We start from the raw sequence: 113737 nt of genomic DNA, 5'->3' as shown, positions 1-113737 counted from the left end.
CAGCGCCAGCCCCTCATCGATCATCTTGCGGCTCCACAGGCTGCGGTCCTGATCCTCGAGCAGAACGATCTCTCCGTCCGCATCGAAGCGGGCCGGTGCGCGCGCATGCTGGAGAAGCAGCAGCGCCGTCAGCCCCATGATCTCCGGCTCGGTCTGGAACAGCCTGAGCAGCAGCCGGGCCAGCCGGATCGCCTCCTCGCACAGCGGCGCGCGGGCTGGCGCCTCGCCGCTGTTGATCGAATAGCCCTCGTTGAAGATCAGGTAGACCATGGCTGCGACTGCGGCGAGCCGCTCCGAGCGCTCCACCGCGCCCGGCGTCTCGAACGGCACGCCGGCGTCGGCGATACGTGCCTTGGCGCGGGTGATGCGCTGCTCCATGGCGCTTTCGCCGACCAGGAAGGCGCGCGCGATCTGCTTGACCGTAAGGCCGGAGACAATGCGCAGCGCCACCGCGATCTGCTGCGTTGCCGGCAGGTCGGGATGGCAGCAGATGAACAGCAGTCGCAATATGTCGTCGCGGTAGTGCGCGCCATCGAGCCGCTCGGCGATGTCGCTCTCTGCGTCCTCGAGATCAGATATCTGGTCCTCTTCCGGCATCGGCGCCTGCTTGGCGCGCTTGCGCACCGCGTCGATGCCGCTGTTGCGTCCGACGAAGATCAGCCAGGCCGCCGGATCGCGCGGCGGACCGTTCTGCGGCCAGTTCTTCAGCGCCCTGAGGCAAGCGTCCTGGAAAGCTTCCTCCGCCGTATCGAGGTCGCGGAAATAGCGCAGCAGCGCACCCATCGCCTGCGGGCGGGCGGCGCTGATCGCTGAGCTGATCCAGGCAAGTTCGGTCATACGGCGACCCTAGTGGGATTGAAGATGGATACCGGCCGGATTTCGTAGGAGCCGCCGCTCGGATTGACCTCGGAAAGTTCGCGCGCGAACTCCACCGCCTCGTCGAGATCGGCGCATTCGAGCGTGTAGAAGCCGAGGAACTGTTCCTTGGTCTCGGCGAACGGCCCGTCGATGACGATCGATTCGCCCTTGACCTTCCTCAGCGTCGTCGCCGCCGTCGTCGGCAAAAGCCGCGCCACCGGGCCAAGCCGGCCGGCGTCCGCGTATTTCTGCTGGACATCGAGAATGTTGGCCATGACCTTGTCGTCCTGTTCTTTGCTCCAGGAGCAGACGACGTCTTCGGAAGCATAGCACAAGATCGCGTAGAGCATGGTTTGTCCTCTTCTGTGTCAAAGGACGAAACACTAGGACCGATCCCGACACGGCGTCGATAAAAAAATCGAGGCGCCGTGGATTCAGCGGCCGGTGGTTGCCGCGGGTCCGCTTTCGTGCGTCTTCAGCCATCGCAGCACGAGCGCTTCCTCGTCATCGAGACCGTCTATCGACCGTTTGCGCTTGTTGGCTTCCGCCATTTCGGCAAGCAGCCGTCCCTGCAGCCATGCTTCGAAGACTTGCGGATGGATATAGCATTGGCGGCAGACGGCGCGCGTGTTGCCCAGCCGCTCGGCGACCCTGTCGATGACGCTGTTCATCGCCCGTTTCTGCTGTGCCTGGCTGTCGGGCAGCACCGTTTGCGCGAACAGCGACGCGGCGTGAATGGTGCCGCCCCATGTACGGAAATGTTTCGAGCTGAATGCATCGCCGATGGCCTCGCGGATGTAGCGGTTGACGTCCTCGGAGCGCACCGGGTGTCTGTTGCCGTCCTCATCGAGATACTGGAACAGCTTTTGGCCCGGCAGGTCCTGCGCGCCCCGCACGATTCGCGCGATGCGGCGATCGACCAGCTTCAATTTCCATTCCTTGCCCGATTTGCCCTTGAAGGCGAACCGCAGGCTCGATCCCTTGATGTCGACATGGCGGTCCCGCAGCGTCGTCAGGCCGAAGCTCTTGTTGTCGCGGGCGTAAGCGGCGTTGCCGACTCGGATCATGGTGTTGTCGAGCAGCCAGACGATCGCGGCGACGACGCGTTCGAGCGGCAGGCCATGGCGGCGCAGGTCGCTGTCGATCCTGCGCCGAAGCTCCGGCAGGCTTTCGGCGAAAGCGACAAGGCTCGAATATTTGGCGCTGTCGCGTTCCTCGGCCCAACGCGGATGGTAGCGATATTGCTTGCGCCCGCGCTGATCCCTGCCGGTTGCCTGGATATGGCCGTCCGCCTCGGGCGAGATCCACACATCCGTCCAGGCCGGCGGGATAACGATCGCCTCGATGCGCGCTCGGGTGGCATCCGAGACCGGCCTTCCGTCAGGTCCCCTGTAGGAAAATCCCTTGCCCGCTTTCAGTCGGCGGATACCGGGCTCGGTATCGCTGACATAGATCAGTGCGGCATCCTCGGCAGAGATCTGAGCGCCGTTCTTTGGTGCGGCCTCGCCGTCGATAGTCAATCCGGATTTCTGCAGCATGCTGGCCCCACGGAAACACCCGTAGATAAGCCTCTGGGCCGAGCACTGGTTCCATTCCTGTCCGAAAAGTCGGCGGCCACCCACGTCGGGCGGAACCCTGCAAGGCGCTTTGCGCAAGCAGGCCTGACGTCAGGTCTTCTCCAGCACCACCGGAATAACGTCGACGGCTTGCTCTCCGACCTGTCCGCCGGTGGTCTTGAGAACGCCGACGATCGGCGCGACATCCGAATAGTCACGGCCATAGCCGACGGTGATGTGATCGTTGGAGGCCCGCATGCCGTTGGTCGGGTCGAACTCCTGCCAGCCGGCATCGCGCCCGCACCACACCTTGACCCATGCATGCATGGCGTCGGCGCCCTCCAGCCTGGCCTTGCCCTTGGGCGGAATGGTGCGCAGGAAGCCGCTGACATAGCCGGCCGGTATGCCAAGCCCGCGCAGGCCGGCGATCATGATATGCGAGAAATCCTGGCACACCCCGCGCTTCAGCCGGAATGCGTCGCCAGCCAGGGTCCGCACGGTTGTCGCCTCGCCATCATAGGTGAAATCGCGGTGGATGCGATTGCAGAGGTTCATCGCCGTACCGGCGGCCGAGCCGCCGACGCTATCGCGCGCATAGGCGGTGATCGCCGCATCGATGCCGGCGTGACCGCTGGCGGCCAGGAAATGGTGCGGTGTATCCGGCGCCAGGGAGCGCATGGCGGCGAGCTCCTGACGCAGCCGGCTAAGATCGGGCGACACGTCGAGCCCGAGTTCCGGTCGCGACACCGCCACGCGCGCGCTCATCCTGATGTCGAGCGCGTCATGCGCGTCGCGGAAGGCGATCGAGGTGACGTTGTTGCCGAAGAAATCGGAAAAATCCGAGCGTTCGTTTGGCGCCGGCGCGAAGGATAGCGACGCTGCGACGACGCGCTGCACGCCGTCGATGGTCGGCGGCAACACGCGGACCTGGTGACGGCCGCCGCCGGCGACGGCGGCGTAGTCGTAGTGAAGGTGAAGCCTGATGTCGTAGAGCATGCCGGAGCGCCGCCTTAACCGAAATAGGCCTTGGCGAGGCTGCTGTAGAGCCCGCCTATCTCGCCGGCGAGATCGTTCAGCGCCTTCACAGTCATGTCCGCTGGCTCCTTGATGGCGATGGCTGTGTTGAGCTGCAGGATTTCCTTGGCCGCAGGCGACATGTGCCCCTCGCCGCCGATCGCCGGCAGCAGCCCGATCTCGGCCTTCAGCCGTTCGAGCTGGAACAGGATGGAACGCGGATTGAGCGGATCGAGCGCCAGAAGGTCGATCACCGTGCGGCGGCCGGCTTGCACAGGGTACTGCCGCCGGTGCGTCATGACGCTGTCGCCGATCTCCAGCATCATGTCGAGCGCGCCGTCCGGCGCCTTGTCGCTGGTCAGCCGGGCGAGCGTGCTGGCGATCTGTATGCCGCGTTCCAGCCGCCGGCCGATCTCCAGGAACCGCCAGCCCGCGAAGCGGTACATGTTCTCGTGCAGCAGGCCGGAAAAACCGGCGAGCTTGCGCAGGATGACGGTCATCGCCCGCGTCGCGTCATCCCCCGGCGCCACCGTCGTCGCGAACTGATGGATGGTCTTCGACAAGTCCTTGAGCGCCAGCCAGCCGTCCGGCGAGAAACGGTCGCGGATCTGGCCGGCGCTGTAGACCGCGCTGTCCAGCGTACCGATCAGCCCCGATGGGATCGCTGTTTCGACATCGATGCCGAACGGTTCGAGATGATCCCTGATGTCGGCCAGCAGCGGCATATCCGGATCGGAAGTTTCGGCGAGCCGCACATGATAGGCGCGCAGGATGCGCACCGTGTCTTCCGAGCGTTCGATGTAGCGGCCGAGCCAGGTCAGGTTTTCCGCTGCGCGGCTGGGCAGGCTGCCCGGCCTGGTGCGGCTGAAGCTGTCGCCCTCTTGTGGCAGCAGCGTCTCGCGCTCCACCGGCCGGTCGCTGACCACCCAGACATCGGCCGCCTGGCCGCCGCGCTGCATGGCGATCGCGGTCGGATCGAGCGACAGGCCGACGCGGGCGAACCCGCCCGGCATCACCGTCCAGCCCTCGGGCGTGCGCGCCAGGTAGACACGCAGGCTTGCCGGCCGCGGCTCCAGCCAGCCGCCGACATAGACGGGCGTCGTCGAAAGCGTCACCGCTTCCTGGCCGACGAAAGCGTCGCCGTCGCGTTCGATGCGCGCCACCAGGTCCGCCCGCTCCCCGGCCGACAGCGCGGAGCCAAGCCTAGTCTGGTCGTCGTCCTCGAAGGCCAGCCTCGTCGACAGCGCCGGCCCGATCACCATGCGGTCGATATTGGCGAGCACATGCGCTCGGTCGGATGCCTGACCGCACCACCATGTCGCGACGGTGGGCAGCTCGAGTTCCTCGCCCCGCAATTCGCGCGCGATCTTGGGCAGGAAGGCAAGCAGCGCGCGCGTTTCCATCAGGCCCGAGCCGAGCGCATTGACGGTGGAGACGCTGCCTTGCCGGATCGCCTCGACCAGGCCCGGCGTACCGATTTGCGACTCCGAGCGCAGTTCCAACGGATCGGCGAACGCCGCGTCCAGCCGTCGCCACAGCACGCTGATCGGCATCAGCCCGGAAACGGTGCGCACCATCAGCCTGCCCCCGGAAACGGTCAGGTCCTCGCCTTCGAGCAGCATGATGCCGAGATAGCGGGCGATATAGGCGTGTTCGTAATAGGTTTCGTTGAGCGGCCCAGGCGTCAATATGGCGACGCGGCCGTCAGCTTCCCTGGCCATGCCGATCAGCGCATCGCGAAAGCGCCGGAAGAAGCCGGCGAGGCGATGCACATGCATCTCGCCATAGATGTCCGACAGCGCGCGGGTCGTAGCGACGCGGTTCTCCAGAGCGAAACCGGCGCCGGATGGTGCCTGAGTACGGTCGCCCAACACCCACCAGCGGCCGTCCGGCCCGCGGCCGAGTTCGAAGGCGCAGAAATGCAGGAAATGGCCGTCGGCCGGACGAGTGCCAACCACGGGCCGCAAATATTCGGGGCTCGCCGCGATCAGTCCGGCCGGCAGGATGCCCTTCTCGACCAGCCGGTTCGGCCCGTATATATCGGCGATGATCTCCTCGAACAGCTCGGCGCGCTGCACCAGGCCGGCGCTGATCGCTGCCCACTCGGCGTCCTCGATGAGCACCGGAACATGCGCCAGCGGCCATTCGCGCTCGTTGGCGCCGGCCTTGTCATAGACGCGGTAATAGACGCCGGCGTCGCGCAGATACTGGTCGGCACGCGCAAAACGCTGGGCGAGTTCTTCGGCGCCGAGATCATCGAGCGCCTCGATGAAATGCTTCCAGGCCGGACGGGGATTGCCCGACGCGTCGACCATCTCGTCGACGACGCCGTCGATCGGCTGGTAGTGCTCCAGCAGGCGATGGATCTGCGCCTTGCCTCGTACCCGCTTGTGATTCCCCTTTGCCATGTCAGATCAGAGTCTTGGCGGACGCCGAAGGTCAAGCGTCACCGGGAAATCTTCCGTGGGTTGTTCTTCGCGCAGCACATAGGTCGACGGCGTGTGGCCGCGCGCCTCGAAGCGGGCGAGCCGGCGCGCTTCCGCCTCATTGCCGTTGACCGGAAAAGTGTCGTAGCTGCGCCCGCCCGGATGCGCGACATGATAGACGCAGCCGCCAATCGCCCGACCCGACCAACGGTCGTAGATATCGAACACCAGCGGCGTATTGATCGGCAGTGCCGGATGCAGGCCCGAAGCGGGTTGCCACGCCTTGAAGCGCACGCCCGCCACCGCGACTTCCCTGTTGTCGGTAACCTTCATCGGCACGATGCGGCCGTTGCAGACGACGGCATGGCGCTCCGGATTGAGCCCTTCGGTCTTGACCTGCAACCTTTCGACCGAGGAATCGACGAAGCGCACGGTGCCGCCGATAGCCCCCTGCTCGCCCATGACATGCCACGGCTCCAGGGCCTGCCGCAGTTCCAGCTTGACGCCCGCATATTGGACCTCGCCGCAGAAGGGAAAGCGGAACTCGAGCTGCGCGTCGAACCATTCGGGGCGGAACGTGAAACCGTTGAGCTTGAGGTCGTCGAGAACGTCGAGAAAATCCGCCCAGACATGATGCGGCAGCATGAAGCGGTCGTGCAGCGACGTGCCCCAGCGCACGAAACGGCCGTCGAGCGGGTTCTTCCAGGCGCGAGCGATGATCGCCCTGACCAGCAGTTGCTGCGCCAGGCTCATGCGCGCATTGGGCGGCATCTCGAAGCCGCGGAATTCCACCAGGCCCAGCCGTCCGGTCGGTCCATCAGGCGAAAACAGCTTGTCGATGCAGATTTCCGAGCGATGCGTATTCCCGGTGACGTCGGTCAAAAGGTTGCGGAACAGCCGGTCGACCAGCCATGGCAAAGGCACGTTGCCCTGGTCCGGACGCGGCACCTGCGCCATGGCGATTTCAAGCTCGTAGAGCGAATCGTGGCGCGCCTCGTCGAAGCGCGGCGCCTGGCTGGTCGGGCCGATGAACAGGCCGGAGAAGAGATAAGACAGCGAGGGATGCCGCTGCCATTGCAGCACCAGGCTCTTCAAAAGATCGGGGCGGCGCAGAAACGGGCTGTCATTGGGCGTCGCGCCGCCGACCACAACATGGTTGCCGCCGCCGGTGCCGGTGTGGCGGCCGTCGATCATGAATTTATCCGCGCCAAGCCGCGTTTGCCGCGCCTCCTCGTAGATCGCCGTGGTCGTCGCCACGCAGTCCTGCCAGTTGGCAGCCGGGTGGATGTTGACCTCGATGACGCCAGGGTCCGGCGCGACGCGGATGACGTTGAGGCGCGGATCATGCGGCGGGCCGTAGCCCTCGATATGCACTGGCAACCTGATCGCCTTGGCCGCGTTCTCGGCTGCCGCCACCAACTCAAGATAATCCTCCAGCGCCTCGACCGGCGGCATGAACACGCAGAGCCGTCCCTCGCGCGGCTCGACCGAAAGCGCGGTACGCACCGCGCCGCCGATCTCGGTGATCTCCTGCTCGACCCGGTCCTGCTGGGCGGTCGCGGCCGTGAACGATGCCGCCTGCTGGCGGCGTGCCATTTCATCGGCGCCCTGAGGTTCGGCCGGAGCCGCCATGGGCAAGATCGCCTCCCGCACGGGCAGCGCACCGCGCGGCTGCGAAGGATCGACCGGAACGATATAGGGAAACTGCTCCGGCGGCACGTGAGGCAGCGTGCCGAGCGGCAGGCGGTAGCCGACCGGTGAATCGCCCGGCACCAGGAACAGCCGCCCGCGCCGCGTCGTCCATTTTTCCGAGCGCCAGCGCTGGCCCGACGCCTGGCTGTTCCAGCGCTGCACCGGCAGCACATAGCCCGACGGCTTGGTCAGCCCGCGTTCGAACACCGTCGCCATGCGGCTGCGCTCTTCGGGATCCTCCAGCTTCGAATTGGACGGATCGACATTCTCCGGCAGCTTGCCTTCCTTGAGCAGCCACTCGGCCGGATCCTCATAGGCTTCGCTGACCATGGACGTTTCGATGCCGAGCTCGCCGGCGATCGCGGTCAGCAGGCTCTCGGCCTGCTTCGGACCGATATCGGCTTCGCTTTTCTCCCGCGCGATCAGCGACGGGTCGCTCCACACCGGCTGGCCGTCGGTGCGCCAGTAGAGCGAAAAGGTCCAGCGCGGTAAGCTTTCGCCGGGGTACCATTTGCCTTGGCCATAATGGAGGAAGCCGCCAGGCGCGAAGCGCTCGCGCAGCCTCCGGATCAGCGCATCGGCCTTTTCGCGTTTTGTCGGGCCGACGGCGGCGGTGTTCCACTCGGCGGACTCGAAATCGTCGATCGACACGAAGGTCGGCTCGCCGCCCATGGTCAGCCGTACATCCCCGTCCGCCAGCGCCGCATCGACCTTGTTGCCGAGCGCATCAAGCGCATGCCAGCTTTCATCCGAGAACGGCTTGGTGATGCGCGGATGCTCCGCGATGCGGTCGACCCGCATGTCGAAGCCGAACTCGACATTGGCAAAGCTCGCCATGCCGGAAATGGGCGCTGCATTGCGAAAATGCGGGGTGGCGGCAAGCGGTACATGGCTCTCGCCGGTAAGCAGACCCGAAGTCGGGTCGAAACCGATCCAGCCAGCGCCGGGAAGATAGACCTCGCACCAGGCGTGCAGGTCAGTGAAATCCACGGATGTACCGGCCGGCCCATCGAGCGCGACGAGGTCGGGCTTGAGCTGGATCAGATAACCCGAGACAAAGCGCGCGGCGATGCCTAGATTGCGCAGGATCTGCACCAGCAGCCAGCTCGAATCGCGGCACGACCCTTTGGCGGCCGCCAGCGTTTCCTCCGGCGAGAACACGCCGGTCTCCATGCGCACGATATAGGCGATTTCGCGCTGCAGCCGGGCATTGAGGTCGACGAGAAAATTGACCGTGTTTTTCGGGCTGGTATCGATGGTTTTCAGGAACGCCGACAGCAGCGGGCCTGCCGGTTCCGGTGTGCGATAGATGGCGAGGTCGTTGCGTGTCTCTTCCGGATACTCGAACGGGAAATTTTCCGCCGTCTCCTCGACGAAGAAATCGAACGGGTTGTAGACCGTCATGTCGGCGACGAGGTCGACCTCGATCTTGAGTTCGCTCACCGGGTCGGGAAAGACGAAACGGGCGAGGAAATTGCCGTAGGGGTCCTGCTGGAGATTGACGAAGTGGTTCGCCGGCTCGACCTTCAACGAATGGCTGAGCACTTTGGTGCGCGAATGTGGCGCCGGCTGGAGCCTGATCACCTGGGGACCAAGAACCACCGGCCGGTCGTATTTGTAATGGGTCAGGTGATAGACGGCGGCCAGAATTGCCATGGAGCCCCGGAAGATCGGCGTTTAGCTGGCCGAACCCTGACACATCTGGCCGTCATTCTCCAAGCGGATGTTGCGCTGCACCTAACTTAAACGGCTACCGAACCTCAGAAAAACGCTTGGATCCCCGTCTGCGCCCGTCCCAGGATCAGCGCGTGCACGTCATGCGTGCCCTCATAGGTGTTGACCGTCTCCAGATTCTGCGCATGGCGCATCACGTGATAGCCGATCTGGATGCCGTTGCCGCCATGCATGTCGCGCGCCTGGCGGGCGATGTCGAGCGCCTTGCCGCAATTGTTGCGCTTGACGATCGAGATCATCTCCGGCGCCATCTTGCCTTCGTCGAGCAGCCGCCCGACGCGCAACGAGGCCTGCAGCCCGAGCGCGATCTCGGTCTGCATGTCGGCGAGCTTCTTCTGGTAGAGCTGCGTGCTGGCCAGCGGCTTGCCGAACTGCTTGCGGTCGAGGCCATACTGGCGCGCGCGATGCCAGCAATCTTCGGCCGCGCCCATCGAGCCCCAGGAAATGCCGTAGCGAGCCCGGTTGAGGCAGCCGAACGGCCCCTTCAGCCCCGACACGTTGGGCAGCAGAGCATCCTCGCCGACCTCGACGCCTTCCATAACCACCTCGCCGGTGATCGACGCCCGCAGCGACAGCTTGCCGCCGATCTTCGGCGCCGAAAGCCCCTTCATGCCCTTTTCCAGGACGAAGCCACGGATCTCATCCTTGCCGTTCTCGCCCTTCAGCTTCGCCCAGACGACGAACACGTCGGCGACGGGCGCATTGGAGATCCACATCTTGGAGCCGGTAAGCTTGTAACCATTGGCGGTCTTCTCGGCGCGCGTCTTCATGCCGCCGGGGTCGGAGCCGGCATCCGGTTCGGTCAGGCCGAAACAGCCTATCCACTCGCCGCTGGCGAGCTTGGGTAGATACTTCCTGCGCTGTTCGTCCGAGCCATAGGCATAAATGGGATACATCACCAGCGACGACTGCACCGACATCATCGAACGATAGCCGGAATCGACGCGCTCCACTTCGCGGGCGACCAGGCCGTAGGTGACATAGTTGGCGCCGAGGCCGCCGAATTCTTCCGGAATGTTGATGCCGAGCAGGCCGGCCTCGCCCATCTCGCGAAAAATCGCCGTGTCGAAGGTTTCGTTGAGATAGGCCTCCTCGATGCGCGGCGCGAGCTTGTCGGCGGCGAAGGCCGCCGCCCCGTCCCGCACCATGCGCTCGTCTTCCGAAAGCTGGTCCTCGATCAGGAACGGGTCTTCCCAGACGAATGCATTCTTGTCGGCAGCCATGGCGTCTCGATCCTTAAAAACGGGTGAAGCCCGGCTTATCGGCCCACGGCCTGAAAAAATCAAACGAAATTGCTTCACCGATCAATGAGCGTTAGGAATAGATCATGAGCGTCCAACGTCGTCTTTTGCCTAACATCAACGCGCTTGCCGCCTTCGAAGCGGTGGCCCGGCTTGGCAGTTTCACCGCTGCAGCCCAGGAGCTGGATTTAACCCAGGGCGCCGTCAGTCGGCAGATCAGGCTGATCGAGGACCAGTTTGGCCGCCGGCTGTTCGAGCGCGACAGCCGTAATGTCCGGCTGTCGGCGGCGGGCGAAACCTACGCCGAAGTGGTCCGTTCGGCACTTGGCCAATTGCGCGACGCAGCGCTTGGATTGATGAGTAATCGGCATAGCGGCATCCTGAACCTCGCAATCCTGCCGACCTTCGGCACGCGCTGGCTGATGCCGATGATCCCAGACTTCGTCGACAACAATCCCGACATCACCATCAACTTCGTCACCCGCGTCGGCCGCTTCGACTTCGCCAGAGAGCGGCTGGACGCCGCCATCCATTATGGCCTGCCGGACTGGCCCGAGGCAGACTCGACGCTGCTGGTGCGGGAGGTGGTGGCCCCGGTGGTGTCGCCCGAATTTCTCGCCGAGCGCTCCATCGCCACGCCGGCCGACATCGGCCGTCTGCCGCTGCTGCACATGGCGACGCGGCCTGGCGCCTGGACAGAATGGTTTGAGCATCAGGGCCTGAGCGCGCCGACCGGACCGGGTATGCAGTTCGAACAGTTCGGCACCGCCGCCCAGGCCTGCATGGCGGGTCTGGGCGTGGCTCTGCTGCCGCAAATCCTCATCTCAGGCGAGTTGCAGCGCGGCCAGCTGGTGCCCGCGCCCGGCCAGCCTATGCACAGCCGCAGCGCCTATTATCTAGTCGTCCCGCACGACAAGCGCGGCCATCCGCCGGTCGCGAGTTTTCGAGATTGGCTGACGAGCCAGGTTGAAAAGGACCCGGCTGTTCTGGCGTGGTAGCTACTTCCGCTTCAACGCATCCGCCAACGCCGCGCCGAACGCACCTTGCTGCGCCGGTCGCTCCGGCTGGCGCTGCGGCGCGGGCGAGCGTGGCGCCGGCCTGCCGCCGCCATTGTCGCGCGGGCCGCGCGATGCGCCGCCCTCGCCACCATCCCTGCGCATGGAAAGCGCGATCCGCTTGCGCTTGATGTCGACATCGACGACCCGCACCTTGACCACGTCGCCGGCCTTGACCACCTCATGCGCGTCCTTGATGAAACGGTCGGCCAGTTGCGAAACGTGCACCAGCCCGTCCTGGTGGACGCCGATGTCGACGAAGGCGCCGAAGGCGGCGACATTGGTGACGGTGCCTTCCAGCAGCATGCCGGGCTTCAGATCCTTGATGTCGTCGATGCCGTCGGCGAAGGTTGCCGTCTTGAAGCCGGGGCGCGGATCGCGGCCGGGCTTTTCCAGCTCAGCCAAAATGTCGCGCACCGTCGGCAGGCCGAACCGCTCGTCCACGAAAACGCGCGGATCGAGCGCCTTCAGCGCCGCACTGTCGCCCATCAGCGAACGCACATCGCGCCCGCAGGCGGCGACGATCTTTTTGGCCACGCCGTAGGCTTCCGGATGCACGGCCGAGGCGTCGAGCGGCTCGGAGCCGTTCGGGATGCGCAGGAAGCCGGCGCATTGCTCGAACGCACGCGGCCCGAGGCGGGAGACCTTGAGCAAATCCTTGCGGCTGGCGAACGGGCCGGTGGCATCGCGATGCGCGACGATGGCGTCTGCGAGCGACGCCCCGAGCCCTGAAACCCGCGCCAGAAGCGGCGCCGAAGCCGTGTTGAGATCGACGCCAACCGCGTTGACGGCGTCCTCGACCACCGCCTCCAGCGAGCGGCCAAGCCGGTACTGGTCGACATCGTGCTGATACTGGCCGACGCCGATCGATTTCGGCTCGATCTTGACCAGTTCGGCCAGCGGATCCTGCAAGCGGCGCGCGATCGACACCGCACCGCGCAATGATACGTCGAGACCGGGGAATTCCGCAGCCGCCGTCGCCGAAGCCGAATAGACCGAAGCGCCGGCCTCGCTGACGATCACCTTGAGCGGCTTCGGCCCGCCGGAAGGCATGTCGGACAGCATGTCGGCCACCAGCTTCTCGGTTTCGCGGCTGCCGGTGCCATTGCCGATCGAGATCAGCTCGACCTTGTGCAGGCGAACGAGCTTGGCGAGCTCCGCCTGCGTGCCACGCACATCGTTCCTGGGCGGGAACGGATAGACCGTTGTCGTCGCCACCAGCTTGCCGGTGCCGTCGACCACCGCGACCTTGACGCCGGTGCGGATGCCAGGGTCGAGCCCCATCGTCGGCCGCGATCCGGCGGGGGCGGCGAGCAGCAGATCCTTCAAATTGCGGGCGAAGACGTGGATCGCCTCTTCCTCGGCCCGTTCGCGCAGGTCGCGCATCAGATCGAGCGTCAGGTGCAGGGATAGTTTTATGCGCCAGGTCCGGCCTGCGACCTCCATCAGCCAGCGATCGCCCGGCAGGCTGCCGCCGATGGCGTAGGCATTGGCGATCATCCGCTCTACCGGCTTCACCGGCGAAGAGTCGTCGGCATCGACCTCGATGTCGAGCGACAGCACCTCCTCGTTGCGGCCGCGCAGCATCGCCAGCGCGCGGTGACTCGGCACGGTGGCCCAGCGCTCGACATGGTCGAAATAATCGGAGAATTTCGCACCCGCCTGCTGCTTGCCGTCGACCACCCTGGCGCGCATGAAGGCGCGTTCCTTCATGTAGCTTCGCAGCTTGCCGACCAGGTCGGCATTCTCGGCGAACTGCTCCGACATTATGTCACGCGCGCCCTCAAGTGCCGCCTTGGCGTCGGCCACGTCCTCGGTCAGATAGGCCAGTGCGAGTTCCGCCGGCACCAGCGAACGGTCGGCCAGGATGGCTTCCGCCAGGGGTCCCAGCCCACGCTCCCGGGCGATCTCCGCCCTGGTGCGGCGCTTGGGCTTGTAGGGCAGGTAGATGTCCTCCAGCTCGGCCTTGGTGACGGCGGCGGCGAGCTTGGTTTCAAGTTCGTCGGTCAGCTTGCCCTGCTCCCGGATCGAGCCAAGGATGGTGTCACGCCGCGCGTCGAGCTCGCGCAGATAGGCAAGACGCTCCGACAGCAGGCGCAGTTGCGTGTCGTCGAGCCCGCCCGTCACCTCTTTGCGGTAGCGCGCCACGAACGGCACGGTCGCGCCTTCGTCGAGCAGCCCGATGGCAGCGGCAGCCTGTTCGGGCCGCGCTGTAATCTCGGTCGCGATAATGGCTGCGATGCGCTTGATGTCGGATGCCATGCCGTTCCTGCTCTTCTCGAAAAGAGCGGCGACCATAGGCGCAGATATCCTGCCCGCCAACCTTCGCGGTTTCGCCGGCGACAGAGGTCCACAGGAAAGCGCGCCCTAATGTTGCGGCCGCTCAGACCATCCGGCTCAGCGCTTCGAAGAATGCGACGATCTCGAGATCGAGAGGATCGTCGACCGGCTCGGGCTGCGACGACATCTTGGCGATCACCACTTCCGTCCGGGGTTCGACATAGAGCCACTGGCCATGGATCCCGATGCCGCAATAGGCCCCGTTCTCATGTCCTGTCTGGTACCATTTGTTGCGGTAGCGGCCCTTGGGAAACAGCGGCAGCATGGCGCCACGCTGCCAGGCTTCAGAACTGCCGCCGGTTACCGTGGTGTCGCGCACCCAGGCCTCGGGCACGATGCGGCGGCCATTCGCAGTGCCTCCTTGCCGCATCATCTCGCCGACGCGCGCCAGATCGCGCGGCGTCACCGAGATGCCGCCGGCAGTGCGCGCCGTGCCCTCCATGTCGACCGCCACCGAAGCTTCGCTGGCGGCGCCCAGCGGCAGCCACAGTTTCTCGCACATCAGGTCGGCGAAGCGCTGGCCGGACGCCCGTTCGAGCAGCAGGCCAAGCAGGTCGGAATTGGGCGACCGGTAACGGAAGGTCTGGCCCTGCGGCTCGGCGAGACGCTGCAGCGTCAGGAGGAATTCACGCAGGCTTTCCGTGCCGCCGCCCGGGTTCCACAAGGTGGCGCGACGGTAACGAGCAAAGGCGCTTTCGGGATCGAGGTAGGCCTCCTCGAAATCGAGGCTGACACTCATATCGAGCACATGCCGCACGGTAGCCTCGCCATAGGCCGAATCGCCGGCTTCCGGCATGTAGGCCGTCACCGGGGCTTCCGGATCGAACACGCCCTCGCCTTCCAATATGCCGGCCATGATCGCGGTCACCGACTTGCTGATCGAAAAGATGATGTGGCGGGCGTCGAAATCCATATGCGGCGCAAACCAGTCGCCGACGATCCTGCCGCCTCTCATGACGGTCAGCGCATCCGTGTGCGAGCGGCTGAGAAAAGCCGCGACGGTTTCCGGCGTGCTCGCCACCGCGATCTTTTCGTCGAGCAATCCGCCGAAATCCTCGGCCGGCGCCTCGTTGACCGGCAGGGCGGCGACACGCGCGCTCGGCACCAGCTCGCCGACGTTCTGGAATGACCATCGGTTGAACGGATTTTCCCGCCAGTTGGCGAGCAGCACCTGGTTGCGGCGGAAGCCGTAACGGGTCTCGAACGCGGTCTTGCCGGTCATGGCATTTCCTTCCAGGTCGTGTCTTGTGGGGGTTCAGCTCAGCGCGGCGGCGATGGCATGCACGGCCTTCAGCGTCGCCATGGAATAGGCGACGTTGCTGAAATCCGGCCAGCTCGAAAGCTTGACCACGACCATCCGCGTATTCCAGTCGATGTGGATCATCTGCCCGAACACGCCCCGGCACATCAGCGCCCGCGAATGTGGATTCTCGATCCAGAACTGGTTGCGATAGCTGCCCTCTGGCAGGCTCGGACTAAAGCCCGGCCCGTGGCTGCCGCTGCGCGTCGCCTCGATCCAATCGGCCGGCACGATGCCGCCGCCATTATCGAGGATCAGCTGGCCGAAGCGGGCATAATCGCGCAGCGTCGCGTTGAAGCCGCCATCGGCCAGCGCGTAGCCGGCGCTGTCGACGGTGAAGCAGGCGCTTTCATCGGCGCCGAGCTTTTGCCAGAGTTCTTCCGAGACCAGTTGCGCCAGCCGCTTGCCGGTCACCCGCTCCAGGATGAACGCGAGCACATCGGTTTCGACCGAGCGGTACTCGAATGCCGCCCCATGTGGCCGGACCGTCTCCGTCAAGCCCAGGATCAGCTCGAACATGTGCGCGGGCCAGCGAAAGTCCGGGTCGCTGCCCGGCGGCACCGGCTTCCAGCCGGTGGCGACATCGACCTGGCCTATGTCGGAATAACGGTCGTTATATTCCTCCGAGAAACACACGCCCGTCGTCATGTCGAGCACGTGCTGGACTCTGGCGCCGGCCCACCCGGTTGCCTTCAATTCCGGCAGGTAGTCCGTCACCGGCCTCGCCGGATCGACCAGCCCGCGCCCGGCCAGTATGCCGAACACCGAGCCGGTGACCGACTTGGCCATCGACTGCGACAGATGCAGCGTGCGCTCGTCCATGCCGTTGAAGTAGCGCTCAAAGGCTATCTTGCCGTCCTTGAGCACCAGGAAGCCATCCGTATAGGTCTCGTCCAGCAGGCCCGCGAGCGTCGTCTTCCGTCCCGTGCTGTCCTCGACCGGCAGCCCGTCGAGATCGACCTCGGCGCGTTCGAGGCGGTGACGGTGGCCGTTGCCGCGCCAGACTTCGACGGTCGGCAGAATTTCCCTGATGTGCTGGAAAGCCCAGCGGTTCCAGGGCGGCCTGTCCCAGTCGAGCCTTGGTGGCACCATGGCGGGCGGCGAGCCCTGCATGATCGGCGGCCGCGGATCGCTGTTGCGATAGGAGTCCATGAAAGCTATTCCCGGAAACGGAAAAGACCCGGCGGCATGTGCCGCCGGGTCCGTCATGCGGCGATTACTTCTGCAGTTCGGTCCAGATCTTGGTGTAAAGTTCCTGCGTCTCTGGCGCGCACATCTGCTGCAGTTCGCCAAGCGGCTTGGCGTCGGCCGGAATGACGACTTCCGGCGCGTCCTTCATGTCGGCCGGCATGTATTTGTCCGAACCGGCGATGGCATTGGCGTAACGATGGAAGGCCGAGAGGCCGGCCGCGTTTTCCGGATCCATGATGAAGTTCTGGAACAGCTTGGCGTTCTCGACGTTCTTGGCCTCTTTCAGGACGACGACGTTGTCGCTCCACAGGCCATAGCCTTCCTTCGGATAATTGAAGTGGATGGCCGGGTTGGCGAGGCGCTGACGCAAAGCCGAGCCATTCCAGTCGCTGGTTGCCTTGAAGTCGCCGGCGCCCATCTTCTCTATGGTGTTGTATTCCATGGCGATCCAGTTCGGCTTCGCCGCCACCAGCAGGTCACGTACTTTCTTCAGCACCGTCTTGTCGTTGGTGCATTGCTGGCCGCCGACATATTTGATCGCGGCGAACATCACGTCGCCCATCTCCGGTACGACGTTGACCTTACCCTTCAACTCGTCGGGCGTGTTGAAGATGATGCCCCACGTGTTGGCCGGGCCCTTGTAGGCGTCGGTGTTGACGACGACGCCGATCGTGCCCCAGGCCCACGGAACCGTGTATTTGCGGCCCGGATCGAACTCAGGATTGGCCCATTCCGGCGCCACGTTTTTGAAGTTCTCCATCTTGCCCGGATCGGTTTCCTGAACGAGGCCTTCCTTGATCCAGATCGGTACATAGGTCTGCGAAGGCACGGCAATGTCGAAACCGGTGCCGCCCTGGCGCACCTTGGCAAGCGCGGTATCGTTGGAATCGTAGTCGGTGATGGTCACCTTGACGTTGTATTTGGCTTCGAACTTCTTGATCACGTCGGGGCTGGTGTAATTGCCCCAATTGTAGATGTTGAGCACGCCGTCGGCGCGGGCAAGGCCCGTCGAAGCGAGCAACGCCAACCCCATGGCGGACGCCGTTGTCTTCCAGTTCATCGTATTAACTCCCATTATCGGTTTCAGTCTCGTTTCCTGCTGACAAAGAAAAACAACGTGACGATCGCGACCGAAAGCAGCAGGAAGGCGGTCGATATCGCGTTGATCTCGGGTGTGATGCCGCGGCGGATCTGGCCGAGCATGTAGGTGGGCAGCGTGTCCTGGCCGCCCGACTTGACGAATTCGGTGATGACGACGTCATCGAGCGAGATGACGAAAGCCAGCATCAGGCCGGCGAGGATGCCGGGCCACAAAAGCGGCAGCGTGATGCGGCGGAAGGTCTTCCACGGCGTCGCATAGAGGTCGGCGGCGGCGCGTTCCAGCGTCAGGTCCATATTCTCCAGCCGCGCCCGGATCGGCAGGTAGGCAAACGGGATGCAGAACGCCGTATGCGCGGCGATCAGGTAGCCAAGGCCGGAATAGCCGGTGAAGATCTTGATGCGCGAGAAGAAGATCAGCAGCGCCACGCCGGTGACGATTTCGGGCACCATCAGCGGCTGGTTGATGGCCGCGTATTTGAAGGTCAGCCCGGGATAGGGCGGTGTGCGCGTGGTGGCGAGCGCGGCCATGGTGGCGAAGATGGTGGCAAGGGCCGCCGCTATGGCGCCGATCTGGAAGGAACGCATCGTCGCATCGATGACCTGCGTGTTCTGCCAGGCCGACTGGAACCATTTGAGCGAAAACCCGCCCCATTCCGAGGTCGAGCTCGCCGCGTTGAAGGCGTAGATGACCAGCACGATGATCGGCAAATAGAGCACGACGAAACAGGTTGCCGCGATGGCGGTGAAGCCAGGCTGGTGCTTGATGGAGAAATTGCTAGCCATGACGCACCCCCGACTTGCCGGCGTTGCGCACATAGGCCAGCAGCGCCACCATGACGATGATCATGACCGTGATCGACAGCGCCGAGCCAAGCGGCCAGTTGCGGCCCTGTCCGAACTGCAATTCGATCAGGTTGGACAGCATCATGTTCTTGCCGCCGCCAAGCACGCTCGGCGTCACATAGGCGCCGAGGGCCGGAATGAAGACCAGGATGGAGCCGGCGATGACGCCGGGTTTGACCAGCGGGAAAATGATCTTGCGCAGCACCTTGAAGCGTGTCGCGTAGAGATCGTAGCCGGCCTCGACCAGCCGGAAATCGAGTTTTTCCATGCTGGCATAGATCGGCAGCACCATCAGCGGCAGGTAGACATAGGCCATGCCGATCAGGATCGCCGTGTCGGTGTAGAGGATCTGCACCGGCGCCGAGACGATGCCGAGCTTCAGAAGGATGGTATTGACGATGCCTTCGTTGCGGATGATCTGCAGAACAGCGAAAGTGCGGATCAGAAGGTTGGTCCAGAACGGGATGGTGATCAGGAACAGCCAGAGATCCCTGGTCTTTTCACTGCGCGTCGCCATGAAATAGGCGGTCGGGAAGCCGAGCGCCAAAGTCGCCAGCGTCGTCACCACCGCGAGCTTGATCGAGCGCAGGAAGATGGTGACGTGGGCGGCCGCCAGCGACAGCGTGTCGTCGAAAATGTCGCGTTCCATGAACACCGACACCCAGGCTTCCGGCGAAAATTGCCACTTCACGTCGCCATAGGCGCCGGGCGTCAGGAACGAATAGACGAGCACGATTAGCAACGGGCCGGTCGCGGCGAGCAGAATGACCAGCAGCGCCGGCGCTGACAGCAACCAGCGGGCGCGGACGTCGCGCCGCTCCGCTGCCTTGGCGACTTCTTCGGCGGTGGCCATCAGTCCCTCAGCACTTGCGCGGCGTCGTTGCCGATCAGGATGCCGACCTTGTCGCCGCGCTCGAAACCGCAGCCGGCGCTGCGCGTGTTCTGCTGGCGCACGGTGAAGGCTTCGCCGCTGTCGAGCTGGACATGGATATGCGTGTCGGTGCCGAAATAGACGATGTTGTCGACCGTGCCCGCCAGGTCGCCCTTGCTCTTGGTCAGCTTGGCATGCTCCGGCCTCACCACCACGGTGGCGTTGTCCTTCGGCTGGAAACCTTCGGCGACGGTCGCCTCGATGGTGGTGCCGGATTTGAGCGTCGCGCGCGCCTTGCCGTTGCCGGTGCCCGATATGGCCGCGGTGAGAAAGTTGGTCTCGCCGATGAAGTCGGCGACGAAGCGTTCGGCAGGCTTGTCGTAGATATCCCAGGGCGAGCCGACCTGCAGGATCTTGCCCGACGACATCACGGCGATGCGGTCCGACATCGTCAGCGCTTCTTCCTGGTCATGGGTGACGAAGATGAAGGTTATGCCGGTCTCGTGCTGCAGCCGCTTCAACTCGATTTGCATCTCCTTGCGCAGCTTGTAGTCGAGGGCGGAGAGCGGTTCGTCGAGCAGCAGCACCTTCGGTTGCGGCGCGAGCGCCCGGGCCAGCGCCACGCGCTGCTGCTGGCCGCCGGAAATCTGGCCGGTGCGCCGGCCCGCCAGCGCCTCCATCTTGACCAGCTTCAGCATCTCGGCAACGCGCGCCTTGATCTGCGCCTTGGGCTTGCCCAGCATCTCCAGGCCGAAGCCGATATTGTCTGCCACCGTCATGTGCGGGAACAGCGCATAGGACTGGAAGACGGTGTTGACCGGCCGCTTGAAGGGCGGCAATGGCGCGATGTCCTGGCCGTAAAGCAGGATTTCGCCGGCGGTTGGAAAGTCGAAGCCGGCGATCAGCCGCAGCAAGGTGGTCTTGCCGCAGCCGGATGGTCCCAGCAGTGTGAAGAATTCGTTCTCGCGGATGGATACCGAGACTGTGTCGAGGGCAGCGACCTGCCCCTCACCCGATCCGAAAATTTTGCTGACGTTTACTACTTCAATCGCATTCCGATCCGGTTTGTCCGGCACGATTACGCCTCACTGTTGACCCCGCTCTTGCTGGCGGAGCTTTTCCCCTATTGGATGTGACCACACGGCCGGTGGGTTGGCAAGTCCGGCATTGAATCACAGTTCAGTCGGTCATTTCAGTCCGCCATTTCAGCAGGCAGGCCGCATGCCATGTCAGGCCTGGTAGGTGACTTTGCCGCCGCAGATCGTCGTTACCGGGCGCACCTTGTGCAGGTCGGCCGGTGCCGTTTTTTCGATGTCGGCCGACAAAACCACCAGATCGGCCATATAGCCTGGCTTCAGCGTGCCCTTGCGGTGCTCGGCGAATTCGGCATAGGCGCCCTCGACCGTGTAGGCGGCGAGCGATTCACGCAGCGAGAAGCTCTGGTCCGGATCGCTTGATGCCCATGGTTTGCGCATTACTGCCGCCTGGATGCCCAGGATCGGATCGATCGGCGACACCGGCCAGTCCGACGCGAACACGACATGCGCGCCGGCATTCTTCAGGGTGCGCCAGGCATAGCTCAGCGGCCAGCGCGCCGGCCCGATGCGCGAGACGGTCGGCTCCAGCGGAAAATCCATGGCGCCGGGCGGATGCGGCGGCTGCATGGAGGCGATGACGCCGAGTTCGGCGAAACGCGGCACATCAGATGCAGCGATGACCTCTATATGTTCGACACGATGCCGGCTGTCGCGCTTGCCATTGGCCTTTTGCGCCGCCTCGTAGCCGTCGAGCACGGCGCGCACCGCGCCGTCGCCGATCGAATGCACGGCGATCTGCAGGCCGCGCCTGTCGACGGCGACGGCGAGATCGATGAATTGCTGGGGCGTGAACAGTGGTTCACCCACCCAGTCGGGACGGTCGGCATAGGGCTCGATCATGACGGCCGTCCAGGAATCGAGCACGCCGTCGTAGAACACCTTGACCATGCCTGACGACAGCCACTCGCCATTGTAGCGCTCGGCCATCGCCGAGGCCTTGTCGAGTATGTCGAGCGTCATGAAATTCTTGTAGTGGAAGGGTATCTGCACCCGGCAGGACAGACCCTCCTCGGCCTCGATCTCGGCCAGCAATTCGAGCTGGTAGAGATTGCCGTCCATGTTCTGGATCGAGGTGATGCCGTGGCGCGCGCACCAGGCGAGCCCGCGCCGCATGATGTCGCGGTCGGCGGCGCGCTCTTCCGCCGATGGCATCGGGTCCGGTTCGCCGCCTGTCGCCAGCCCGAGCCGCACCCGGCTCTCACCGGCAAGATCGAGAACCGGGCCGAAAGCCTCGCCCTCGCGCAGTTCGCCATTGGCCAGGCCGTCGTCGCCCATGACGATCTCATTGCCGGGGCCAAGCGCGCGCCCATTCAGGATGCCGGCCATGTCCAGCGCCCTGCTGTTGGCCCACATCGTATGGTGATCGGGCGCGGCCATGACGAAGGGCCGGTCCGGCAGGATCGCATCGAGATGATGGCGCGTCACTCGCTCGTCATCGAGCACGGTGTAGTCGACGCCCTGTCCGACCAGCATCTTGGCATCGGGGTGCGTCGACGCGTAGTCGCGGATCGCCTTTTGCAGCGCCTCGAAACCGTGGACGCCCGACAGCTGCAGATGCGCAAGCTCGGCCGCGCCTGAAAACAGATGCATGTGGGCTTCGATGAAACCCGGGATCACCGAACCGCCCCTGGCGTCGATGACCCTGGTGGCCGGGCCCTTGAACTCTTCGATGGAGGCTTGGCTGCCGAGAGCGACGATGGCGCCATCCTTGACGGCAACGGCTTCGGCGGTCGGATTGTCATCGTCCATGGTCAACACACGACCATTGATGACGATCAGATCCGCCTTGTGACCCGCACCCATGACAGACATCGCGACTCCGCGCTTTTGACTGAGACCGACAACCACTGCCCACGAGCTGCCGCTCCGCGGGAGGGGCGATGGGAAAAGATGATGCCGGCGCGCTGTCTTCGAAATTCCCCTTGTTATCCCCAAGGCAGCGTGGATAAAAGAATGCGACTAATCATTCGCGTTTGTCAACATGCGGAATTTGCAATGTATTGTGGATAACCCCGCCCCGATGTTGGGACCGGGCGGGGAACGAGGACATCAAGCCGTGAAGCGCAATCTCGATCGCAAAACCAGGATAGCGCTCGAACCGCGCAAGCAGCCGCGGCAACAACGGTCGAGCAAGGTGGTGGACCGGATTCTCGACGCGGCGCTGATCCTGACCCGCGAGCAAGGGACAAGGACGCCGACGACGCTCGCCATAGCGCAGCGCGCGGGCCTGTCGGTCGGTTCGGTCTACCAATACTTTCCCAACAAGGAAGCCATTCTCCTGGACCTCGCCCGGCGCTGGCTGTCATCCTTTCCCGAAGTGATCGCGAGGCGCATCAGGGTCGATCCGCCCACCAACCGCGAGGAGTTTCGGCGGGAGGTGCGCAGGCTCTTCACCGATACCTCCAGGCTTTATCTCGACAATGCCAGCCTGATGCCGGTGATCGAGGCGATTTCAGGCAACGCCGACCTGAGACCGATCCAGAACGAGTATGACGACCAGATCATCGCCCTCTATGCGGCGTGGCTGCGGCACGTGAACCCGGCTCTCGAAGACAAGGTCGCCAACCGGCTCGGCGTGCTGATGATGGAGGTCGGACACGCCTGCCGTCTTGTCGGCCTGAAAAGGGATCGCCGGACATACGACCTCATCGAGGACGATGTCGAAACCATGTGGCTCGCTCTGGTGACCCCCTACCTCAACCTTGACTGATTTCGCATTTCGAGAGGAATTTTATGAAGACTGTCTATTCGCCGCTTCACGCCGGCCACGCCGGCCAGATGGAACTGGTCACATCGGCGATCGTGCCGGGTTTCGAAAAACCCTCGCGCGCCGAGTTCATCAAGGCGCGGGTCGACAGCGAGAAACTCGGGCCGATCATCGCGCCGGCCGAGCATGATCTTGCCGCCGCCAAGCGCATCCACAGGGCCGACTACGTCGATTTCCTGCCGACGGTCTGGCCGCAATGGATCGCCGAGGGCCACACAGGCACAGCCATGCCCTTCACCTGGCCGACACGCGGCCTGCGCGGCGACGTGCCGCCCAAGCGCGTCGACGCCCTGCTCGGCTATTATTCCTTCGACGGCGGCGCCACCTTCGTCGAAGGAACATGGGATGCGATCAAGTCCTCCTACGACGTCGCGCTGACCGCCGCGGGCCTGGTCAAGGCCGGCGAAGCCTCCGCCTTCGCGCTCTGCCGTCCGCCCGGCCACCATGCCGGAGCCGGCTTCATGGGCGGCTATTGCTACATCAACAACGCGGCCGTTGCCGCGCAGTGGTTCCGCGACCAGGGGGCCAGCCGCATCTCGATCCTCGATGTCGACTATCATCACGGCAACGGCACACAGGAGATCTTCTACGACCGCGCCGACGTGCAGGTCCTCAATTTGCACGGCGACCCGATGGTCGAATATCCGTTCTTCCTCGGCCATGCCGACGAGCGTGGCGCCGGCGCGGGCGAAGGTTTCAACATCAACTATCCCATGCCGTTCGGCACCGGCTGGGACGCCTGGAGCGCCTCGCTGGAAGACGCCTGCGCCAGGCTCGCCGCCTACGCTCCAGACGTCGTCATCGTCTCGCTCGGCGTCGACACGTTCGAGAAGGATCCTATCAGCCAGTTCAAGCTGAAGTCGTCGGACTATCCCATGATCGGCCGCCGCATCGCCAGGCTCGGCCTGCCGACGCTGTTCGTCATGGAAGGCGGCTACGCCGTCGAGGAAATCGGCATCAATGCCGTCGGCGTGCTGACCGGCTTCGAGGGCCGGTGACACCGGCTGCCCGAAGCGCGGCAGCTCTCAGGGAAACCACGAAAAAGGGCGGCGTCAGCCGCTCTTTGACATCCTCTAGCCCCTTGGTGGGCGCGACTGAAACAGCCCCGGCCGAGAAGACCGGCTTGCATGGCTCGGGTATTTCCACGCACCGAAACGCGCGAAAATCGGCTCCTGAGTCGCGGCTTGAGTCCACTCGATTCGATTTTGTCAAATCGCGTTTGATGTCAGATTCATCTACGGGTAGATTAGACCCGAATCAGCCGGTCCTCGGGGGGCGCGGCGACCACCCAAAGTCTCAAGTGCCGGAATTTTCTGGCGCCAGACGCGGACGGCTTCGCGTTCCCTGAATGGATTCCGTCTGATCGGGCGCGACCCCGCGCTTGTGTGTGTCTCGTAAATGTAACGCGTTTTCAGGTTCGGCGGCTGGCTCTCCAGCATCCGGACATCAGCATCGATTCCGGCCAAAAACAGCAATGAGCAGTCCCGCCGCGCTTCTTCAATCCGACACATTGGGCTCGCGCCTGACGTCGCGCGGCGATCTCACCAGCTTTTTCATGGAGTTGACCGCCGAGATCGGTGCCGACAGCTATATGCTGGTCGCCATCGTCCACGATCAGGACCGCAACGACGCGCGCATCGTCTCGTCCAATTGGATTTTCGACGCCATCGAACTGATCGGCAAGCGGCTGATCGCTGGCCTTGCCCAGGGCGCGCTCACCGTCGCGCCGGGCATGCGTCCAAGGCCGCTGGTGTCGGCGCAGGCACCACAGGCCGAGGGGCTGGTCTCCGGCGAAGAGGCACGTCTGCTCGACGTGCTCGGCCACGCCGAGATCTATTCGCTCAGGCTGAATGTCGGCCGCCAACGCCTGTTCGCGCTGTTCTCGGCGGCAGCCGCCGGCCGGATCGACCAGCCAGCGCTGATGAAGGCGCAGCTGAAGTGCTGCTACGCGCTCTCGCATATTCCGCAACTGATCGCCGCCGCCGCCATGCAGGATCCGCTGTCGGACCGCGAGCGCGAATGCCTGTTCTGGGTCTCGGAAGGCAAGACCACGGACGAGGTTGCCGTCATCCTTGGCGTGTCCTCCAACACCGTCAACAGCTACATCACCCACGCCATCCAGAAATTCGCGGCCAGCAACCGCGCGATGGCCATCGCCACGGCGATCAGGAGCGGCATCATTTGAAACAGGCCGACGTCAAGCAGGCCGCCGAGGCCCTTTTCAACGACCAGCGCAATCCGTTCGGTGCCTTCTCGCTCGGCTCCGAAACGCATCACGCCGTGACCATTCCCGATGCTGTGCGGCGCTGCCGGTGGATCGCCGTCGACATCAATGCCTCGGCCTTCGGCCTGTTCTTCGTCAGCCCGTCGCTCGAGCGGGCGCGGCTGGTGCCGTGCTTCGATTCCGACTATCCCGGCATATCGGTGGCGACCAAGTTCATCTCGGGCGCCAATGGCGAGGAGATCGTGCGCCATAGCAGGATCTCGACCGAACCGCGCTGGTGGACGGATGACGGTGTGGCGGCCATGAGCGAGATGTTCGGCGGCCTTGCCTGGACCGAGCAGATGGCGCCGCTGGCGCCCGGCAGCAGCGGCATCGCCTTTCCCGTCCACGCCGATCGCGGCCAGTGCGGCCTCGTCGTCTTCCTCGGCTCGGAGATCGCCCTGCCGCAGGACGCGCTCTATGAAATCCACGCCCGTTGCTTTTCGCTGTTCGCCGCTGTCGCCCGCATGCGGCCGGGCGATGTCGGCAAGACGCGCGCGATCTCCAAACGCGAGCTCGAATGCCTGAAGCTGACCGCCAACGGCAATACCAGCGAGGAGATAGCGCGGCTGCTGAAACTGTCGGTGCATACTGCCAACCAGTATCTCACCCAGTCGACCCAGAAGCTCAACGCCGTCAACCGCAACCAGGCGGTCGCCAAGGCGCTGCGGCTCGGCCTGATCGAATAGTTAGAACGCCAGCGGCTCGACCTTGCGGATACGAGCCTGTTCGACCACCGCCTCGAGCAGGGCGGTGTTGTGCTCGGGGTCCTCGCCGGGCTTTTCGAACGACACGTAGTTGACCGCGACCGAGGCGCCTTTTTCGCTCAGCGTCAGCTGGAAATAGACGGTGACGCCGGGCGGCCGAAGCTCGAGATCGAGCACGATGCGCGGGCTACCGCTCCAGTCGACATGAGCCTCGCCGCCATGGCCGAGCCTCAGCGTGCCCGGCTTGAAGAACAGCTCCGCCGCGGAATCGACCAGGTCCGACAGGCAGGCGAAATGCTCCAGCCGGATGAAGGCGATATAATCGGCGACATCGATCAGCCTGAGCTCCGCCACGACTTGCTCGATGGCGCTGGCGACGATGATCTCGCGGGAGTTGGCGTGCGGTTGGCGGTTCATGAAATCTGTCTGCGCTCAGCCTTTTTCGAGTAGACGATCCGCACCAGTTCGGCGACGGCCTGGTAGAATTGCGACGGGATCACACTATCGACCGAAACTTGCTTGTACATGGAGCGGGCGAGCGCCACGTCCTCGAAGATCGGGATGTTGTGCTCGCGCGCGATTTCGCGGATCTTGAGCGCCACCAGATCCTGCCCCTTGGCCAGCACCAACGGTGCCGAATCCTCGTCGCGCACATATTTCAGCGCGATCGAGAAGTGCGTCGGGTTGGCGATGATCAACGTCGCGCGCGGCACCGCCGTCATCATCCGCTTGCGAGCGCGGTCGCGCGCCAGCGAGCGCAGCCGCGACTTAACGATCGGGTCACCCTCGGACTGCTTGAACTCGTCCTTGACCTCCTGCTTGCTCATGCGCAGGTCCTGCTTCCAGTGGAAGCGCGACCAAACGATGTCGATCGCCGCGATCAGGCCCATGACGAAGACGATCGCCACCAGTATGTCGACCGCGATGCCGCGGATGACGAGGCCGAAGGCGACGGGATTGGTGATCATGCCGGCGAGCAGCTTGCGGTGATCCTCGGACAGCGTGAAGGCGAGCACGACGATGGCGAAGCCCACCTTGCCGAGCGCCTTCAGGAACTCGACCCAGCCCTGCACCCCGAACAGCCTGTTCCAGCCCTTGACGATCGAGATGCGCGACAGCTGCGGCCTGATGCGTTCGCCGACGAATTGCGGCATGTTCTGGAACACCGAGGCGCCGATGCCGGCGATGGTCAGGAGCACCAGCAGGCTGAGGATGGCACGGCCCACCTCCAGCATGACGATCTTGTAGAGCGCGATGACGTCGGTCTCGGTGTCCATGGGCCAGGCTTCCGGCTTCTCCAGGAACATCGACAGGAACATGCCGAGATCGACAATGGCATCCTTGGCGTAGAAGACGGTGAACACCAGTATGGCGACGAAGGAGGCCAGGAGCGCGGTCTCCCTCGAATGAGGCAGCTTGCCCTGTTCGATGGTGTCGCGGATCTTCTTTTCCGTCGCTTCTTCGGTTTTGGAATCCTTGTCGACCGCCTCTGCCATGATCCGGCCTTAGGCGGCGGCGTTCTGGGTCGCGGGAAGCTCGAACGCGCCTTCGCGCGCCAGCCGGATTGTCGTCGTCACGATCGTCTTGCGCGCCGCCATGATGTCGGCGAGGGGGACCCCTTCGGATCCTTGTCCGAGTTCGGCTTCGATCATGCGCCGCGAGCGCGCGCCGATCGCCGACAGCGCCGCTTCGGCAAGGATCGCCGAAGTGCCGCGCAGCGCCAGCGTGACCAGTTCGGTGGACAGCCCGTCGAATAGAAGCACGCGCGCTTTCTGGGTAAGCAGCGGCAAATCGTCGAAGGCGAACAGCCGAGCCCGGACGCCGTCGAGATCGGGCGTGCCGGCGGCCTCCAGGTCCTGCATGACCTCCTCGAGCAGCGGCTTGTCCAATTCGTTGAGAACGCTGGCGACGCGCGCCTGTCCGGCCGATGTATCCTTGGTCGCGGTTTCCGCCAGCACGCTGGTGCGCAGCCGGTTTTCGACGATCCTGCTGGCGGCGTCGGGAACATTGGCCATCGTCACCATGCGCTTGATGATCTCGCCGCGCGTCAGCTTGCTCAACGTCAACAGCACGCTCGCCGCCGCCTGCGGCGCCAGCTTCGACAGCACCATGGCCGCAGTCTGCGGATGTTCACCGGCCAGGAAAGTACCAAGCCGCACCGGCTCGAGCTTCTCGAGCTCGGGCCAGATCGGCGGCGGACCTTCCGGCGCAACCTCGAATTTCTTGTCACCCATGATCGCGCTCATCTCTTCCGGTGACAGCGATTCATTGAGGATGGTGTCCATCCTGTCGGCGGAATCGAGCAGTCCCGCCCCTTCGGTGAACTCCGCCTCGAACTCGGCGACGATGCGCTCGAGATCGCCTTGCGGAATGGTCCTGAGCAGCCGGGCGCCCTCGATAAGCGCCTTCAATTCCTCCTGCTTGAAGAATTTCAAGAGGCGGCTGGCCGACGGCTTGCCCATCGCCACCAGTATGGCGGCCGCCTTCTGCGGACGCGTCAGGGAAAGGGACGTCGTCATGCCTTTCGCTCCCGCTGCCGCCGGCAAGACCCGCGACGCATCTTCACGCGCCCTTCGTGCCGGCGATGATTTCGGTCAGCCTGATGCCGAAGCGCGACGGGTCGCTTTCGAGCACGGTGATCTCGCCGCGCGCTATTCTGCGGCCGTTGACCACCACGTCGACCGGTTCGCCGATGCGGCGGTTGAGCGCCACCGTGGAGCCCTTCTGCAGCGCCATCAGGTCGGACACCGGCATCTCGGTGCTGCCGAGGATGATCTGGACGTCGACGGGGATATTCATGATGACGCTCGAATTGGCAGCGGACGCGGCCTTGAACGCAATATCGGGGCGCTGTTCCTCTTCATGCAGAACCCCGCGCAATTCCTCGATGGCGCGGTCGAGCTGCTCGTCCGGCTGGTCGATTTCGGCTTCTGCCTTGGTCTTGGCCATGCATCGTCTCCAAAAGCTCAGGCGTGCCCGGCACCAGCCGGCATGAGCCCGTCGATAAAATCCTGTCCGGCATCATAGGGATGCTTGATCCGGACGGTGTAATTCTGTCCCAGCTTGCCGAACTCGCATACGAACAGCGTCTTGCCGCGCGCGCCGAGACGCGCTTGCGATTGCGCCGTTTCTTCGAATTCGATGATCTGGCCAATTTCGAAATCGGCAAGATCGCCGAGCGTCAGTCGGGCCAGCGGCATGGTCGCCTCGAGCGCCACCGTGGAGCGCATCACTTCTTCCGAAAAGCGCGCGCGCCAGCTGGCGCCCTGATCGTTCTCCCCGCCGGCGGCAGCGCTGTCCCGGCTGGCCAGCACGACACGCTGCGGCATCGTAACCGTGACGGTGCCGCTGTCGGCCGGCGTCGAGATGCCAAAGACGATGCGGATTGCAGCGCCATCGCGCAACACGTGTCGTTTGGCTTCGGTGCCCGACATCGCCCGCGGCACTGGCAGGCGCAGGTCGAGCGACCGTCGCCCCGATCCGTTCAGTGCCTGCGCGACCTGCTGGAACACCATGGTCGAAACATCGACCTCGATCTGCGACAGATCACGCTCTATCGGCGATGCCGGCATCTCCGGGTCGCCGCCGAACAGCGTGCAAAGCGTGACCGCGATCGCCGGCGCATCGATCACCAGGGTCATGGCATCGGAGGACGTGGCTGACGCAACGATGGTCATGGCAAACGTATCGCCGGCACGGGAGCGGGCCTCCGCGACGCGGCTGACCTCGACGCCCCTGAGATCGACGGTGACCGGAACTCCAAGCTCACTGGTCAGGCTCTTCTGCAGCAGCGGCGCAGCGCGCTCTGCCATGCCCCGGCCGGTGCCGATGACCTGGGCGGCCTCGCCGCTGTCGCCGACCAGGCGCTCGATGATCAGCGAGCGCGCTTGTGAGGGACTGCCGGGACTGGTCATGACAATGTCGGCACCGATCTGTCGCGCATCGCTCAGGCGGCCCTTTTCTCGGCGGAGCCGGTGTTCATCGTGCTCTGCTCGACGGCGTCGATGGTCGGCCGCTCATAGGACGATATGGTCTTGCGGCCGAACTCGATCGCCACCTGCGGCAGGGCGCCGTTCATATAGGCGAGCAACGTCTGCTTGACGATAATGTAGAGGCGGTTCTTCTTCTCGCGCACCGTCTTGATCTTGGTGGCGACGGGCCCGACCACCGCGTAAGACAGGAAGATGCCGAGGAAGGTACCGACGAGGGCGGCGCCGATCAGGCCGCCAAGGATTTCCGGCGACTGGTCGAGCGCGCCCATCGCCTTGACCACGCCGAGCACGGCGGCGACGATGCCGAGCGCCGGCAGGCCGTCGCCGACCGCCACCAGCGCGTGGTAGGCTTTCATCTTGTCGGACTTGATGGTCTGGATTTCCTCATCCATCAGCGCCTCGATCTCGTGCGAACGGGCGTTGCCGATGATGATGATCCGGCAATAGTCGCAGATGAAATGCGTCAGGTCGTGGTTCTTCAGCACGGTGGGGAATGCCTGGAAGATCGCCGATTCCTCGGGATTGTCGATATGGGCCTCGACCTCGCTGCGCGACTTCGAACGCAGTTCACGCATCAGGCTGTGCAGCACGCCGAGCGTTTCCAGATAATCCTGCTCCTTCGGCACGGCCTGCTTGAAGGCTTCGAGGATGCCCCTGCCGGTGTCCTTGACCGTTTTCATCGGATTGGCGACGAGGAAGGTGCCGAGTGCGGCGCCGCAGATAACCACCGCTTCCCAGGGCTGCATCAGCACATGCAGATGCCCGCCCATGGCCATGAAGCCGCCAAGGACGCAGCCGAGCGTCACCACCAGTCCAATCAGAATGCCCACGAGAGGTCCTTCCGCATTTCAAGTCAGCTGCAAGGAATAGTCCCCGTGCCTTGTGTGAGGCTTGAATCGGAGCGGCATCGAGCCGATTGGCGCGATTCAGTTTCGCGCAAGGAAGTGAGTCTATTGTGCTGGCATAGCTTCGGCCGGAGGCGCGTCCTTGCTCAGTACCTATACCAGCTACCAGTTGATCACCAGGGACATCGACAAGTCGATCGACCGCATCGAAAAGCAGCCGACGGTCGATCGCGACACCAAATATTATCTGGACAACATCACCAAGGTGAAATCGATCGACGATTTCGTCAACAATGACCGTTTGTTCAAATATGCCATGAAGGCCTACGGCCTGGAAGACATGGCTTACGCCAAGGCGTTCATGGTCAAGGCGCTCAAGGAAGGCGTTTCCGACCCCGACAGTTTCGCCAACAAGCTGACCGACAAGCGCTACGCCGAATTTGTCAGCGCCTTCAACTTCGCAGCCAACGGCGCCAATACCACCGTTTACAACAAGGCGCAGCAGCTGGTGACCGGCAACTATGCGCTGCAAGTCCAGATCGGCGCCTCGCAGGCGGGCTTCTCTTACTATCAGAGCGAAACCGCCTATTATGTCACCAACATCTCCAAGGTTAAGTCGATCGACGACCTGATGGGCGACAGCCGCCTGCTGACATACGCGATGGCCGCATTCGGGCTCGACGCCGAAACCGAACCGGCCGCAACGGTCAGGGCGATGCTCGAAGGTGGCGTCAGCGATCCCAACAGTCCCGCCAACAAGCTGACCGACAAGAGTTACGCCAACTTCGTCTCGAGGTTCGACTTCGCCCAGTATGGCGATCAGACGACCACGCGCGACAACGTCCAGCAGGCGGTGCCTAAGGGCTACATGGCCGGAGCCGGGCTGACGTTGGTCAAGCCGAGCGCGCAGTACGTCAAGGGCGAGGCCGACTACTACGCGGCAAACGTTTCCAAGGTGAAGTCGATTGACGACCTCATGGCGGACAAGCGCCTGCTTACATTCGCCATGGCGTCCTATGGACTGGATGCGTCAACCGAAACCCCGCGGCAGATCCGCGCCATGCTCGAGGGCGGCGTGAGCGATCCCAACAGCCCTGCAAACAAGCTGACCGATAAACGATACGCCAACTTCGTCACGGCCTTCGATTTTGCCCAATATGGCGATCAGACGACCACGCGCGACGCAGTGCTGAAAGATACGCCGAAAATCTACACGACAGGGTCGGCGCTTGGCCTGATCAAGCCAAATGCGGACTACATCAAGTCGGAGACCGCATATTATCTGGCCAACATCACGAACGTGAAATCCATCGACGATCTGATGGCCAACAGCCGCTTGTACAATTATGCCCTCTCGGCCTACGCGCTCGATCCGGCGACAGAGAGGAAGGATCTCATCCGCAGCGTTCTGGCCGGTGGCGTCCGCGACCCCGACAGCGTCGCCAACAAGATGACCAACAAAGCCTATGCCGGGCTCGCCTCCGCCTTCAACTTCGAACAATACGGCGAAGCGGCCACCACGACCAATCCGGCACAGCAGCCGACCGTCGACAAATACATGCGCCAGACGCTGGAGGAGGATGCCGGCCAAACCAACGAGGGCGTACGGCTGGCGCTCTATTTCCAGCGCAAGGCGCCTGATATCACCAGCTGGTACGATGTGCTCGCCGACACCGCTCTTGCCAGCGTGGTGCGCACAGTGCTCGGCTTGCCCGATTCCTTCGCCACCGCCGACGTCGACAAGCAGGCGCAGCTGTTCGAGCAGAAGCTCGACATTTCTGATTTCTCCGACCCCGAAAAGCTCGGCAAGTTCCTGACCCGCTTCACCTCCATGTACGAGATCAACCACCCGACCTCTTCAGCCGTGTCGTCGATCAGCGTGCTCTTCGCCAAGCCGGTCACGGCGGGGATCTCCACCGACCTGATGATGGCCATGCAGAAGTTGAAGTTCTGACCATGCGGGACAGTCTCTACGTCGCCCTTTCCTCGCAGATCGCGCTCGAGCGTCGGCTCGACACGATCGCCGACAATGTCGCCAACGCCTCGACCGTCGGCTTTCGCGCCACCGGCGTGAAGTTCGAGGACGTGGTGTCCGGCACCGGGCCGAAATCCGTGTCCTTCGCCTCCTCGGGCAAGACCTACCTTTCCGGCGCCCATGGCTCCCTGACCGAGACCGGCAATCCGTTCGATTTCGCCATACAGGGCGACGCCTGGTTCGCCATCGAGACGCCGGTCGGCACCGTCATGACCCGCGATGGCCGCTTCTCGATGAACGAGAATGGCGAGCTGATGTCGGTCGAGGGCCATCCCGTGCTCGACGCCGGCGGCGCACCGATCCAGCTCGACCCCCGCAACGGCCCGCCCAAGGCCGGAGCCGACGGATCGTTGCGCCAGAACGATCAGCTGGTAGGCTCCATCGGCCTGTACAATTTCGATCCGGGTGAGAATTTCGTGCGCTACGGCAATTCCGGCATCGTGCCGGCGCGCACGCCCGAGCCGGTGACCGATCGAGCCGATATCGGCGTCGCCCAGGGCTTTGTCGAGGAATCCAACGTCAATCCGGTGCTGGAGATGACGCGGCTGATCATGGTCCAGCGCGCTTTCGAGAACACCGCCGCCCTGATGCGGCAGACTGACTCCTCCACCGACGAGGCGATCAAGACGCTCGGCTCGAAGTAGCATGTCGCTCGACCAGCCAACCCTGCGCGCACCCGAAAGACTGCCCCAGCCAACGCCGGAAGACCGGCTTGCCGCGCTGGAGCGGATATGGCGGCGCTTCAGCGATGCCGAGGGACTGCTCAAACGCGGCGGCCTCGTCACCGAAGTCACATCGACGCATTACAAGGTGCGCGGCCTTTCGGATTTCGCCAGGCTGGGCGATCTTGTCGAACAGCGCGGCCATGCCGGCACGCGCCGCGGCGAGATCGTCAAGATCAGCCGCGACGAGATTGTCGTGGCCCCCTTCGAACGCAGTGCCGATGCCGGCATAGGCGACGCCGTTTTCCGTCGCGGTCCGCTCGCCGTGGCGCCGCATGCTTCGTGGCGCGGCCGCACGATCGACGCGCTCACCCGGGCGATCGACGGTGGCCCGCCATTGATCAGGGGCGACGGCATGTCCGGGGCCGCCACGCCCGGCGCCATGGCGCGCCAGCGCGTCGGCACCGCCTTCATGACCGGGGTCAAGATCATCGACATTTTCACGCCGCTCTGTTTCGGCCAGCGCATGGGCGTCTTTGCCGGTTCCGGTGTCGGCAAGTCGACGCTGCTGGCCATGCTCGCCGGCGCAGACGCCTTCGACACCGTGGTCGTGGCGCTGATCGGCGAACGCGGCCGCGAGGTCCGCGAATTCCTCGAGGACACGATCGGCGACAGCATGGCCAAGACCGTAGCCGTCGTCGCCACCAGCGACGAAAGCGCCATGATGCGCCGGCGGGCGCCGGACACCGCGATGCGTGTCGCCGAACATTTTCGCGACCAGGGCCACCGCGTGCTTCTGGTGCTGGATTCGATCACCCGCTTTGCCCACGCCCTGCGCGAAGTGGCGACGGGAACGGGTGAGCCGCCGGTCGCGCGCGGCTATCCGGCTTCGGTTTTCACCGAGCTGCCGAAGCTGCTCGAACGCGCCGGGCCGGGAGTGGAAGGGAAAGGATCGATCACCGCGATCATTTCCGTGCTGGTCGACGGCGACGACCACAACGATCCGGTGGCCGATTCCGTGCGCGGCATCCTTGACGGCCATGTCGTGCTCGACCGCGCGATCGCCGAACAGGGCCGCTATCCGCCGGTCAATCCGCTGTCGTCCATATCACGCCTGGCCGGCAAGGCCTGGAGCGTCGAGCAGCGCGCGCTGGTGACGCGGCTGAAGTCGATGATCTCCCGCTTCGAGGACACGCGCGACATCCGCCTGCTCGGCGCCTACCAGGGCGGCGCCGACGTGGAACTCGATATGGCGGTGCGCCAGGTACCCCTGATCTACGAGGCGCTGATGCAATCGCCGAAGGACCGCCCGTCCGCTGATCCGTTCTCCGATCTCGCCCGCCATCTCAAGGGAAAGCAGAATGCCGAACAAGGGGACTGAGCTCCAGCATACCGAGCGTATCCTGCGCGAAATGATCGCCGAGGCGAAAGCCGAAGAAGAGATCGAAGCCAGCCGCAACTCGGCCATCGACGGGCTCTTCGCCGCCCCGCAATGGCCGCAGCCGCCCAAGACCGCGTTTCCCAGGCTGGGCAAGAAGGCCGGCCGGCGCAGCGATTTCGTCATCGCCGCGCTCGGCATCACGCTCGGCCTGATCTGCGCGCTGTTCCCCTGGTATATCTTCTTCAATCAGGAACAGTTCGGCGTCCAGGCAATCAAGTTCGGCGGCACCGGCACCAATTCTGGACGCGAGGGCGGCGGCGTGGTTGCCGAGCGCAGCGCGCCGCTGACGGCCAAGGACGTTCCGAATGCCAATATCGACCTGCTTGCCACCGGAACCGTGCAGGACGATCCCAGCGCCGCCCCGGCACCAGATGACCAGCCCTTTCCGGCCGACGTCACCAAATTCCGCATGGTCCACGTCGCCAATGGCCGCGCCATGATCGAGGACGACACCGGGCTGTGGATGGTCCAGCGCGGCTCGATACTGCCGGATTCCAACAAGGTGTCGTCGATCGAGCAACGCAACGGCAAATGGGTGATGGTCACCAGCGCCAACCAGGTGATCGAGCTTTCCAGATAAGTTCGCCGCGCTTGCCGGTTGCGTCCGCCCGCAAGGTCCGCGCAAGACTGGCGGCCTAGTCTTTGGGCACACGCCCGGAGATTCCCATGGAGCCCGTTTCTCTTTTCGATCTCGCCGCCAAGCAGGCGCAATGGCTGGCCGTGCGTCAGTCGGCGGTCGCCGGCAACATCGCCAACGCCAACACGCCGGGCTATACGGCAAACGATGTCGAGCCGTTCGAAAAGGTGCTCGACCGCGCGGCGGTGTCGTTGCAGACGACACAGGCCGGACATCTCGGCAGCGCCGCGACCAATGCCGGTTTCGCGATCAAGCCACAGGAAGACGACGGCGTCGTCATGCCGTCCAAAAACACCGTCGTGCTCGAGGACCAGCTTCTCAAGGCCGGTGAGGTGCGCCGCTCCTTCGAGCTCAACACGGCAATCGTCAAGGCATTCCATTCGATGATGATGATGGCGGTGAAGAGCTGACCATGGACGCGCTCACAGCAGCCCTCAAAGTAGCAGCCTCCGGCCTCGGCGCCCAGTCGGAGCGGCTGCGCGTGGTTTCCGAAAACCTCGCCAATGCCCAGTCGACCGGCACCACCCCCGGCTCCGACCCCTATCGCCGCAAGACCATCAGCTTCGTCTCGGAGCTCGACCGGACCACTGGCAGCTCAACGGTCGAAGTGAACTCGATCGACCGCGATCCCAGCGATTTTCCCGTGGAATTCCAGCCCGGCAACGAGGCCGCCGACGACAAGGGCTACGTCAAGATGCCCAACGTCAACGTGCTGATCGAAATGGCCGACATGACCGAGGCCAACCGCTCCTACGAGGCCAACCTGCAAGTCGTGAAGCAGGCGCGCGATCTCATTTCAATGACCATCGACCTGATGAGGAACCAATGATCGTGAACGGCATCGGCGCGCTAAACCTGAAGCCTGGACTTGGCGACACGGCGACTGAGCTGCTTCAGGGCGGCGTTGCGCCCGCGACCGCAGGCAACCTCGGCACCTCCTTCGCCGAGGCGCTGAGCCAGGCGGCCACAAAGACCGTCAACACGCTGCAGAACGCCGAGCAGGTCTCGGTCCAGGCGCTCAAGGGCGACGCCGACACCCGCCAGGTCGTCGATGCCGTGATGAGCGCCCAGCAGGCGCTGCAGACCGCCGTCGCCATCCGCGACAAGGTCGTCTCGGCCTATCTCGAAGTCAGCCGCATGGGCATCTGAGGAGTTCGGCCATGAAAGCACTCGCCATCGCCGCCACCGGCATGAACGCCCAGCAGACCAATCTGGAAGTCATCGCCAACAATATCGCCAACATCAACACCACCGGCTACAAGCGGGCGCGGGCCGAATTCTCCGACCTGCTCTACCAGGTCGACCGCACGCAAGGCGTGCCCAACCGCTCCAACGCCTCGCTGGTGCCGGAGGGCGTCTCGATCGGCCTCGGCGTCAAGACCACCGCCGTGCGCAACGTCCACACCCAGGGTGAACTGACCAGCACCGGCAACAGTTTCGACATGGCGCTCACCGGCAGGGGCTGGTTCCAGATCGAAGGCGCCGATGGCGGCACGCTCTACACCCGCGCCGGCGCCTTCAACACCAACGCCACAGGCCAGCTGGTGACGGTGGACGGCGCCAGCGTCATTCCAGCGATCAACGTCCCGGTCGACGCCGTCGAGGTCATCGTCAACAAGACGGGCCAGGTCTTCGCCCGCATCGATGGCCAGACCGACCTGCAGAATCTCGGCCAGCTCCAGATCGTCAACTTCGCCAACGAAGCGGGACTGGCGCCGCTCGGCGACAATCTGTTCCAGGAAACGACCGCCTCTGGCCCGGCCAATGCCGGCGTGCCCGGCGATCCCGGCTTCGCCACCATCCAGCAAGGCTATCTCGAGGCCTCCAACGTCGACCCGGTCAAGGAAATTACCGAACTGATCTCGGCGCAGCGCGCTTATGAGATGAATTCCAAGGTCATCCAGGCCGCCGACGACATGGCCTCGGTCGTCTCCAAGAACATCAGGTAACGACAATGGCCGGTCCGGTCTCCTGCTCCGCGTTCCGCCGCACCGCGCTCGTCCTTGCGCTGGTGACCGGCGGCATGCCGGCTTTCGCGCAGGACGCGGCCAACCGGTCGGCAACGCAGATCGCCAGCAGCCAGCCTGCCGGCGAGGTCGTGCTGATCCCAAACCGGGTCATTTATCCCGGCGAGACCATCGAGCTCGCGGCCCTCAAGCAGGTGACCCTCATCCCCGGCAAGCACAAGCCCGACGCGGTGGCGACCCTTGCCGAGGAACTCCAGGGCAAGATCGCCAAGCGCACGCTGCTGCCCGGCCGCTACATCCCCGCCGCCGCCATTCGCGACGCCTGGCTGGTCGAGCAGGGCGCAGCCGTGCAGGTCTTCTTCATCGCCGGCGGACTGACGATATCGGCCACCGCCGTGACCTTGCAGCCGGGCTCGGCCGGCGATCTCATCAAGGTTCGCAACAGCGACAGCGGCAAGATTCTCTCCGGCACGGTGATGGCCGACGGAACCATCCAGGTCAGCGCTTCATGATGCGTCCGCTTGCTCTTCTGCTTGCAGCCGCGCTCGGCCTGCAGCCTGCCTTGGCCGACGGCCTCACGCCCAAGGCCAAGCGCGAACTCGCCGCCAGGAATGGCGGCGTCTATGACGATCCTGAATATGATCCGGCCACCACCACGCGCATGTTCCGCGTCTCGCCCGGGCCAAGCTCGCTGCCGCCGGGCCAGGTCGCCTCGCGCATCAAGGACATCGCGCAGCTGCAGAGTTCGCGCGACAACCAGCTCGTCGGCTACGGCCTGGTCATCGGCCTCGCCGGATCGGGCGACAGCTTGCGCAACTCGCCGTTCACCGAACAGTCGATCCGCGCCATGCTGGAGAATCTCGGCATCGCCACCGAAGGCGGCAGAGCGCGCGCCAAGAACGTCGCCGCCGTCATCGTCACCGCCAACATGCCGCCCTACGTACAGTCGGGCGCGCGCATCGACATCGACGTCTCCTCGATGGGCGACGCCACCTCGCTCGCCGGCGGCACGCTGATCATGACGCCGCTGAAGGCGGCGGACGGTGAGATCTATGCCGTCGGCCAGGGCGCGGTCATCGTTTCGGGCTTCACCGCCCAGGGTCAGGCCGAGCAGTTGACGCAAGGCGTCCCGACCGCGGGCCGCGTGCCGAACGGCGCCATCATCGAGCGTGCCGTGAAGGCCGAGTTCGATGACCAGCCGATACTGACGCTGCAGCTGCGCAATCCCGATTTCTCGACCGCCATTCGCATCGCCGACGCGATCAATGACTACACCAGCCAGCGCTTCGGCATGCGCGTGGCGGCCGAGCGCGATTCCCGCACCGTGCAGATCAGACGGCCGAAAAGCGTCTCGGCGGCCCGCTTCTACGCTGAGATCGAGAACCTCGTGGTCGAATCCGATACGCCGGCCCGCGTCGTCATCGATGAGCGCACCGGCACCATAGTCATCGGCAACGACGTCAAGATCTCGCGCGTGGCCATCAGCCACGGCACGCTGACGGTGCGCATCACCGAAGCACCACGCGTCGTGCAGCCCGAACCCTTCTCCAAGGGCGAAACCGCCGTCGAGCCGTTTACCGCCATCGACGCCAGCCGGCCCGACGCACGCGTCGCCGTGCTCGACGGCCCCGACCTGCAAACCCTTGTTTCCGGTCTCAACCGCCTCGGCGTGAAGCCCGACGGCATCATTGCCATCCTGCAAGGCATCAAGTCGGCCGGCGCCCTGCAGGCCGACCTGGTTCTCCAATAGGCGATGCCGATGATCTCCTCCCTCTCATTCCATCAAGGACGCCGCCCCGCCGCGATCCTGTTCGCGGCCTGCGCTCTGGCGGCCTTTTCCAGCGGCGTGCATGCCGAGGAAGCCGTCCGCCAGGTCCTGCCGGGGGCGCCGCCCGCACCCGCGCCGCAGCTGTTGGCCCGGGAGAAGGCTCCCGACCAAAGCGAGATCGAGCGCTTCTGCTCCAACATAGCCGACGCCGCCCGCGACCGCCGCTACGTGTTGCAGGCGGAGGAGTTGAAACAGCTCCAGGCCGGCATCGACCAACGCATGAAGGCACTGGACGAAAAGCGGGCCGAATACGAGACCTGGCTGAAGCGGCGCGAGGTGTTCCTGGCCCGGGCCGAGGACAGCGTCGTCAAGATCTATGCCGGCATGAAGCCCGACGCGGCGGCCGAGCGCCTGGCCATTGTCAATGCCGATCTAGCCGCGGCCATCCTGATGAAGCTGGATTCGCGCAAGGCCGGCGTCATCCTCAACGAAATGGACCAGAAGGCGGCGGCGACGCTCACCGGCATCATGGCCAGCGCAGCCCGAAGGGTAGATCCGTCATGATCCGCAGAACGCTTATCCTGTGCGCGGTCGCAGCTTTGTCCGGCTGCGGCACCAATCTCAAGGAGATCGGCAGGGAGCCTTCCCTGTCGCCGGTCGGTTCCGGCATCGGCAATGAAGGAGCTTCGCCCTACAGCTATCCCGAGCCGCCTGCGGCGCCGGTCAAGAAATTCTCGCTGTGGGACGATCGCCAGAGCCGGCTGTTCACCGATCCCAGGGCGTTGCGCGAAGGCGACATTCTCACCGTCAGGATCAAGCTCAACGACAAGGCCAACTTCAAGAACCAGAACGACAGGAGCCGCACCGCCTCGCGCAAGCTGGGTTACGACGTCACGCTCGGATGGGAAGACAAGAGCACGAGCGGCAAGGGCGACGCCGGCCTGAGCTCCAGCACCGAAACCAATGCGGACGGCGAGATCAAGCGCTCGGAGAACCTGGAGCTCAACGTTGCTGCCGTCGTCACCGAAGTCCTGCCCAATGGCAATTTGATGATCAGGGGCTCGCAGGAAGTGCGTGTCAATTATGAGCTCAGGGTGCTCACCATCGCCGGCATGGTGCGCCCGTCGGATATCGGCGCGGAGAACACCATCTCCTACGAACGCATCGCCGAGGCGCGCATCTCCTATGGCGGCCGCGGCCGCGTCAGCGAGGTCCAGCAGCCGGCCTACGGCCAGCAGATCCTCGACCAGGTTCTTCCGTTCTAGGGCATTGGAGACCGCAGCACCGTGGCCAGCGTCGAACAGGTTCCGTCTCGCAAGGGTCCTTCCCTTGCCGTCCAGGGCGCCATGCTGCTCCTGGTGACGGCCGCCGCCATCGGCATGGGCTGGCTGTCCGGCGGCTATCTCAAGGGTGTGGGGGCACCGGCATCGGTACCCGTCGCGCCGGAAAACGAGGGCAAGGTACCCAAGCCCGCCGACGCGCAAGAGCCCGGCACGGGACCGTCACTCGTCGCGCTGGCGCCGATCACCACCAACATCGCCTCGCCCGCCGAGACCTGGATCAGGATGGAAGTGTCGGTGGTCTACGACGCGCCGCAGCCGCCGGCAATGTCGGATGAGATCCATCAGGATCTTCTGGCCTTCGTGCGCACCCTGAAGATGCACCAGATAGAAGGCGCTAGCGGCTATCAGCACCTGAAGGCCGATATCGAGGAGCGCGCCTCGATCCGCAGCCAGGGGCATGCCAAGCAGGTACTCATCAGGACGTTGCTGCTCGAATGAAGAAATTTCTTCTTGCCGCGGCGCTGCTCGGCGCCGCCACATCGATCGCAACGGCCCAGCAACTGGACCTCGGCGGCATCGGCAAGGCCGACGGCACCACCGTTGGCTACATCATCCAGATGTTCGGCCTGCTCACCGTGCTTTCGGTGGCGCCGGGCCTGCTGATCATGGTGACAAGCTTCACCCGTTTCGTCATCGCCTTCTCGATCCTGCGTGCCGGCATCGGCCTGCAGTCGACGCCGGCGAACCTTATCCTCATTTCGCTGTCGCTGTTCATGACCTTCTATGTCATGGCACCGACCTTCGACCAGGCCTGGAATACCGGCGTCAAGCCGCTGATGGACAACCAGATCAGCCAAACCGAGGCTTTCGAGAAGATTTCCGATCCCTTCCGCACCTTCATGCTGCACAATGTGCGCGACAAGGACTTCGACCTGTTCGCCGACCTCGCGCGCGAACGCGGCCAGACCGTTGCGAAGGAAACCGTCGACCTGCGCATCCTGGTGCCCGCCTTCATGATCTCCGAGATCAGGCGCGGCTTCGAGATCGGCTTCCTGATCGTGCTGCCGTTCCTGGTCATCGACCTGATCGTCGCCACCATCACCATGGCGATGGGCATGATGATGCTGCCGCCGACGGTGGTGTCGCTGCCGTTCAAGATCCTGTTCTTCGTGCTGATCGACGGCTGGAACCTGCTTGTCGGCAGCCTGGTGCGCTCCTTCAACTGATCGCGCCCGGCGCCGAACCGCGCCCTCCCGTTTTTCTCGACAATATTTTTCGATTAACCGTCCGGTTTAGTCCTTTGGTAGGGACTTGCCGCCATATTCCCCGCAGATGGCGGGTGATCGGGTCTCAGACAGATCATTGGCATGATGCCGCTCCGTCATACCGGCCAATCCGGTATGTCAAAAAACACCTGTAAAAAGTAAGGTACGAGTAGACATGGCCAGTATCATGACCAATGCCTCGGCGCTGACCGCGCTGCAGAGCTTGAACGCCACCAACAAGAACCTCGAAACCACCCAGGCCCGCATCTCGACGGGCTATCGCGTTTCCCAGGCTTCGGACAACGCCGCTTACTGGTCGATCGCCACCACGATGCGTTCCGACAACCAGCAGATGTCGACCGTTTCGGACGCGCTCGGCCTCGGCGCCTCGAAGGTCGATACCGCTTACACCGGCATGAACAGCGCGATCGACACCATCAACCAGATCAAGACCAAGCTGACCGCCTCTTACGGCCAGACGGATGCCGACAAGGAAAAGACCCAGACCGAAATCGCCGCCCTTCAGAAGCAGCTGAAGGCCTATGCCGACGGCGCCAGCTTCTCCGGCACCAACATGCTGTCCGTGGACAGCGGCACGGGCACGTCCGTGGCGGACATCAAGATCGTTTCGGCCTTCAACCGTGACGCTTCCGGCGCGGTATCGATCTCGACGATCGACGTCAACGTGGAAAGCACCAAGCTGTACGAGGCGGGTACCACGGCCGGCACCGCGAAGGGCATCCTCGACGCCGCGCGTCTGGGCACCGACGGCAGCGTCACCGCCACGGCGGCTACTCCGGCTGCTGGTGCTACCGTTGCGGCCGGCGACACCTATTCGGTCGCCAGCCTGAAGATCTTCGACTCCGCAACGGGCAAAGGCTTCAGCGACGACCAGATCTCGGGGATGATGAACGTCGTCGACGCCGCGCTCAAGGACATGACGAACGCCGCCACCACGCTCGGCGCCGCCAAGAGCAGCATCGACCTGCAGAAGACCTTCACGCAGAGCCTGATGGACTCCATCGACCGCGGCGTTGGCCAGCTCGTCGATGCCGACATGAACAAGGAATCGACCCGCCTCCAGGCCCTGCAGGTTCAGCAGCAGCTCGGCATCCAGGCGCTGTCGATCGCCAACGGTTCGTCGCAGTCGATCCTGTCGCTCTTCCGCGGCTGATCGCCTTCACCATCCACGAACAGCACCAAGATATCGGGCCGCGCCAAAAGCGCGGCCCGATTGCGTTTGCTCCAGCCCCGCGCAATCCTCGTTCCTTAACTGTCGAAAGCTGACTTTTAACAGGGCGTTAACCATATCGCGCTAGCTATGGTTAACCAATAGCTTACGACAGGTTGTCGAATCGGCCCGACCGGCACGATCGCAGCCGATGGGCAGGCCGACCAGGCCTGTGGGCATGCCGGCTTAGAGAAGGAGCGAGTTTCTTGGCGAGCATCATGACGAACGCTGCGGCGTTGACTGCACTTCAAAGCCTCAACGCCACCAACAAGTCGCTCGAGCAGACACAGGCCCGCGTCTCGACGGGCTATCGCGTCTCCGAGGCCTCCGACAACGCGGCCTACTGGTCGATCGCCACCACCATGCGCTCCGACAACCAGGCGCTCTCGACCGTGCAGGATGCGCTCGGCCTCGGCGCCTCGAAGGTCGACACCGCCTATACCGGCATGAACAATGTGCTGGACACGATCGGCAAGATCAAAACCAAGCTGCTTTCGACCGTCGGCCAGACGGATGCCGCCAAGGCAAAGACGCAGACCGAAATCACGGCGCTTCAGGCGCAGATGAAATCCTTTGCCGACGCCGCCACCTTCTCCGGTTCGAATTTCCTGTCGGTGATCTCCAAGCAGGTGTCGGCCGCCAATGACGGCGTCCAGCCCGACTCCAAGATCGTGTCCTCGTTCAACCGCACCTCGTCCGGCGCCGTCCAACTCGGGACGATTGACATCGATGTCGAGAGCACCAAGCTTTTCGATTCCGGTCTCGCCGGCGAGGTCAAGAACCAGGGCATTCTCGACCGCAAGACATCGGTCTATTCGACCGCGGCCGCGCAGACCCTGTATGACACCGCCTATGCGGCATCGATCGCGGGTGGATCAACGGATATCGCAGCCAACACCGCCGGCCAGACCGCGGCGGGGGCGGTTGCCAAGGTCGACAATATTTCCGCCTACAATCTCGACATCACTGCGGCGGGCGTGACCGACGACATCATCACCCAGATGATCACCAAGATCGACAACGTCATGAGCCAGCTGACCGATTCCGCCACCATCCTCGGTTCGGCCAAGAGCAGCATCGACCTGCAGAAGACCTTCACGCAGAGCCTGATGGACTCCATCGACCGCGGTGTCGGCCAGCTCGTCGATGCCGACATGAACAAGGAATCGACCCGCCTTCAGGCGCTCCAGGTGCAGCAGCAGCTCGGCATCCAGTCGCTGTCGATCGCCAACAGTTCCTCGCAGTCGATCCTGTCGCTGTTCAAGAGCTGACCGCCCACTCGACGTCTTCACCTCAAGGTTGACGGGCCGCGCGCCGAGCGCGGCCCGATTTCATTTTCGCACAAGCTTCGAGGGCTAGTGTTCCAGCGGACAGTCATGCTGGGAGTAGTCGACCGTGCCGGAACAGATCCAGAGCATCATCGCGAATCTCCGCGGGTTTGGCGTGAAGCGCCTGGCCATGCTGGCGGGCATCGCCGCATTGGTGATGAGCGTCATCGGTGTCGCTTCCGTCTATCTCAACCGTCCGGCCTACGACACGCTCTATGTCGGGCTCGACCGCGCCGACGTGAACCAGATCGGCCTCGTGCTGGGCGAGGCCGGCATCGGCTTCGACGTCGGCTCCGACGGAACCTCGGTCCTGGTCCCGGCCGGCACCACCGCGCAGGCCCGCATGCTGCTTGCCGAAAAGGGCCTGCCGACCAGCGCCAATGCCGGCTACGAACTGTTCGACAATGTCGGCTCGCTCGGCCTGACCTCCTTCATGCAGCAGATCACGCGTGTGCGTGCGCTGGAGGGCGAGATATCGCGCACCATCCAGTCGATCGCCGGCGTCAAGGCGGCGCGTGTCCATATCGTCATGTCCGAGCGTGCCAATTTCCGCCGCGACGAGCAGCAGCCCTCCGCGTCGGTCGTCATCCGCTACGCCGGCATCGACGCCGAGAAAAGCGCCATGTCGATCCGCCATCTCGTCGCCGCCGCCGTTCCCGGCCTGTCGGCCGACAAGGTGACGGTGCTCGATTCCAACGGCAATCTGCTGGCGGCGGGAGACGATCCCTCCAACACAAGTGCCGCCCGCACGCTGGGCGTCGAGCAGACCGTCGAGGCGCAGATCGGTGACAACATCCGGCGCGCCCTCACCCCGTATCTTGGCCCGGACAATTTCCGCGCCAGCGTCAAGGCCGACGTCAACACCGATACCCGCCAAACCGAGGAGACGATCTTCGATCCGGAGTCGCGCGTCGAGCGTTCGGTGCAGTCGGTGCGCGCCAACGAGAACAACAACCAGAAGCAGGCCTCCACCCCGGCCAGCGTCGAGCAGAACCTGCCCGAGACGCAGACGACCGCCACCGAGGGTCCGCAATCCTCCTCGCAGAACGACCGCAGGGAAGAGATCACCAACTACGAGATCAACTCCAAGAAGATCGCCACCGTCTCCAACGGCTACAGCGTCACCAAGATGTCTATCGCCGTGGTCGTCAACCAGGATCGGCTGAAGGCGATCCTGGGCAAGGACGCCACGCCCGAACAGATCGCCAAGCGCGTCGCCGACATCCAGAAGATGGTGACCTCTGCCACCGGCTTCGACGACAAGCGCGGCGATGTCATCGACGTCTCGGCGGTCGAGTTCATCGACGGGCTCGACGGCGAGGCGATCCCGCAGGCCGGAATGCTCGATTCCGTCGGCCAGCACGCCGGCACGCTGATCAATGCCGGCGCCTTCATCGTCGTGGTGTTCCTGGTGGCCTTCTTCGGCCTGCGCCCGATGGCGGCGGCCCTGACAGCAAAGGCGACGCCGTCCATAGCCGGTCCCAATTTCGACGAGGTCCAGCGCTCGCTGCCGACGCCAGAGGGCACGGCTTCCGCCGAAGCCGGCTCGGCCGTCGGCGCCTTGCCGGGCGTGCGGGCCGGCTCCACGCCGCTCGACGACCTGCGCCAGAAGATCAGGCCCGCGCCGCAGGAGCGGCTTGCCCGCATGGTCGACCTCAACGAGGAGCGCACAGCGCAGATCCTGCGCAAATGGGCGGCCCAGGAAGTCGCGGTGTAGTCCATGCCTTCCCTAGCCCTTTTCGATCTCCTGCCGGATTTCGGCCCGCGCCCGCAACGTGTCAGCCAGCCGAGGGCCGCCGCCGAGCACGAGCCGGAAGCAGCCGTGCCTCAAGCCGATATCGGCACGCTGATCGCCGAAGCGGTCGCCCAGGCGGAGGCAGCGCTTGGCGAGCGGCTTGCGGCTGCCCACGAAGCAGCGATGGACGCTGAACGCCGGGCGAATGCCGAGGAAGCGAAGGCCTTTCTGGAGAGCTTCGGCGGCGATGTCGGCGAGGCGGTCTCGCTGCGCATCGATGCCATGGAGGCGCGCGTGACGGACCTCGTCGCCGCCACGGTCGCCCGCATCATCGGCGGCATCGTCAGTGATGACCTGCAAAAGCGCTCGCTTGAAGCGCTTGCCGGTGCGGTCCGCGAAGCGGTCGGCGATGGCGAAGCGGTGCGCATAGTCGTTCGCGGCCCGCTTTCCCTTTTCGAAGCGCTGAAGGCCTCGCTCGGAGCGCGCGCCGCCAATCTCGACTTCATCGAAGCTCCCGGCTTCGACCTCACGGTCTCCATCGACGAAGCGGTGTTCGAGACGCGCATGGCCGAATGGTCGGCAACGCTCTCCCAGGTGTTGGCATGAGCGTCGCCGATGCCGATCAGGCCAGGCACGAGATCATCATCGTGCGTCGCGGCCATGACGACCACGAGGAGGGCCATCACGGTGGCGTCTGGAAGATCGCCTTCGCCGACTTCATGACGGCCATGATGTGCTTCTTCCTGGTCATGTGGCTGATCAACGCCGCCAACGAACAGACCAAGGCGGCGGTCGCCAGCTATTTCAATCCGGTCAAGCTGGTCGACCGCACGTCGAGCCGCAAGGGCCTGGAGGATCTCGGCGACGGTCCGCGCGCCATCGGGCTGACCGCCGACAATCCGGAAGAGGCGGCCACCAAGGCCGGACAGGATGGAGCCGGCGGCGCGGGTTCATCCGACCCCAAAAAGGAAAAGCAGGAGCCGCAGCAGTCGGAGCAGTCCGACGAACACCTGTTCGCCGATCCCTACGCGGTGCTTTCGGAAATCGCCACCAACACCGGCATCATGCAGAACGTCAGCCAGAAGGGCGATGGCGGCGCGCAGAGTGCCGGCCCGGCAACGGGCGCTTCCGGCGGCGCCTCCTATCGCGATCCGTTCGAGCCTGATTTCTGGTCTCAGCAGGTGGCCTCGCCGGGCGCCGAGGCCAGCGCGCAGCGCGCCAGGATCGAAGGTGATCCGGTGAAGCCCGGCGACAAGGCCGCCGAGGCGCAGGTCGCCAAGGTCAAGGCCGTGCCGCCTGCGCCGCCGGTCATCGCGGCGCCGCTTGAACCTCTGGCAAAGGACGGCAAGGCCACAACGGCAATCGCCGAGGCGGGTGATGCGAAAGCCGGCGCCGCCGGACCCGCGGACGCCAAGGTTGCCGCCGCCCAGGAGGCGGCCAAGCCCGATGCCGGCGAAAAGAAGCCGGGCGCGGCCGCGCTCAAGGCTGCGGCCGATGTCAGGCAGCAGCTGGCCGAGGCTTTCAAACCTGGCGACAAGTTGCACGACGGCGTCTCGGTCGAAGCCACCGACAAGGGCGTCCTCATCTCGATCACCGACCAGCTTGACTTCGGCATGTTCGAGGTCGGCTCCGCGATGCCGCGCCGTGAGCTGGTGCTCGCGATGGAAAAGATCGGCCGCATCGTCAACAGCCAGAAGGGCACGATCAGCATCAACGGCCACACCGACGCGCGGCCGTTCCGCAGCGCCGGCTACGACAATTGGCGGCTGTCGACCGCGCGCGCGCATTCGGCGTACTACATGCTGGTGCGCGGCGGCGTCGACGAGCGCCGCATCACCGAAGTCGCCGGCTTCGCCGACCGCCAGCCGAAGGACCCCGCCGATCCGCTGTCGGCGGTGAACCGCCGCATCGAGATACTGATGGCGACCGGCGGATGAAGCGGGCGGTCTTCACCAGCCGCTTGATGGGCCTTTTGCTGTTGGCCGGCCAGCCTACAGCCGCCCTCGCCCAGGATTCGTTGCAGCCCTATCAGCTGGTGCGCTCGTTACAGCTTATTCAAGACCGTATCGCCGTCGGCGACCACGCCGCGCTGCCGATGCAGTCCAAGCTGCTGGAGATGATCGATACGCGCCTTCGCGAGGCGGACAAGAACGATTTCAGGGATCCGAAGAATTTTCGCGCGCTGCTGGTCTACGGCATGAGCGGCGGCAACCCGGTGACCGTCGAGGCGGCCGTGTCGCGCGCCACCGCCGATGCGCGGGACCTAGCCCTTGCCAGGGGCGTCATCGATTACCTGAACGGCCGCCCCGGCGAGGCCATCGAAGCCTTGAAGCCGGTCGATCCGATGGCGCAGCCCAGCGACCTCGGCGCCTTCCTTGCCCTGGTCAAGGGTTCGCTGCTCGCCGGCGACCAGCCGGCCGCGGCGCTGGTGCTGCTCGACGAGGCGAAATTGCTCGGCCCCGGGACACTGGTCGAGGAGGCGGCATTGCGCCGCTCGGTCGGCATTGCGGTCGCGCAGCGCGACGCGGCGCGCTTTGCGCTTGCCTCCACACAATATGTCGAGCGCTATCTCTATTCGCCCTATGCCAGCCAGTTCGCCGACTCCTTCATCTCGGGCGTGATTGAGCTGCACATGTCGATCAGCCAGGACAAATTGGCCGATATCACCTCGATGATGGATCCCGAGCGCGAGAAGGTCATTTATCTGCGCATCGCCCGCCGCGCCGCGATCGACGGCCTGAACGAACTGTCCGCCTTCGCCTCGGCGCGGGCCGAGCAAGGCCGCGACGGCAACACCAATCAGGGCGATCCGCGCGCCCTGCTCTACTCAAGCCTGTCCACCGTGACATCGGGTACCATCGAGGACGTGCGCGCCAAGCTGGGCAAGATCGACCGCAGCCGGCTGTCGGACGGCGACCGCGCGCTGCTCGACGCCGCCGAGGCCATCGCCGGCGAAGTGGTGGCGCCGCCCGCTTCCCTTCCGACCGCCAGCCCGGCACCTGCCGAGGTCATGCCATCGCACGAGCCCGAGCCTGCCGCCGCGCAGACGGCCGACGCCGCCGGATTGCCGCCCGTCGAGGGTGCTGTCTCCGAACGGCCGGCCGTCGCGCCATCCGGCGACACAGTGGCAGTTGCGCCGAACCCGCCGGCTCCGGGCGATGCGGCAACTGTCCTGCCGGCATCGGCGCCGGCGGCCGCGGCCAGCACCGACACGTCAGACCCAACCGATGCCGCCATGGTCAAAACCCGTCGACAGCTCGACCTGATCGACCAGATGCTTGGAGCCGCTCCGAAATGACCCCCAGCCTCGGTCCGGCGCTGCCGGGAATCACCACCGCGCGCACGACGGCGGAACAGCCGGCGGCGACCGGAAAAAATGACGACACGGGTTTCGGCAAGATGCTCGACGACAAGGCCGGCCCGGCCCACCCGGACAAGCATCCGGCAGCCGGGGCCGGATCGCGCGATGAGCGCTGGAGCAGGCTTGCCGCCGGTCCTGCCGGGCAGAAGGACGAGCCACTGCCGGCTGGCAAGGCAAGGATCCCATCCAGCGGAATGCCGGCCGCGAAAACAGCCAGGGACGACAAGACCGCCGAGACGGACAAGGACGCCGATGGCGCAGCGGCCGCGACAGGTACGACGCCGCTCGAGGACCATCTGCCGTTGCTGATCGCGTTCCATGACCTGCGCCATTTCTCGACATCGGCCAGACCGGCCGATACGAGCGAAACCGGACAGGAACCGGCGCTCGACGGGCAGTTCCTGCCGAAGGCCTACCGGCCGAAATCCGCCGCCGGGCATGATGACCTCGAACCGATGTCGAAGCCCGAGCGGACATCGCTCGTCGATGGGGCGCTGACCAAGCTCGATGGCCAGACCGTCAACGACGCCGCCGGCACGCCAAAACGCGATAATACGATCGCGGCCGGGCCGCTGCCCCAGACGGCGCCGGCCGAAGTGCCGGGCGTGGATCCGAAGCAGGCGGCACCGCAGCTGAGGTCCATCGCCGATGTTCAGTCCTCGTTGCGGTCCGAGCCCGGAAAACAACTGTCGGCGGCAGGACGCATCGACGTGGTTTCCGAGCGCAGCTTCCCTGCCCCGCCGCAGGCGCCGATGAGCCAGGCCGCCCTCAATGTGATCGGCGCCATAACAGCCGATGGTGGCCCGAAAACGATGCTTTCGACACACTCCGCAACTGCGCAACTGACAGGCCCTGTTGCCGCCGCGACACATGTGTTGAAGATCGAACTTCATCCGGCCGAACTTGGCATGGTCACCGCCAATCTTCGCCTCTCCGGAGAACAACTTTCGATTGAGTTGAAGCCTCAAACACATGACGCCTACCACCGGCTGTCCTCTGATAGCGATGCCATCGTCAAGTCCCTGCGCGGACTCGGCTTCGAGGTTGACAAGGTCACGATACTACAACCTTCGGTAGCGGCCCCCGCAACGACCCGCACTGATGCGACCGCATCCTTGCAGGCGGCGGCGGGCCGCGACCAGTCGTCCTTTCAACCCGGGAATTCCGGCGGCGGCAACAGCGGCGCCGGCGGCCAGCAACCGGGCCAGCAATCCGCCGGAAGACACAATGATGACGCGCAAGCACACGGCCGCCCCGCTTCGCCTTCTCGCGAGCGCGCTGGCGGCGATATCTTTATCTAGTCTTGCGAGCGCCGCCGCTGCCGCCGCCAATGCTTGCGAACCGGAGATCCTGCGCGCCGCCGACCGCTACGGCGTGCCGGCTGGCATCCTCTATGCCGTCGGCTTGACCGAGACCGGGAAGAAGGGCAGCTTGCAGCCCAACGCATTGAATATAGAAGGAAAAGCGGTCTTCCCGACAAGCCGCGCCGAAGCTCTTGCCACCTTCGCCAATGCCCGACGCGAAGGCAAGACGCTGATTGATCTCGGCTGCATGCAAATCAATCACCGCTACCACGGCGCGCATTTTCGCAGCGTCGAGGACATGCTAGATCCGCGTCAGAATGTCGACTATGCGGCGCGTTTCCTGGCCAGCCTTCATGCCCGTCACGTGACCTGGTCGATGGCTGTCGCCCGCTATCACGCGGGGCCCGACAACGACCCGGCGCAGAAGGTCTATGTCTGCCGCGTGATATCAAACATGGTGGCCACAGGCTTCGGCAAATGGACCGGCAACGCTCGCACGTTCTGCAATCCATGAGTGTATTGTTGCATCTCATGCAATCGGTCGCAAAGTCTCGGCGTTGCGCTTCGACTTGGCCGGGACTTGGAGCACGAAGCATATCTCACCCCACGCTAATGCAACCGATGCGATTCCGGACTCCCAAGAAACTAGTTACAAGAAATGACGGTTGTTCAGGATTCCTGCCAGCGGATACGGCTTTCCCCACGGGGCAGATGAGCTGATTCGGAGGCGGGGCCGATGATCGTTATCGTTGACGAGCGAGAGCTCGTGACAGACGGATACAATTCACTTTTTGACCGCGAGGGCATCGCCTGCGCGGGCTTCGCTTCCGGCGAATTCGGCGAGTGGGTGAACTCGGCGGCCGATGCCGATCTGCGCTCGGTCCGGGCCTTCCTCATCGGCGACTGCCGCGAAGGCGCGATCTCTCCGCGCCAGATCCGCGACCGCACCGGAGCCCCGGTGATTGCTCTCAGCGAGCAGCATTCGCTGGAGAACACGTTGCGGCTGTTCGAGAGCGGTGTCGATGACGTCATCCGCAAGCCGGTCCATATCCGAGAGATCCTGGCCCGCATAACAGCCATCCGCCGCCGCGCCAACGAGGATGCCGCCTTTACCGAGATCGGCGCCATGCGCATCTTCATGGATGGCCGCGACCCCGAAATCAATGGCCAGCCGCTTCCCTTGCCGCGCCGTGAGCGCCGCATTCTCGAATATTTGGCAAGCAATCGCGGCCGCCGCGTCACCAAGACCCAAGTATTCAACGCCATCTACGGCATCTTCGACGAAGAGGTCGAGGAGAACGTGGTGGAAAGCCACATCAGCAAGCTGCGCAAGAAGCTGCGCGAGAAGCTGGGCACCGATCCGATCGATTCCAAGCGCTTCCTCGGTTACCGGCTGGTGTTCTGATGCACCGCCGCGCCAGCCTCGCGCAAGACAGGACGCGTAGCCTCGCTGCCAGTGGCATGGACATTGCGGAGACATTTCGATGAGCCTCTACGGGATGATGCGGACCGGCGTTTCCGGCATGAACGCGCAGGCCAACCGTCTGTCGACGACAGCCGACAACATCGCCAATTCCGATACCACCGGCTACAAGCGGTCCTCCGCCGAATTTTCAACGCTGGTCATGCCCTCGACGGGCGGCGCCTATAATTCCGGCGGCATCACCACCACGATCCGGCAGGCGGTCAGCGATCCCGGCGTGCTCCAATACACTACCTCTGTCTCCGACCTTGCCGTCAGCGGCGACGGCTTCTTTGTCGTCCAGGACCCGAGCGGCACGCCTTTCCTGACCCGCGCCGGCGCCTTCGTTCCCGATGGGCAGGGCAGGCTGGTCAACTCGGCCGGCTTCCAGCTGATGGCCTACAGCTACGAAAACGGCGTGCCGGCGGCGACGGTGAACGGTTTTGAAGGATTGGTCCCGGTCGTCATCTCCGACCAGGGAATGACCGCGACCCCGAGCACCGAGGGTCTCTACAGCGGCAACCTGCCCGCAGGCGCGACGCCAGTCGCGGCCGGCAACCTGCCCACCACCAATGCCGCAGGCGCGCAGTACACCTCGAAATCCTCGATGGTCGCCTATGACAATCTCGGCAACAAGAAGCTGCTCGACGTCTATTTCACCAACACCGGCGCCGGCACCTGGCAGGTGTCGGTCTTCGACCAGTCGAAGGCGACCGCCGGAACGTCATTCCCCTACACCGGCGGCGCGCTTGGCTCGGCCAACCTGACCTTCGACACGACCACGGGCAAGCTCACCGGCGCCGTCGACAGCGTCTCGCTCACCGTGCCCAACGGCAGCACCTTTTCACTGGATCTGTCGGCATTGACTCAGCTCGGCACCGGCTTCACGGTTTCGGACGCTCAGGTCAACGGCAACGCGCCGAGCACCATCGACAAGGTGCAGATCAGCAAGGACGGCACCATCTACGCCCAGTACAAGGACGGCTCCACCAAGCCGCTCTACAAGATCCCGCTGGCCGATGTGCAGAGTCCCGACCAGCTCACCGCGCTGCCCGGCAATGTGTACTCGCAGGGCACCGAATCCGGCGCGGTCCGCGTCGGCTTTGCCAATGAAGGCAAGCTCGGCTCCATCATCTCCGGCGCGCTCGAGAATTCGAACGTCGATATCGCCGAGGAACTGACCAACATGATCGCGGCGCAGCGCAGCTACACCGCCAATTCGAAAGTCTTCCAGACGGGTTCCGACCTGATGGACGTCCTTGTCAACCTGAAGAGATAAAACCGGGCAACGCCCGTGAAAGACCCGCATGTCGCTTTCCACCGCATTGAGCATCGCCCAATCGGCGCTTATGAACACCGCTCGGCAGACCAGCGTTGTCTCGCGCAACGTCGCCGACGCTTCCAATCCGGACTATACGCGCCGTATCGCCGTCGTCACCAGCACGGCGCCGGGCGCGCGCTCGGTTGACATCCAGCGCGTAGCCAACGACCTGCTCTTCCGCCAGAATCTCAGCGCCCTGTCGGCATACAGCGGCCAGAACGCGCTCTATAGCGGCCTGGATCAGCTGGATGTTTCGGTCAATGGCGTCGACAATGCGTCCTCTCCCTCGACCGCGATCGGCAATTTGCAGCAGGCGCTGCAGCTCTATGCCACCTCGCCGTCCAACCAGAATCTCGGCTCCAGCGTTATCGACGCGGCTAAGCAGGTCGTGCGCTCCCTGAACGAAGGCTCCAGGGCCATTCAGGACTTTCGCACCCAGACCGACGGCCAGATCGCCACGGCGGTAGACGATCTTAACTCGCTGCTCAGCCAGTTCCAGGATGCCAACCAGGCTGTCATATCAGGCACGCGCTCCGGCACCGACGTGTCCGATGCGCTGGACCAGCGCGACGCGCTTTTGAAGAAGATCTCGGACTATGTTCCGGTCTCGACCTTCACGCGCGGCGACAATGACATGGTCATCACCACGGGTGACGGCACGACACTGTTCGAAACCATCCCGCGAACGGTCAGCTTCGCCCCATCCTCCGGCTACAGCGCCGGTACCGTCGGCAACGCACTCTACATCGATAACGTGCCGATCTCGGCGGGAACCGGCGGCAACACCAGCGCCAGCGGCAAGCTTGCCGGTTTGCTGCAATTGCGCGATGGCGTGGCCTCGACCATGCAGAGCCAGCTCGACGAGACCGCGCGCGGCCTGATCACGGCCTTCGCCGAGACCGCGCCGTCAATGCCCAACGCCGCCGGGCTGTTCACCTGGTCTGGCGCGCCGGCGGTGCCGGCCGCTGGCACGCTGGTCAATGGCCTTGCCGGCACGATCAGCGTCAATGCCGCCATGGATCCAAGCGCCGGCGGCAATCCGGCACTGCTGCGCGACGGCGGCGCCAACGGCGCGGCCTATGTCGTCAACACCGGCGGCGCCTCCTATTCCAGCCTTCTGGTCGCCTATGGCGACCGGCTCGATCAGCCGATGACATTCGACCCCGCCGCCGGGATTTCGGCGACGTCGAGCGTTGCCGATTATGCCGCCAATTCGATCGGGTGGCTCCAGGGCGTGCGCCAGCAGGCGTCGACCGCAGCCGACGCCAAGCAAGCTTTGGCATCGCGCAGCGCCGAGGCGCTGTCCAACGCCACCGGCGTCAATGTCGACCAGGAAATGTCGCTGCTTCTCGATCTCGAACATACCTATCAGGCATCGGCCCGAATGATGAAAACCGTCGACGACATGTTGGCGGCTCTGCTCAGCGCGGTGGGATAATCCATGACCTCAGTCTCTTCGGCCGCTCTCTCGAACGCCATGCGCTATCAGCAGATGCGCATGCAGGCCGAGCTCGTCAAAGCCACGAAGGAGTCCTCGACCGGCAGGGTCGCCGATGTCGGCCTGGCGCTGGGCGGACGCACCGCTCAGTCCGTCACCTTCTCGCGCGATCTCGACCGGCTCAATGTCATTATCGATTCCAACGGCCTGGTGGCCGCCCGGCTCTCCTCGACGCAGACCTCGCTCGGCCAGCTCTCCAGCGTCGCGCAGACCTTGCTGTCGAGCCTGACCACCTCAACGTCGGGCGATTCTTCCGCCAACCTCACCCAGTCGGCCGGCAAGACGGCCGTCCAGCAGCTCGCCTCGATCCTCAACACCAGCGTCAACGGCGAGTATCTGTTTGCCGGCACCAACACCGACGTCAAGCCGATCAACGATTTCACAGCGGCCGGATCACCCGCCAAGGCTGCCTTCGACGCCTCCTTTGTCGCCAATTTCGGTTTCACGCCGGATGACCCCGCCGCGGCAAACATCACCGCGGCCCAGATGGACGATTTCATCACCAACGACGTCGAGCCGCAGTTCTTCGGTTCGGGCTGGCAGGCCAACTGGTCGAACGCCACCGACCAGCAGATCGTCAGCCGCATCGCGCTCAACGAAACCACCGCGACCTCGACCAGCGCCAACAGCGACGGTATCAAGAAGCTCGCCATGGCGGCGGCCATGGTCTCCAGCCTGATGTCGACCAACATCAGCCAGGCGGCGAAGGATACCATCGTCGGCCGCTCGCAGTCGCTGGTTGGCGAAGCGCTGAGCGGCATCGGCCAGGTTCAGTCCGAAACCGGCATCGTCCAGAAGCGCGTGTCCGACGCTGTCGACCGCATGAAGACACAGGTCGACCTGTTCGAGCGCCACATTCTCGATCTTGAAGCGGTCGACCCGGCCGAAGCCGCGACTCGCGTCGCCGACCTGACGCAGCACATCGAGACCTCCTTCGCATTGACGGCGCGGCTCCAGCAGCTCAGCCTGTTGAATTACCTGACCTGACAACTTTGAACCGGAACGGTAGAGCCAACGATGTACCAATTCTCCTACGCCGACATCCAGAGCACCTCTGTCGCCGATGCGAAGGACCGTGAACGGGAGCTGTTGACCCGCTCGATCGACATGCTGGCGGCGGCCGCCGCCCTTGGCCCCGCTTCGATGGAGGCAGTGGAGGCGCTGCATTTCACCAACCGCGTCTGGACCGCCTTTGTCGAGGATCTCGGCTCCAACGACAACGCGCTTCCCAAGGAACTGCGCGCCAACCTGATTTCGATCGGCCTTTGGCTGCTGCGCGAGGCGGAAGACATCCGCCAGGGCCGCACCCAGAATTTCGAGGGACTGATCGAGGTATCCCAGATCATCCGCGACGGCATTCAATGACCAACACGCTGAAGATATCGCTGAAGCCGAACGAGAAGATCTACATCAACGGTGCCGTCGTCCGCGTCGACCGCAAGGTCACCGTCGAACTGATGAACGACGTGCAGTTCCTGCTCGAAAGCCATGTGATCCAGGCCGATGACGCCTCGACGCCGCTCAAGCAGCTGTATTTCATCCTCCAGGTGATGCTCATGAATCCGGCCGGCGCCGGCGAGGCGCGCGAAATGTTCCGCCGCTCCCTGCCGCTGCTGCTTGCGAGTTTCGAGGACGCCGAGATCGGCAGTGCGCTGAAACAGATCGACCGCATGGTCGGCGAGGACCACATCTACGAGGCGCTAAAGGCGATCCGGTCGCTCTATCCGCTCGAACGCCGCGCGCTGGGCGGCAATGACGACGTTCCGGGCGCCTCGCGTCCGCTGGCTGTGGGAGCACGCTGATGACCGTGGACATGACGACGACGATACCGGTTAGCACCAATCAGGCCAGCCAGCAGACCTCAAAGACCGCTGTCGACTACCAGTCCTTCCTGAAGCTTCTGATCGCCGAGATGAAGAACCAGGATCCGACCAAGCCGATGGATTCGACACAGTACGTCGCCCAGCTCGCCACCTTCTCGCAGGTCGAGCAGTCTGTGCAGACCAATACCAAGCTGGACCAGATCATGCAGTCCTCGGCGCTGTCGCAGGCCGATGCGCTGATCGGGCGCTCGATAACGTCCGCCGACGGCAAGACGACGGGCACCGTCGCGTCCGTGCGCCTTGCCAGCAGCGGCCTCATCGCCGTGCTGGGCAACGGCACCGAGATCGCGGTCGGCCCCGGCGTCTCGGTCAAGGCGGCAAGCTGACGGCTCCGGCGGGCCGACCCCATGAACGAGGCCGACGCACTCGACATCGTCCAGTACGCGGTGTGGACGGTGCTGACCGCATCCGCCCCGGTGGTGCTGGTCGCCATGGCGGTGGGTATCGGCATCGCCTTGATCCAGGCCCTGACGCAGGTCCAGGAGATCACCTTGACCTTCGTGCCGAAGATCGTCGCCATCATGCTCGTGGCGGCGCTGACCGGTCCCTTCATCGGCAGCCAGATATCGGCCTTCACCAACGTCGTCTTCGAGCGCATTGAAAACGGGTTCTAGCTGCTTGCGGCGAGCCGGCCCGTTCTGTCCCGACGACTTACCGGCAGCAGCCTGCTGTCGCCGATGCGGACCGTGTACGGCATAGGGCTGCATCCGCGGCGCGGCGTCGAAGCAACGCCGCACGGCTGCGTGGTCCTCCTCTATCCTCTTGTTGGACCATGATCTTTTTTTCAGGACGTTCGCTCTTTGCGGCACGATGCCATAGTTTCGGCAAACCATCCGGGGAAACGGATCACCGCAACGATCGGCAAGCCATGACAGGGCCTTTCCTATGATTGACGAAAAGCCGGAGAGCGAGAGCGTTTCGGCGCTGGCGCCGTTCCGGCACGGCATCTTCCGCGCCGTGTGGTCGGCCAGCCTCGTGTCGAATTTCGGCGGCCTCATCCAGGGCGTCGGCGCCGCCTGGATGATGACCACGATCGCCACCTCGCCCTATCAGGTCGCGCTGGTGCAGGCCTCGACCACCTTGCCGATCATGCTGTTCGCGCTCGTCGCCGGCGCCATCGCCGACAGCTTCGACCGGCGCAAGGTTATGCTGGTCGCCCAGACCTTCATGCTGGTCGTCTCGGTGCTTCTGACCCTGTTCACCTATTCCGGCCTGATGACGCCGTGGACGCTGCTTGCCTTCACCTTCCTGATCGACAGCGGCACGGCCCTGAACAGCCCGTCCTGGCAAGCCTCCGTCGGCGACATCGTGCCCCGCAACAAGGTGCCGGCCGCCGTCGCGTTGAACTCGATGGGCTTCAACCTGACCCGCAGCGTCGGTCCGGCGATCGGCGGCATCATCGTCGCCGCAGCCGGGGCGGCGGCCGCCTTCGCGGCCAACGCGGTGAGCTATATCGGTCTCATCGTCGTGCTGGCGCGCTGGAAGCCGCAGGTTCAGCCATCGACGCTGCCGCGCGAATCGCTTGGCGCGGCCATGGGCGCAGGCCTGCGCTATGTCGCCATGTCGCCCAACATCGGCAAGGTGCTGGTCAGGGGCTCCGCCTTCGGCTTCAGCGCCGGCGCGGTGCTGGCGCTCCTGCCGCTGGTGGCGCGCGACGTCGTCAAGGGCGATGCCTTGACCTATGGCATCATGCTGGGCGCCTTCGGCATCGGCGCGGTCGGCGGCGCGCTGATCAGCGTGCGGCTGCGCCAGCTTTTGTCCAGCGAGACCATGGTGCGCTCGGCCTTCGCCGGCTTCGCCGTCTGCGCCTTCAATGCCGCCGTCAGCCACAACGCCTGGCAGACATCGCTCGGCCTGCTGGTCGGCGGCGCGTGCTGGGTGATCGCGCTTTCGCACTTCAACGTCACCGTGCAGATGGCAACGCCGCGCTGGGTCGTCGGCCGGGTGCTGTCGGTCTATCAGACCGCGACCTTCGGCGGCATCGCGCTCGGCAGCTGGATCTGGGGCATCGTCGCCGACGCGCATGGCGCCGGGACAGCGCTGATCGCGGCGGCCATCGCCATGCTGGCTGGCGGCGCCATCGGCCTCGTGCTGCCGCTGCCGCAGCAGCAGGTGCTGAACCTCGATCCGCTCAACCGCTTCAAGGAGCCGCACCTCGCGCTCGACCTGAAGCCGCGCAGCGGCCCCATCGCCATCATGATCGAATACATCATCCGCGACGAGGACGTGCCGGAGTTCCTCGCCACCATGGCCGAGCGCGGCCGCATCCGCCGCCGCGACGGTGCCCGCAACTGGACGCTGGCGCGCGATCTCGAAAATCCGGCGATCTGGATCGAGCACTACCACACGCCGACCTGGCTCGAATATGTCAGGCACAACGGCCGCATCACCCAAGCCGACGCCATGGTCGGCGAGCGCCTGCGGGCACTGCACAGCGGCGACGAGCCGCCGCGGGTGCGCCGCGTGATCGAGCGCCCGACAACCGCGGGCACGGCGCTGGTCATGGCAAAGGGGCCGATCGAGCATTAGGAGTGCAGGAAAGCGCGAAGACGTTTTCGTCCGGGCTTGCATCAGACAAAGCGTTAGAGCGGACCCAGCCAGCGGAACGCGCGCTTCAGTTCGGCGACGCCATCGTGTTCGTACCAACGGCCGTGCGCCATGATCACGCGTTCCGGATTCCATTCTATCATCTTTTCGACTGCCGCCTTGAGTTGCCCCCTGGGGAAGGTCAATCGCAAATCGCGCGGCGTCTTGCCATCCGGATCAACGACACCAGCCGCCCTGGCAAGCCAGCGCCACGGCCAGCCCAGCTTCCGCGGTTCGAAGTTCTCGATCAGGTCTGTCAGGATCAATGTTCGGCTGACGGAATGGAAGAAAACCATCTCTGTCATGAAGCTGCCTTCCACCGGCAGCGACTTGAGGTCATCGTCCCACGGGTAGCCGCTCTCGGCACCAAGCTCGTTCGCCTCGAAATCGATCCTGTCGCCCGCCTGCTCGCGAATCCGCGGTGCCAGCCAGATGCCCGCATCCGCAAAGGCCCTGCGCCACATCGGAATCCACCAATAGTGGATCCGGTTCGGCCCGATGATGTAGCGGACCTTGCCCAATCCAGCGATCTCGGCCTCGAGGCTCTCTGTCAGCAAGGTGGGTGAATGGACGAACAAATCGCCATCGTTGACGCGGATGACGGTCATCCGCGTCGGAAACCGCATTTTCGGCCAAGGCATGCCGAAGCGGATGACCGGGCCATCCACGATCCAGATGTCCTTCGAAACCAGCTTTAACGTGTTGAGCGGCGGATATGGTGTGCGGTCGGCCATGGTCTGCTGATGTAGGGTGGAGAACAAGCTTGGCCACGGCAGCTTCGCCTTGCACGAGCTCAGGCAGGCCGGCTCGGCAGCCTACCTTCGCCCGACCTACCCTTCGCCCGACAAGTCCCGGCGCGCTTTTTCCAGCTCCTCGGCATAGCGCCGCATCAGATGGCCCTCGGTCAGCAGTCCGAGCACGATGTGGTCGGTGAAATCCTCGACCACGGCCAACTCCTCGGCGCCGGCCCGCTGGAAGGTCTCGGCGGCCGACTGCACGTTCATGCTCGGCACCAGGACGGCATCCTTGTATTGCGCCAGATCGCGCACCGCCGTCTCGCCGTCGGACAGGTCGCTGTGCAGTTCGGCAACGATCAGCACGCCGACATACTGGTCACCCGCGTCGACGGCGATGACGCGCTGGGCCGAGCCCAGCGGTACCTGCTTGCGGAAGGCCGCAAGCGTCGTGTCGGCATTGATGGTCTTGATGTCCTTGCGCATCATCGAGCCGACGGTCAGGCTGCGCATCCAGCCGACGTCATGGGCGCTGCGGATCGTTTCGCCGCGCAGATGAAAGCGCCACGTCGAGAAGGAGTAGCCGAAGGTCTCGCGCACCAGGATCGCCGCCATGATCGAGGCCGCCAGGACGACGCCGGTTAGCGTCAGGTCGCGGGTCGATTCCAGCGCCAGGAACGTCATCGTCAGCGGCCCGCCGACGACGCCGACCGCCAGCGATGTCATGCCGACAACGGCAGCGACGGCGGGATCGATGCCGGTCGACGGCGAGATGAAAGCCATCACATCGGCGAATGCCTTGCCGAGCAGGGCGCCAAGAAACAGAGAAGCGAAGAACAGTCCGCCGCGAAACCCCGAACCCAGCGAGATCGCGGAAGCCGCCAGCTTCAGCACGAAGACGCTGGCCACCACGCTCAGCCCATAGTTCATGGCGAATTCGCGATGCAGCGCGCCGTGGCCGCTCGACAGCACCTGTGGCGTGACCAGCCCAAGCAGGCCGACGATGACGCCGCCGATGACGGGACGCAGCGACGCATCGACCGACAGTTTGGCAAAGGCGCGCTCGACCAGCGTCACCAGATGCATGATGGCGATCGAGGCGGCCCCGCCAAGCAGTCCAAGCAGCAGGAAGGGCACGTACTGGCTGGCCGTGAGTGCCGGCAGGCCCGCAAGCTCCAGCGGGAACGGCACGCCGCCGAACATCTCGGCGGTGAGCGAGGCGGAGATCGCCGCGGTCATGACAGGCACCACATTGGCGACCGAATAGATGCCGATAACGAGTTCGAAACCATAGAAAGCGCCGGTCAGCGGCGCATCGAAAGCCGCCGCGATGGCGCCGGCGGCGCCGCAGCCGACCAGGATGCGGACATCGTTGCGGCGTAGCTTGAACAGCCGCGCCAGCCGCGAAGCCAGGCCGGAACCGACCTGCGTGTAGCCGGCCTCCAGCCCGACAGAGGCGCCGAAACCGCTGGAGAGCATGGTCTGGCCGGCGATGATGAACGTATCGGTCAGCGACATGCGACCGCCATAGAGCGCGTTGGCCTCGATCGGGTCGACAGGCGTGCGAAATCTCCGCTTTCTCAGCCAGATCACCGTCAGCCCGAGCAGGATGCCGCCGATCGCCGGGATCAGGGCTTGCATGGGGTGGGCGAGAGAGAACATGCCGGAAAGCCGGCCGCCGGCCTGCACGCCGAACAGCAGCCCGTGCAGGTCCTGCACGATCTGGCTCATCGCGGTGACCAGTATGCCCGCCATCACGCCGACGATGCCGGCAAGGACGACAACCGCTATGCCTCGCGCTTCGAGCAGCGGGATCGAATTGATGAGCACCGCGCGCAGCCGGCGGGCGTAGACTTGCGGTTGATTCCTGGGCGATTGGTTTTTGGTAAGCACCGGAGCGGCTCGCCGACATCAGCAAGGCATTGAAAAGACTGCCGTGCTGATACGCCGAGCGGCACCGCATGGCAACCACAATGACGGCGCCCGCGCGCCGTTTGGAGGGGCCCGTCCGGCCGCCGATGGTCAGGTCGGCTTCGGGTCGCCGGCCTCGTAGAGCACGAGATTGCGCTCGCCGATGCCGAGCGACGGCCAACTTGCGCGCCAGTCCACAAGGTGTGGCGCGGCGAAATGTGCGTCGAGCGCCGCCCTGTCATTCCAGACTTCCGTGACCCGGATCAACCCGGCGTCGAGGACATCCTGCGCATAGGAGTATGCGAGGCAACCGGGCTCGGCACGGCTGGCAACAACCATGCGTTCCATCGCTGGCCTTGCCTGTTCGAGCTTGTCGGGTGGCAGACGAACCGTGCCGATGACCAGCAGCATGAGATTTCCTTTCGATGGTTGGGCAGGCCACTCTCCCACCCTCGCGCAAGCTTGGCCAGCTACCCTCGCCGGGCTGTCGCATGCTCGGCAGCCCCACGGTTTTCGAGGACTAGAATGGCGATAAGCGAAAGCATCCAGCCCGGCGCCGTGGCCAAGAACGGCCGCGACGTCTTCTTCGCGCTGGGCATCGTCATCATCCTGGCCGTGCTGTTCCTGCCGATCCCGGCTTTTCTCATCGACGTCGGCCTTGCCTTCTCGATCGCACTTTCGGTGCTGATCCTGATGGTCGCGCTGTGGATCCAGCGGCCGCTCGACTTCTCCTCGTTTCCGACCGTGCTGCTGATCGCAACCATGCTGCGGCTGTCGCTCAACATCGCCACCACGCGCATGATCCTGTCGCACGGCAATGAAGGCACGCATGCCGCCGGCTACGTCATCGCCGGCTTCTCCAAACTGGTCATGGCCAGCGATTTCGTCATCGGCCTGATCGTCTTCATGATCCTGATCGTGGTGAACTTCATCGTCATCACCAAGGGCGCCACCCGTATCGCCGAGGTCGGCGCCCGTTTCACCCTCGATGCCATCCCCGGCAAGCAGATGTCGATCGACGCCGACCTCTCCGCCGGCATGATCGACGACAAGACAGCGCAGTTGCGCCGCCGCGAGCTGGAAGAGGAATCCTCCTTCTTCGGCTCGATGGACGGCGCCTCGAAATTCGTCCGCGGCGACGCCATCGCCGGCCTCATCATCACCGCCATCAACATCGTCGGCGGCATCGCCATCGGCTATATCAGGCACGGCATGGGCATGGGCGAGGCCGCCGACGTGTTCATCAAGCTGTCGGTCGGCGACGGTCTGGTCACCCAGATCCCGGCGCTCATCGTCTCGCTCGCCGCCGGCCTGCTGGTTTCCAAGGGCGGTACGCGCGGTTCGACGAACCAGGCCGTGTTCGGGCAGCTCGGCGCGCATCCGCGCGCGCTCTATGTGGCGGCGGCGCTGCTGGTGCTGCTCGGGCTGATGCCTGGCCTGCCCTTCTTCCCCTTCTTCGCGCTCGCCGGCGGCATGGCCGGCCTCGGCTATGTCATTCCGATGCGCCACAACCGGGCCATGGCCGAGGCCGAGGCGCTGAAGAACCAGGAGAAGGCGACCAAGGCCGAGGAAGAGAAGAACTCGGTCAAGGCCTCGCTCGCCACCGCCGAGATCGAGCTTCTGATCGGCAAGCAGCTTTCGACCCGGCTGCTGGTCTCGCATCAGGAGCTGGTCTTCCGCATGGCCAAGATGCGCAAGAAGTTCGCCCAGCAATATGGCTTCGTCGTGCCCGAAGTGCGCGTCGCCGACGATTTCGCCATCCCGCCGAAAAGCTATCAGATCAAAGTGCACGGAACGGTGGTCGCCGAATATTCGATGCGCGTCGGCGAGATCATGGTGCTGCTCGGCAACCGCGACGTTCCCGAAATTCCGGGCGAGGAGATCCGCGAGCCGGCCTTCGGCATGCGTGCCTATTCCGTCATGGAAACATTCGCCGAGGATCTGAAGCGCGAGAACTACACCTTTGCCGACAACATGTCGGTGCTGCTCACCCATCTCTCCGAGGTCATCCGCAACAACCTGCCGCAGCTTCTGTCCTACAAGGACATGAAGGCGCTGCTCGAGCGCCAGGATCAGGAATACCGCAAGCTCGCCGACGAGATCTGCACCACGCACATCTCCTATCCCGGCCTGCAGGCAGTGTTGAAGCTGCTGCTGGCCGAGCGTGTCTCGATCCGCAACCTGCACCTGATCATCGAGGCCATCGCCGAGATCGCGCCGCATGTGCGCCGCACCGAGCAGATCGTCGAGCATGTCCGCATCCGCATGGCGCAGCAGATCTGCGGCGATCTTTCGGAGGGCGGCGTGCTCAAGGTGTTGCGTCTCGGCAACCGCTGGGACCTCGCCTTCCACCAGAGCCTCAAGCGCGACGCCAAGGGCGAGGTGCGCGAGTTCGATATCGATCCGCGCCAGCTGGAAGAATTCGGCCAGGACGCCACCAAGGCGATCAAGAAATTCCTCGAAGCCGGCGAGCGTTTCGTCCTCGTCACCGCGCCCGACGCGCGCCCCTATGTGCGCATGATCATCGAGCGGCTGTTCACCACGCTGCCGGTGCTCTCGCATGTCGAAATCGCCAAGGGCGTCGAGATCAGGGTGCTCGGGACCATATCGTGAGCGTTCTCTCGCAAGCGGTCGTCATCGCGGCGTTCCTCGCCTTCTGCCGCATCGGCGCCTGCTTCATGCTGATGCCCGGCCTGTCCAGCGCCCGCATCCCGGTGCAGGTCAGGCTGTTCGTTGCGGTCGCCGCCACCGGCGGCCTGCTCGCCTTCCTGTGGGACAAGATCTTTCCCTTCGTCGATCCGCGTCCGCAGATCCTGGTGCCGATGATCGTTTCCGAACTCCTGGTCGGCGGCCTGATCGGCGCCATGACCAGGCTCTACATGGAAGCCCTGCGCTTCATGGGGTCGGCCATCGCCATGCTGATCGGCTATGGCGGCTCGGGCGGGCCAGCGATCGAGGAGCCCGAGCCGCAGGCGGCGCTCGCCGCCATGATCTCGTTCTCGGCACTGCTGCTGCTGTTCGTCTTCGACTTCGACCATGAGATCATACGCGCGCTGGTGACATCCTATACGGTCGCGCCGGTCAACGTCTTCTTCAACCCGCAGGCGGCACTGGTCGATGTCGCCGACACGGTTTCGGACACCTTCTTCCTGGTCATCCGCCTCGGCAGCCCTTTCGTCGCCTATGCCATTCTCGTCAACCTGACGATCGGCTTCGTCAACAAGCTGACGCCGCAGATCCCGATCTATTTCATCTCCCAGCCCTTCGTCATCGCCGGCGGCATGCTCATCTTCTATTTCGCCGTCGGCTCCATGCTGTCGCTGTTCGTCGACGGCTTTGTCGACCTGACGCTGGCGAGGTGACATGAGCACGCGCAAGGACCGCCTGAAGAAGCTGGTCAAGGTTCAGGAACAGTTGAAGGCGCTGCACGAGACGCGCCACGCCACCCTCCTCGCCGCCGCAAATGCCGCCGAAGCCGAGGCCAAGGAACTGGTCGAGCATTTCGACAAGGACAATTCCCTCTCCGGCCTTTTCCCCGATCTCTACCACCGCCGCATCGCCCAGGCCGTCGTGCGCCAGGAGGCGAACCTCGAAAGCGCCAGGAAGGAGGCCGGCCTCGTCGCGTCGGCAACCGCGCGCACCAACATGGTCGAGCGCGCCTACAAGGACGTGCGCAACCGCGACGAACGCGAACGCTCCGACCGCGAACGCCTCGATCTGATCGCGCAGAAGCGGGGACAGGAGTAGAGGAGGAGGTCTGGACGCAAAGCAAGCCTTCGCAGCGGAATCCTGACTGACCGCTTTGCGCCTCGTACGGGCTATGGATGCAATTTCGCGTCTACCCAGAAGCCGCCCGTACAGCCTGTCGAAGAATGTGCCGAGCCTCCGCATTGCGGAGGATCGTAAAAAGGCGACTTTTCAGCTAGCTTGTTATCTGTTCGGCGGCAGCTTCCTCGAGGCCAGCTGCCGCTTGGACGGCAAGACCGCGAGCCGCTGCCTGTGAATCGTAAAATTCCTCGAGCGCATGGACCCTGCCCCACCGCAGGGTAAACACGTGGAGACCTCGGTTGATGTACGACGTGTCGCCGTTGAGCAGGGTCGCGGTGCCATCCCACTGGGCAAACACAGTGGTATGCCACGGCCAGCCCTCCACCCAGATGTGATTGACCGTAAGACGGAGGGTGGGCAGAACACGGCCGAGGCGTTCAAACCAGCGGCGCAGGGCTTCCTTGTCGTGGCGCTCTCCACCAAGCGCGTGGGCGCCGCCAACCCGATGATGGACATGTGGCGCGAGTGCTTTCACCGCCGCATCCCAGCGATGATTGTTGACGTCATCGAAGCTCTTTCGGATCGATTTCTCGACAAAATAACTATATAGCATATCACTCTCCTCCAACTCATTCGGTAGCGCGATCGAAGGCACCTGTGGCAAGCTGTTCGGACGCAGCCGACACCATGCAGGGTCTGCGCGTCAGCGCATTGTCGCGTCGGCTCGCAGGTATGTGTCGGTCTCGGTCGAGATCGTGACCTCCTCGCCCGACCTTGAGAACGCATAAAGCGAATCCTGATGGCCCGGCATGGAAAAGGCCACGGAGTCGCCGTCAGCAAGGCCCATGACGAAGCGCAGCGGATCACCTCCGATCTTCGGCGCGAGGGTGGCGGTGACCTCCAGCAGGTCGCCGTTGACCGGGAAGTAGTAGACCACCATGTCGAGCTGTCCCTCGTGCAGGCTGGCAGCTTTGATCGGGCGTCCGATGGTCGCTTCCTCGGCAAAAGCCGGTTTCGCAAGAAACATCGCGGCCAGAACGGACGCACTCAGGGTTTTGCGGATCATCTCATATCTCCTTTTTTGGATTGCGTTCGACCTCTATATAATGTATAGATTACGAATGCAATCTAAAAAGGAGATGGCGATGCGCGTAAGTCGCACTCAGGCCGCGGAAAACCGCGAAACCGTGATCAATGTGGCAAGCCGCCTTTTTCGGGAGCGAGGCTTTGACGGCATTGGCCTCAAGGATCTGATGAAGGGCGCCGGGCTGACCCAGGGCGCCTTTTACAAGCAGTTTGAGTCAAAGGACGACCTGGCGGCGCAGGCATCCAGGCGCGCGATGGAAAGCGCCACCGACAAGTGGTCGGCCGCGACCGCGGCAAACCCTGGGAAACCGCTCGACGGGGTGATCTCATTCTACCTCAGTATGGATCATCGCGCGGAAAAGATGGACGGCTGCCCGGTCGTCGCGCTCGGCTCGGATGCGGCCAGGCAAGGCGCCGAGGTGAAGGCCTCATTCGAGGCCGGCATCAAGGAGTACCTCGAGATGCTCGGCAGTTGGGTTGGCGAGCACGACAGCGAAAAGGCCGGCGACAAGGCAATGGCCGTTCTCTCGACAATGGTCGGCGCGGTCATGCTCTCGCGGGTGGTCAACGACCCGGACCTCGCCCAGGCTTTTCTGGACGCGGCGGCCGATCAGGTTCGCGAAACAGTCGCCATCTGAACCATGCGGGCAGCGGCGCCTGATCCATTGCTCGCCGCTCGGACCGAACCGTCGCGCGACTGCGAGGAAGTAACGGATACCGTCCCAGTCGATCATGGAGAAGTTCGCGTCGTCAGGTGAAGCCTCCGGTGCAATTTCGCACCACCGTAATGCGTATCTTCCGACTGCATGGCGCGCTTGGGCACGCCTACCTCTTGGCGTGAGGCAGCGGCGATGCGTCCGCCCCCCGAAGGAGAATTGCGATGAGCTATTCGATCATAGATTTGGGGCTGTTGGCCAGGCGCTGGCCCGTATGTTCGCCCACCAGGAAATGGCGGTGTCCGTGGCAAGAGCCCGGGCTCGGCGTCCTTCGGCACTAGCATTCGGAACGCTGCGCGCGCCCGCGCGGCTTATCTAGCTGAGCGGCATCAGCTGACCTCCGGGCCATCCGTCCGGTCGTCCGGCCGCCTATAATCGGAGATCAAGGGCATGAACATCGAACTCAAGGGCCGCAAGGCCATCGTCACCGGATCGACCGCCGGCATCGGCCGCGCGATCGCCGAAGGGCTCGCGCGCGCAGGCTCCGCCGTCGTCGTCAATGGACGTACGGAAGAGCGGGTCGCCGCGACGCTCCGGGAACTGCGCGCGCTGCTGCCTGACGCCGACCTCACCGGCATTGCCGCCGATCTCGCGACGGCCGAGGGCTCGGCGGCGCTCGCGGCGCAGGCGCCGGATGCCGACATCCTCGTCAACAATGTTGGCACTGCGCGTCCCAATGGCTTCTTCGAGCAGGACGACGCCGCATGGCTCGACCTCTTCCAGCTCAACGTGATGAGCGGCGTGCGCGCCGCGCGCCACTATATGCCGGGTATGGTCGAGCGCGGGTGGGGACGGGTCGTCTTCATCAGCAGCGAGTCCGCGCTCGCCATCCCCAAGGAGATGATCGACTACGGCATGACCAAGACCGCGTTGCTGGCCGTGTCGCGCGGGCTGGCCGAACTTGTCGGTGGCACCGGCGTCACGGTCAACGCTGTCCTGCCGGGGCCGACCGACTCCGAGATTCTTGGCGACTGGATGAAGGCCACCGCGAAGGAGCAGGGCATCACGCAAACGGACGCCGAGCATAATTTCCTGAAATCGCTGCGTCCGACCACGCTCATCAACCGGTTCGCGACAACCGAGGAAGTCGCGAACATGGTCGTCTACACCTGCTCCGAGCAGGCCTCGGCGACCACCGGCGCCGCGTTGCGCGTCGACGGTGGTGTGCTCCGCTCGATCGGATGAGCCGCGTCCCACCGCCGCGGTGGCATGAGGGTCGCCGCGGCTGAGCCGGCCTCAAATCGGCGCCGGCTCGGGTGCCTCATATCGGCAGCGATTGTCGGATCGTCGGAGCCGCCCTGGGGTGCGCCGCCGATCGACCGGGCCGAGGTCAAGATCGACGAGGGGCCGTGGATCGCCAAGAAACATACCTGTCGGGAGAGCAACGGACAGGTGACCGCCGTATTCAGGTCAGTTGACGGCTCGGCGCGTCGAGCCGAGCAGCCTGGAAGCTGTGTTTGCTAATGCCAGGAGCCGCCGTCTGCTCTCGGCCCTTACGCGTCCGTGCAGCAATGCGCCACTGTCCGGAATTACGGTTGGGAAGAGCGCTCGTCCGCCGGTTGCGGGAATTGCCCTTCGTTGTTCATGCTTACTTCTGTGACCAGCTTGCGGCGAAGCGCCGTGCTGTAGTCGTTTGGCCCTTTTGGCGTCATGACGAAGGCCTGGGAACCGCCAATGACCGATTTGGCAAAATAAGATGCCAGCGGATTGCCGGGATCGTCGTCTTCGGCGGGAATGGCGATGGCGTTGATCGTATATCCCTTGGCAATGGCGTTCAGCCTGCTCGGCTGAACAGGAAGTCCGTCGTTGTTCTCACCATTGGAGGAGATATCGATGACCTTCTTGGCGGCATTTCCAGGAAACTGGTCCAACAGAAGACTGCCAATGTCGATAGCCGAGGAAACCGATGTTCCGGATCGCCCTCGACGGATGACGCCGGTATCCCCTTTCCTGCTGATCTCCGCCGCCGCCGCTCTTGCATCTTCCAGTCCGCAGATGCTTGTCCACGGCAGTATGGTGCGTGCGTGTCCGGGGCTCGACCATTCAAAGTAGGCCACGCCGATGCAGCCGACGTAATTCCGGCCGATGGCGGCGATGATCTCGGGCGAAGTGAGTGCCGCGGCATGTCCCTCGCGTTGCAGATCGGCGATCTTTGGATCAATCGATGACGAGAAGTCGACCGCGAACACGATGGCAACGTCGACATTCGCTGCATGCGCCGGGAGATTCCAGAACGCAGAAGCTGCAAGTATCCCCGCCAGTCTCAGGAGTGAATTGGCTCGCTTTGCCAGCCCCCTTCCCGATGGCTTTGTCGGCGAAAAAAGATTGGCCCCGCCTATCGGCTGCACCCGCCCGCGAAAGGAGACCGCTCCAGAAGAGGGACCGGCGTCCTGATACATATCTGTAAACATGCTCATTCTCCATCTCGACAACCGATCGTTGTCAAAGCCGCCCATTTTCAACATGTGGAAATTTGACGAGGGACCTTGGACCCAACGCCGAACAGCAGCAGATCGGCCTTGGTCCACAAAAGATAACAGCCGAGTAACGTCAGCGGCATGATGAGTGCCGCGAAGGACTCGCCCGACCAGACCACCGGCAAAGCCTGGCCGAGGGCGACGGTTGTCGCCACCACTGCCGGCAACCTGCTGGCGAGCACCGCACTGCGGAACGGATCGGGCCAGGCGGTCGGCCACACCGGAACCGGCCTGCCCGGCCTGTGAAAGGTGCTGCCGAACTTGCCGAGCGCATGCAGCAGGCCGGACGTCGCCGCAAGCAGCGGGTCGCCGAGCAGCAAGAGCGCGATGCCGAGCCCGATTGCGCCTAATCCCGAGAGGAAGTCGCCCAGACGATTGAGGGTGGGATCGGGAACATCCGGCTTTGCCCAAGCCCGGTGGTAGGCTTCGCCGCCGCAGAAAAAGACGAGGGTAGCCAAGGTGAGCGCAACAGTGCCATGGCTGCCTGCGAAATAGTCCGTCACCGCCGCGATGACAGCGCTTTCCTCATGCTGGCCGACTGGCGCGGCCGCAATTTGGGTTGCAAGACCTACGACGAGGCCAAGCGCGTTGCCACTGTTGTAATAGCCGCCGGGTCCCTTCATGCGGGCACCAAGGGCCGATCTCAAATGTGCGAGCGGAAGAAGGACTGTCCACGCGTTCATCGCAGCGCCCCCGCGGCCTGTCCGGCCGCGCTCGACACGGCGACGTTCGCATCAGCGGCAGTGGTCATCGCATTCCTCCACCGGACCTGAACTGTTGACGCGGCGTTCGCCTGCCCCGCTTGCCGGCGCTGTTGCAAAGGCAGGGGCAATGTCGAAGAGTTGGTTCGAAGTGGTCCGCAAGGACGCACGTGCCTGCGGCGTTCGGTTCGATCGTGCTACCGAAAGGATCGCACCAAGAATGATCGCCGCTCCCAAAGCGCCCGGCCACGAACTCCGCTCGCCCAGAAAGATCGCCGCGCCCAGCGCCCCGAAAACGCTTTCGGCACTGACGATCACGGCGGCGTGGCTGGCCGGCGTGAAGCGCAGGGCAACCGTCTGTATGCCGAAGGCTATCGCGGTGGAGAAGACGCCGAGTATCGCCAATTCCGGACCGGCTGCGAATGCGGCGGCCAGCGACAGGTTGCCTTGCATTGCCCCAAGCGGCAGGGCGAAGACTGCGGCGCCGAGGAATTGTGCGGCGGCGGCGGTGAACGGCCGCGCATGGGCCTGCATGTGCCGGCCGAGCTCGACCGCCCAGAGCGCATAGCAGGCAGCCGACAGGATTGCGGTGAGATCCCCGCTGCCGAGGCCGCCGATCCCATCCGACAAAAGCAGGGCTCCGACCAGGGTCAGCCCGGCAGCGATCGTGAGGCCCGCTGTCGGACGCTCGCCGACGAGCAACCAGGCGGCCAATGGTGTCATTACGGTTGCCGTGCTCACCAGAAAGCTTGCATTGGTGACCGAGGCTCCGACATAGCAAAGCTGCTGAAGCGTGATGGAGATGGCGAACAGCGCGCCCACCCTGGCCAGGCTCGGAAAATAGCCCGCCCCGATCGCCACTCGCCTTTCGGTCAAGACAAAGGGCAGCACCAGCAGCCCGCCGATCAGGCAACGCAGACTTACCGCGCTCATGGCGTCGAGATGGACCAGCACCGTCTTTTGCGAGACGTTGCCGAAGCCCCACAATGCGGCTGCAAGGAGCAGCAGCAAATTGGCTCTTGTTCTGGACACGCGCCCCCCTTGAACCAAGCATTGCGTTGACTTGGCCGCCTAATTTAGCGAAGTCTAAATGACCTGCCGTCACGGGAGCGCTTGAAGCGCGGTGACGGACGATTGCGGAACGTTAGATTTGCGTTAGAATTTCGTCAGGCTGAGGCAGCAGATGCAAAGTGACGACGGCGGCGCTGCAAATAGAATCTCACTCTTCGGCGGCTTCCGTATTGAAACAACTGGCCCGCTTCGACTGGTCGGGAAACGCGGCCCGGCAATCGTTGCTTATCTGGCCCGATGTCCGGGCATGGCAGCGACGCGGGAGAGACTGGCTGATCTGCTATGGGGCGACAGCGATGGCGAACATTCGCGCAACAGTCTTCGCCAAGCGCTCAGCGTCCTGCGCCGCGATCTCTCGGGTGTCGATCTTATCCATTCCACCGGAGAGTTGATCCACCTCAGGCCAGAGGCGTTCCGGGTCGATGTGGAGGAGTTCGAGACGGGTTTATCGGCCCGCTCCGCGCAGGAACTCGAAAAGGCTCTGGCGAACTACACCGGCCCGTTCCTCGACGGTCTCCATGTGGGAAGCAATGGCTTCGACGACTGGGTCGCGTCGGAACGCGACAGGTTGCTCGGTCGTGCGCTTGAATCGTTCGAGAAACTGGCTCGCCTCGTCGACGCTGAAGCGGGCCTCGTCCTGGCCGATCGCGTCCTGGCTATGGATCCGGCGCGGGAAGAATCCTATCGGCTCAAGATGGAATTGCTCCTTGCTTGTGGTCAACGCGACAAGGCGCTCAGGACATACGAGGCTTGCAGAAGCATGCTGAAGAAGGAGTTCGGCGTCGAAGCCGGCCCTGAGACGCGGGCACTATGGCAGTCCCTGCTGCTCACTTCCGACACGGCGTCACACGCACCGTCGGCAAGTGGTGTTGCGGCCAGCCATCGTCTCGGACACCCCTCCATCGGCGTTGCCGACTTCACCAATCTGACCGGAAAACAAGGCGACAATTTTTTCTCCAAGGGACTGGTCCAGGACATCACGACAGCCCTTTCCGAGGTGGCCGACTATGTCGTGCTCTCCGCGGTTCCCCCGACAGATAAGATCGGCCCGCGCCAGGAAGGTAAAGCGCCGGGAGCGCTGCGCGCACAATATGTGCTCAGCGGCAGCATCCAGAGATCCGGCAATGGGCTGAGGGTGAACATCCAGCTTGTCGATGCCGTCGGCGGTCATCATGTCTGGGCCCAGAAGTTCGACGGCCACTCCGAGAATGCGCTCGAATTCCAGGACAGGATCGCCCAGTCCGTCGTTCTGGCGGTGATCCTCGAACTTCAACTGACCAACTGGAAGGTCCGCGACAAGAGTCCGCCTGGTCCCCCTGAAGTGCGCAGGTTGGTGAACGAGGCGCTCATGAAATATTTTGAGATGACCCACGACTCGCTGCTGGTCGGGATGGAACTTGCGACGAAGGCGCTCTCGACAGGGCCCGACAACGCCCGTGCGAAGCGGACGCTCTCGATCATGATTTCCATGGGCATCGCGTTTGGCGCGCTGCCCCGCGAGCAGGGCAATATCGAGTATACGCTGGCGCTTGCCGAGGCCGCGGTGCGGGCGGTGCCGGACGATGAAATTGCCCGGTGCATCTTGTCATTCGCTCTCGAAAGTTGCGGTCGTATCGACGAGGCGATCGTCGAATGCCGGCACGCGATCAGCCTCAACCCAAATTATCCGAGCGGCCACGGCGATATTGCGATGCTCTTCGCGCTGCGCGGGCAGGTCAGCGAAGCCGTGCGCGAGGCGAACGAGGCGATCCGGCTGGGAACCCATGACGTCATCGACTACTGGCGTCACCACGGGCTCGTTATGGCGCTGTTTGCCGGCGGAGACGATCAGCGGGCGCTCGAGGTCGCGCGCAAGGTGGTCAGGACAAAGCCGGGCTTCGTTCGTGGCGCGCTTTATTGGGCCGCGGCCGCGGCCGCAACCGGCAATCGCGATGAAGCGTCGCGGGCCATCCATCATTGCCTGTCACAACTTCCGCATCTCAATCTGAGCAATGTCTGCCCTGGCTTTGTGCCGCGCTATGTGAAGGATCATCACCATTCCCGGTTCCTTGAAATGCTGTCGAGGGCCGGTCTTCCCCCGTCCTGAAGCGCGTCACGTTCGAACGGATTCGGGCGAGACGCCTTCTGCAGGTCGTTCTCCCAAAACCGGAAGCCACATTTTTACCCGACATGCGTTGTTGAAATCTGGCTGCGCGGCTGGATGCAGAGAACCCTGACCTTCCTTCCTCCCCCCGCAAGCCTGCCACAAGCTTGTTGAGGCATGGTCTGGCCAAGGAAACCCGACAAAAGGCGGACTTTCTTGGCGATCTCTCCCCCCAGCGACATCGTGATGGATGTTATCCGAGCAGCCGAGCCGGCGGATCTCGCGGCCGCGCGCGCCGCGCTGACCAGGCATGCGGGCGGCGTTGCCGGCAGCTTTTCGGTCGATGCCGCTTCGGCCGGGACGATGCTGTCGCGCGCCACCGCCGACCAGGCCATGGCGGCCGATCCATCCAAGAAGTTCAAGAAATTCGAAGCCATGGTGCTCCAGACCTTCATCCAGAACATGATGCCCAAGGACACCGAGGGCGTGTACGGCAAGGGCCTGGCCGGCGACATGTGGAAATCGCAGCTCGCCGAGCGCGTCGCCGACGTCATGGCCGAGCGTGGTGGCATCGGCATCGCCAAGTCGCTGCTCGCCGACCATTATCTCGAAGGCAAGCGCAAGGTGCCGATCGGCCCAGTCTCCGGCGGGCCTGAAAAGACCGAGACCGACCGGCAGAGCCGTCTGTCCACCTCGCTCGTCCAGGAGCTGCAGCGCAAGGCCGCCAGGTCCATGACCGGCGATGAAACGACCACAAAGACAGACATCAAGATCTAGACTGGGAAACGCCATGGCCGACTTTTCGGAATTCACCGCCAACCTGCCGGCGCGCACGGCCACATCGGAAGCCCCGGTCGCACTCGCGCGGCCCGGAAACCTTGCCGCCATCATCGGCCGCATCGAGGAAGTCGTCGAGCAAGAGACGGCCGGGCTGCGCAGCGACACCGGCTACGACCTCAAGGCATCGAACGCGCGCAAGAGCCGCTATCTCTATGAACTGACCCGTGCCATGCGCGGCGGCAGCGAAGCCGAGTTCCTCGAACAGCACCGCGAAGGCCTTGTCCGGCTTCGCCAGAAGCTTGCGAAGAACGAGGCGGCGATCCTGGCGCATCTGAGCGCCGTCAACGAGGTCGCAGGCCTGTTGCGCACCGCCATCCAGCGCGCCGAAACCGACGGCACTTATTCCGCCGGCGAATTCGGCCGGGCGCGCGGTTAGCGCGCGGTGGTCGCCGGCTCGGGTGCCTGAATGGTCAAGGTCATCGCCATCGCGGTCTGGATCTGCGTCGCCACGCTCGGCGCGGTGTTCTATTCGTTCCAGGCCGCCGGCGAACGCGGCGTCGGCGAAAAGCCGAAGCCGATGCTGGGCGGACTGGACTACGTCAAGACCGAGGTCATCTCGGTGCCGCTGATCCGCAACGCCAGGATCGACGGTTATTTCCTGACCAAGTTGGTCTACACGGTCGAACCCGAGCAGATCAAGAAACTGTCGATCCCGGCCGAGGCGCTGATCACCGACCAGGTCTATTCCTACCTCTATTCCAATCCGCAGATCGACTTCACCAAGAAGGAGACGATCGACCTCGACGCCTTCCGCGCCGCGATCCGCGATACCGTCAACACACGCGTCGGCGCCACACTGGTGCATGAGGTTCTGGTCGATCAGGTCAATTTCCTGAGCAAGGATGAGATACGAGACAACTGGTTGCGCCGCCGGCAGGAAGCCGGCGCCACTGCGTCCGAGATGACCAAGGCCTTCAAGTCGCATTGAGCCCCCGGCATGCCACTGGCCAGGCACGGTGATCCGGTCCCTCGCCCGGTGCGGCGATAGAACCAGGCCATGCAATTCGCATTGACGTAAACGTCAATCCAAAGCTATATGCGGTAGCGACCGTGGCCGCGAAGATGCATGGCCCTCGGGCGGATCATGCCGGGGCGCGACAGATGCAACCGAACAGGCAGATGCAACCAGACAGGAGAACAGCGTGAGCGTTCAGGAGATTGCCGACAAGATCAGGTCGCGCGTGGCCAGCAGCGGGTTCGATCGTTCCGTGAAATTCGACACCGGCGGCGACGGCGTCATCGTCATCGACGGCGCCGATGTCTCGACCACCGATGGCCCCGCCGACTGCACCATCAAGCTCTCGCTCGACGATCTGGACTCGCTGATATCGGGCGATCTCAACCCGACCATGGCGTTCATGACCGGCAAGATAAAGGTCGAAGGCGACATGTCTGTCGCCATGGCGCTCAGCCAGTTGATCGGCTGAGACAGAAGACCGCCGAGACTGTTCTCGGGACGAAAACGCCGCCGTTTCGGGCGGCGTTTTTCGTTCGTTTGGGGCTCAGCGCCTCAGGCCGCCAGCGTCGGCGCCTTCAGCTTGCGCCCCGCGGCCTTCAGCGTGCCATGGACGCCGTCGAGCGCGCCCTCCACCAGTTCCACCGCGAGCAGCCGATGCCGCTCATACGGGCCCGGCATGGCCAGCGAACCGGTTTTTGCGGCCGAGAAGCCGAAGCGGCCGTAATAGGGCGCGTCGCCGACCAGCAGGATCGCCGCGTGGCCGAGACGCGCGGCTTCGGCGACCGCATGGCGCATCAGCGCCGAGCCGATGCCGGCACTCTTGAGCGAAGGAGCGACCGCCAGGGGCCCAAGCAACAGTGCTGCCGGACCGCCCTCGCCCAGCGTGACGTCCCAGAGCCGCACCGTGCCCATCACGGCGCCCGATGCGTCGCGCGCGACGAAAGCCAGGCCTTCCGAGGGCCGCCGGCCCCGCCGCAGCTTCTCCGACGACTTCGTCTTGCGCTTCGGCCCCATGGCGGCATCGAGCAACGCCTCGCGCGCCGCGATGTCATCAGGCGTTTCGGCAACGATGGCGAAAGCACGGGCACTCTCCCCCCTCGAGGGGGAGATGTCGCCGAAGGCGACAGAGGGGTTCGCCGCGCGTGAAGCGCTAGCCCCATGCGGTCCAAGAGACGTCGAGGCGGCTGAGACAAACCCCTCCGGCCACTTCGTGACCATCTCCACCTCTGAGGGGGAGATGTCGCGCGCAGCGCCTTCGACAACGAAATTTGCAATGTCCATTTCCGCGATCCATTCACGAGCGGAGACTGTTCCACAGGCGAGCCCGGATGGGCGACAAACGCCCACCTGGGATGATCCGACGGTTCTTTCGAACCGTCAGATCACGTAGGATCGGAGAGGCTCGAAGCCGTTGAAGGCGACCGCCGAATAGGTGGTCGTGTAGGCCCCGGTGCCTTCGATCAGCACCTCGTCGCCGATGGTCAGCGACAGAGGCAGCGGATAGGGCGTCTTCTCATACATCACGTCCGCCGAATCGCAGGTCGGGCCGGCGAGCACGCAAGGCGCGGTTTCCGTGCCGTCATGCGCGGTCACTAGGGGATAGCGGATCGCCTCGTCCATCGTCTCGGCCAGGCCGCCGAATTTGCCGATATCGAGGAACACCCAGCGCACATTGTCGTTGTCCGCCTTCTTCGAGATCAGCACGACTTCCGACTTGATGACGCCGGCATTGCCGACCATGCCGCGGCCCGGCTCGATGATGGTCTCGGGAATGGCGTTGCCGAAATGCTTGCGCAGCGCCGAGAAGATGGCCTGGCCGTAAGCCTGGGCCGCCGGCACGTCGCGCAGGTAGCGCGTCGGGAAGCCGCCGCCCATATTGACCATCTTCAAGACGATGCCTTCCTCGGCGAGCGTCGAAAACACGGTCTTGGCGTCGGCCAGCGCGCGATCCCAGGCCGTCAGGTCGGTCTGCTGCGAGCCGACATGGAACGACACGCCATAGGCGTCGAGCCCGAGCGCCTTGGCATGGCGCAGCACGTCGACGGCCATCGCAGGCACGCAGCCGAACTTGCGCGACAGCGGCCATTCGGCGCCCTCGCCATCGGTCAGCACGCGGCAGAACACGCGGGCGCCTGGAGCGGCGCGGGCGATCTTCTCGACCTCCTCGACGCAATCGACGGCGAACAGCTTGATACCGAGCTGGTAGGCGCGCGCGATGTCGCGCTCCTTCTTGATTGTGTTGCCGAAGGAGATGCGGTCCGCCGGCGCACCGGCGTCCATCGCCATCTCGACTTCGGCAACGGAAGCGGTGTCGAAGGACGAGCCCATCGCAGCAAGGAGGCGCAGGATTTCCGGCGCCGGGTTTGCTTTCACCGCATAGTAGATCCTGGAATCGGGCAGCGCCTTCTCGAAGGCGCGGAAATTGTCGCGCACGACATCGAGGTCGACGACGAGGCAAGGACCGGTCGGACGTCGGGTGGCGAGGAAGTCGAGGATGCGCTGCGTGGCCATCGGGTTTCTCCATCACGCCTTTCGGCGCGCACAAGGGTGCGGACGCGGGCTGTCGGCCTCGCGAACACGCGGTGGACAAAGGCGGGACGGAATTCCATGGAACCAGCCGGTGGAGACCCCGGAACCATGAAACGCCGTCTCGCGGCGATGAACCTTGGCCTTGCCCGGCTTCGGTTCGCTTTGTCTGCCTTGGCTTGGACTGGGAGAACCCCGTTCCGCACTGCCGGCAATGATGGTGTGCCTCTTCAGTAACCCCGGTCTTTGGACAACCGGCAGAGAACCAGAAAGGCCCGCACCGTCGTTGCTTCAAGGTGTCCTCGATCTGGCGGTTGGCCGCTAAACCGACTGGAGGGGTTGGCTCCAGTTACCTTACCGATTTCCCTCACCATTCAGAGGGTCGGCGGACACCCACAGGCACGTGCGACTTTGGGCAAGCGCGATATAGGGGCAGAGAGATTCACAATCAATAAAAATCGTATCGCAGGTTGTAAAAATTCCGGCATCGAACAATGTTGGTTTCACCGTATCCGGATATCGAACGATGACAGGCACGCACGCCCCTCTCGACGCCCTTCGGCACCCTCGCAAGCTATCGGTGGTCGGGCCTGTCGCTGGCCCTTCCGGCGGCGACATTGCCCTGATACGGCTCGGCCGAAATCTCGATGCCGCACGAAAGGCCTGATTCATGGACACACTGACTCGTATGCGCGCCTTCATCGACGTGGTCGAGGCCGAGGGCTTTTCGGCGGCGGCGCGCAAGATCGGCCGCTCCAAGGCGCTGCTGTCGAAATATGTGCGCGAGCTGGAGGACGAGCTCGGCGCGCTGCTGCTCAACCGCACCACCCGCCAGTTCTCGATGACCGAGGCCGGCCACACCTATTATCGCCGCGCCTCCGAGATCGTGCGCGAGGTCGACAGTCTTGCCGACGCCGTGCGCGAATCCTCCGGCGATGTGCGCGGCAGGATCAAGCTGTCTGCGCCGCGCACCTTCGCCGACGCGCCGATCGGCCAGTCGCTGATCGACTTCGCCAAGCAATATCCCGACATCGTGCTCGACATCCAGCTGGACGACCGCTTTGTCGACCTCGTCGAGGAAGGCTTCGATCTCGCGGTGCGCATCTCGCGCCTGGAGAACTCGTCGCTGATCGCCAGGCGTCTGGCGCCGTTCTCGACGCGGCTGTGCGCATCTCCCGAACTCATCGCAAAACATGGCATGCCGGTACGGGCGCAGGATCTCGGCCGCATGCCCTGCATCGTCGACACCAATGGCCGCGGCTTGAACAACTGGCAATTCAAGGGAGACGGCGAGGATACGGTGAGCGTCTCGGTCTCCGGCCCGATCGAAGTCAACAGCCCGATGGCGGCGCGGGCTGCTGCCCTGTCGGGGTTGGGATTTGCCATCCTGCCGGATTTCATCGCCGCGCCGGATATTGCGAGCGGCCGGCTGGTGACGGTGCTGGATGACCGCACCCTGTCGGGCGCCGGCATTTTCGCCGTCTATCCGCACCGGCGCTATTTGCCCGCCAAGGTGCGTGTCTTCGTCGATTTCCTGGTCCAGTGGTTCAGGACGCGCGAAACCGCATGACCGCCTTCAATTGCGGCGCGGTCCCATTTTCGCCCCCTTTCTGGTAACTGTCGACTTCTCTCCGAAGCCAAGGGAATCGCGACCGCGAATGCATCTGAGACGGCACGCAATCATGCTGGCTTCGGCCCTGGCGGCGACATTGGCCGCCGTTGGACCGGCAGAGGTGCATCCGCACGTTTTCGCCGAGGCCCGCCTCGACGTGATCCTCTCCCCGGATCACCAAAGCGTGAAAGCGCTGCGCCATCTCTGGCGCTTCGACGATCTGTTTTCCAGTACTGTCATGATGGAGTTCGACAAGAATTCCGACCTGAAGCTTGACGACAAGGAGTTGAAGGAGGTCGCCGACACGGTCCACGCCTCGCTGGCCGACTTCAACTACTTCCAGCTCGTCACCCAGGACGGCAAGGACGTGCCGATGACGCCGCCGCCGCATCTGATGGCCAATTTCGACAACGACCAGCTGATCATCCTGTTCGAGTCCGAACCGAAGGCGCCGATCAAGCTCGCCGGCAAGATCGATATCGGCGTCTACGATCCGACCTTCTACACGGCGATCGATTTCACCGAGGACGCCAACATCACGGTCGAGGGCCTGCCCCCGAACTGCACCGACAAGGTGGTCCGCCCCGACCCGGATGAGGCCATCAAGGAAAACCAGAAGACCCTGACGGACGCCTTCTTCAACGACCCGACAGGCACCGACATGAGCAAGATCTTTGCCACCAAGCTCGAACTGACCTGTCAGCCAGAAGGATGAACCCGGTGATGAGACCATCCCTGCGTTTGGCATTCGGCCTGTTGGCCATCAGCTTCGCGATGGTGCATTTCGCCGGCTCGGCTCATGCCCAGAGCTCGCTCGGCATCGGCGTCAACGATGGCATGGCGCCGACCACCGGCCCGTTCGCCCACATCCTGATGTGGATCAATCTCAGGCAGCAGGAATTCTATCGCGCGCTCGCCACCGCGATGAAGGCGATGCGCCAGGACAACAGCAAGCTCTGGGTGCTCATCGGCCTGTCCTTCGCCTACGGCATTTTCCACGCCGCCGGCCCCGGCCACGGCAAGGCGGTGATCTCGTCCTACATGGTCGCCAACGAAGTGGCGCTGCGGCGTGGCATCCTGTTGTCGTTTGTCTCGGCCCTGCTGCAGGGCCTGACCGCGGTCGCGGTCATGGCAGTCGCCTATTTCGTCCTGCGCGGTACCGCCGTCTCGATGACCGATGCGGCCTGGTTCATGGAGATCATGAGCTTCGTCTTCGTCACCCTGTTCGGCGCCTGGCTGCTGTGGCGCAAGCTCGGCCCTTCCATCCTGCGCCTGTTCGGCAGAGGTCCCGCCTACAGCCTGTCGGCGGCTCACGCCGGGCATTCTCACGCGAGCCATTCGCATGCCGCTCACAGCCATTCGGCGCACGCGCTGCATCAGCATGATCATGATGACCACGGGCATGACCATTCGCACGATCATCATGACCACGGCGCGCATGATCATCACCACGATCATGGCGCGCACGATCACGCGCACGCGGCGGGCGAGGTCTGCGAGACCTGCGGCCACTCGCATGCGCCAGATCCGGCGCTGCTGTCGGGCGACCGCTTCGACTGGCGCACCGCCTGGACGGCGGTGGCCGCGGTCGGTATCCGCCCCTGCTCCGGCGCGCTGATCGTGCTCAGCTTCGCCCTGCTCAATGGCCTGTGGCTCGGCGGCCTGCTGTCGGTGCTGGCGATGTCGATCGGCACCGCCATAACCGTCTCGGCGCTGGCCACGATCGCGGTGACCGCAAAGAACTGGGCGGTGTATTTCGCCGGCGACGGCCGCATGGGCAACCGCATCCATTCGATCGTCGAGATCGGCGGTGCCGCCTTCGTGTTCCTGTTCGGACTGCTGCTGCTGTCGGCGAGCCTGACGGGCGGCGTTTGACCCGGAAGTAGCGCCCGAAGGTGTGTTGAGATTCAGGTCAGGCCGCGCCGAGAACGGTTGATATCGAGAACCGGAGCGGAGCGTACTTAAAGTACGTGAGCACCGGAAGCGCAGGTATCAGCCGTTCGCAGGCCGGCATCACCTGAATATCAATACACCTTGCCGCCCAGTTCATCCTCGATATGAGCGCGGATAATCTCGTCAAAACTCTTCTCGGCGCTGAAACCTAATTCCCTTGACCGCCGCGCCTCGAACCGCGTCGGCCAGCCCTTGACGATCGCCCAGATCGTCTCGTCCGGCTCCTCGCGGATCAGGCTCACCGCCTTCGGCCCGGCGATGCGTTCCAGCGCCTCGATCTGCTCGCCGACAGTGACGGCGACGCCTGGCATCGTCAGGTTGCGGCGCGGCCCGACGGCGGCGCCGTCGATCCCGGCCGCATGGATCAGGAAATTCACCGCCGAGCGTGGGCTGGCGTGGGTATGGACGACGGTGCGCGGCACCGGCAGGATCGCCTCCTGACCGTTCAGCGGCTCGCGGATGATGCCGGAGAAGAAGCCGGAGGCCGCCTTGTTCGGCTTGCCCGGCCGCACGCAGATGGTCGGCAGCCGGATGCCGATGCCGTCGAAGAAGCCGCGCCTGGAATAGTCGGCCAGCAGCGCCTCGCTCATCTGCTTCTGCGTGCCGTAGGAGGTCAGCGGCGTCGTGTGGAATTCATCGGGAATGACGTCCGGGAACGGCGCACCGAACACCGCGATCGACGAGGTGAACACGACGCGCGGCGCAAACCCAGCCAGGCGGATGGCATCGAACAAGGCGCGCGTGCCGTCGAGATTGACGCGGTAGCCGAGATCGAAATTGGCTTCCGCCTCGCCCGACACGATGCCGGCGAGATGGAACACGACGTCGGGTCGCGACGCGACCAGCCTCTCGGCGGCGCCCGCCTCGGCGAGATCGCCGGTATGGCTGTGGATGCTGACGCCATCGATGGCCGGCGCCTGTGGCGGTACGATGTCGTGTAGGTCGAGCGCGGTGATCTTCTGGCCGCGCAGCCTGCCGTCCTTTGCCAGCCGTGCAATGAGCTTGCGGCCGACCATGCCGGCGGCGCCCGTGATCAGAATGCGCATGTCGAACTTCCCTTATTTGCCCTGATTTTTGCGTTGGCTGCGCGCGCGCAGCCAGAACACCAAGAAAAACGCCAGCACGAACGCGGTGCCGAAGATGCCGGCCAGCACGGTCGACAGATCGCCGAGGGCCAGCATCATGTTTGGCAGGAAATAAACGGCAATGCCGAACAGCAGCATGATCGACAGCGCGGCGATGGCGGCGTTCTTGGTATCGCGATCCATTATGCTGTCCCTGCGTGGCCAGGGGTCGTCGAGCTCGGATTCAAGGCGCTTGGATTCCCTGCGTCAGTGATGATGGCCATGATGCAAAGCCGCGTCATGCCCCTGGTGGTGATCATGGTCATGACCATGGTCGTGCTCGTCGCCGTCGTCGGCGCACTGGCCGAATTCAGGTTCCACCGTGGCATGGCTGATGCCATGCTCCGACGCAAGCCGCTTCTTGATCGCGCTGACCGCCTTGTGCGCGTCCACGCCCTCGTTGAGGCATGCATGCAGCGTCGCCATGCTGCTGGTGCCGTCGATCGACCAGATATGCATGTGGTGCACCTCGCGCACCCCCTGGACCGTCGTCGCGATGTCGCTGGCGATCAGGTCCCGGTCGAGGCTCGGCGGCACCCCTTCGAGCAGGACGTGGGCGGCCGCGCGCATCAGCGACCATGCCGTGGACAGGATCAGCAGCGAGACCAGCACCGACAGGATCGGATCGATCGGGGTCCAGCCGGTGGCCAGAATGACGATCGCCGCCACGATTGCCGCGGCCGAGCCGAGCAGGTCGCCGAGCACATGCAGGATGGCGCCGCGCATGTTGAGGCTCTCACGGTCGCCGCCATGCAGCACCAGGAAGGAGCCGATGTTGACCAGCAGGCCGAGGATCGCCACCACCAGCATCGGCCCGCCCAGCACCGGCGCCGGCGTCTGCAGGCGCTCCCACGCCTCGTAGACGATCCACAGCGCGATGACGAAGATGGCGATGCCGTTGGTGTAGGCCACCAACGTCTTGACCCGGCCGAAGCCATAGGTCAGGCGGACGGTCGCCGGCCGGTCCGCAAGATGAAACGCATACCAGGCCAGGCCGAGCGCAATGGCGTCGGCAAGCATGTGGCCGGCATCGGCCAGCAGCGCCAGAGAGCCGGTGAAGAGGCCGCCAAGCGCCTCCGCCACCATAAAGCCCGCCGTCAGGCAGGCCGCGATCAGAACGCGCTTCTTGTCGGTCGAGCCATGACTATGCGCGCTGTGGCCGTGCCCGCTGTAGCCGTGCCCGCTGTGGTCGTGGCGGCTGTCGTCGTGCCGGCTGTCGTCGTGACTGTGCGCCAATGGCAAACTCCCATGCCCGGATTCAGCTCAAGCGCCGAATTCCGCGCGAAAATCCTCGAGCCGTCGTTTCTGCTGGCCGGCACCGTCGAAATTGGCCGGATCGAGCCACGCCTCGTAGGCTTTGCGCAAGGCCGGCCATTCCTTGTCGATGATCGAATACCATGCGGTGTCGCGGTTTTCACCCTTGACGATCAGGTGCTGGCGGAAAACGCCCTCGAACTTGAAGCCGAACCGTTCCGCGGCGCGCTTCGACGGCTCGTTGCGGTTGTTGCATTTCCATTCGTAGCGGCGATAGCCGAGCTCGTCGAAAATGTATTTCATGAACAGGAACTGCGCTTCCGTCGCCGCCGGCTTGCGCGCGATGAGCGGCCCCCAATAGATGTTGCCGATCTCGATGACGCCATAGGCCGGATCGATGCGCATCAACGTCTGGCGCCCGGCGACCTTGCCGCTCGGTTTGTCGATGACGGCGAAGAACAGCGGATCCTCGCTCGCCTCCACCTTGTCCAGCCAAGGCTGGAAGGCGGCGCGGGTTTCCGGCGGATAGTCGGGCAGCCAGGCGAAGCGGCCATCGACGTCGGCCACGGAAGACGCTTCATAGAGGCCATCGCCATGCTTCGCGGCGCTCAGCGGCTCAAGCCTGACATAGCGGCCCTCCAGCACCTTGCGCTCCGGGCGCGGACGCGGTTGCCAGTCCTTGAGATTTTCCGACACCGAAAGCTCCAATCCGTTTGACTTTTGCGGGCCGAAGCTCACAAAAACGCAACCGCATAGCAAGAACCACACGGACGGGAAAAATGCTCCACACGATTTCGGCCTTCGATCGTCTCGGCGAGGAAAACGCCTTCGCCGTGCTCGCGAGGGCCACGGCACTCGCCCAACAAGGCCGCGACATCGTCAATCTCGGCATCGGCCAGCCCGACTTCAAGACGCCGCAGCACATTGTCGAGGCGGCGATCAAGGCGCTGCGCGACGGCCACCACGGCTACACGCCGGCGAACGGCCTGTTGGCGACGCGCGAGGCGGTGGTGCGCCGCACGCTGACCACGACCGGGGTCGAGGTATCGCCCGAGGCGGTGATGATCCTGCCCGGCGGCAAGCCGACCATGTTCGCCGCCATCCTGATGTTCGGCGAGCCCGGCGCCGAGATCCTCTATCCCGATCCCGGCTTTCCCATCTATCGCTCTATGATCGAGTTCACCGGTGCGGCACCCATCCCCGTGCCGATGCGCGAGGAGAACGGCTTTGCCTTCTCGGCCGAGGAGACGCTGGCGCTGATCACCTCTAAGACACGGCTCTTGATCCTCAACTCGCCGGCCAACCCGACCGGCGGCGTCACACCGCGCGCCGAGATCGAGAAGTTGGTCAAGGGACTGGAGGCACATCCGCAGGTGGCCATCCTTTCCGACGAAATCTACGACGTGATGACCTATGACGGCGAAAAACACTGCTCGCTGCTCGGGTTTCCCGAAATCCGCGACCGGCTGATCGTGCTCAACGGCTGGTCGAAGACCTGGGCGATGACCGGTTGGCGCATGGGCTGGTCGATCTGGCCGAACGGCGACAAGGGTGCCCATCTCTACGACAAAGTGCGCAAGCTGGCGGTCAATTGCTGGTCCTGCGTCAACGCGCCGAGCCAGTTTGCCGGCATCGCGGCCATCGACGGCCCACAGGACGACGTCGACAAGATGATGCGCGCCTTCGACCGCCGCAGGAAGATCGTGGTCGAGGGACTGAACGCCCTGCCAAACATATCCTGCATCACGCCCAAGGGCGCCTTCTATGCCTTCCCCAACGTGTCGAAGACCGGCTGGAAGGCGAAGCAACTGGCCTCGGCCCTGCTCGACGACGCCGGCGTGGCGTTGATCGGCGGCCCCGATTTCGGCATTCTCGGCGAGGGCTATGTCAGGCTCTCCTACGCCAATTCCGAGGAGAACATTTTGCGCGCGCTGGACAGGATCGGAGCGTTCCTGGCCAAGTGAGGCCTCCGGCGTTCGCCGCGAGTCCGCATCGATTGCCGCTGGCGGCATGGCAATGTCATGATGCGTCGGGAGGCGCATGGCCAAAGACTGTGCCTGCGTGCGGGGAGCCGCTACGATCGTTGGATCAGGATCGAAATGGGGTGCCTCGATGTTTTATGCAATTCTTGCCTATCACGTGGAAGACGCGATCAAGGCACTGACGCCGCAGGAAGATGCGGCATTGATGACCGACCTGCTCAAGATCCACGACGGGCTCTATGCGAACGGCAGCCTCGGCCCCTCGGCGCGGCTTGGAGCGACCCAGTCGGCCTGCACCTTGCGCGGACCCGGCGACGGGATCGTCATCGACGGCCCCTTCGCCGAGACCAAGGAACAGCTTCTCGGCCTCTATGTCGTCGATTGCGCCAAGCGCGATGACGCGATCGCCATCGCGCGCGATCTGCGCCGCGTCAACCCGACCGCCGTCTACGAGATCCGCCCGATCGCGCTCTATCTGCCGGGCGTGGCGCTGGCGGGGGTCTAAAGCAATTCCGGGAAAAGCGCGTAGCGCTTTCCCTTGGGAATTGCGCAAAAATAAAGGCTTGGTCAGCCTCTGCCCACGAACGGCATCTTGGTCGCCATCACGGTCATGAACAGCACATTGGCCTCGAGCGGCAGGCTGGCCATGTGGACGACGGCGTCGGCCACGTGCTGGACGTCCATCACCGCTTCGGCGGCAATGGAGCCGTTGGCCTGTGGCACGCCGACCGTCATCGGTTGCGCCATGTCGGTCAGCGCATTGCCGATGTCGATCTGGCCGCAGGCGATGTCGTAGGGGCGGCCGTCGAGCGCCAGCGTCTTGGTCAGCCCGGTGATGGCATGCTTGGTCGCGGTATAGGGCACCGATCCCGGGCGCGGCGCGTAGGCCGAGATGGAGCCGTTGTTGATGATGCGGCCGCCCATCGGTTTCTGCTTGCGCATGGCGCGGAAGGCCGCGCGGGCGCACAGGAACGAACCGGTGAGATTTACGCCCACAATATCGTTCCACACCTCGACCGGGATCTCGTCGATCGGCGCCGACTTGTAGCCCATGCCGGCATTGTTGAAGAGCAGGTCGACGCGGCCGAACGCCTCCGCCACCGTCTCGAACAAATCATCGACCTCGCCGGGCTTGCTGATGTCGCAGGCGACAGCCAGTGCCTTGGCATCCGTCTGCCCGGCCGCGGCGATCGCCTCGTCCAGCACCCCCTTCCGGCGTCCGCAGAACACGGTGTTCCAGCCGGCTTTGAGCAGCGCGGTGGCGACGCTCTTGCCGATGCCCGTGCCGGCGCCGGTGACGATGGCGGTTTTTTCGGTCATGGCAGATATCCTCCGGCTGCGCCGCATTTGGCTCGACTGATTTTCAGGTGGTCCAGGGGCAAAAGGCATCGCAAATGACGGCGGCGATGGCAAGCGGGACACTGGTATCCAGGGCAACGAATCCAAGCTGACAGGTCTCTTCGGGCCTTCGACCGCGCGCTGTCGAGGGAGCATTGAACGGAAAACCCGCCTGCGGCGAGTCCCTGGCGCAACTCAGCACCATAACCAAATATCTACCATAGTTGCCGTCACCCCGTCAAGGAAAAAATTCCTATCGAGGGTTCGGAGCCTGGCCGGGTACCGAAAAGCGCAATTCGTTTTTGGGAGAAGCACGGAGGGCCGACAAAAAGGGCGGTCATTGGCGACCGCCCTGATCTGGACCGGACTTGGGAGGAGGAAAGCCGATCCGACTGTCTAGAATCATGCGCTTCCTGGGTTAACGAGAGGTTAACGCCACGAAGGCCCGCCTGTTCCGTTTTGGCCTACCAGCGTGGATTGGGTGAGGTCCCGGCCTTGGCAGCCGGCACTTTGACCGCCGAAACCGTTGCCTCGACATGGTCGATCAGCGCATCCGGCAGGCCGAGCCGGCCCGCGAGCAGATCGAGATAGCCGCGCTCGGCGCGTGTGTCGGGATCGATTGTAAGGCGCGACGCGGTGTAGAGCTCAAGCTTCTGCGCGTCGGTCTTGGCGCCGGCCACCAGCGTGTCGAGGTCGAGCGGGTTCTCCAGCTCCGCCATCAGGAATTTTTCCGCATCGGAACCGATCCCCGCGAGGCTCAGCTTGCCGGCGATCTTCTTGCGCTCCTCATCGTCGACATGGCCGTCGGCCTTGGCCGCCGAGATCATCGCCCGCACCAGGGTCAGCGTGAATTCGTCCTCGCCCTGCGGCGCTTGCGACGGGTGGAACGCAGTGTCCTTCGGCGGCGGCAGCAATTCCGGTTCGCCGGCCGCCGGCGCCTGCTCGGGTGCATTGCCGGCCTTGTAGTTCTGGTAGGCCTTGTAGGCGAGGCCACCGATCGCTGCCAACCCACCGAGCTTGACGGCGGCACCGGTGACCTGGCGCCCGGCGCCGGTTCCAAGCAGCACCGCGGCCAGCGCGCCCGCCGCAAGAGGATTGTCCTTGGCCATCTGCACCGCCTGTCCGGCCTTGTCGCGGACCGTGCCGCCGGTGCCGGGAATTTGCGAGCCGAGCAGATCGTCGAGAAGCTTCTTGGGATCGAACATCAATGCCTCCAGGATTGCCCGGCCGAACGGGCAGGTTTCGAACGCCGAAGACGTAGGTCCCGAAACCTGACATTGCAATGACGGGCGGCCGCTTTGCCCCGGCCCAGGCGCCTTGATCAGGACCCGATATGCGGTCCCCTGCCCCGCGCCTGCGCCAGCTCGACCTGCCGCTGGCGCTCGGCATAGCGCTGGCGGTCGTCGTCCGACCGAGCGTCGAAACAATGCGGGCAGGAGACGCCGGCGGCAAATTTCGGCGATGTCAGCTCGTCCAAGGTCAGCGGATGGCGGCAGGCGCGGCACAGCTCGGCGTCGCCCTCGGCGAGGCCGTGCGACACCGAAACCCGTTCGTCGAAGACGAAGCATTCGCCTTGCCACAGGCTGTCTTCGGCCGGCACCTCTTCGAGGTATTTCAGGATGCCGCCCTTGAGATGGAACACCTCCTCGAGACCAAGCGACCTGACATAGGCCGTCGCCTTCTCGCAGCGTATGCCGCCAGTGCAGAACATGGCGACCTTGCGGCCTTCCAGTTCCGCGCGGTGCTCTTCCACCCAGGCCGGGAATTCGCGAAAGCTCGCGGTCGCCGGATCGATGGCGCCCTTGAAGGTGCCGATCGACACTTCGTAGGCGTTGCGCGTGTCGATGACGATCGTGTCGGGTTGGGAAATCAGCGCGTTCCAATCGGCCGGCGCGACATAGGTGCCGGCACTCTTCGCCGGGTCGATGTCTTCGACACCCATGGTGACGATCTCGCGCTTCAGCCGCACCTTCATGCGGTGGAAGGGCGTTTGCGCGGCGCTGCTGTATTTCACCTCGAGGCCGGACAGCCCGTCGATGGCTTCGAGATGGTCGATCAATTCGGCAATCGCCGCATCGCTGCCGGCGACCGTGCCGTTGATGCCTTCATGCGCCAGAAGCAGCGTACCCCTGATGCCGCGCCCACAGCAGAAGGCAGCCAGCGGCGCCCGCAGCACCTCGAACGCGTCGAGCCGGGCAAATTTGTAGAGCGCGGCGACGCGGACAGGCTGGGATGGCGCGGACGGTGTCATTGCCAGAGCAACTAGACGCTCGTAAAAGCCGTTTCAAGGTGAAACGGGTTTGACGGCCTGCCATGGCCCTGTTCCGGAAGAGCCCGTAAGCTACCCGGCGTGCGTGACATCACGACACGCCCGGTTGCGTGGACAGGAAAATACCCGTCTGCTAATCGGTTGAATTGACAACGATATGGAGAAGAAGATGCCCAGCAAGACCGAAAAACTCCTGTCGTTGCTCAACGGTCAGCCGGTCATCCCGGTGTTGAAGATCGCTGATGTTGCCAATGCGGTGCCGTTGGCCCGCGCTTTGGCGCGCGGCGGCCTGCCGGCGATCGAGATCACGCTCAGGACCGCGGATGCGCTGGAAGCGATCCGGCGCGTGGCCGGCGAGGTCGAGGAAGCCATCGTCGGTGCCGGCACCATTCTGGATGCGCGTCAGTTCGACGAGGCGGCCGCCGCCGGCTCGCAATTCATCGTCAGCCCGGGCATAACCCGCGAGCTTCTGGCAGGCGCCGCCGACAGCGAGGTTCCGCTGCTGCCCGGCGCCATTACCCCCGGCGAGATCATGGCCGCGCGCGAAGCCGGCTTGCGCTTCCTGAAGTTCTTCCCGGCCGAGCAGTCCGGCGGCATCGCCTCGCTGAAGGCATTCGCCTCGCCGCTCGCCGACGTGAAATTCTGCCCGACCGGCGGTATCACCGGCAAGAACGCGGCCGACTATCTCAGCCTGCCCAATGTTATCTGCGTCGGCGGCTCCTGGGTTGCCCCCGACGACATGGTCAAGGCCGGCAGGTGGGACGAGATCGAAGCTCTCGCACGCGCCGCGAGCAAGCTCACCGGATAAGCGCTTTCGCGTTCACCAGCGCAGCGGGCCATTCTCGTCGAAATAGCCGGCGGTCGGACCATCGGCATCGAGCGTCGCCAGGCGCACGATGATCTCGGCTGCCTGCTGCACCGTGCGACCGCCCCTGTGCCCGTTGAGATCGGTCGCGGTGTAGCCGGGAGCAGCGGCATTCACCTTGATGCCGCGCGGCGCGAGTTCCCTGGCGAACGCCACCGTAATCGCGTTGAGCGCCGTCTTGGAGCTGCCATAGCCCATTATGTTGGGCGACTGGTTTTCGCCTGTTGCGTCCTGCGCGCGTGCGATCGAGCCGATATAGCTGCTCACCATGACGATGCGGCCGGCGGGCGATGCCAGCAAGAGCGGCAGGAATGCCTGGGTGACGCGGACCGGGCCGAAGACGTTGACATCATAGGTGGCCTTGATGTCGGCGATGTTCTCCCGGCTCGGCGGCAACTCATACCGCCCGTTCGAGCCGAGCGCGTCGACATATCCAGGAGCAATGCCGGCATTGTTGACCAGCACGTCGAGGCTGGCTACCCGCGCCGCGACGGTCCTGGCGGCGGCCACCACGCTTTCGTCATCGGCGACGTCGAGTTCGAGCCACTCGACGTCGAGCCCTTCGCTGCGCAGCGCCTGTGCCGTCGCGGTGCCGCGTTCGGCGTCGCGGGCGCCGAGCCAGACCTTGAATCCCGTTGCCGCCAGGCGCCGTGCGGTCTCCAGGCCGATGCCCTTGTTGGCGCCGGTCACCAGTGCGCGCTTCGATCTCGTCATATCCAAATCTCCTTTGTGGAGGCCTGATGCCTGTCGCCTGGAAGTGGCCCTGTCCGGGAAAACGACATGCATAAAACAAAGGCCCAGGGCGCGTCGCCAAACGCGACGCGCCTTAGAGATGGCGGATTGCCGCCCGCCTGGCGCGCCGAAAACTCTCTTGCTCTTGCCTGATCCTCTCACCTGGTTGCGCGGCCCACGCGGATCGGCAATGCTGAAACGATGAGAGAAGCGCTGCTGGAATTGATCGCCATCGCCGCCCGCCATGCGCATGGACGGCGGACAAGGACGGCGATCCCTCGCGTTACGATCGGCCGCAGCGAGGTCCCGACGCCGCCTATGCCCGAGCTTTGTCAGCCGACGGCGCTGTTCGTGCTGCAAGGCACGAAATCGGTGCTGATCGGCGAGCGTACGCTTCGTTATCAAGCCGGCAGCTATTTCGTCTACGCAGTCGAGACACCCGCCACCAGCCAGCTGATCGAGGCGAGCACCGCGCATCCCTATGTGGCCATCGGCTTCGCCCTTGATGTCAAGGCGATCGCAGCCCTGCTCATCGAGCACGAGCCGGCCGTCGGTGGCGACGATTTCATGACCTACCTAGCCAATGACGACCTGCTCGACGCGTGGCGCCGGATGCTGCGGCTGCTCGACAGGCCCGCCGAGATTCCCGTGCTCGCTCCCCTGCTCGAGCGCGAGATATTGTTTCGCCTGTTGCAAGGCCCGCAAGGCGCGAAGTTGCGCCAGCTCGCCGGCGCCGACAGCCGCTTGTCACAGATCCGCCGGGCGACCGCCTGGATCCGGGCTCACTATGACGAGCCTATCGAGGTGCGGCGGTTGGCCGAGCTCGCCAATATGAGCAGCGCTGCGTTTCATCGCCACTTCAAGGCGGCGACGGCGATGAGCCCGATCCAGTACCAGAAGCAGGTCCGCCTGCTGGAGGCCCGCCACCTGCTGCTGGCCCAGCCGGGAAACGCCGCGCGGGTTGCCTTTACCGTGGGCTATGAAAGCGCTTCGCAGTTCAGCCGGGAGTATGCGCGTCAGTTCGGGTTGCCGCCTGCACGCGATGCCGCGCGGCTTCTGGCGCGGGGCGAAGCGGCCGCGCTGGACATCGACTGAACCATCCCGGGCGGCACGAAAAAGCCCGGCCGGCTTGCGCCGATCGGGCTAGTCTGGTGCCATGATAGTCAGTGGTGTCTTGGCGGTCAGTTGCAGACCCTGACCTTCTCGACCGCCTTGTGGCGATGCTTCCAATGCGTGACCATCTTGGTCCGGCAGTGATGCTTGCCATTTTTGATGATCACGGTTTCGGCTTGCGAGGGAGCAAAAGCCGCCGATGCCGCCACCAGCGCCAGGACGGATGCCAACAGGATCTTCTTCATGAATATCCCCGGGGTTGGAACGCAGCCATTCTAGCCGGGAAACAGGCAGCTTTTACCTTTTCACGAGAAGTTCAGGCACCCGTGATCCCCGCGGGGCCGGGGCCGGCTTCATGCATGCCGGTTGTGCCCGCACACAGCCGGCTGACAACGAAAAGCCGCGCCGGTTGCCCGGCGCGGCTTTCGGAATGCCCGGTCTTTACTTCGTCTGGAAGCGCGCGACGGACAGGAATTTTACGGCATTGCCGGTGAAACGGTTGGCATCCGCCATCTGGTCGCCCTGCTGGAAGCCGGCCGTGTAGACCTCGCTCGGCGGCGTGTGGACCACGTTGTAGGCGTAGCCCGGCGCCGTCGTGGCGCTCGAAACCGTCGCGACATTCTCGCCGCTGGTCAGCGCCCAGCGGGCGGCCTGCGGTGCGGCGGCAACCACGATGGCCTTGGGACCGGGTTTCAGGTCGCGGGCGGTGGCTCTGGCCTCCTTGCGGGTCGTCTTCACGCCGGCGCCGATCGCGGCGACCGGATCGGAACCGGCAGCGCGGGCGACGACGGCCTCGCGCGGCGATGCGGCATCGACGCCGGACGGGTCGTTGAAAGCCGAACGAGGCTCGGACAACGACGCAACCCGATAATAGTCAGCCTGCACGGGAAGCGCCTCGGCCTCGTCGAGCACGGCCTTGACCGCATCGGGCTTGACCGCATCGGGCTTGGCCGCATCGATATTGGTCATATCCGGCCGCGCGCTCGGCAGCACCGAGAAGGCATCGGTCGCGGTCTTGCCACGCTCGGCCGTCTCGGCCAGCGCCATCAGCACATCCTTGCTGGGCGCAGGCGCCAGCACCGCCGGCAACGTGTGTTCGGGGCGCCATGTCGGCAAAGGTATGTTGTTGGCGGCAACCTGCGCTGCATCGGCGGCGACCGCCGAGGGATCAGCCTTGCCGAAAGGCATATTCGCCGGCGTCTGCACGGTTGCCACGGTCTGTTCGGTGCTGGCCGTCGCATCCGCCATGCCGAAGGGAACATTTTCAGGCGGCTGCGCGCCGACATCGACTTTCGGCCGCGGCGCGAAATCGGGCAGCGGGATGCTGCGTGCCGGCAACGCCGCGATGATGGTCTCGGGCGTATCCTTTTCCGGCTCCGGGGCCTGCTCCTCGGCGACCTGCGGGATCTCGGCGCGCTTGGCGTTCTCGGGCGCCACGATCGCGATCCCCGGCAGGGTGCCGCTCTTGGCGGTGCTCGCCGGTACCGGCTTCACGCTTCTCGGCTTCGGCGCCGGCTCTGCCGATGCGACATCGGCGCTGTCGTCGGCCTCGTCGTCGCCGCCGCCGAAGAAGGCAGCCAGGAGTCCGCCGGACCTTTTGGAACCACCGCCGGCGCTGGCCAGCTCGATGGCGGCGCCGCCGGAGCCCTTGCGTGCCTTGTATGAGGCAAGCGCCTGCTCAAAGCCAGGCAGCGGCCGGCCGTCGCTCGGCACGTGCAGCGTCTTGCCGTTCGGGAACAGGCTCACCAGTTCCTGTCGGCTGATGCCGGGCCAATGGCGCACATTGCCGACATCCATGTGGACGAACGGCGAACCGGATCTCGGATAGTAGCCGACGCCGCCGCCCTGCATCTTGAGCCCGATATTGCGCAGCTTCTTCAGCGGCACGCCCGGAATGTAGAAGTCCATCGCCTTGCCGAGCATGTGCTGGCTCTTCTCGGCGACACCCTTGCTGCGACTGCGCAGCATCGAGTTCGTCGACGGCGAGCGATAGCCGCAAACCACCTGGATATAGTCGGTGGCGCCGCTTTCCCGATAGGCTTCCCAGACCAGGTCCAGCAGGCGCGGGTCCATCTTGGTCGGCTCGTTGCGGCGCCAGTCGCGCAGGATGATGTTGATCTTCCTCAGCCCGGCCTGATCGTAACGGCCGTTGCGCTTGTAGACGATCTCCGCCTTCTCGTGCGTGTGGAGGTGGTAGAGCTTCAGCGAACGCACTTCGGCCCTGGCGCCGGTTGCGGCAGCGGCAAGAAAACCAAATGCGACAATCATGGCCGCCAGCCACTTCGGCCAGACGCTCAAATGATAGTGCCGCCCGTTTGTGTGTCGTTCGATTCTGTTCAAATCAAAAGGCCTTGCAGGCTGCCGTTTGTCCCCGGATTTGCCCAAACGGACGTGTCGTTGTCACATCCGAATATCGATCCTAATGGTTAATCATCGCTTATTGAAGCCGAAATGCGGTAAGACCGTGGCGATATCCCGCCAAAAATTGTCCACAAGGTTTCTTGGTAAACCGCTGGTTTAGATCATGATTCCTCGTTTGGCCGAAACACGATCTGTTACCGTTAGCCTTAATGCGTGAACGGGACCGTCGGGGACGTCGCCATCGGCGCGCCACACTCCGGTCCAGTCAATGCACCGGCGACATGATGGCAGCGCAAGCTGGTCCCGGCCTTGCGTGACCGCACTCGGGCCGACCGCTCTCAGGCCGGACATCGGGCGGCTGTGCGCGATAGCGCCCTCAGGAAGCGAGCCGGTCGAGCCTGCCGGTTTCCGGATCGATGCCGTATTCCTTGAGCTTGCGGTAAAGCGTCGAGCGGCCGATGCCGAGGCGGCGGGCGACTTCGCTCATCTGGCCGTTGTAGTGATCGATGGCGAGCTTGATCATCTCCAGTTCGACATCCGCCAGCGCGCGCACATTGCCGCGCTCGTCGAGCGCGCGCAGCGTGCCGAAGCGTGGCTGAAGCCGCGTCGGCGATTCGGGTTCGGCAGCCGAAACGCCCTCGCCGGCCAGCGCCGGCTCATCGCGCGGTTCTACGGCCAAAGCCGGGCCGGTCGGCGCGATGTCCACATCGAGACGGACCGTGCCCTCCACCTGGGCGCGGATTTGCGGGAAATCCTCGACGCCGAGCACATCGCCTTCGCACAGCACCGAGGCGCGGAAGACGGCATTTTCCAGCTGCCGGATGTTGCCGGGCCAGTCATAGGCCTGGAGCACGGCGAGCGCCGCCGCCGAAATGCCCCGCAGGCGATGGCGCGGGTCTGCCGGAGCCACCTTCTCCATGAAATGTGCGACCAGATCGGGAATGTCGTCGCGGCGGTCGCGCAAGGGCGGCACATAGATCGGATAGACGTTGAGCCGGTAGAACAGGTCCTCGCGGAACTTGCCGTCCTTGACCTGCTGCAGGAGATTGCGGTGCGTCGCCGAAATCAGCCTGATGTCGACCCGGACCGTGGCGCGGCCGCCGACCGGATCGACCTCGCCATCCTGGACGGCGCGCAGCAGCTTGACCTGCACGTCGAGCGGCAGGTCGCCGATCTCGTCCAGAAACAGCGTGCCCGAATGCGCTTCGACGAATTTGCCGGTGTGCTTCTCCGTGGCTCCGGTGAACGAGCCCTTCTCATGGCCGAACAGGATCGATTCGACCAGATTGTCGGGAATGGCGCCGCAATTGACGGTGACGAACGGTTTCGAGCGGCGGTCGCCGCTGCCTTGTATGGCGCGCGCCACCAGTTCCTTGCCGACGCCGGATTCGCCCTCGATCAGGATCGGGATGTTGGATGCCGCCGCTTTCTGGCCGAGGCGGATCACCTTGTCCATGGCGGGACTGTGCGTGATCATGTCCCTGAAGGTCAGCAGCCCGCCGCGCCGGCGCGACGTGCGCTTGACCTCGCCTTCGACAGCCTCAACCTTGAGCGCGTTGGCGATCGAGGCCTGCAGCCTGTCGGGAGAGGCCGGCTTGACGACGAAGTCGAAGGCGCCGTGGCGCATCGCCGAAACCACGGTCTCGATGCCGCCCTGGGCGGTCTGCACGATGACCGGGATGGTGATGCCGCGCTCGCGCATCGCCTTGAGCACGCCGATGCCATCGAGATCAGGCATGACCAGATCGAGGATGACCACCGACACGTCGCGGGCGCCGGGTCCGTCGAGGGCGTCGAGGCCGGCAGCGCCCCCGTCGACCACGATTGCGGTGTGGCCGAACCGCGTCACCGCCGCCTCGAGCAGCCGGCGCTGCACGGGATCGTCATCGACTATGAGTATGGAACCTGTCATGACTGTCTTGAGCCGCCCGCCTGATATCCCCATGGACCATCTTGGCACAGGGTTCTAAATAAGGTTTCAAAAAACCCGGTGAACGAATTCCTTAGGATTTGACCGGCTTCTCCGTTCTCCTTGATTCTGGCCCTGGGCCGGCCACTCGATTCAAAGAAGGTATTGTCGATGCGCGTGATGTTTGATCGGCGGCCTGCGGCGCCAGCTTCCGGTCAGGGCGCCGCCGAGCTTGGCGATCTGCCGGAATGGAATCTTGCCGACCTCTATGCGGGCATGGAGGCGCCGGAGCTGAAGCGCGACATCGCCAAAGCCGCCGCCGATGCGGTCGCCTTCGAGAGCCGCTGGAAGGGCACGCTGTCCGCCGAGGCCGAGCGCGGCAGCGCAGGCAGGCTGGGCGAAGCGCTTGTCGCCTATGAGGCCCTGGAAGAGCTGATCGGCCGTATCGTCTCCTATGCCGGCCTCATCTACGCCGGCAACACCGCCGATCCGCAGCGCGCCAAGCTCTATGGCGACATCCAGGAGAAGATGACCGACGCCAGCGCGCATCTTCTGTTCTTCGCGCTCGAACTGAACCTGATCGACGACGCGGCCATCGAGGGCGCGCTCGCCGCCGACCCCGCCTTCGGTCATTACCGGCCCTGGGTGCTCGATCTGCGCCTGGACAAGCCCTATCAGCTCGAGGATCGCGTCGAGCAGCTGTTCCACGAGAAGTCGATCACCGGGCGCGGCGCCTGGAACCGGCTGTTCGACGAGACGATGACGGACCTGCGCTTCGACGTCGACGGCGAGGAGCTGACGCTGGAACCGGCCCTGAACCGATTGCAGGATGCCGACGGCGAGGTGCGACGCCGCGCCTCCGAGGCGCTCGCCCAGACCTTCCGCAGGAATTTGCGCACCTTCACGCTGGTCACCAACACGCTGGCCAAGGACAAGGAAATCTCGGACCGCTGGCGCGGCTTCGAGGACATCGCCGATTCACGCCACCTCGCCAACCGCGTCGAGCGCGGTGTGGTCGATGCGCTGGCTTCGGCGGTGCGCGAGGCCTATCCGCGCCTGTCACACCGCTATTACCGGATGAAGGCGCGCTGGCTGGGCATGGAGGTGATGAACCACTGGGACCGCAACGCGCCGTTGCCGGAGACGCCGCAGGCGGTGATCGGCTGGGACGAGGCCAGGAACACGGTGCTGTCCGCCTATCAGCGCTTCTCGCCCGAGATGGCCGAGATCGCGCGGACTTTCTTCGACCGCAACTGGATCGACGCGCCGGTACGCCCAGGCAAATCCCCCGGCGCCTTCGCCCATCCGACCGTGCCTTCGGCGCACCCCTACGTGCTGCTCAACTACATGGGCAAGCCGCGCGATGTGATGACGCTGGCGCATGAGCTTGGCCATGGCGTGCACCAGGTGCTGGCCGGCGGCCAGGGCGCGCTGATGGCCTCGACGCCGCTGACGCTGGCCGAGACGGCGTCCGTTTTCGGCGAGATGCTGACCTTCCGCTCGTTGCTCGAGCAGACCACCGACAGGCGCGAGCGCAAGGCCATGCTCGCCCAGAAGGTCGAGGACATGATCAACACGGTCGTGCGCCAGATCGCCTTCTACGAGTTCGAGCGCAAGGTGCATGCGGAGCGCCGCAACGGCGAACTGACATCCGACAGGCTCGGCCAATTCTGGCTGGAGGTGCAGGCGGAAAGTCTGGGCCCGGCGATAAAGTTGCGCGACGGCTACGAAGTGTTCTGGACCTACATCCCGCACTTCATCCATTCGCCCTTCTACGTCTACGCCTATGCGTTCGGCGACTGTCTGGTGAACTCGCTCTACGCGGTCTACCAGAACGCCGAGCGCGGCTTCCAGGACAAATATTTCGAGATGCTGCGCGCCGGCGGCACCAAGCATCATTCGCAGCTTCTGGCGCCTTTCGGCCTCGATGCCACCGATCCCGCCTTCTGGCAGATCGGGCTTGGCGTGATCAGCGGCTTGATCGACGAGCTGGAAGCGCTCGACAACTGAGGCGTCTTCTGTACGTCGTCCCCACCTGCTCAGAACAGTTTAGCCGGAATGCATATTGGGCCCACACTATTCTTGGTCTAAATATCTGTTCTTGAATAACTCTCTTTCGTAGTTTTCCCATAGCTTTCCGTAAGCTCTATGATAGCCTCCCCGCCAAGCTCAGCCGGAGCATGCGGGTCGGGCGGGGAAGTCTCAGCTGACCGCGGCGTTCCGGTGCACGCGACGACGGCCATTGGCCATGGCTTGCAAAGCCGACGCCGACGGCTCGACTGAGGCCGGCTGTTCCGCAGGCGGCGGAACCATCATCGAGTAGTCCTTCGCCGAAGGTCATTAAGTCCAATGCCGCGGCAGACGGATCTGACTGGAGAGAGAGACAATGGGCACTTTTTTCTACATGCTCCTGGCGTTCCTTGTGGGTGTGCTGGTTGGCTGGTTCATCTGGGGACGCCTGCGCGGTGAGCTCGACAGCTTGCGCGGCGACCTCGACCGCACACGCAGCGAGCGCGACCGGCTGCGGGCCGACAGCGATCGCCTGACCGGCGAGTTGGATGCCTGCGGGCGCACCCGCGCCGATCTCGAGCGCCAGCTGCGCGAGGCCTCGACCGGCTCCGGCCCGGCAAAGGCGGCGGCGCCGGCGCCGGCCGCCTTGATGTCGACGCCCACCCCTGCCAAATCCGCTCCGGCGGCCAAGCCGGCGCCCAGGAAGCCGGCTGCGGCCAAGGCCGCTTCCAGCGCCGCGAAGACTGGCGCGCCGAAGGCCGCTGCCGCCAAGGCGGCACCCAAGGCCAGCGCGGCGCCCAGGAAGGCGGCACCGGCGAAGGCCGCGCCGGCCAAGGCGGCTTCCGGCAAACCCGACAATCTGCGCCGGCTGATCGGTATCGGCCCGGTCAACGAGAAGCTGCTCAGGGCACAAGGCGTCACCAGCTTTGCCCAGATCGCCGCCTGGACAGCCGCTGATATCAAGCGGATCGAGGACGTCATGAATTTCGACGGCCGTATCGCGCGCGAGCGCTGGATCGAGCAGGCCAAGCTGCTCGCCGCCGGCAACGAGGCGGAATTCGCCAGGCAGTTTCCGTCGGCCGGAACCGCCAGCAACACCTGAGCGACAGGGCAGATCCGACGATTGCGGCCGGCGGCGCGAACGAAGCGCCGCCGGTTTGTTTTTGGCCGCAGGTCTGTCCACAGGTCGGGCCAAAGGTGGGGCCAGAGGTCGGCTTTAAGTGGCAAGGTGCCGCTCCCTCGATTGCGCGCGGCTGGCCCCCCATATAGAGCCATCATTGGCTTCATCGATCCACGCGCCGAGTTCCATGCCCCTGCCCGCCGCAATTTTCCGCAATGACGAAAGCGCGCGCCAGCTCGTTTTCGACCGACCGGACGACATCATCACGGCGCACGAGGCCCGGGATTTCTCGGCCGCGCTGCAGGCGGCCCAGGCGGCGCATGATGCCGGCAAGTGGCTTGCCGGCTACTTCTCGTACGAGGCGGGCTACCTGCTGGAGCCGAAGCTCGTTCCGTTGCTGCCGGCCGGGCGCCGCGCCCCGCTGGTCTGCCTGGGCGTCTTTGACGCGCCGGTGCAAGAGCCGGTGCCGCCCCGCAAGGCGGCGGCGACCAACGGCCCGATCTTCGATGCAAGGGCGACATGGTCGTTCGAGGATTACGAGAAGCGGTTCTCGCGGCTGCACCGGCACATCAGGCAAGGCGACTGCTACCAGGGCAACCTGACCTTCCCGGTGCATGCGCAATGGTCGGGCGATCCGCTCGCCGCCTTCGACGCGCTGACCGAACGCCAGCCGGTGAAATATGGTGCCCTGGTTTCGCTTGGCGATCCGGTCGTGCTGTCGCGCTCACCCGAACTGTTCTTCGAGATCGACGCGCAGGGCATGGTCGAGACGCATCCGATGAAGGGCACGGCGCCGCGTGGTGCGGCGGAAGCCGACGACGAGCGCCAGAAAACCTTCCTGCGCAATGACGAGAAGAACCAGGCCGAGAACCGGATGATCGTCGACCTGCTTCGCAACGACATCTCGCTGATCAGCGAGGTCGGTACGCTGGAAGTGCCAGAGCTGTTCCGCATCGAGACCTATCCGACCGTCCACCAGATGGTAAGCGACGTCAGGGCGAAGCTGCTGCCGGGCCTCACGATCCGCCAGATTTTTGCAGCGCTGTTTCCCTGCGGCTCCATTACCGGCGCGCCGAAAATCCGCGCCATGGAGATCCTGCATGACCTTGAAGGCACGCCCCGCGATGTCTATTGCGGCGCCATCGGCTGGATCGCGCCCGGCGGCACGATGCGCTTTTCCGTGGCGATCCGCACAATCTCGCTCTTTCCCGGCGGCGAGGCCGTCTACAATGTCGGCGGCGGCATCGTCTTCGATTCAACCGCGCAGGAGGAGTATCAGGAGTGTCTCTTGAAAGCCCGCTTCGCGACGGGAACGCCGCCGGTTTCGAATTGATCGAGACCATGCGCTGGGAGCCGGCCACGGGCTTCCTGCGCTTGGAGCGGCATCTGGCGCGCCTCTATGGTTCGGCGGCCGAACTCGGTTTTGCCTGCGACCCGCAACGTATCGGTGACGTGTTGGGCAAGGCTGTCGATGGCGCGCGCAACGCCTTGCGCACGCGCCTGGCTTTGGCGCGCAGTGGCGACGCGGCCGCCTCGGTCCAGCCCTATGAGCCGCTCGCCGCCGATAAGGTTTGGACGCTGCGGCTGGCGCGCACGAGGCTCGATTCGAACGACATGCTGCTGCGCCACAAGACCAGCCGCCGGCAGGTCTACGCGCATGCCCGTGCCGAATACCTCATCACCCAGGCCGACGAAGTGCTGTTGGCCAACGAGCGTGGCGAGATGTGCGAAGGCACCATCACCAATGTCTTCGCCGATTTCGGCGACGGCATGCTTTTGACGCCCCGCCTCGATTGCGGGCTGCTGCCTGGCATATTGCGCGGCGCGCTTCTGGATGAAGGCCGCGCCCGCGAGGCGATCTACAGCTTTGACGACTTGAAATCCGCCAGGGCGCTCTATGTCGGCAATTCACTGCGCGGCTTGATCCCGGCAAAACTGATCTGAAGCATGACATCGCTGCCCACCCACACGCCCTATGATGGCTCGTCCAAGCTGTTCACCATCGGGCTGAAGCCGCTTGCCCTGGCCGACTGGATCGAAGTCGACGAACATCTCCTGCCGTTCCTCGCCGAGAAGCAGCGGCTCTATGCCGAAATGCCCGGCACCGTGTTCGTCGAGGAAGACGGCACGCGCGATGCTCAGCGCGAAGTGCTCGACCTGCTCGAAGCGCACTTGCCGCGGGCATTTCCCGAGACCCATCGGCGTGCCAGTGGCGGGGTCGAGGTGATCGGCGCCGCCGGCAATCCCGAGGGCGACTTCGCCAAGGCGCCGCTTGTCGCGGCCTCGCTGCTCGTCCAGGAAGACCTGATCCTGATGCGCCGCGGCGAAGACGGCTGGCGGCTCGCCGCCGGCTCGCTCTGCTTTCCCTCGTCCTGGTCGCTGCTCGAAAAATTCGGCAAGCCGTTGCAGCAGATCCATGCGCCTGTGCCGGGTTTTGGCCCTGGCACGCGGCCGGCCGAGCTGATCAACCGCATGTTCGACGGCCTCCAGGGCCAGGCCGTGGAGCGCTACAACTGGTCGATTCAATCGGGCGATGCGCTCTACCACCCGCTGTCCAATGTCGAGCGAATCGAGCGCGCCGCCAGCCGCCCGTCGCGATTTGCCGATGGCGACGCCAATGCCCACGCCTTCATCCGCGTCGAGCGGCAGACGCTTCGAAAGCTGCCCGTCTCGGGCGACATCCTGTTCACCATCCGCATTCATCTCGACCCGCTGGCGGCGTTGGCGCATCACCCCGACCGGGCGACGCTGGCTCCGGCTTTCGCTGCCCAGCTCGAAGCGCTCGACATCGCCCAGCTCGATTACAAGGGCTTGACATCAGACCGCGACCGGCTGGTCGGCGTCCTTAACCAAATGGCGAACGCCGCCTGACCGGCGGTTGGCGCTTTTCACTGGTTTATGACAATGATCTGTGATGTAGCGCATGCCCGTTGGGCGAGAATGCCCGGGTTTTGCACCTGTCTGAAGGAGTGCTCGATAAAATGGCGAATGAAAACTGGCCCGTTTACGGTGAGATCACCGGCCCTGTGGTGATGATCGGCTTCGGCTCGATCGGACGGGGCACGCTGCCGCTGATCGAGCGCCATTTCAAGTTCGACAAATCGCGCATGACGGTCATCGACCCGCTCGGCACCGACCGCGCGCTGCTCGACGAGCGCGGCATCACCTTCATGCAGGATGCGGTGACCGAGAAGAATTACAAGAAGCTCCTGACCCCGCTTCTGACCAATGGCGGCGGCCAGGGTTTTTGCGTCAACCTGTCGGTCGACACCGGCTCGGTGGATCTGATGCGACTCTGCCGCAAGCTCGGCGTGCTCTACATCGACACGGTCGTCGAGCCATGGCTCGGTTTCTATTTCGATGCCGAGGCCGACAATGCCAGCCGCACCAACTATGCGTTGCGCGAGTCGCTGCTCAAGGAAAAGCACGACAAGCCCGGCGGCGCGACCGCGGTCTCCACCTGCGGCGCCAATCCAGGCATGGTCTCGTGGTTCGTCAAGCAGGCATTGGTCAACCTGGCCACCGATCTCGGCCTCGAGTTTTCGGAACCCGCGCAGGAAGACCGCGAGGGCTGGGCGAAGCTCATGAGGAAGGCGGGCGTCAAGGGCATCCACATCGCCGAGCGCGACACCCAGCGCACCAAGAAGCCGAAGCCGATGGACGTGTTCTGGAACACCTGGTCGGTCGAGGGCTTCATTTCCGAGGGCCTGCAGCCCGCCGAACTCGGCTGGGGCACGCATGAGAAATGGATGCCCAAGAACGGCAAGAAACACAAGCATGGTTCCAAGGCTGCAATCTATCTGGAGCAGCCCGGCGCCAACACGCGCGTGCGCTCGTGGTGCCCGACGCCAGGTGCGCAATACGGCTTCCTGGTGACCCACAACGAGGCGATCTCGATCGCCGATTTCTTCACCGTGCGCTCAAAAAAGGGCAAGGTTCAGTACCGCCCGACCTGCCACTACGCCTACCATCCCTGCAACGACGCGGTGCTGTCGCTGCATGAAATGTTCGGCGCCGCCGGCAAGGCGCAACCGGTACACCATGTGCTGGACGAAAACGAACTGGTCGATGGCGTAGACGAGCTCGGCGTGCTGCTCTACGGCCATGACAAGAACGCCTACTGGTACGGCTCGCAACTGTCGCTTGCCGAAGCGCGCAAGCTGGCGCCTTACCAGAACGCCACCGGCATGCAGGTCACCTCGGCGGTTCTGGCCGGCATGGTCTGGGCGCTGGAGAACCCCGAGGCCGGCATCGTCGAGGCCGACGAAATGAACTACAAGCGCTGTCTGGACGTGCAGTCGCAATATCTCGGACCGGTGAAGGGCTATTATACCGACTGGACACCGCTCGATAATCGGCCCGGCCTGTTTCCGGAGGACCTCGACCGGAACGACCCGTGGCAATTCCGCAACATCCTGGTGCGATAGCGTCGCGCCAAGCATGCCTCACTGCCTTGCAATCGCCCGGAAATCGGGCGATTGAAGGATGCGGACGGGAGCAAGCCGCGTCCATCTGGACGCATGAACTGCGCTCTTGAAACTTGGATGCATGCACCGTGCTTTCCGAAAGTCGTTTTCCGATTTCGGGCCGACGGGCGAGGAGAGGATTTTTACATGACCATTGCGCGCAAGATTCTTTCGATGAGTGTTGCGGCGGCCACGATGGTGGGGCTGGCCGCTTGTGCAACCAGCGGTCCCGACGAGCCGTCGATAGGGGCCGCGCCGAAGGGCGTCGAAGGCTCCTGGATCGACGCCAAGGGCACCGGTCTTTCGACCTTTGCCGGCGGAACCTTCACCACGGTAGCGACCGATACCGGCCAGAAGCTGTCCGACGGTACCTATACGATGACCGGCGCCACTTCGGTCGAGATCCACGGTACCTCGCTGATCCGGCAGACTCCGGTGAGCTTCAACTGCTTGCTGGTGTCCACCAGCCAGCTCAACTGCACCAGCGGCTCCGGCCAGAATTTCGTGTTGACCCGGCGCGCCTGAACCGCCAGGCATTCAGACATCCAAGGACGGCGGCCAATGGCCGCCGTCCTTTTTTGTGCCCCGCAGAGATCAACGGGGTTTTGCCCCGATTTTCCCTTGCATGCTCCGGAACGCGATGGGAACATGGCTGAAAAAGCCGGCTGTTAGAGACCGGTCAAGCAAGAGCGCTAAACGGCTCTGATCAGCCTATCCGGGAGACGAAGATGAAGAAGCTTGCCGCCATTGCCGCCCTTTCCGCGTCGACGCTGGGCCTGTCGGCCGGCGCATCTTTTGCCGATTACACGCTGAATATCCTGCACATCAACGACTGGCACAGCCGCATCGAAAGCAACAACAAATACGAATCCACCTGCTCGGCGGACGAGGAGACAAAGGGCGAATGCGTCGGCGGAGCCGGCCGGCTGGTCACGGCGATCGCGCGGGAGCGCAAGAAGCTGGAAGGCCAGAACGTGCTGTTGCTCAGCGCCGGCGACAATTTTCAGGGTTCGCTGTTCTACACGACTTACAAGGGCAAGGCCGAAGGCGAGTTCCTCAACGACATGAAGTTCGATGCCATGGCGCTCGGCAATCATGAATTCGACGACGGCGAAACGGCATTGGCGCCGTTCCTCGACATGATCAAGTTCCCCGTGCTCGGCGCCAATGTGAAAGCCAACGCGCAGTCCAAGCTCGGTGACCGCGTCAAGCCGTCCATCGTCGTCGAGGTCGGCGGCCAGAAGATCGGCATCATCGGCGCCGTCACCAACGATACGCCCGAACTCGCCACTCCCGGCCCCAACATCGCCATCGAGGACGACGTCAAGTCGATCACGGCCGAGGTCGAGAAGCTGAAGGGAGAGGGCGTCAACAAGATCGTTGCCGTGACCCATATCGGCTACAACAGGGAGCGCGATGTCATAGCGAAGATCCCGGGCGTCGACGTGGTCGTCGGCGGCCACAGCCATACGCTTTTGTCCAACACCGATCCGAAGGCGGTAGGCCCCTATCCGACCATGGTCGACAATCCGGACGGCTACAAGGTACCGGTCGTGCAGGCGGCGTCCTATTCGAAATATCTCGGCGAGTTCAAGATCGTGTTCGACGACAATGGCGTCGTCAAGTCGGCGAGCGGCGACCCGATCCTCCTCGACAAGTCGATCACGCCCGATCCCGCCGTGCTCGCCCGCATCAAGGAGCTCGGCGCGCCGATCGAAGCGCTGAAGAACAAGGAAGTGGCCGAGACCACCGACGTCATCGACGGCAGCCGCGAGAGCTGCCGCGCCCGCGAATGCGCGATGGGCAATCTCGTCTCCGACGCCATCCTCGACCGCGTCAAGGGACAGGGCGTCGAGATCGTCATCTCCAATGGCGGCGGCCTGCGCGCCTCCATCGACAAGGGCACCGTTACCATGGGCGAGGTGCTGACCGTGCTGCCCTTCCAGAACACGCTGGCGACCTTCCAGATCTCGGGCAAGGACCTTGTTGCCGGGCTCGAAAGCGGCCTCAGCCAGGTCGAAGACGGCGCCGGCCGCTTCCCGCAGGTGGCCGGCCTGAAATACGCCTTCGACAAATCCGCCCCGGCCAATGCCGGCCGCGTCAAGTCTGTCGAGGTGATGGAGAACGGCGCCTGGACGCCGCTCAATCCCGACAAGGACTATCTGGTCGCCACCAACAACTATGTCCGCCAGGGCGGCGACGGCTACAAGGTTTTCGCCGAAAAGGCCAAGAACGCCTATGATTACGGCCCCGGCCTCGAACAGGTGGTCGCCGACTATCTCGGCGCGCACCGGCCCTACACGCCCAAGCTCGACGGCCGCATCACCGAGATCGCCGCGACGACAGCGGCCGCGCCTGCGGCGGAGCCCGCCAAGCCAGCCGAAGCAATGCCCGATCTGCCTGCCAACTCCGGCGATATCGCCAACACGCCGCCGGCCGTGTCGACCGAGGCCGCGCCTGCGCCCGCACCGGCAACGCCTGCCGCTCCGGCAACGCCAGCACCTGCGGAACCGGCAAAGCCTGCCGAAGCCGCCCCTGCCCCGGCAACACCCGCGCCGGCTGAGCCGGCAAAGCCCGCCGAGGCCGCACCGGCCGAAACCAGCCATGTCATCGTCGCCGGCGACACCTATTGGGACCTGGCAAAGAAGGCCTATGGCGACGGCACCAGGTGGAAAGTCATTTCTGAAGCCAACAAGGGCTACGAGCCGCGCCGGCTTCCGGTCGGCGCGACCTTGACCATACCGCCGAGGTAACCGCCTTCGCCTTTGCGCGCAGGGACACCCGCCCGAAACAGGGCGGGCATCCTGTTTCGGGTAAGGTGCGGCCAGACGCTGCATTGAAAAGCAGCGCCGCATCGCTACTTTCGCGCCGTGTTCGGAGACCCGCAATGCCGCCTTCCACTCCTGTCGACGCCAAGCCCGCGAGGACCGTGGGACCGAGACCGGCCGGACATTCGCCGGCCAAGGCGGGCAAGGTCGGCGTCATGCTGGTCAATCTCGGCACGCCGGACGGCACCGATTTCAGGCCGATGTGGCGCTATCTCCGCGAATTCCTGTCCGACCCGCGCGTCATCGAACTCAACAAGGCGATCTGGTATCCGATCCTCTACGGCCTGGTGCTGACCACGCGACCGAAGAAGTCGGGCGCCAACTATGCCAGGATCTGGAATCGCGAGAACAACGAGTCGCCGCTGCGCACCTATACCCGCGCCCAGGCCGAGAAGCTGACCGTGGCATTGCGCGACCTGCCCGACGTGGTCGTCGGCTGGGCGATGCGCTACGGCAATCCCTCGACCGCGAGCGTCGCCGAAAGCCTGGTCGCGCAGGGCTGCGACCGCATCCTGACCTTTCCGCTCTATCCGCAATATTCGGCCACCACCACGGCGACTGCCAATGACCAGTTGTTCCGGGCGCTGATGAAGATGCGCGCGGCGCCCGCTGTTCGCAGCGTGCCGCCCTACTATGCCGAACCGGTCTATATCGAGGCGCTCGCTCGTTCGATCGAACGGCATCTGGCGAGCCTCGACTTCGAACCGGAGGTGGTCATCACCTCCTATCACGGCATCCCGAAACCCTATTCCGACAGAGGCGATCCTTACCGCGCGCATTGCCTCGAGACGACACGGCTGCTGCGCGAGAGGCTCGGCTGGAACGAGAAGAAGCTGATCACCACCTTCCAGTCGCGCTTCGGCGCACAGGAATGGCTGCAGCCCTACACCGACAAGACGGTGGAGAAACTGGCCAAGGACGGCGTGAAATCGATCGCCCTCGTCAACCCCGGCTTTTCCGTCGACTGCATCGAAACGCTGGACGAGATCGGCCGCGAGGCGGCGGAAACCTTCCATCATGCCGGCGGCGGAAGATTCGCGCACATCCCCTGCCTCAACGACAGTCCCGAAGGCATGGCGGTGATCGAGGCGATGGTGCGGCGCGAACTGTCCGGCTGGATCTGAACCCGGGAACAATGGACGTTCCGGGGCGTTGAGGCGCGCCCTCCGGAGACCATCGATGCCCCGCAAGCTCGACCTCAGAAGCGGCCGGCCAGTCTGGTCCGCCTATCGGGCACCCGCTGTCCCGACAAGCGCTCTGACCCGTGACGCCAAGGCCGATGTGCTGGTAATAGGCATGGGCATCAGCGGCGCCATGATCGCAGAAGCGCTGACGGCGGACGGCCGTTCGGTGATCTGCATCGACCGGCGCGGCCCGCTGAGAGGGTCGACGTCGGCGACCACCGCCCTGGTGCAGTTCGAGATCGACCAGCCGCTGACGGCGCTAGGCAGGATGATCGGCAAGGCTTCGGCGGAACAGGCCTGGCGGCGCTCGCGTCTGGCTGTTTCCAACCTTGCCGGCCGCATAGCCGAGCTCTCCATCAACTGCCGCCTAAGCCGCGCCCCCTCCCTCTATCTGGCCGGTACCGTGCTCGGCCCATCGCAGTTGCGTGACGAGACCGAGGCGCGGCGACAGGCGGGCATCGCCGCGACCTATCTCGCCCCTGCGCCGCTGGCTGCGCGATTCGGCATCGAGCGCGACGGCGCCATCCTCAGCCATGGCAACATCGCGCTCGATCCGCGCAAACTGACCGCCGGATTGCTGCTGAAGGCGCTGGAGCGCAAGGCGCGCCTCTACGCCCCGGTCGAGGCGACCGCGATCGAAGACAGCGCCAAGGAGGTCGTCGTCGCCACCAGGGGCGGCCCCATAATCAGCGCGCAGCACGTCCTGCTCGCGACCGGCTACGAGTTGACCGACATCGTGCCGGCAGCCGCCCACCGCGTCATCTCGACATGGGCCATCGCCACACGCCCGCAGCCGCGAAAGATTTGGCCGGACGCGGCCCTCATCTGGGAAGCGTCGGACCCCTATCTTTATGCAAGGGCGACAGCCGACGGCAGGGTGATCTGCGGCGGCGAAGACGAGGATTTTATCGACAAGGAACGGCGTGACGCGTTGATCGCCGGCAAGAGCCTGAGACTGGCCAGGAAGCTCGGCCGCCTGTTCCCGGATCTGGACACCAGGCCCGATTTTGCCTGGACCGGCTCCTTCGGCACCACAACCACCGGCCTGCCCTATATCGGCGCCATCCCTGGGCATCCGCGCATCCAGGCCGTGATGGGCTATGGCGGCAACGGCATCGCCTTCTCGCAAATCGCATCCGAAATCGTTTCTGCCGCCATCGCCGGATCGGAAGATACGGACGCAAGCCTGTTCGCCTTCAGCCACCGGCAGCAGCGACACAAACAATCCCTCATCACCTGATTGTAACGTTGTTGAAACACACTTAAGTGTTTGCTGAAGCCGGCTGCGGGAGAATGGCTCCCATGGCTTGCCTCTTGAGGGAGAGCCAAATGGATTTCAGTGGTTTCGATATCGCGATTATTGTTCTGGTCGCTCTTGTCGTGCTGGTGCTGTTCAAAGGCATAAAGACAATCCCGCAAGGCTACAATTATACGGTCGAACGCTTTGGGCGTTACACGAAAACGCTGTCGCCAGGCCTCAACCTCATCGTGCCGTTCATCGATCGCATCGGCGCCAAGTTGAACATGATGGAGCAGGTGCTCGATGTCCCGAGCCAGGAGATCATCACCCGCGACAACGCCATCGTCGGTGTCGACGGCATCGCCTTTTTCCAGATCCTCAACGCGGCGCAGGCGGCCTACCAGGTTTCCGGCCTGCAGAACGCCATCCTCAACCTGACCATGACCAACATCCGCACCGTGATGGGCTCGATGGACCTCGACGAGCTGCTGTCGAACCGCGACGCGATCAACGAGCGCCTGCTGCGCGTGGTCGATGAAGCGGCCCATCCCTGGGGCATCAAGATCACCCGCGTCGAGATCAAGGATATCAATCCGCCAGCCAACCTGATCGAATCGATGGGCCGGCAGATGACGGCCGAACGCAACAAACGCGCGCAGATCCTTGCCGCCGAGGGCCTCAAGCAGTCGCAGATCCTCGAGGCCGAAGGCCGCAAGGAAGCCGCCTTCCGCGATGCCGAGGCACGCGAACGCTCCGCCGAAGCGGAAGCCCGCGCCACGCAAGTGGTGTCGGAAGCGATCTCGAAGGGAGATGTGCAGGCGCTCAACTACTTCGTCGCCCAGAAATACACCGAAGCGCTGGGCAAGATCGGTTCGGCCACCAACAGCAAGATCGTGCTGATGCCTTTCGAAGCGTCGTCGCTGATCGGCTCGCTGGGCGGCATCGGCGAGATCGCCAGGGAAGTGTTCAAGGGCGACGGGCCGTCCGGCACGCAGCGGCAGGTCTCACGACCTCCGGTCGTCAGGCCGAGCGACAACTAATGTCCTTGTGAGTGGATCAAAACCATGATCGACCGCATCGTTTCCGAACTCGGCCCGTGGAACTGGATGGTTCTGGGCTTCGTGCTTTTGGCGATGGAAATCATCGCACCGGGCATCTTCATATTGTGGACCGGCATCGCCGCGCTGATCGTCGGCGCGGTATCGCTGCTGGTCTGGGATGCGGCCAGCTGGACTTGGCAGGTCCAGGTGCTCGTCTTCCTCGCGCTGTCGCTGGTCTCGGCATTGGTCGGCAAGAAACTCATCGGCGGACGCGACGAGCCGACCGACCAGCCGCTGCTCAACCGCCGTGGGGCGCAGATGATCGGCAGGATGGCGACGCTGTCCGAGCCGATCCGCGACGGCCGCGGCCGCATCAAGCTCGGCGACACGCTGTGGCGCGTCTCTGGCCCTGACCTGCCGGCCGGCACCCAGGTGCGCGTCACCGGAGCCGCCGACACCGATCTCGAACTGACCGTCGAGCGGGTGTGAAACCGGCTCCGCGCTAGCGCAATTCCAGGAAAAGTGTGTACGGTTTTCCGTCCGGAATTGTGCAGAAACAAAGAGATAGAGCAGTTCGCCGTTTCCGTGAAACGGTGGACTGCTCTACGCAGCGCCGATGCGCAAAAGATCGTGCAGGTGGACGAGCCCGACGGGCTTGTTGCCCTCCACCACCATCAGGCTGGTGATGGCTGAATTGTTGATCGTCTGCAGCGCGGTCGCCACCAGCGTGTCCGGCGCGGCGGTCTTGGGGGATCTCGTCATCACCTCATCGACCGTCATCGCCGTCAGGTTGCTGCCTATGTGACGCCTGATGTCGCCATCGGTGACGATGCCGATCAGCGCGCCGTCGGCGGCGGTAACCGCCACGCAGCCGAAGCCCTTACGCGACAATTCCAGGATCGCGTCCTGCATGCCGGTGCCCGAAACGACCAGCGGCAATCTCTCGCCGACATGCATGATCTCGCGGATCTGCATCAGGTTGGCGCCGAGCTGGCCGCCGGGATGGAAGGTGCGGAAATGGTCGGGCGTGAAACCCCGCGCCTCGAGCAGGGCGATCGCCAGCGCGTCGCCCATCACCAGTTGGAGCAGTGCCGATGTCGTCGGTGCCAGCCCGTGCGGGCAGGCTTCCGGCGCTCGCGGCAGCAAAAGCACGACATCGGCTGCGCGCGCCAGCGCCGATGTCTCACCGGACGTGATTGCAATGAGCGGGATTGAGAAGCGCCTGGAATAGGCGACGATGCCCATCATCTCCTTGCTTTCGCCCGACCATGACATGGCGATGATGGCATCGTCCCTGGCGATCATGCCGAGATCGCCGTGGTTGGCTTCAGCGGGGTGGACGAAAAAAGCCGGCGTTCCGGTCGAGGCCAGGGTCGCGGCGATCTTCGAGCCGATATGGCCGCTTTTGCCGACGCCGGTGACGATGACCCGGCCTTCGATCCTCGAGATCATGTCGACCGCTTCGGCAAAGGGCTTCGCCAGCCCGTTTTCGAGCGCCTCGGCCAGCGCCGCCACTCCCGACTGTTCGGTCGCCACCGTTCTTAGCGCCGAAGCGATAGAGGCCTGTCTGTCCAACGGCTTCTTGTCGAGGGATCTCGCATCCATGGCCGATGCGATTAGCGCTTTGTGCCGCGCCTGTCCAACGGAAATGCCTCCCCCGACCGTCTAGGAGAGCGGTTCGAATGAACGAAGCGCAAGGTCACGAATATCGAGGCCTGGAACAATGAGCGCTTGGAAAAGCAATCGCCCCTCGCCTCAACCCTCCGTTAACCATCCCCATTTACGGTTCGGTAAGTATGGCGCGCGCTCGCGCCGCGCAAGCAGTGGTGGCGATGTCCGGGGCCCAGTCAGAAAAGACGAGAAGGCGAAAGAGCAAGGCTGCCTGCGCCTTGCTGCTGGCGACCAGCATCTTCGGTCTGCCGCGACCGACGCTGTCCTTCGCCCAGGAAACGGAACTGCGCGGCGAGGTGTCGGAATCGGCGATCCTGTCCGACCAGCAGCGCAAGGCGAGACTGGCCGCCATAGCCGGTCAGGGTCAACAGCAGCCGCCGAATGCCGCCGGTCAGGACGACACGCCGTCGCGCACCTATCTGCCCGCCAGCGCCGGCGCTGCTCCTGACGATAGCGGTGCCGCCTCGCCCACTGGCAGCATCTTCGACCCGCCGGCGGCCGGTGACGACGTGACCGCCGACAATCCGCCTCCGCCCAAACCACGCCGGCCATCGGCCACCGGGCAGGCCAATGCGGACAAGGCCGCCGACAGGGCGAAGACAAAGAAAAAGAACACCACCGCGACGACCGACGCGACCACGACCGCCAGCACGGCCGACGATGCCGACGCCACCGTCACCGGCACCGGCACCGGCACCGACCAGGAGACCGCCAACCGCCGCGCCGTCACGATCGACAGCGTCGACCGGCAGCAGCTCGATCCGGGCGCCGAACGCACCGCTTCCATCGAAGGGCAGAAGAAGAAAATCGAGGACGATCCGTTCGCCGCTCCAGGCATCAAATGGGGCTCCTTCGTCATAAGGCCGACGCTGGAGCAGGGCCTGACCGCCACCTCGAACGGCGATTCCAGCAGTGCCGGCAAAGCGGCGCTGCTGTCCGAGACGGCACTGCGCTTTTCCGCCGCCTCCGACTGGCGCGAGAACTCCGCGACCATTGATGGTTATGGCCTCTTCCGCGAGACCGTCTCGGGCTACCCGGTTCACAATGAGCAAGGCCGCATCGAAGGCCAGCTCAATGTCGACCTCGACAACGAGCAACGCGCCGTCGCCAAGCTCGGTTACGAGGCCGTGCCGGA

109 protein-coding genes (2 of these 109 only partly in view) are annotated in these 113737 nt (G+C 64.3%); 66 read left to right on the top strand and 43 right to left on the bottom strand.

Annotated features, from left to right (window positions below; translation table 11 throughout):
* The 7 genes from FJ972_RS09505 to FJ972_RS09475 form a co-directional block, all read right to left on the bottom strand.
* A protein-coding gene (locus FJ972_RS09505) for an RNA polymerase sigma factor (protein WP_140522297.1) crosses the window boundary here: on the bottom strand, positions 1-837 show its 5' portion. 426 nt of this gene lie to the left of the window's left edge; 837 of the gene's 1263 nt are visible here — the first part of the coding sequence; the start codon lies at positions 835-837; its stop codon lies off the left edge, out of view.
* Positions 834-1208 (bottom strand): YciI family protein, encoded by a 375-nt coding sequence (locus tag FJ972_RS09500; protein ID WP_140496184.1) that lies wholly within the window; start codon positions 1206-1208, stop codon positions 834-836. The genes FJ972_RS09505 and FJ972_RS09500 overlap by 4 nt, the downstream gene beginning before the upstream one ends.
* 84 nt (positions 1209-1292) lie before the next feature.
* Positions 1293-2396, bottom strand: a complete 1104-nt coding sequence (locus FJ972_RS09495) for a DNA topoisomerase IB (RefSeq protein ID WP_140522299.1) — start codon at positions 2394-2396, stop codon at positions 1293-1295.
* 129 nt (positions 2397-2525) lie between these two features.
* Positions 2526-3410 carry a transglutaminase family protein gene (locus FJ972_RS09490; protein ID WP_140522300.1) on the bottom strand — a complete coding sequence of 295 codons (885 nt, stop codon included), beginning with the start codon at positions 3408-3410 and terminating at the stop codon, positions 2526-2528.
* A gap of 14 nt (positions 3411-3424) precedes the next feature.
* Entirely contained in the window at positions 3425-5836 is a 2412-nt protein-coding gene (locus FJ972_RS09485; protein ID WP_140522302.1) for a circularly permuted type 2 ATP-grasp protein, read from the bottom strand.
* A 6-nt stretch (positions 5837-5842) separates the two neighbouring features.
* Complete coding sequence (locus FJ972_RS09480; protein ID WP_140522303.1) at positions 5843-9202, bottom strand: DUF2126 domain-containing protein; 3360 nt, start codon at positions 9200-9202, stop codon at positions 5843-5845.
* Between the two features lie 104 nt (positions 9203-9306).
* Positions 9307-10503, bottom strand: a complete 1197-nt coding sequence (locus FJ972_RS09475; protein ID WP_140496189.1) for an acyl-CoA dehydrogenase — start codon at positions 10501-10503, stop codon at positions 9307-9309.
* Between the two features lie 104 nt (positions 10504-10607).
* Here FJ972_RS09475 and FJ972_RS09470 point away from each other — a divergent pair, with 104 nt between their 5' ends.
* A complete protein-coding gene (locus FJ972_RS09470; RefSeq protein ID WP_140496190.1) occupies positions 10608-11519 on the top strand; it encodes a LysR family transcriptional regulator in 912 nt (303 codons plus the stop codon).
* Here the strand turns inward: FJ972_RS09470 and FJ972_RS09465 are convergent, their stop codons facing one another.
* From FJ972_RS09465 to FJ972_RS09430, 8 genes are all read right to left on the bottom strand, one after another.
* On the bottom strand, positions 11520-13838 hold the full coding sequence (locus FJ972_RS09465) for a Tex family protein (RefSeq protein ID WP_140522706.1): 2319 nt from the start codon (positions 13836-13838) through the stop codon (positions 11520-11522).
* Between the two features lie 121 nt (positions 13839-13959).
* Positions 13960-15138, bottom strand: coding sequence for a serine hydrolase domain-containing protein (locus FJ972_RS09460; RefSeq protein WP_140522305.1), 1179 nt, complete (start codon positions 15136-15138; stop codon positions 13960-13962).
* A gap of 33 nt (positions 15139-15171) precedes the next feature.
* Complete coding sequence (locus tag FJ972_RS09455; protein ID WP_140496192.1) at positions 15172-16368, bottom strand: serine hydrolase domain-containing protein; 1197 nt, start codon at positions 16366-16368, stop codon at positions 15172-15174.
* Positions 16369-16432: 64 nt separating this feature from the next.
* Positions 16433-17467, bottom strand: a complete 1035-nt coding sequence (locus FJ972_RS09450; RefSeq protein WP_140496193.1) for an extracellular solute-binding protein — start codon at positions 17465-17467, stop codon at positions 16433-16435.
* Positions 17468-17490: 23 nt separating this feature from the next.
* Positions 17491-18291, bottom strand: a complete 801-nt coding sequence (locus FJ972_RS09445; protein WP_140496194.1) for an ABC transporter permease — start codon at positions 18289-18291, stop codon at positions 17491-17493.
* Entirely contained in the window at positions 18284-19204 is a 921-nt protein-coding gene (locus tag FJ972_RS09440) for an ABC transporter permease (protein WP_140522306.1), read from the bottom strand. Before FJ972_RS09440 ends, FJ972_RS09445 begins: the two co-directional genes overlap by 8 nt.
* Positions 19204-20298 (bottom strand): ABC transporter ATP-binding protein, encoded by a 1095-nt coding sequence (locus FJ972_RS09435; RefSeq protein WP_140522308.1) that lies wholly within the window; start codon positions 20296-20298, stop codon positions 19204-19206. The genes FJ972_RS09440 and FJ972_RS09435 overlap by 1 nt, the downstream gene beginning before the upstream one ends.
* A gap of 153 nt (positions 20299-20451) precedes the next feature.
* The gene (locus FJ972_RS09430) at positions 20452-22131 is read right to left on the bottom strand and encodes an amidohydrolase (RefSeq protein ID WP_140522310.1); all 1680 of its coding nucleotides are present in this window, start codon (positions 22129-22131) and stop codon (positions 20452-20454) included.
* A gap of 244 nt (positions 22132-22375) precedes the next feature.
* On the opposite strand from FJ972_RS09430, the gene FJ972_RS09425 reads away from it, so the two are divergent.
* From FJ972_RS09425 to FJ972_RS09410, 4 genes are all read left to right on the top strand, one after another.
* Complete coding sequence (locus FJ972_RS09425) at positions 22376-23029, top strand: TetR/AcrR family transcriptional regulator (RefSeq protein ID WP_140522311.1); 654 nt, start codon at positions 22376-22378, stop codon at positions 23027-23029.
* 23 nt (positions 23030-23052) lie between these two features.
* The gene (locus FJ972_RS09420; protein WP_140513627.1) at positions 23053-24084 is read left to right on the top strand and encodes a histone deacetylase family protein; all 1032 of its coding nucleotides are present in this window, start codon (positions 23053-23055) and stop codon (positions 24082-24084) included.
* A gap of 476 nt (positions 24085-24560) precedes the next feature.
* Positions 24561-25271 carry a helix-turn-helix transcriptional regulator gene (locus tag FJ972_RS09415; protein WP_140496200.1) on the top strand — a complete coding sequence of 237 codons (711 nt, stop codon included), beginning with the start codon at positions 24561-24563 and terminating at the stop codon, positions 25269-25271.
* Positions 25268-26038, top strand: a complete 771-nt coding sequence (locus FJ972_RS09410; protein WP_140513628.1) for a helix-turn-helix transcriptional regulator — start codon at positions 25268-25270, stop codon at positions 26036-26038. The genes FJ972_RS09415 and FJ972_RS09410 overlap by 4 nt, the downstream gene beginning before the upstream one ends.
* Here FJ972_RS09410 and FJ972_RS09405 read toward each other — a convergent pair whose 3' ends face one another.
* The 6 genes from FJ972_RS09405 to motA are packed head-to-tail and all read right to left on the bottom strand — an operon-like array spanning position 26039 to position 30878.
* Positions 26039-26473: a hypothetical protein gene (locus tag FJ972_RS09405; RefSeq protein ID WP_140496202.1), complete on the bottom strand. Its 435-nt coding sequence runs from the start codon at positions 26471-26473 to the stop codon at positions 26039-26041.
* Positions 26470-27552, bottom strand: a complete 1083-nt coding sequence (gene flhB, locus FJ972_RS09400; protein WP_140522313.1) for a flagellar biosynthesis protein FlhB — start codon at positions 27550-27552, stop codon at positions 26470-26472. The genes FJ972_RS09405 and flhB overlap by 4 nt, the downstream gene beginning before the upstream one ends.
* Before the next feature lie 9 nt (positions 27553-27561).
* Positions 27562-28575, bottom strand: a complete 1014-nt coding sequence (locus tag FJ972_RS09395; protein WP_140522315.1) for a flagellar motor switch protein FliG — start codon at positions 28573-28575, stop codon at positions 27562-27564.
* A 43-nt stretch (positions 28576-28618) separates the two neighbouring features.
* Positions 28619-29005, bottom strand: a complete 387-nt coding sequence (fliN, locus tag FJ972_RS09390; protein WP_140496205.1) for a flagellar motor switch protein FliN — start codon at positions 29003-29005, stop codon at positions 28619-28621.
* Positions 29006-29022: 17 nt separating this feature from the next.
* Positions 29023-29970 (bottom strand): FliM/FliN family flagellar motor switch protein, encoded by a 948-nt coding sequence (locus tag FJ972_RS09385; RefSeq protein WP_140522317.1) that lies wholly within the window; start codon positions 29968-29970, stop codon positions 29023-29025.
* 32 nt (positions 29971-30002) lie between these two features.
* Positions 30003-30878 (bottom strand): flagellar motor stator protein MotA, encoded by an 876-nt coding sequence (motA, locus tag FJ972_RS09380; RefSeq protein ID WP_140496207.1) that lies wholly within the window; start codon positions 30876-30878, stop codon positions 30003-30005.
* Positions 30879-31035: 157 nt separating this feature from the next.
* Between motA and FJ972_RS09375 the strand changes: the two genes are divergently transcribed.
* From FJ972_RS09375 to FJ972_RS09225, 31 genes are all read left to right on the top strand, one after another.
* Positions 31036-32847: a DUF1217 domain-containing protein gene (locus FJ972_RS09375; protein ID WP_140522319.1), complete on the top strand. Its 1812-nt coding sequence runs from the start codon at positions 31036-31038 to the stop codon at positions 32845-32847.
* 2 nt (positions 32848-32849) lie between these two features.
* Positions 32850-33572: a flagellar basal-body rod protein FlgF gene (gene flgF, locus FJ972_RS09370; protein WP_140513633.1), complete on the top strand. Its 723-nt coding sequence runs from the start codon at positions 32850-32852 to the stop codon at positions 33570-33572.
* A gap of 1 nt (position 33573) precedes the next feature.
* Positions 33574-34971: a flagellar protein export ATPase FliI gene (gene fliI / locus FJ972_RS09365; protein ID WP_140513634.1), complete on the top strand. Its 1398-nt coding sequence runs from the start codon at positions 33574-33576 to the stop codon at positions 34969-34971.
* The gene (locus FJ972_RS09360; protein WP_140522320.1) at positions 34952-35611 is read left to right on the top strand and encodes a hypothetical protein; all 660 of its coding nucleotides are present in this window, start codon (positions 34952-34954) and stop codon (positions 35609-35611) included. Before fliI ends, FJ972_RS09360 begins: the two co-directional genes overlap by 20 nt.
* 86 nt (positions 35612-35697) lie before the next feature.
* Positions 35698-36078, top strand: coding sequence for a flagellar basal body rod protein FlgB (gene flgB / locus FJ972_RS09355; RefSeq protein ID WP_140496212.1), 381 nt, complete (start codon positions 35698-35700; stop codon positions 36076-36078).
* A 2-nt stretch (positions 36079-36080) separates the two neighbouring features.
* Positions 36081-36497: a flagellar basal body rod protein FlgC gene (gene flgC, locus FJ972_RS09350; protein ID WP_140496213.1), complete on the top strand. Its 417-nt coding sequence runs from the start codon at positions 36081-36083 to the stop codon at positions 36495-36497.
* Positions 36494-36817 carry a flagellar hook-basal body complex protein FliE gene (locus tag FJ972_RS09345; protein ID WP_181168599.1) on the top strand — a complete coding sequence of 108 codons (324 nt, stop codon included), beginning with the start codon at positions 36494-36496 and terminating at the stop codon, positions 36815-36817. The genes flgC and FJ972_RS09345 overlap by 4 nt, the downstream gene beginning before the upstream one ends.
* Before the next feature lie 11 nt (positions 36818-36828).
* Positions 36829-37617, top strand: coding sequence for a flagellar basal-body rod protein FlgG (gene flgG / locus FJ972_RS09340; protein WP_140513636.1), 789 nt, complete (start codon positions 36829-36831; stop codon positions 37615-37617).
* Between the two features lie 5 nt (positions 37618-37622).
* Entirely contained in the window at positions 37623-38147 is a 525-nt protein-coding gene (flgA, locus tag FJ972_RS09335) for a flagellar basal body P-ring formation chaperone FlgA (RefSeq protein WP_140496215.1), read from the top strand.
* Positions 38144-39385: a flagellar basal body P-ring protein FlgI gene (locus FJ972_RS09330; protein WP_140522322.1), complete on the top strand. Its 1242-nt coding sequence runs from the start codon at positions 38144-38146 to the stop codon at positions 39383-39385. Before flgA ends, FJ972_RS09330 begins: the two co-directional genes overlap by 4 nt.
* Positions 39386-39388: 3 nt before the next feature.
* Positions 39389-39967 carry a MotE family protein gene (locus FJ972_RS09325; RefSeq protein ID WP_181169624.1) on the top strand — a complete coding sequence of 193 codons (579 nt, stop codon included), beginning with the start codon at positions 39389-39391 and terminating at the stop codon, positions 39965-39967.
* A complete protein-coding gene (gene flgH / locus FJ972_RS09320; protein ID WP_140496218.1) occupies positions 39964-40668 on the top strand; it encodes a flagellar basal body L-ring protein FlgH in 705 nt (234 codons plus the stop codon). Before FJ972_RS09325 ends, flgH begins: the two co-directional genes overlap by 4 nt.
* An 81-nt stretch (positions 40669-40749) precedes the next feature.
* Positions 40750-41184: a flagellar basal body-associated FliL family protein gene (locus FJ972_RS09315; RefSeq protein ID WP_263483070.1), complete on the top strand. Its 435-nt coding sequence runs from the start codon at positions 40750-40752 to the stop codon at positions 41182-41184.
* Positions 41181-41912, top strand: a complete 732-nt coding sequence (gene fliP / locus FJ972_RS09310) for a flagellar type III secretion system pore protein FliP (RefSeq protein WP_140513640.1) — start codon at positions 41181-41183, stop codon at positions 41910-41912. The genes FJ972_RS09315 and fliP overlap by 4 nt, the downstream gene beginning before the upstream one ends.
* Positions 41913-42126: 214 nt before the next feature.
* A complete protein-coding gene (locus FJ972_RS09305) occupies positions 42127-43125 on the top strand; it encodes a flagellin (RefSeq protein WP_140496221.1) in 999 nt (332 codons plus the stop codon).
* A 263-nt stretch (positions 43126-43388) separates the two neighbouring features.
* Positions 43389-44453: a flagellin gene (locus FJ972_RS09300; protein ID WP_140496222.1), complete on the top strand. Its 1065-nt coding sequence runs from the start codon at positions 43389-43391 to the stop codon at positions 44451-44453.
* A 124-nt stretch (positions 44454-44577) separates the two neighbouring features.
* Positions 44578-46227, top strand: a complete 1650-nt coding sequence (fliF, locus tag FJ972_RS09295) for a flagellar basal-body MS-ring/collar protein FliF (RefSeq protein WP_140522324.1) — start codon at positions 44578-44580, stop codon at positions 46225-46227.
* 3 nt (positions 46228-46230) lie between these two features.
* Entirely contained in the window at positions 46231-46851 is a 621-nt protein-coding gene (locus FJ972_RS09290; RefSeq protein WP_140513643.1) for a hypothetical protein, read from the top strand.
* Complete coding sequence (locus FJ972_RS09285; RefSeq protein ID WP_140522326.1) at positions 46848-48182, top strand: MotB family protein; 1335 nt, start codon at positions 46848-46850, stop codon at positions 48180-48182. Before FJ972_RS09290 ends, FJ972_RS09285 begins: the two co-directional genes overlap by 4 nt.
* On the top strand, positions 48179-49543 hold the full coding sequence (locus FJ972_RS09280) for a chemotaxis protein MotC (RefSeq protein WP_140522328.1): 1365 nt from the start codon (positions 48179-48181) through the stop codon (positions 49541-49543). Before FJ972_RS09285 ends, FJ972_RS09280 begins: the two co-directional genes overlap by 4 nt.
* 365 nt (positions 49544-49908) lie before the next feature.
* Positions 49909-50907 carry a flagellar hook-length control protein FliK gene (locus FJ972_RS09275; protein WP_226880526.1) on the top strand — a complete coding sequence of 333 codons (999 nt, stop codon included), beginning with the start codon at positions 49909-49911 and terminating at the stop codon, positions 50905-50907.
* On the top strand, positions 50837-51424 hold the full coding sequence (locus FJ972_RS09270) for a transglycosylase SLT domain-containing protein (protein WP_181168329.1): 588 nt from the start codon (positions 50837-50839) through the stop codon (positions 51422-51424). The genes FJ972_RS09275 and FJ972_RS09270 overlap by 71 nt, the downstream gene beginning before the upstream one ends.
* Positions 51425-51646: 222 nt before the next feature.
* Complete coding sequence (locus tag FJ972_RS09265) at positions 51647-52315, top strand: response regulator transcription factor (protein ID WP_140496228.1); 669 nt, start codon at positions 51647-51649, stop codon at positions 52313-52315.
* A 79-nt stretch (positions 52316-52394) separates the two neighbouring features.
* Positions 52395-53651, top strand: coding sequence for a flagellar hook protein FlgE (locus FJ972_RS09260; protein WP_140522332.1), 1257 nt, complete (start codon positions 52395-52397; stop codon positions 53649-53651).
* 28 nt (positions 53652-53679) lie between these two features.
* The gene (gene flgK, locus FJ972_RS09255; protein WP_140522334.1) at positions 53680-55131 is read left to right on the top strand and encodes a flagellar hook-associated protein FlgK; all 1452 of its coding nucleotides are present in this window, start codon (positions 53680-53682) and stop codon (positions 55129-55131) included.
* 3 nt (positions 55132-55134) lie between these two features.
* On the top strand, positions 55135-56178 hold the full coding sequence (locus tag FJ972_RS09250) for a flagellar hook-associated family protein (protein WP_140496231.1): 1044 nt from the start codon (positions 55135-55137) through the stop codon (positions 56176-56178).
* Positions 56179-56208: 30 nt separating this feature from the next.
* On the top strand, positions 56209-56556 hold the full coding sequence (gene flaF / locus FJ972_RS09245; RefSeq protein WP_140496232.1) for a flagellar biosynthesis regulator FlaF: 348 nt from the start codon (positions 56209-56211) through the stop codon (positions 56554-56556).
* Positions 56553-56993 carry a flagellar biosynthesis repressor FlbT gene (gene flbT, locus FJ972_RS09240; protein WP_140522336.1) on the top strand — a complete coding sequence of 147 codons (441 nt, stop codon included), beginning with the start codon at positions 56553-56555 and terminating at the stop codon, positions 56991-56993. The genes flaF and flbT overlap by 4 nt, the downstream gene beginning before the upstream one ends.
* Positions 56993-57400, top strand: a complete 408-nt coding sequence (flgD, locus tag FJ972_RS09235; RefSeq protein ID WP_140522338.1) for a flagellar hook assembly protein FlgD — start codon at positions 56993-56995, stop codon at positions 57398-57400. The genes flbT and flgD overlap by 1 nt, the downstream gene beginning before the upstream one ends.
* Positions 57401-57421: 21 nt before the next feature.
* On the top strand, positions 57422-57688 hold the full coding sequence (gene fliQ / locus FJ972_RS09230) for a flagellar biosynthesis protein FliQ (protein ID WP_140496235.1): 267 nt from the start codon (positions 57422-57424) through the stop codon (positions 57686-57688).
* 271 nt (positions 57689-57959) lie between these two features.
* The gene (locus FJ972_RS09225) at positions 57960-59603 is read left to right on the top strand and encodes an MFS transporter (protein ID WP_140522340.1); all 1644 of its coding nucleotides are present in this window, start codon (positions 57960-57962) and stop codon (positions 59601-59603) included.
* Between the two features lie 53 nt (positions 59604-59656).
* Here the strand turns inward: FJ972_RS09225 and FJ972_RS09220 are convergent, their stop codons facing one another.
* The 3 genes from FJ972_RS09220 to FJ972_RS09210 all read right to left on the bottom strand — a co-directional run bounded on the left by FJ972_RS09220 (position 59657) and on the right by FJ972_RS09210 (position 62716).
* Positions 59657-60394, bottom strand: a complete 738-nt coding sequence (locus tag FJ972_RS09220; protein ID WP_140522342.1) for a DUF4336 domain-containing protein — start codon at positions 60392-60394, stop codon at positions 59657-59659.
* A 96-nt stretch (positions 60395-60490) separates the two neighbouring features.
* The gene (locus FJ972_RS09215; protein WP_140522344.1) at positions 60491-62287 is read right to left on the bottom strand and encodes a chloride channel protein; all 1797 of its coding nucleotides are present in this window, start codon (positions 62285-62287) and stop codon (positions 60491-60493) included.
* A 129-nt stretch (positions 62288-62416) separates the two neighbouring features.
* Positions 62417-62716 carry a putative quinol monooxygenase gene (locus FJ972_RS09210; protein WP_140496239.1) on the bottom strand — a complete coding sequence of 100 codons (300 nt, stop codon included), beginning with the start codon at positions 62714-62716 and terminating at the stop codon, positions 62417-62419.
* Between the two features lie 114 nt (positions 62717-62830).
* On the opposite strand from FJ972_RS09210, the gene flhA reads away from it, so the two are divergent.
* The 3 genes from flhA to FJ972_RS09195 are packed head-to-tail and all read left to right on the top strand — an operon-like array spanning position 62831 to position 66052.
* Positions 62831-64918: a flagellar biosynthesis protein FlhA gene (gene flhA, locus FJ972_RS09205; protein ID WP_140496240.1), complete on the top strand. Its 2088-nt coding sequence runs from the start codon at positions 62831-62833 to the stop codon at positions 64916-64918.
* On the top strand, positions 64915-65667 hold the full coding sequence (gene fliR, locus FJ972_RS09200; RefSeq protein ID WP_140496241.1) for a flagellar biosynthetic protein FliR: 753 nt from the start codon (positions 64915-64917) through the stop codon (positions 65665-65667). The genes flhA and fliR overlap by 4 nt, the downstream gene beginning before the upstream one ends.
* A 1-nt stretch (position 65668) precedes the next feature.
* On the top strand, positions 65669-66052 hold the full coding sequence (locus tag FJ972_RS09195) for a hypothetical protein (protein ID WP_140496242.1): 384 nt from the start codon (positions 65669-65671) through the stop codon (positions 66050-66052).
* A 175-nt stretch (positions 66053-66227) separates the two neighbouring features.
* On the opposite strand, the gene FJ972_RS09190 is transcribed toward FJ972_RS09195, so the two are convergent.
* Positions 66228-66686 (bottom strand): nuclear transport factor 2 family protein, encoded by a 459-nt coding sequence (locus FJ972_RS09190; RefSeq protein WP_140522346.1) that lies wholly within the window; start codon positions 66684-66686, stop codon positions 66228-66230.
* Between the two features lie 90 nt (positions 66687-66776).
* Complete coding sequence (locus FJ972_RS09185) at positions 66777-67139, bottom strand: hypothetical protein (RefSeq protein ID WP_140522348.1); 363 nt, start codon at positions 67137-67139, stop codon at positions 66777-66779.
* A 79-nt stretch (positions 67140-67218) separates the two neighbouring features.
* Here FJ972_RS09185 and FJ972_RS09180 point away from each other — a divergent pair, with 79 nt between their 5' ends.
* Both FJ972_RS09180 and FJ972_RS09175 read left to right on the top strand, forming a co-directional pair.
* Complete coding sequence (locus FJ972_RS09180) at positions 67219-67797, top strand: TetR/AcrR family transcriptional regulator (RefSeq protein ID WP_140522710.1); 579 nt, start codon at positions 67219-67221, stop codon at positions 67795-67797.
* 468 nt (positions 67798-68265) lie between these two features.
* Positions 68266-69060 carry an SDR family NAD(P)-dependent oxidoreductase gene (locus FJ972_RS09175; protein ID WP_140522350.1) on the top strand — a complete coding sequence of 265 codons (795 nt, stop codon included), beginning with the start codon at positions 68266-68268 and terminating at the stop codon, positions 69058-69060.
* A 344-nt stretch (positions 69061-69404) separates the two neighbouring features.
* On the opposite strand, the gene FJ972_RS09170 is transcribed toward FJ972_RS09175, so the two are convergent.
* The 3 genes from FJ972_RS09170 to FJ972_RS09160 all read right to left on the bottom strand — a co-directional run bounded on the left by FJ972_RS09170 (position 69405) and on the right by FJ972_RS09160 (position 72085).
* A complete protein-coding gene (locus tag FJ972_RS09170; RefSeq protein ID WP_319023025.1) occupies positions 69405-70340 on the bottom strand; it encodes a DUF1194 domain-containing protein in 936 nt (311 codons plus the stop codon).
* Positions 70334-70975, bottom strand: coding sequence for a hypothetical protein (locus FJ972_RS09165; protein ID WP_226880524.1), 642 nt, complete (start codon positions 70973-70975; stop codon positions 70334-70336). The genes FJ972_RS09170 and FJ972_RS09165 overlap by 7 nt, the downstream gene beginning before the upstream one ends.
* Before the next feature lie 111 nt (positions 70976-71086).
* The gene (locus FJ972_RS09160; protein ID WP_140522354.1) at positions 71087-72085 is read right to left on the bottom strand and encodes a DMT family transporter; all 999 of its coding nucleotides are present in this window, start codon (positions 72083-72085) and stop codon (positions 71087-71089) included.
* A gap of 151 nt (positions 72086-72236) precedes the next feature.
* Between FJ972_RS09160 and FJ972_RS09155 the strand changes: the two genes are divergently transcribed.
* The 5 genes from FJ972_RS09155 (at position 72237) to FJ972_RS09135 (ending at position 76474) form a co-directional block, all read left to right on the top strand.
* The gene (locus FJ972_RS09155) at positions 72237-74210 is read left to right on the top strand and encodes a BTAD domain-containing putative transcriptional regulator (RefSeq protein ID WP_140522356.1); all 1974 of its coding nucleotides are present in this window, start codon (positions 72237-72239) and stop codon (positions 74208-74210) included.
* A gap of 174 nt (positions 74211-74384) precedes the next feature.
* The gene (locus tag FJ972_RS09150; protein WP_181171779.1) at positions 74385-74984 is read left to right on the top strand and encodes a rod-binding protein; all 600 of its coding nucleotides are present in this window, start codon (positions 74385-74387) and stop codon (positions 74982-74984) included.
* A 13-nt stretch (positions 74985-74997) separates the two neighbouring features.
* The gene (locus FJ972_RS09145; RefSeq protein WP_140496250.1) at positions 74998-75423 is read left to right on the top strand and encodes a hypothetical protein; all 426 of its coding nucleotides are present in this window, start codon (positions 74998-75000) and stop codon (positions 75421-75423) included.
* 30 nt (positions 75424-75453) lie between these two features.
* Positions 75454-75975, top strand: a complete 522-nt coding sequence (locus tag FJ972_RS09140; RefSeq protein ID WP_140496251.1) for a hypothetical protein — start codon at positions 75454-75456, stop codon at positions 75973-75975.
* A 214-nt stretch (positions 75976-76189) separates the two neighbouring features.
* The gene (locus tag FJ972_RS09135) at positions 76190-76474 is read left to right on the top strand and encodes an SCP2 sterol-binding domain-containing protein (RefSeq protein WP_140522358.1); all 285 of its coding nucleotides are present in this window, start codon (positions 76190-76192) and stop codon (positions 76472-76474) included.
* A gap of 83 nt (positions 76475-76557) precedes the next feature.
* Here FJ972_RS09135 and FJ972_RS09130 read toward each other — a convergent pair whose 3' ends face one another.
* Positions 76558-77223, bottom strand: a complete 666-nt coding sequence (locus FJ972_RS09130) for a GNAT family N-acetyltransferase (RefSeq protein ID WP_140522717.1) — start codon at positions 77221-77223, stop codon at positions 76558-76560.
* A gap of 159 nt (positions 77224-77382) precedes the next feature.
* On the bottom strand, positions 77383-78516 hold the full coding sequence (gene odc2 / locus FJ972_RS09125; RefSeq protein ID WP_140513661.1) for an ornithine/lysine decarboxylase: 1134 nt from the start codon (positions 78514-78516) through the stop codon (positions 77383-77385).
* A 685-nt stretch (positions 78517-79201) separates the two neighbouring features.
* On the opposite strand from odc2, the gene FJ972_RS09120 reads away from it, so the two are divergent.
* The 3 genes from FJ972_RS09120 (at position 79202) to FJ972_RS09110 (ending at position 82018) form a co-directional block, all read left to right on the top strand.
* Positions 79202-80101 carry a LysR family transcriptional regulator gene (locus tag FJ972_RS09120; RefSeq protein ID WP_140522360.1) on the top strand — a complete coding sequence of 300 codons (900 nt, stop codon included), beginning with the start codon at positions 79202-79204 and terminating at the stop codon, positions 80099-80101.
* Between the two features lie 88 nt (positions 80102-80189).
* Positions 80190-80858: a DUF1007 family protein gene (locus FJ972_RS09115; RefSeq protein ID WP_140522362.1), complete on the top strand. Its 669-nt coding sequence runs from the start codon at positions 80190-80192 to the stop codon at positions 80856-80858.
* Positions 80855-82018 carry a nickel/cobalt transporter gene (locus tag FJ972_RS09110; RefSeq protein ID WP_140522364.1) on the top strand — a complete coding sequence of 388 codons (1164 nt, stop codon included), beginning with the start codon at positions 80855-80857 and terminating at the stop codon, positions 82016-82018. The genes FJ972_RS09115 and FJ972_RS09110 overlap by 4 nt, the downstream gene beginning before the upstream one ends.
* A 149-nt stretch (positions 82019-82167) precedes the next feature.
* Here the strand turns inward: FJ972_RS09110 and denD are convergent, their stop codons facing one another.
* Genes denD through FJ972_RS09090 form a run of 4 tightly spaced genes read right to left on the bottom strand, consistent with a single transcriptional unit; the run spans position 82168 to position 85170 of the window.
* Positions 82168-83142 (bottom strand): D-erythronate dehydrogenase, encoded by a 975-nt coding sequence (gene denD / locus FJ972_RS09105; RefSeq protein ID WP_140496257.1) that lies wholly within the window; start codon positions 83140-83142, stop codon positions 82168-82170.
* A 12-nt stretch (positions 83143-83154) separates the two neighbouring features.
* Positions 83155-83367, bottom strand: a complete 213-nt coding sequence (locus tag FJ972_RS09100) for a SoxR reducing system RseC family protein (RefSeq protein WP_140522366.1) — start codon at positions 83365-83367, stop codon at positions 83155-83157.
* 60 nt (positions 83368-83427) lie between these two features.
* Positions 83428-84456, bottom strand: a complete 1029-nt coding sequence (locus FJ972_RS09095; RefSeq protein ID WP_140522368.1) for a cation diffusion facilitator family transporter — start codon at positions 84454-84456, stop codon at positions 83428-83430.
* A gap of 27 nt (positions 84457-84483) precedes the next feature.
* A complete protein-coding gene (locus tag FJ972_RS09090) occupies positions 84484-85170 on the bottom strand; it encodes a GNAT family N-acetyltransferase (protein ID WP_140522370.1) in 687 nt (228 codons plus the stop codon).
* Positions 85171-85253: 83 nt separating this feature from the next.
* Between FJ972_RS09090 and FJ972_RS09085 the strand changes: the two genes are divergently transcribed.
* Complete coding sequence (locus FJ972_RS09085; protein ID WP_140522372.1) at positions 85254-86438, top strand: pyridoxal phosphate-dependent aminotransferase; 1185 nt, start codon at positions 85254-85256, stop codon at positions 86436-86438.
* A gap of 148 nt (positions 86439-86586) precedes the next feature.
* Positions 86587-86961, top strand: a complete 375-nt coding sequence (locus FJ972_RS09080) for a YciI family protein (protein WP_140522374.1) — start codon at positions 86587-86589, stop codon at positions 86959-86961.
* 62 nt (positions 86962-87023) lie between these two features.
* Here FJ972_RS09080 and FJ972_RS09075 read toward each other — a convergent pair whose 3' ends face one another.
* The 3 genes from FJ972_RS09075 to FJ972_RS09065 all read right to left on the bottom strand — a co-directional run bounded on the left by FJ972_RS09075 (position 87024) and on the right by FJ972_RS09065 (position 90045).
* The gene (locus FJ972_RS09075; RefSeq protein ID WP_140522375.1) at positions 87024-87776 is read right to left on the bottom strand and encodes an SDR family oxidoreductase; all 753 of its coding nucleotides are present in this window, start codon (positions 87774-87776) and stop codon (positions 87024-87026) included.
* A 482-nt stretch (positions 87777-88258) separates the two neighbouring features.
* Positions 88259-88999: a tellurite resistance TerB family protein gene (locus FJ972_RS09070; protein WP_140513669.1), complete on the bottom strand. Its 741-nt coding sequence runs from the start codon at positions 88997-88999 to the stop codon at positions 88259-88261.
* A 116-nt stretch (positions 89000-89115) separates the two neighbouring features.
* Entirely contained in the window at positions 89116-90045 is a 930-nt protein-coding gene (locus tag FJ972_RS09065) for a rhodanese-related sulfurtransferase (protein ID WP_140522377.1), read from the bottom strand.
* Between the two features lie 187 nt (positions 90046-90232).
* Here FJ972_RS09065 and FJ972_RS09060 point away from each other — a divergent pair, with 187 nt between their 5' ends.
* Positions 90233-90871 (top strand): 2-dehydro-3-deoxy-phosphogluconate aldolase, encoded by a 639-nt coding sequence (locus FJ972_RS09060; RefSeq protein ID WP_140522379.1) that lies wholly within the window; start codon positions 90233-90235, stop codon positions 90869-90871.
* Positions 90872-90883: 12 nt separating this feature from the next.
* Here FJ972_RS09060 and FJ972_RS09055 read toward each other — a convergent pair whose 3' ends face one another.
* Positions 90884-91642, bottom strand: a complete 759-nt coding sequence (locus FJ972_RS09055) for an SDR family oxidoreductase (protein WP_140522380.1) — start codon at positions 91640-91642, stop codon at positions 90884-90886.
* Between the two features lie 219 nt (positions 91643-91861).
* Here FJ972_RS09055 and FJ972_RS09050 point away from each other — a divergent pair, with 219 nt between their 5' ends.
* Positions 91862-92755 carry an AraC family transcriptional regulator gene (locus FJ972_RS09050; protein ID WP_140522382.1) on the top strand — a complete coding sequence of 298 codons (894 nt, stop codon included), beginning with the start codon at positions 91862-91864 and terminating at the stop codon, positions 92753-92755.
* 86 nt (positions 92756-92841) lie between these two features.
* Here FJ972_RS09050 and FJ972_RS09045 read toward each other — a convergent pair whose 3' ends face one another.
* The 3 genes from FJ972_RS09045 to FJ972_RS09035 form a co-directional block, all read right to left on the bottom strand.
* The gene (locus FJ972_RS09045) at positions 92842-93018 is read right to left on the bottom strand and encodes a hypothetical protein (protein WP_181165230.1); all 177 of its coding nucleotides are present in this window, start codon (positions 93016-93018) and stop codon (positions 92842-92844) included.
* A 196-nt stretch (positions 93019-93214) separates the two neighbouring features.
* Positions 93215-95041 carry a DUF882 domain-containing protein gene (locus FJ972_RS09040; protein ID WP_181168319.1) on the bottom strand — a complete coding sequence of 609 codons (1827 nt, stop codon included), beginning with the start codon at positions 95039-95041 and terminating at the stop codon, positions 93215-93217.
* Between the two features lie 469 nt (positions 95042-95510).
* Complete coding sequence (locus FJ972_RS09035) at positions 95511-97046, bottom strand: sigma-54-dependent transcriptional regulator (protein ID WP_140522386.1); 1536 nt, start codon at positions 97044-97046, stop codon at positions 95511-95513.
* 168 nt (positions 97047-97214) lie between these two features.
* Between FJ972_RS09035 and FJ972_RS09030 the strand changes: the two genes are divergently transcribed.
* The 12 genes from FJ972_RS09030 (at position 97215) to FJ972_RS08975 (ending at position 111420) form a co-directional block, all read left to right on the top strand.
* Positions 97215-99053, top strand: coding sequence for a M3 family oligoendopeptidase (locus tag FJ972_RS09030; RefSeq protein WP_181165232.1), 1839 nt, complete (start codon positions 97215-97217; stop codon positions 99051-99053).
* A 376-nt stretch (positions 99054-99429) separates the two neighbouring features.
* The gene (locus tag FJ972_RS09025; RefSeq protein ID WP_140522388.1) at positions 99430-100155 is read left to right on the top strand and encodes a proton-conducting membrane transporter; all 726 of its coding nucleotides are present in this window, start codon (positions 99430-99432) and stop codon (positions 100153-100155) included.
* Between the two features lie 187 nt (positions 100156-100342).
* Positions 100343-101506 carry an aminodeoxychorismate synthase component I gene (locus FJ972_RS09020; RefSeq protein WP_413466338.1) on the top strand — a complete coding sequence of 388 codons (1164 nt, stop codon included), beginning with the start codon at positions 100343-100345 and terminating at the stop codon, positions 101504-101506.
* Complete coding sequence (locus FJ972_RS09015) at positions 101455-102117, top strand: aminotransferase class IV family protein (protein ID WP_140522390.1); 663 nt, start codon at positions 101455-101457, stop codon at positions 102115-102117. Before FJ972_RS09020 ends, FJ972_RS09015 begins: the two co-directional genes overlap by 52 nt.
* Positions 102118-102120: 3 nt before the next feature.
* Positions 102121-103044, top strand: coding sequence for a heme-dependent oxidative N-demethylase family protein (locus tag FJ972_RS09010; RefSeq protein ID WP_140522392.1), 924 nt, complete (start codon positions 102121-102123; stop codon positions 103042-103044).
* Between the two features lie 110 nt (positions 103045-103154).
* Positions 103155-104600: a homospermidine synthase gene (locus FJ972_RS09005; protein ID WP_140522394.1), complete on the top strand. Its 1446-nt coding sequence runs from the start codon at positions 103155-103157 to the stop codon at positions 104598-104600.
* A gap of 186 nt (positions 104601-104786) precedes the next feature.
* Entirely contained in the window at positions 104787-105164 is a 378-nt protein-coding gene (locus FJ972_RS09000) for a hypothetical protein (protein WP_140496275.1), read from the top strand.
* Between the two features lie 203 nt (positions 105165-105367).
* Entirely contained in the window at positions 105368-107392 is a 2025-nt protein-coding gene (locus tag FJ972_RS08995) for a bifunctional metallophosphatase/5'-nucleotidase (protein ID WP_140522396.1), read from the top strand.
* 134 nt (positions 107393-107526) lie between these two features.
* Positions 107527-108591 (top strand): ferrochelatase, encoded by a 1065-nt coding sequence (hemH, locus tag FJ972_RS08990; RefSeq protein ID WP_140522398.1) that lies wholly within the window; start codon positions 107527-107529, stop codon positions 108589-108591.
* Positions 108592-108646: 55 nt separating this feature from the next.
* Positions 108647-109891 (top strand): NAD(P)/FAD-dependent oxidoreductase, encoded by a 1245-nt coding sequence (locus FJ972_RS08985; protein ID WP_140522399.1) that lies wholly within the window; start codon positions 108647-108649, stop codon positions 109889-109891.
* 89 nt (positions 109892-109980) lie between these two features.
* A complete protein-coding gene (locus FJ972_RS08980) occupies positions 109981-110931 on the top strand; it encodes an SPFH domain-containing protein (RefSeq protein ID WP_140513683.1) in 951 nt (316 codons plus the stop codon).
* A 24-nt stretch (positions 110932-110955) separates the two neighbouring features.
* Entirely contained in the window at positions 110956-111420 is a 465-nt protein-coding gene (locus FJ972_RS08975) for an NfeD family protein (RefSeq protein ID WP_140522401.1), read from the top strand.
* 114 nt (positions 111421-111534) lie between these two features.
* Here FJ972_RS08975 and FJ972_RS08970 read toward each other — a convergent pair whose 3' ends face one another.
* Positions 111535-112536, bottom strand: a complete 1002-nt coding sequence (locus tag FJ972_RS08970; RefSeq protein ID WP_140522402.1) for a KpsF/GutQ family sugar-phosphate isomerase — start codon at positions 112534-112536, stop codon at positions 111535-111537.
* 227 nt (positions 112537-112763) lie between these two features.
* Here FJ972_RS08970 and FJ972_RS08965 point away from each other — a divergent pair, with 227 nt between their 5' ends.
* On the top strand, positions 112764-113737 hold the 5' portion of the coding sequence (locus tag FJ972_RS08965; protein WP_181173434.1) for an outer membrane beta-barrel protein. Its footprint extends 814 nt past the window's final position; only the first 974 of its 1788 coding nucleotides appear in the window; it begins with the start codon at positions 112764-112766; its stop codon lies off the right edge, out of view.

Origin of the sequence: Mesorhizobium sp. B2-1-1, from assembly GCF_006442975.2 — a bacterium.
Classification (GTDB): Bacteria; Pseudomonadota; Alphaproteobacteria; order Rhizobiales; family Rhizobiaceae; genus Mesorhizobium.
Note: the sequence above shows the minus strand (reverse complement) of the source record. Positions and strands in the feature narration are given on the sequence as shown.

What these genes read in the sequence shown, in the direction of transcription:
- FJ972_RS09500 (WP_140496184.1), bottom strand. Translation starts at nt 1,208, where the DNA reads ATGCTCTACGCGATCTTGTGCTATGCTTCCGAAGACGTCGTCTGCTCC.
- FJ972_RS09495 (WP_140522299.1), bottom strand. Translation starts at nt 2,396, where the DNA reads ATGCTGCAGAAATCCGGATTGACTATCGACGGCGAGGCCGCACCAAAG.
- FJ972_RS09490 (WP_140522300.1), bottom strand. Translation starts at nt 3,410, where the DNA reads ATGCTCTACGACATCAGGCTTCACCTTCACTACGACTACGCCGCCGTC.
- FJ972_RS09485 (WP_140522302.1), bottom strand. Translation starts at nt 5,836, where the DNA reads ATGGCAAAGGGGAATCACAAGCGGGTACGAGGCAAGGCGCAGATCCAT.
- FJ972_RS09480 (WP_140522303.1), bottom strand. Translation starts at nt 9,202, where the DNA reads ATGGCAATTCTGGCCGCCGTCTATCACCTGACCCATTACAAATACGAC.
- FJ972_RS09475 (WP_140496189.1), bottom strand. Translation starts at nt 10,503, where the DNA reads ATGGCTGCCGACAAGAATGCATTCGTCTGGGAAGACCCGTTCCTGATC.
- FJ972_RS09470 (WP_140496190.1), top strand. Translation starts at nt 10,608, where the DNA reads ATGAGCGTCCAACGTCGTCTTTTGCCTAACATCAACGCGCTTGCCGCC.
- FJ972_RS09465 (WP_140522706.1), bottom strand. Translation starts at nt 13,838, where the DNA reads ATGGCATCCGACATCAAGCGCATCGCAGCCATTATCGCGACCGAGATT.
- FJ972_RS09460 (WP_140522305.1), bottom strand. Translation starts at nt 15,138, where the DNA reads ATGACCGGCAAGACCGCGTTCGAGACCCGTTACGGCTTCCGCCGCAAC.
- FJ972_RS09455 (WP_140496192.1), bottom strand. Translation starts at nt 16,368, where the DNA reads ATGGACTCCTATCGCAACAGCGATCCGCGGCCGCCGATCATGCAGGGC.
- FJ972_RS09450 (WP_140496193.1), bottom strand. Translation starts at nt 17,467, where the DNA reads ATGAACTGGAAGACAACGGCGTCCGCCATGGGGTTGGCGTTGCTCGCT.
- FJ972_RS09445 (WP_140496194.1), bottom strand. Translation starts at nt 18,291, where the DNA reads ATGGCTAGCAATTTCTCCATCAAGCACCAGCCTGGCTTCACCGCCATC.
- FJ972_RS09440 (WP_140522306.1), bottom strand. Translation starts at nt 19,204, where the DNA reads ATGGCCACCGCCGAAGAAGTCGCCAAGGCAGCGGAGCGGCGCGACGTC.
- FJ972_RS09430 (WP_140522310.1), bottom strand. Translation starts at nt 22,131, where the DNA reads ATGTCTGTCATGGGTGCGGGTCACAAGGCGGATCTGATCGTCATCAAT.
- FJ972_RS09420 (WP_140513627.1), top strand. Translation starts at nt 23,053, where the DNA reads ATGAAGACTGTCTATTCGCCGCTTCACGCCGGCCACGCCGGCCAGATG.
- FJ972_RS09415 (WP_140496200.1), top strand. Translation starts at nt 24,561, where the DNA reads ATGAGCAGTCCCGCCGCGCTTCTTCAATCCGACACATTGGGCTCGCGC.
- FJ972_RS09405 (WP_140496202.1), bottom strand. Translation starts at nt 26,473, where the DNA reads ATGAACCGCCAACCGCACGCCAACTCCCGCGAGATCATCGTCGCCAGC.
- flhB (WP_140522313.1), bottom strand. Translation starts at nt 27,552, where the DNA reads ATGGCAGAGGCGGTCGACAAGGATTCCAAAACCGAAGAAGCGACGGAA.
- FJ972_RS09395 (WP_140522315.1), bottom strand. Translation starts at nt 28,575, where the DNA reads ATGACGACGTCCCTTTCCCTGACGCGTCCGCAGAAGGCGGCCGCCATA.
- fliN (WP_140496205.1), bottom strand. Translation starts at nt 29,005, where the DNA reads ATGGCCAAGACCAAGGCAGAAGCCGAAATCGACCAGCCGGACGAGCAG.
- FJ972_RS09385 (WP_140522317.1), bottom strand. Translation starts at nt 29,970, where the DNA reads ATGACCAGTCCCGGCAGTCCCTCACAAGCGCGCTCGCTGATCATCGAG.
- flgF (WP_140513633.1), top strand. Translation starts at nt 32,850, where the DNA reads ATGCGGGACAGTCTCTACGTCGCCCTTTCCTCGCAGATCGCGCTCGAG.
- fliI (WP_140513634.1), top strand. Translation starts at nt 33,574, where the DNA reads ATGTCGCTCGACCAGCCAACCCTGCGCGCACCCGAAAGACTGCCCCAG.
- FJ972_RS09360 (WP_140522320.1), top strand. Translation starts at nt 34,952, where the DNA reads ATGCCGAACAAGGGGACTGAGCTCCAGCATACCGAGCGTATCCTGCGC.
- flgB (WP_140496212.1), top strand. Translation starts at nt 35,698, where the DNA reads ATGGAGCCCGTTTCTCTTTTCGATCTCGCCGCCAAGCAGGCGCAATGG.
- flgC (WP_140496213.1), top strand. Translation starts at nt 36,081, where the DNA reads ATGGACGCGCTCACAGCAGCCCTCAAAGTAGCAGCCTCCGGCCTCGGC.
- FJ972_RS09345 (WP_181168599.1), top strand. Translation starts at nt 36,494, where the DNA reads ATGATCGTGAACGGCATCGGCGCGCTAAACCTGAAGCCTGGACTTGGC.
- flgG (WP_140513636.1), top strand. Translation starts at nt 36,829, where the DNA reads ATGAAAGCACTCGCCATCGCCGCCACCGGCATGAACGCCCAGCAGACC.
- flgA (WP_140496215.1), top strand. Translation starts at nt 37,623, where the DNA reads ATGGCCGGTCCGGTCTCCTGCTCCGCGTTCCGCCGCACCGCGCTCGTC.
- FJ972_RS09330 (WP_140522322.1), top strand. Translation starts at nt 38,144, where the DNA reads ATGATGCGTCCGCTTGCTCTTCTGCTTGCAGCCGCGCTCGGCCTGCAG.
- FJ972_RS09325 (WP_181169624.1), top strand. Translation starts at nt 39,389, where the DNA reads ATGCCGATGATCTCCTCCCTCTCATTCCATCAAGGACGCCGCCCCGCC.
- flgH (WP_140496218.1), top strand. Translation starts at nt 39,964, where the DNA reads ATGATCCGCAGAACGCTTATCCTGTGCGCGGTCGCAGCTTTGTCCGGC.
- FJ972_RS09315 (WP_263483070.1), top strand. Translation starts at nt 40,750, where the DNA reads ATGCTGCTCCTGGTGACGGCCGCCGCCATCGGCATGGGCTGGCTGTCC.
- fliP (WP_140513640.1), top strand. Translation starts at nt 41,181, where the DNA reads ATGAAGAAATTTCTTCTTGCCGCGGCGCTGCTCGGCGCCGCCACATCG.
- FJ972_RS09305 (WP_140496221.1), top strand. Translation starts at nt 42,127, where the DNA reads ATGGCCAGTATCATGACCAATGCCTCGGCGCTGACCGCGCTGCAGAGC.
- FJ972_RS09290 (WP_140513643.1), top strand. Translation starts at nt 46,231, where the DNA reads ATGCCTTCCCTAGCCCTTTTCGATCTCCTGCCGGATTTCGGCCCGCGC.
- FJ972_RS09285 (WP_140522326.1), top strand. Translation starts at nt 46,848, where the DNA reads ATGAGCGTCGCCGATGCCGATCAGGCCAGGCACGAGATCATCATCGTG.
- FJ972_RS09280 (WP_140522328.1), top strand. Translation starts at nt 48,179, where the DNA reads ATGAAGCGGGCGGTCTTCACCAGCCGCTTGATGGGCCTTTTGCTGTTG.
- FJ972_RS09270 (WP_181168329.1), top strand. Translation starts at nt 50,837, where the DNA reads ATGACGCGCAAGCACACGGCCGCCCCGCTTCGCCTTCTCGCGAGCGCG.
- FJ972_RS09265 (WP_140496228.1), top strand. Translation starts at nt 51,647, where the DNA reads ATGATCGTTATCGTTGACGAGCGAGAGCTCGTGACAGACGGATACAAT.
- FJ972_RS09260 (WP_140522332.1), top strand. Translation starts at nt 52,395, where the DNA reads ATGAGCCTCTACGGGATGATGCGGACCGGCGTTTCCGGCATGAACGCG.
- flgK (WP_140522334.1), top strand. Translation starts at nt 53,680, where the DNA reads ATGTCGCTTTCCACCGCATTGAGCATCGCCCAATCGGCGCTTATGAAC.
- FJ972_RS09250 (WP_140496231.1), top strand. Translation starts at nt 55,135, where the DNA reads ATGACCTCAGTCTCTTCGGCCGCTCTCTCGAACGCCATGCGCTATCAG.
- flaF (WP_140496232.1), top strand. Translation starts at nt 56,209, where the DNA reads ATGTACCAATTCTCCTACGCCGACATCCAGAGCACCTCTGTCGCCGAT.
- flbT (WP_140522336.1), top strand. Translation starts at nt 56,553, where the DNA reads ATGACCAACACGCTGAAGATATCGCTGAAGCCGAACGAGAAGATCTAC.
- flgD (WP_140522338.1), top strand. Translation starts at nt 56,993, where the DNA reads ATGACCGTGGACATGACGACGACGATACCGGTTAGCACCAATCAGGCC.
- fliQ (WP_140496235.1), top strand. Translation starts at nt 57,422, where the DNA reads ATGAACGAGGCCGACGCACTCGACATCGTCCAGTACGCGGTGTGGACG.
- FJ972_RS09225 (WP_140522340.1), top strand. Translation starts at nt 57,960, where the DNA reads ATGATTGACGAAAAGCCGGAGAGCGAGAGCGTTTCGGCGCTGGCGCCG.
- FJ972_RS09220 (WP_140522342.1), bottom strand. Translation starts at nt 60,394, where the DNA reads ATGGCCGACCGCACACCATATCCGCCGCTCAACACGTTAAAGCTGGTT.
- FJ972_RS09210 (WP_140496239.1), bottom strand. Translation starts at nt 62,716, where the DNA reads ATGCTGCTGGTCATCGGCACGGTTCGTCTGCCACCCGACAAGCTCGAA.
- flhA (WP_140496240.1), top strand. Translation starts at nt 62,831, where the DNA reads ATGGCGATAAGCGAAAGCATCCAGCCCGGCGCCGTGGCCAAGAACGGC.
- FJ972_RS09195 (WP_140496242.1), top strand. Translation starts at nt 65,669, where the DNA reads ATGAGCACGCGCAAGGACCGCCTGAAGAAGCTGGTCAAGGTTCAGGAA.
- FJ972_RS09190 (WP_140522346.1), bottom strand. Translation starts at nt 66,686, where the DNA reads ATGCTATATAGTTATTTTGTCGAGAAATCGATCCGAAAGAGCTTCGAT.
- FJ972_RS09185 (WP_140522348.1), bottom strand. Translation starts at nt 67,139, where the DNA reads ATGATCCGCAAAACCCTGAGTGCGTCCGTTCTGGCCGCGATGTTTCTT.
- FJ972_RS09180 (WP_140522710.1), top strand. Translation starts at nt 67,219, where the DNA reads ATGCGCGTAAGTCGCACTCAGGCCGCGGAAAACCGCGAAACCGTGATC.
- FJ972_RS09175 (WP_140522350.1), top strand. Translation starts at nt 68,266, where the DNA reads ATGAACATCGAACTCAAGGGCCGCAAGGCCATCGTCACCGGATCGACC.
- FJ972_RS09170 (WP_319023025.1), bottom strand. Translation starts at nt 70,340, where the DNA reads ATGTTGAAAATGGGCGGCTTTGACAACGATCGGTTGTCGAGATGGAGA.
- FJ972_RS09165 (WP_226880524.1), bottom strand. Translation starts at nt 70,975, where the DNA reads ATGAAGGGACCCGGCGGCTATTACAACAGTGGCAACGCGCTTGGCCTC.
- FJ972_RS09155 (WP_140522356.1), top strand. Translation starts at nt 72,237, where the DNA reads ATGCAAAGTGACGACGGCGGCGCTGCAAATAGAATCTCACTCTTCGGC.
- FJ972_RS09150 (WP_181171779.1), top strand. Translation starts at nt 74,385, where the DNA reads ATGGTCTGGCCAAGGAAACCCGACAAAAGGCGGACTTTCTTGGCGATC.
- FJ972_RS09145 (WP_140496250.1), top strand. Translation starts at nt 74,998, where the DNA reads ATGGCCGACTTTTCGGAATTCACCGCCAACCTGCCGGCGCGCACGGCC.
- FJ972_RS09140 (WP_140496251.1), top strand. Translation starts at nt 75,454, where the DNA reads ATGGTCAAGGTCATCGCCATCGCGGTCTGGATCTGCGTCGCCACGCTC.
- FJ972_RS09130 (WP_140522717.1), bottom strand. Translation starts at nt 77,223, where the DNA reads ATGGTCACGAAGTGGCCGGAGGGGTTTGTCTCAGCCGCCTCGACGTCT.
- odc2 (WP_140513661.1), bottom strand. Translation starts at nt 78,516, where the DNA reads ATGGCCACGCAGCGCATCCTCGACTTCCTCGCCACCCGACGTCCGACC.
- FJ972_RS09120 (WP_140522360.1), top strand. Translation starts at nt 79,202, where the DNA reads ATGGACACACTGACTCGTATGCGCGCCTTCATCGACGTGGTCGAGGCC.
- FJ972_RS09115 (WP_140522362.1), top strand. Translation starts at nt 80,190, where the DNA reads ATGCATCTGAGACGGCACGCAATCATGCTGGCTTCGGCCCTGGCGGCG.
- FJ972_RS09110 (WP_140522364.1), top strand. Translation starts at nt 80,855, where the DNA reads ATGAACCCGGTGATGAGACCATCCCTGCGTTTGGCATTCGGCCTGTTG.
- denD (WP_140496257.1), bottom strand. Translation starts at nt 83,142, where the DNA reads ATGCGCATTCTGATCACGGGCGCCGCCGGCATGGTCGGCCGCAAGCTC.
- FJ972_RS09085 (WP_140522372.1), top strand. Translation starts at nt 85,254, where the DNA reads ATGCTCCACACGATTTCGGCCTTCGATCGTCTCGGCGAGGAAAACGCC.
- FJ972_RS09080 (WP_140522374.1), top strand. Translation starts at nt 86,587, where the DNA reads ATGTTTTATGCAATTCTTGCCTATCACGTGGAAGACGCGATCAAGGCA.
- FJ972_RS09075 (WP_140522375.1), bottom strand. Translation starts at nt 87,776, where the DNA reads ATGACCGAAAAAACCGCCATCGTCACCGGCGCCGGCACGGGCATCGGC.
- FJ972_RS09070 (WP_140513669.1), bottom strand. Translation starts at nt 88,999, where the DNA reads ATGTTCGATCCCAAGAAGCTTCTCGACGATCTGCTCGGCTCGCAAATT.
- FJ972_RS09065 (WP_140522377.1), bottom strand. Translation starts at nt 90,045, where the DNA reads ATGACACCGTCCGCGCCATCCCAGCCTGTCCGCGTCGCCGCGCTCTAC.
- FJ972_RS09060 (WP_140522379.1), top strand. Translation starts at nt 90,233, where the DNA reads ATGCCCAGCAAGACCGAAAAACTCCTGTCGTTGCTCAACGGTCAGCCG.
- FJ972_RS09055 (WP_140522380.1), bottom strand. Translation starts at nt 91,642, where the DNA reads ATGACGAGATCGAAGCGCGCACTGGTGACCGGCGCCAACAAGGGCATC.
- FJ972_RS09050 (WP_140522382.1), top strand. Translation starts at nt 91,862, where the DNA reads ATGAGAGAAGCGCTGCTGGAATTGATCGCCATCGCCGCCCGCCATGCG.
- FJ972_RS09045 (WP_181165230.1), bottom strand. Translation starts at nt 93,018, where the DNA reads ATGAAGAAGATCCTGTTGGCATCCGTCCTGGCGCTGGTGGCGGCATCG.
- FJ972_RS09040 (WP_181168319.1), bottom strand. Translation starts at nt 95,041, where the DNA reads ATGATTGTCGCATTTGGTTTTCTTGCCGCTGCCGCAACCGGCGCCAGG.
- FJ972_RS09035 (WP_140522386.1), bottom strand. Translation starts at nt 97,046, where the DNA reads ATGACAGGTTCCATACTCATAGTCGATGACGATCCCGTGCAGCGCCGG.
- FJ972_RS09030 (WP_181165232.1), top strand. Translation starts at nt 97,215, where the DNA reads ATGCGCGTGATGTTTGATCGGCGGCCTGCGGCGCCAGCTTCCGGTCAG.
- FJ972_RS09025 (WP_140522388.1), top strand. Translation starts at nt 99,430, where the DNA reads ATGGGCACTTTTTTCTACATGCTCCTGGCGTTCCTTGTGGGTGTGCTG.
- FJ972_RS09010 (WP_140522392.1), top strand. Translation starts at nt 102,121, where the DNA reads ATGACATCGCTGCCCACCCACACGCCCTATGATGGCTCGTCCAAGCTG.
- FJ972_RS09005 (WP_140522394.1), top strand. Translation starts at nt 103,155, where the DNA reads ATGGCGAATGAAAACTGGCCCGTTTACGGTGAGATCACCGGCCCTGTG.
- FJ972_RS09000 (WP_140496275.1), top strand. Translation starts at nt 104,787, where the DNA reads ATGACCATTGCGCGCAAGATTCTTTCGATGAGTGTTGCGGCGGCCACG.
- FJ972_RS08995 (WP_140522396.1), top strand. Translation starts at nt 105,368, where the DNA reads ATGAAGAAGCTTGCCGCCATTGCCGCCCTTTCCGCGTCGACGCTGGGC.
- hemH (WP_140522398.1), top strand. Translation starts at nt 107,527, where the DNA reads ATGCCGCCTTCCACTCCTGTCGACGCCAAGCCCGCGAGGACCGTGGGA.
- FJ972_RS08985 (WP_140522399.1), top strand. Translation starts at nt 108,647, where the DNA reads ATGCCCCGCAAGCTCGACCTCAGAAGCGGCCGGCCAGTCTGGTCCGCC.
- FJ972_RS08980 (WP_140513683.1), top strand. Translation starts at nt 109,981, where the DNA reads ATGGATTTCAGTGGTTTCGATATCGCGATTATTGTTCTGGTCGCTCTT.
- FJ972_RS08975 (WP_140522401.1), top strand. Translation starts at nt 110,956, where the DNA reads ATGATCGACCGCATCGTTTCCGAACTCGGCCCGTGGAACTGGATGGTT.
- FJ972_RS08970 (WP_140522402.1), bottom strand. Translation starts at nt 112,536, where the DNA reads ATGGATGCGAGATCCCTCGACAAGAAGCCGTTGGACAGACAGGCCTCT.